Annotated in this window: 90 protein-coding genes and 1 tRNA gene (2 of these 91 running past the window's edge); 39 read left to right on the top strand and 52 right to left on the bottom strand. The window is 72.6% G+C overall.

Annotated elements, in window-relative coordinates; translation table 11 throughout:
- The 4 genes from ACIHEI_RS20605 to ACIHEI_RS20590 all read left to right on the top strand — a co-directional run.
- Positions 1 to 2,020: the 3' portion of a hypothetical protein gene (locus ACIHEI_RS20605; protein ID WP_396607610.1), read on the top strand. 902 nt of this gene lie to the left of the window's left edge; only the last 2,020 of its 2,922 coding nucleotides appear in the window; its start codon lies beyond the left edge, outside the window; the stop codon is at positions 2,018 to 2,020.
- 195 nt (positions 2,021 to 2,215) lie between these two features.
- Positions 2,216 to 4,456, top strand: a complete 2,241-nt coding sequence (locus ACIHEI_RS20600; protein WP_396607609.1) for an ATP-dependent RecD-like DNA helicase — start codon at positions 2,216 to 2,218, stop codon at positions 4,454 to 4,456.
- Between the two features lie 184 nt (positions 4,457 to 4,640).
- Positions 4,641 to 5,930, top strand: coding sequence for a citrate synthase (locus tag ACIHEI_RS20595; RefSeq protein WP_387646642.1), 1,290 nt, complete (start codon positions 4,641 to 4,643; stop codon positions 5,928 to 5,930).
- 476 nt (positions 5,931 to 6,406) lie between these two features.
- The gene (locus tag ACIHEI_RS20590) at positions 6,407 to 7,126 is read left to right on the top strand and encodes an SDR family NAD(P)-dependent oxidoreductase (protein WP_387646640.1); all 720 of its coding nucleotides are present in this window, start codon (positions 6,407 to 6,409) and stop codon (positions 7,124 to 7,126) included.
- Positions 7,127 to 7,165: 39 nt separating this feature from the next.
- Here ACIHEI_RS20590 and ACIHEI_RS20585 read toward each other — a convergent pair whose 3' ends face one another.
- Together ACIHEI_RS20585 and ACIHEI_RS20580 are read right to left on the bottom strand one after the other, a co-directional pair.
- Positions 7,166 to 9,415 (bottom strand): heavy metal translocating P-type ATPase, encoded by a 2,250-nt coding sequence (locus tag ACIHEI_RS20585; protein WP_396607608.1) that lies wholly within the window; start codon positions 9,413 to 9,415, stop codon positions 7,166 to 7,168.
- 62 nt (positions 9,416 to 9,477) lie between these two features.
- Positions 9,478 to 9,696 (bottom strand): heavy-metal-associated domain-containing protein, encoded by a 219-nt coding sequence (locus tag ACIHEI_RS20580; protein ID WP_392956907.1) that lies wholly within the window; start codon positions 9,694 to 9,696, stop codon positions 9,478 to 9,480.
- A 302-nt stretch (positions 9,697 to 9,998) separates the two neighbouring features.
- Here ACIHEI_RS20580 and ACIHEI_RS20575 point away from each other — a divergent pair, with 302 nt between their 5' ends.
- Complete coding sequence (locus ACIHEI_RS20575) at positions 9,999 to 11,147, top strand: PP2C family protein-serine/threonine phosphatase (RefSeq protein WP_396607607.1); 1,149 nt, start codon at positions 9,999 to 10,001, stop codon at positions 11,145 to 11,147.
- Here the strand turns inward: ACIHEI_RS20575 and ACIHEI_RS20570 are convergent.
- Entirely contained in the window at positions 11,129 to 12,817 is a 1,689-nt protein-coding gene (locus ACIHEI_RS20570; protein WP_396607606.1) for a bifunctional 3'-5' exonuclease/DNA polymerase, read from the bottom strand. The genes ACIHEI_RS20575 and ACIHEI_RS20570 overlap by 19 nt on opposite strands.
- Before the next feature lie 160 nt (positions 12,818 to 12,977).
- Here ACIHEI_RS20570 and ACIHEI_RS20565 point away from each other — a divergent pair, with 160 nt between their 5' ends.
- Entirely contained in the window at positions 12,978 to 15,002 is a 2,025-nt protein-coding gene (locus ACIHEI_RS20565) for a M3 family metallopeptidase (protein WP_396607605.1), read from the top strand.
- A gap of 89 nt (positions 15,003 to 15,091) precedes the next feature.
- Here the strand turns inward: ACIHEI_RS20565 and ACIHEI_RS20560 are convergent, their stop codons facing one another.
- Together ACIHEI_RS20560 and ACIHEI_RS20555 are read right to left on the bottom strand one after the other, a co-directional pair.
- Entirely contained in the window at positions 15,092 to 16,288 is a 1,197-nt protein-coding gene (locus tag ACIHEI_RS20560) for a glycoside hydrolase family 5 protein (RefSeq protein WP_396607604.1), read from the bottom strand.
- Between the two features lie 152 nt (positions 16,289 to 16,440).
- Positions 16,441 to 17,049 carry a TetR family transcriptional regulator gene (locus ACIHEI_RS20555; RefSeq protein ID WP_387646622.1) on the bottom strand — a complete coding sequence of 203 codons (609 nt, stop codon included), beginning with the start codon at positions 17,047 to 17,049 and terminating at the stop codon, positions 16,441 to 16,443.
- A 148-nt stretch (positions 17,050 to 17,197) separates the two neighbouring features.
- Here ACIHEI_RS20555 and ACIHEI_RS20550 point away from each other — a divergent pair, with 148 nt between their 5' ends.
- Complete coding sequence (locus ACIHEI_RS20550; protein WP_387646619.1) at positions 17,198 to 18,415, top strand: acyl-CoA dehydrogenase family protein; 1,218 nt, start codon at positions 17,198 to 17,200, stop codon at positions 18,413 to 18,415.
- A 36-nt stretch (positions 18,416 to 18,451) separates the two neighbouring features.
- Here ACIHEI_RS20550 and ACIHEI_RS20545 read toward each other — a convergent pair whose 3' ends face one another.
- Positions 18,452 to 19,276, bottom strand: coding sequence for an enoyl-CoA hydratase/isomerase family protein (locus ACIHEI_RS20545; protein ID WP_392956899.1), 825 nt, complete (start codon positions 19,274 to 19,276; stop codon positions 18,452 to 18,454).
- Between the two features lie 77 nt (positions 19,277 to 19,353).
- A complete protein-coding gene (locus ACIHEI_RS20540; protein WP_396607603.1) occupies positions 19,354 to 19,911 on the bottom strand; it encodes a GNAT family N-acetyltransferase in 558 nt (185 codons plus the stop codon).
- A gap of 59 nt (positions 19,912 to 19,970) precedes the next feature.
- On the opposite strand from ACIHEI_RS20540, the gene ACIHEI_RS20535 reads away from it, so the two are divergent.
- Positions 19,971 to 20,603: a TetR/AcrR family transcriptional regulator gene (locus tag ACIHEI_RS20535; protein ID WP_396607602.1), complete on the top strand. Its 633-nt coding sequence runs from the start codon at positions 19,971 to 19,973 to the stop codon at positions 20,601 to 20,603.
- Between the two features lie 130 nt (positions 20,604 to 20,733).
- On the opposite strand, the gene ACIHEI_RS20530 is transcribed toward ACIHEI_RS20535, so the two are convergent.
- Positions 20,734 to 20,806 (bottom strand) — tRNA-Arg (locus ACIHEI_RS20530).
- Positions 20,807 to 21,421: 615 nt separating this feature from the next.
- Between ACIHEI_RS20530 and ACIHEI_RS20525 the strand changes: the two genes are divergently transcribed.
- The 5 genes from ACIHEI_RS20525 (at position 21,422) to ACIHEI_RS20505 (ending at position 26,946) form a co-directional block, all read left to right on the top strand.
- Positions 21,422 to 22,057 carry a single-stranded DNA-binding protein gene (locus tag ACIHEI_RS20525; RefSeq protein WP_396607601.1) on the top strand — a complete coding sequence of 212 codons (636 nt, stop codon included), beginning with the start codon at positions 21,422 to 21,424 and terminating at the stop codon, positions 22,055 to 22,057.
- A 272-nt stretch (positions 22,058 to 22,329) separates the two neighbouring features.
- A complete protein-coding gene (locus ACIHEI_RS20520) occupies positions 22,330 to 23,745 on the top strand; it encodes a Cys-Gln thioester bond-forming surface protein (protein WP_392956894.1) in 1,416 nt (471 codons plus the stop codon).
- A 219-nt stretch (positions 23,746 to 23,964) separates the two neighbouring features.
- Positions 23,965 to 25,629 carry an energy-dependent translational throttle protein EttA gene (ettA, locus tag ACIHEI_RS20515; protein WP_387646603.1) on the top strand — a complete coding sequence of 555 codons (1,665 nt, stop codon included), beginning with the start codon at positions 23,965 to 23,967 and terminating at the stop codon, positions 25,627 to 25,629.
- 128 nt (positions 25,630 to 25,757) lie between these two features.
- A complete protein-coding gene (locus tag ACIHEI_RS20510; protein WP_387646600.1) occupies positions 25,758 to 26,195 on the top strand; it encodes an acyl-CoA thioesterase in 438 nt (145 codons plus the stop codon).
- Between the two features lie 58 nt (positions 26,196 to 26,253).
- A complete protein-coding gene (locus ACIHEI_RS20505; RefSeq protein ID WP_396607600.1) occupies positions 26,254 to 26,946 on the top strand; it encodes a hypothetical protein in 693 nt (230 codons plus the stop codon).
- 12 nt (positions 26,947 to 26,958) lie between these two features.
- Here ACIHEI_RS20505 and ACIHEI_RS20500 read toward each other — a convergent pair whose 3' ends face one another.
- The 10 genes from ACIHEI_RS20500 to ACIHEI_RS20455 form a co-directional block, all read right to left on the bottom strand.
- Positions 26,959 to 27,357, bottom strand: a complete 399-nt coding sequence (locus ACIHEI_RS20500; protein WP_392952005.1) for a globin — start codon at positions 27,355 to 27,357, stop codon at positions 26,959 to 26,961.
- Positions 27,358 to 27,479: 122 nt separating this feature from the next.
- On the bottom strand, positions 27,480 to 28,601 hold the full coding sequence (locus tag ACIHEI_RS20495; RefSeq protein ID WP_396607599.1) for an ABC transporter permease: 1,122 nt from the start codon (positions 28,599 to 28,601) through the stop codon (positions 27,480 to 27,482).
- Positions 28,598 to 29,515 (bottom strand): ABC transporter ATP-binding protein, encoded by a 918-nt coding sequence (locus ACIHEI_RS20490; RefSeq protein ID WP_392951602.1) that lies wholly within the window; start codon positions 29,513 to 29,515, stop codon positions 28,598 to 28,600. Before ACIHEI_RS20490 ends, ACIHEI_RS20495 begins: the two co-directional genes overlap by 4 nt.
- 158 nt (positions 29,516 to 29,673) lie before the next feature.
- Positions 29,674 to 31,110, bottom strand: coding sequence for an FHA domain-containing protein (locus tag ACIHEI_RS20485; RefSeq protein WP_396607598.1), 1,437 nt, complete (start codon positions 31,108 to 31,110; stop codon positions 29,674 to 29,676).
- Between the two features lie 111 nt (positions 31,111 to 31,221).
- Positions 31,222 to 32,559 carry a VWA domain-containing protein gene (locus tag ACIHEI_RS20480; RefSeq protein WP_387862653.1) on the bottom strand — a complete coding sequence of 446 codons (1,338 nt, stop codon included), beginning with the start codon at positions 32,557 to 32,559 and terminating at the stop codon, positions 31,222 to 31,224.
- Positions 32,560 to 32,590: 31 nt separating this feature from the next.
- Positions 32,591 to 33,706: a PP2C family serine/threonine-protein phosphatase gene (locus ACIHEI_RS20475; protein ID WP_387646581.1), complete on the bottom strand. Its 1,116-nt coding sequence runs from the start codon at positions 33,704 to 33,706 to the stop codon at positions 32,591 to 32,593.
- A gap of 2 nt (positions 33,707 to 33,708) precedes the next feature.
- On the bottom strand, positions 33,709 to 36,291 hold the full coding sequence (locus ACIHEI_RS20470; RefSeq protein WP_396607597.1) for a tetratricopeptide repeat protein: 2,583 nt from the start codon (positions 36,289 to 36,291) through the stop codon (positions 33,709 to 33,711).
- Entirely contained in the window at positions 36,284 to 37,705 is a 1,422-nt protein-coding gene (locus tag ACIHEI_RS20465; RefSeq protein ID WP_396607596.1) for a hypothetical protein, read from the bottom strand. The genes ACIHEI_RS20470 and ACIHEI_RS20465 overlap by 8 nt, the downstream gene beginning before the upstream one ends.
- 107 nt (positions 37,706 to 37,812) lie before the next feature.
- Positions 37,813 to 38,727, bottom strand: coding sequence for a glutamate ABC transporter substrate-binding protein (locus tag ACIHEI_RS20460; RefSeq protein ID WP_396607595.1), 915 nt, complete (start codon positions 38,725 to 38,727; stop codon positions 37,813 to 37,815).
- A 14-nt stretch (positions 38,728 to 38,741) separates the two neighbouring features.
- The gene (locus tag ACIHEI_RS20455) at positions 38,742 to 40,094 is read right to left on the bottom strand and encodes a hypothetical protein (RefSeq protein ID WP_396607594.1); all 1,353 of its coding nucleotides are present in this window, start codon (positions 40,092 to 40,094) and stop codon (positions 38,742 to 38,744) included.
- A 180-nt stretch (positions 40,095 to 40,274) separates the two neighbouring features.
- Between ACIHEI_RS20455 and ACIHEI_RS20450 the strand changes: the two genes are divergently transcribed.
- Positions 40,275 to 40,847 carry a nucleosidase gene (locus ACIHEI_RS20450; RefSeq protein ID WP_396607593.1) on the top strand — a complete coding sequence of 191 codons (573 nt, stop codon included), beginning with the start codon at positions 40,275 to 40,277 and terminating at the stop codon, positions 40,845 to 40,847.
- A 69-nt stretch (positions 40,848 to 40,916) separates the two neighbouring features.
- Here ACIHEI_RS20450 and ACIHEI_RS20445 read toward each other — a convergent pair whose 3' ends face one another.
- The 8 genes from ACIHEI_RS20445 to ACIHEI_RS20410 form a co-directional block, all read right to left on the bottom strand.
- A complete protein-coding gene (locus ACIHEI_RS20445) occupies positions 40,917 to 41,444 on the bottom strand; it encodes a hypothetical protein (RefSeq protein WP_396607592.1) in 528 nt (175 codons plus the stop codon).
- 175 nt (positions 41,445 to 41,619) lie between these two features.
- Positions 41,620 to 42,702 carry a MerR family transcriptional regulator gene (locus tag ACIHEI_RS20440; protein WP_387862671.1) on the bottom strand — a complete coding sequence of 361 codons (1,083 nt, stop codon included), beginning with the start codon at positions 42,700 to 42,702 and terminating at the stop codon, positions 41,620 to 41,622.
- 136 nt (positions 42,703 to 42,838) lie between these two features.
- Positions 42,839 to 43,858, bottom strand: coding sequence for an N-acetylglucosamine kinase (locus ACIHEI_RS20435; RefSeq protein ID WP_392951627.1), 1,020 nt, complete (start codon positions 43,856 to 43,858; stop codon positions 42,839 to 42,841).
- 46 nt (positions 43,859 to 43,904) lie between these two features.
- Positions 43,905 to 45,185: a 6-phospho-beta-glucosidase gene (locus ACIHEI_RS20430; RefSeq protein WP_387646681.1), complete on the bottom strand. Its 1,281-nt coding sequence runs from the start codon at positions 45,183 to 45,185 to the stop codon at positions 43,905 to 43,907.
- A gap of 8 nt (positions 45,186 to 45,193) precedes the next feature.
- Positions 45,194 to 46,087, bottom strand: coding sequence for a carbohydrate ABC transporter permease (locus ACIHEI_RS20425; RefSeq protein WP_396607591.1), 894 nt, complete (start codon positions 46,085 to 46,087; stop codon positions 45,194 to 45,196).
- Positions 46,088 to 46,093: 6 nt separating this feature from the next.
- Positions 46,094 to 47,041, bottom strand: a complete 948-nt coding sequence (locus ACIHEI_RS20420) for a carbohydrate ABC transporter permease (protein WP_387646558.1) — start codon at positions 47,039 to 47,041, stop codon at positions 46,094 to 46,096.
- A 5-nt stretch (positions 47,042 to 47,046) separates the two neighbouring features.
- Complete coding sequence (locus ACIHEI_RS20415) at positions 47,047 to 48,408, bottom strand: extracellular solute-binding protein (RefSeq protein ID WP_387646556.1); 1,362 nt, start codon at positions 48,406 to 48,408, stop codon at positions 47,047 to 47,049.
- A 140-nt stretch (positions 48,409 to 48,548) separates the two neighbouring features.
- On the bottom strand, positions 48,549 to 49,739 hold the full coding sequence (locus ACIHEI_RS20410) for an ROK family transcriptional regulator (RefSeq protein ID WP_396607590.1): 1,191 nt from the start codon (positions 49,737 to 49,739) through the stop codon (positions 48,549 to 48,551).
- Between the two features lie 304 nt (positions 49,740 to 50,043).
- Between ACIHEI_RS20410 and ACIHEI_RS20405 the strand changes: the two genes are divergently transcribed.
- Positions 50,044 to 52,674, top strand: coding sequence for an SdrD B-like domain-containing protein (locus ACIHEI_RS20405; RefSeq protein WP_396607589.1), 2,631 nt, complete (start codon positions 50,044 to 50,046; stop codon positions 52,672 to 52,674).
- 224 nt (positions 52,675 to 52,898) lie between these two features.
- On the top strand, positions 52,899 to 55,535 hold the full coding sequence (locus tag ACIHEI_RS20400) for a SpaA isopeptide-forming pilin-related protein (RefSeq protein ID WP_396607588.1): 2,637 nt from the start codon (positions 52,899 to 52,901) through the stop codon (positions 55,533 to 55,535).
- Positions 55,536 to 55,613: 78 nt separating this feature from the next.
- Here the strand turns inward: ACIHEI_RS20400 and ACIHEI_RS20395 are convergent, their stop codons facing one another.
- Entirely contained in the window at positions 55,614 to 56,681 is a 1,068-nt protein-coding gene (locus ACIHEI_RS20395; RefSeq protein WP_396607587.1) for a mechanosensitive ion channel family protein, read from the bottom strand.
- A gap of 308 nt (positions 56,682 to 56,989) precedes the next feature.
- Here ACIHEI_RS20395 and ACIHEI_RS20390 point away from each other — a divergent pair, with 308 nt between their 5' ends.
- Positions 56,990 to 57,601: an HNH endonuclease gene (locus ACIHEI_RS20390; RefSeq protein ID WP_387646544.1), complete on the top strand. Its 612-nt coding sequence runs from the start codon at positions 56,990 to 56,992 to the stop codon at positions 57,599 to 57,601.
- Positions 57,602 to 57,766: 165 nt separating this feature from the next.
- Here the strand turns inward: ACIHEI_RS20390 and ACIHEI_RS20385 are convergent, their stop codons facing one another.
- On the bottom strand, positions 57,767 to 61,573 hold the full coding sequence (locus ACIHEI_RS20385) for a beta-N-acetylglucosaminidase domain-containing protein (protein WP_396607586.1): 3,807 nt from the start codon (positions 61,571 to 61,573) through the stop codon (positions 57,767 to 57,769).
- Between the two features lie 338 nt (positions 61,574 to 61,911).
- Here ACIHEI_RS20385 and malQ point away from each other — a divergent pair, with 338 nt between their 5' ends.
- Entirely contained in the window at positions 61,912 to 64,068 is a 2,157-nt protein-coding gene (malQ, locus tag ACIHEI_RS20380; RefSeq protein ID WP_396607617.1) for a 4-alpha-glucanotransferase, read from the top strand.
- 21 nt (positions 64,069 to 64,089) lie between these two features.
- The gene (gene psbW / locus ACIHEI_RS20375; RefSeq protein WP_387646538.1) at positions 64,090 to 64,308 is read left to right on the top strand and encodes a photosystem II reaction center protein PsbW; all 219 of its coding nucleotides are present in this window, start codon (positions 64,090 to 64,092) and stop codon (positions 64,306 to 64,308) included.
- 247 nt (positions 64,309 to 64,555) lie between these two features.
- Here the strand turns inward: psbW and ACIHEI_RS20370 are convergent, their stop codons facing one another.
- From ACIHEI_RS20370 to ACIHEI_RS20360, 3 genes are read right to left on the bottom strand one after another with little or no spacing between them, the layout of a single operon-like run.
- Entirely contained in the window at positions 64,556 to 65,242 is a 687-nt protein-coding gene (locus ACIHEI_RS20370) for an FAD:protein FMN transferase (RefSeq protein WP_396607616.1), read from the bottom strand.
- A 23-nt stretch (positions 65,243 to 65,265) separates the two neighbouring features.
- Positions 65,266 to 65,760: an FMN-binding protein gene (locus ACIHEI_RS20365; protein WP_396607585.1), complete on the bottom strand. Its 495-nt coding sequence runs from the start codon at positions 65,758 to 65,760 to the stop codon at positions 65,266 to 65,268.
- A 14-nt stretch (positions 65,761 to 65,774) separates the two neighbouring features.
- Positions 65,775 to 67,133 carry a ferric reductase-like transmembrane domain-containing protein gene (locus ACIHEI_RS20360; RefSeq protein WP_396607584.1) on the bottom strand — a complete coding sequence of 453 codons (1,359 nt, stop codon included), beginning with the start codon at positions 67,131 to 67,133 and terminating at the stop codon, positions 65,775 to 65,777.
- 178 nt (positions 67,134 to 67,311) lie between these two features.
- Here ACIHEI_RS20360 and ACIHEI_RS20355 point away from each other — a divergent pair, with 178 nt between their 5' ends.
- Both ACIHEI_RS20355 and ACIHEI_RS20350 read left to right on the top strand, forming a co-directional pair.
- Positions 67,312 to 68,013, top strand: coding sequence for a response regulator transcription factor (locus tag ACIHEI_RS20355; protein WP_396607583.1), 702 nt, complete (start codon positions 67,312 to 67,314; stop codon positions 68,011 to 68,013).
- On the top strand, positions 68,013 to 69,551 hold the full coding sequence (locus tag ACIHEI_RS20350; protein ID WP_396607582.1) for a sensor histidine kinase: 1,539 nt from the start codon (positions 68,013 to 68,015) through the stop codon (positions 69,549 to 69,551). The genes ACIHEI_RS20355 and ACIHEI_RS20350 overlap by 1 nt, the downstream gene beginning before the upstream one ends.
- Before the next feature lie 129 nt (positions 69,552 to 69,680).
- On the opposite strand, the gene pepN is transcribed toward ACIHEI_RS20350, so the two are convergent.
- A complete protein-coding gene (gene pepN / locus ACIHEI_RS20345) occupies positions 69,681 to 72,245 on the bottom strand; it encodes an aminopeptidase N (protein WP_396607581.1) in 2,565 nt (854 codons plus the stop codon).
- 159 nt (positions 72,246 to 72,404) lie between these two features.
- Here pepN and ACIHEI_RS20340 point away from each other — a divergent pair, with 159 nt between their 5' ends.
- The 7 genes from ACIHEI_RS20340 (at position 72,405) to ACIHEI_RS20310 (ending at position 81,261) form a co-directional block, all read left to right on the top strand.
- A complete protein-coding gene (locus tag ACIHEI_RS20340) occupies positions 72,405 to 73,574 on the top strand; it encodes an ROK family protein (protein WP_387646524.1) in 1,170 nt (389 codons plus the stop codon).
- 189 nt (positions 73,575 to 73,763) lie between these two features.
- Positions 73,764 to 74,858 (top strand): sugar ABC transporter substrate-binding protein, encoded by a 1,095-nt coding sequence (locus tag ACIHEI_RS20335; RefSeq protein WP_387646521.1) that lies wholly within the window; start codon positions 73,764 to 73,766, stop codon positions 74,856 to 74,858.
- A gap of 140 nt (positions 74,859 to 74,998) precedes the next feature.
- Positions 74,999 to 75,787 carry an ATP-binding cassette domain-containing protein gene (locus ACIHEI_RS20330; protein WP_396607580.1) on the top strand — a complete coding sequence of 263 codons (789 nt, stop codon included), beginning with the start codon at positions 74,999 to 75,001 and terminating at the stop codon, positions 75,785 to 75,787.
- Positions 75,784 to 77,040 carry a sugar ABC transporter permease gene (locus tag ACIHEI_RS20325; RefSeq protein ID WP_392951665.1) on the top strand — a complete coding sequence of 419 codons (1,257 nt, stop codon included), beginning with the start codon at positions 75,784 to 75,786 and terminating at the stop codon, positions 77,038 to 77,040. Before ACIHEI_RS20330 ends, ACIHEI_RS20325 begins: the two co-directional genes overlap by 4 nt.
- 206 nt (positions 77,041 to 77,246) lie before the next feature.
- Positions 77,247 to 79,148 carry a 1-deoxy-D-xylulose-5-phosphate synthase gene (dxs, locus tag ACIHEI_RS20320; RefSeq protein ID WP_387646516.1) on the top strand — a complete coding sequence of 634 codons (1,902 nt, stop codon included), beginning with the start codon at positions 77,247 to 77,249 and terminating at the stop codon, positions 79,146 to 79,148.
- 135 nt (positions 79,149 to 79,283) lie between these two features.
- Entirely contained in the window at positions 79,284 to 80,801 is a 1,518-nt protein-coding gene (locus ACIHEI_RS20315) for an ArnT family glycosyltransferase (protein ID WP_392951669.1), read from the top strand.
- A 7-nt stretch (positions 80,802 to 80,808) separates the two neighbouring features.
- Positions 80,809 to 81,261, top strand: a complete 453-nt coding sequence (locus ACIHEI_RS20310) for a hypothetical protein (RefSeq protein WP_396607579.1) — start codon at positions 80,809 to 80,811, stop codon at positions 81,259 to 81,261.
- A 7-nt stretch (positions 81,262 to 81,268) separates the two neighbouring features.
- Here the strand turns inward: ACIHEI_RS20310 and ACIHEI_RS20305 are convergent, their stop codons facing one another.
- The 8 genes from ACIHEI_RS20305 to ACIHEI_RS20270 all read right to left on the bottom strand — a co-directional run bounded on the left by ACIHEI_RS20305 (position 81,269) and on the right by ACIHEI_RS20270 (position 89,431).
- Entirely contained in the window at positions 81,269 to 81,847 is a 579-nt protein-coding gene (locus tag ACIHEI_RS20305; protein ID WP_396607578.1) for an alpha/beta fold hydrolase, read from the bottom strand.
- A 41-nt stretch (positions 81,848 to 81,888) separates the two neighbouring features.
- Positions 81,889 to 82,065, bottom strand: coding sequence for a hypothetical protein (locus tag ACIHEI_RS20300; protein WP_396607577.1), 177 nt, complete (start codon positions 82,063 to 82,065; stop codon positions 81,889 to 81,891).
- 70 nt (positions 82,066 to 82,135) lie between these two features.
- The gene (locus ACIHEI_RS20295; RefSeq protein WP_396607576.1) at positions 82,136 to 82,501 is read right to left on the bottom strand and encodes a hypothetical protein; all 366 of its coding nucleotides are present in this window, start codon (positions 82,499 to 82,501) and stop codon (positions 82,136 to 82,138) included.
- 109 nt (positions 82,502 to 82,610) lie between these two features.
- Entirely contained in the window at positions 82,611 to 84,737 is a 2,127-nt protein-coding gene (locus ACIHEI_RS20290) for a 3-hydroxyacyl-CoA dehydrogenase NAD-binding domain-containing protein (protein WP_392951679.1), read from the bottom strand.
- Between the two features lie 2 nt (positions 84,738 to 84,739).
- Positions 84,740 to 85,957 carry a thiolase family protein gene (locus tag ACIHEI_RS20285; protein ID WP_387646502.1) on the bottom strand — a complete coding sequence of 406 codons (1,218 nt, stop codon included), beginning with the start codon at positions 85,955 to 85,957 and terminating at the stop codon, positions 84,740 to 84,742.
- A gap of 254 nt (positions 85,958 to 86,211) precedes the next feature.
- Positions 86,212 to 87,447: an HRDC domain-containing protein gene (locus ACIHEI_RS20280; protein ID WP_392951682.1), complete on the bottom strand. Its 1,236-nt coding sequence runs from the start codon at positions 87,445 to 87,447 to the stop codon at positions 86,212 to 86,214.
- Positions 87,448 to 87,649: 202 nt separating this feature from the next.
- Positions 87,650 to 88,381 carry a LuxR C-terminal-related transcriptional regulator gene (locus tag ACIHEI_RS20275; RefSeq protein WP_387646499.1) on the bottom strand — a complete coding sequence of 244 codons (732 nt, stop codon included), beginning with the start codon at positions 88,379 to 88,381 and terminating at the stop codon, positions 87,650 to 87,652.
- A 396-nt stretch (positions 88,382 to 88,777) separates the two neighbouring features.
- Positions 88,778 to 89,431 carry a DUF3000 domain-containing protein gene (locus tag ACIHEI_RS20270; protein ID WP_387646497.1) on the bottom strand — a complete coding sequence of 218 codons (654 nt, stop codon included), beginning with the start codon at positions 89,429 to 89,431 and terminating at the stop codon, positions 88,778 to 88,780.
- A 165-nt stretch (positions 89,432 to 89,596) separates the two neighbouring features.
- On the opposite strand from ACIHEI_RS20270, the gene hemE reads away from it, so the two are divergent.
- Positions 89,597 to 90,685: a uroporphyrinogen decarboxylase gene (gene hemE, locus ACIHEI_RS20265; RefSeq protein WP_387646495.1), complete on the top strand. Its 1,089-nt coding sequence runs from the start codon at positions 89,597 to 89,599 to the stop codon at positions 90,683 to 90,685.
- 185 nt (positions 90,686 to 90,870) lie between these two features.
- On the opposite strand, the gene ACIHEI_RS20260 is transcribed toward hemE, so the two are convergent.
- Positions 90,871 to 91,818, bottom strand: coding sequence for a DUF4349 domain-containing protein (locus tag ACIHEI_RS20260; RefSeq protein ID WP_396607575.1), 948 nt, complete (start codon positions 91,816 to 91,818; stop codon positions 90,871 to 90,873).
- 112 nt (positions 91,819 to 91,930) lie between these two features.
- On the opposite strand from ACIHEI_RS20260, the gene hemG reads away from it, so the two are divergent.
- On the top strand, positions 91,931 to 93,385 hold the full coding sequence (hemG, locus tag ACIHEI_RS20255; protein WP_396607574.1) for a protoporphyrinogen oxidase: 1,455 nt from the start codon (positions 91,931 to 91,933) through the stop codon (positions 93,383 to 93,385).
- 29 nt (positions 93,386 to 93,414) lie between these two features.
- The gene (gene hemQ, locus ACIHEI_RS20250; protein WP_387646489.1) at positions 93,415 to 94,125 is read left to right on the top strand and encodes a hydrogen peroxide-dependent heme synthase; all 711 of its coding nucleotides are present in this window, start codon (positions 93,415 to 93,417) and stop codon (positions 94,123 to 94,125) included.
- A 52-nt stretch (positions 94,126 to 94,177) separates the two neighbouring features.
- Here the strand turns inward: hemQ and ACIHEI_RS20245 are convergent, their stop codons facing one another.
- The 4 genes from ACIHEI_RS20245 to ACIHEI_RS20230 form a co-directional block, all read right to left on the bottom strand.
- Positions 94,178 to 94,942 carry a TIGR04222 domain-containing membrane protein gene (locus ACIHEI_RS20245; protein WP_396607573.1) on the bottom strand — a complete coding sequence of 255 codons (765 nt, stop codon included), beginning with the start codon at positions 94,940 to 94,942 and terminating at the stop codon, positions 94,178 to 94,180.
- 75 nt (positions 94,943 to 95,017) lie between these two features.
- Positions 95,018 to 96,124, bottom strand: coding sequence for a TIGR04222 domain-containing membrane protein (locus ACIHEI_RS20240; RefSeq protein WP_396607572.1), 1,107 nt, complete (start codon positions 96,122 to 96,124; stop codon positions 95,018 to 95,020).
- A gap of 59 nt (positions 96,125 to 96,183) precedes the next feature.
- On the bottom strand, positions 96,184 to 96,621 hold the full coding sequence (locus ACIHEI_RS20235) for a hypothetical protein (RefSeq protein WP_396607571.1): 438 nt from the start codon (positions 96,619 to 96,621) through the stop codon (positions 96,184 to 96,186).
- Positions 96,590 to 97,462 (bottom strand): DUF692 domain-containing protein, encoded by an 873-nt coding sequence (locus tag ACIHEI_RS20230; RefSeq protein WP_396607570.1) that lies wholly within the window; start codon positions 97,460 to 97,462, stop codon positions 96,590 to 96,592. Before ACIHEI_RS20230 ends, ACIHEI_RS20235 begins: the two co-directional genes overlap by 32 nt.
- Positions 97,463 to 97,654: 192 nt before the next feature.
- On the opposite strand from ACIHEI_RS20230, the gene ACIHEI_RS20225 reads away from it, so the two are divergent.
- A complete protein-coding gene (locus ACIHEI_RS20225; protein ID WP_396607569.1) occupies positions 97,655 to 98,569 on the top strand; it encodes a GNAT family N-acetyltransferase in 915 nt (304 codons plus the stop codon).
- A gap of 183 nt (positions 98,570 to 98,752) precedes the next feature.
- Here ACIHEI_RS20225 and ACIHEI_RS20220 read toward each other — a convergent pair whose 3' ends face one another.
- The 5 genes from ACIHEI_RS20220 to ACIHEI_RS20200 form a co-directional block, all read right to left on the bottom strand.
- Positions 98,753 to 100,882: a restriction endonuclease gene (locus ACIHEI_RS20220; RefSeq protein WP_396607568.1), complete on the bottom strand. Its 2,130-nt coding sequence runs from the start codon at positions 100,880 to 100,882 to the stop codon at positions 98,753 to 98,755.
- A 39-nt stretch (positions 100,883 to 100,921) separates the two neighbouring features.
- Positions 100,922 to 101,326, bottom strand: a complete 405-nt coding sequence (msrB, locus tag ACIHEI_RS20215) for a peptide-methionine (R)-S-oxide reductase MsrB (RefSeq protein ID WP_387646473.1) — start codon at positions 101,324 to 101,326, stop codon at positions 100,922 to 100,924.
- 29 nt (positions 101,327 to 101,355) lie between these two features.
- Positions 101,356 to 102,762 carry a UDP-N-acetylmuramate--L-alanine ligase gene (gene murC, locus ACIHEI_RS20210; protein ID WP_396607567.1) on the bottom strand — a complete coding sequence of 469 codons (1,407 nt, stop codon included), beginning with the start codon at positions 102,760 to 102,762 and terminating at the stop codon, positions 101,356 to 101,358.
- 97 nt (positions 102,763 to 102,859) lie between these two features.
- Entirely contained in the window at positions 102,860 to 103,324 is a 465-nt protein-coding gene (locus ACIHEI_RS20205; RefSeq protein WP_387646470.1) for an indole-3-glycerol phosphate synthase, read from the bottom strand.
- Positions 103,325 to 103,455: 131 nt separating this feature from the next.
- Entirely contained in the window at positions 103,456 to 104,232 is a 777-nt protein-coding gene (locus ACIHEI_RS20200; protein WP_392951714.1) for a pyrimidine reductase family protein, read from the bottom strand.
- Positions 104,233 to 104,481: 249 nt separating this feature from the next.
- Between ACIHEI_RS20200 and zapE the strand changes: the two genes are divergently transcribed.
- The 4 genes from zapE to ACIHEI_RS20180 all read left to right on the top strand — a co-directional run bounded on the left by zapE (position 104,482) and on the right by ACIHEI_RS20180 (position 109,659).
- Entirely contained in the window at positions 104,482 to 105,531 is a 1,050-nt protein-coding gene (gene zapE, locus ACIHEI_RS20195) for a cell division protein ZapE (protein WP_396607566.1), read from the top strand.
- A 35-nt stretch (positions 105,532 to 105,566) separates the two neighbouring features.
- On the top strand, positions 105,567 to 107,657 hold the full coding sequence (gene uvrB / locus ACIHEI_RS20190; RefSeq protein WP_387862743.1) for an excinuclease ABC subunit UvrB: 2,091 nt from the start codon (positions 105,567 to 105,569) through the stop codon (positions 107,655 to 107,657).
- 173 nt (positions 107,658 to 107,830) lie between these two features.
- A complete protein-coding gene (locus ACIHEI_RS20185; protein WP_387646460.1) occupies positions 107,831 to 108,409 on the top strand; it encodes a TerD family protein in 579 nt (192 codons plus the stop codon).
- Positions 108,410 to 108,678: 269 nt separating this feature from the next.
- Positions 108,679 to 109,659: a TerC family protein gene (locus ACIHEI_RS20180; protein WP_396607565.1), complete on the top strand. Its 981-nt coding sequence runs from the start codon at positions 108,679 to 108,681 to the stop codon at positions 109,657 to 109,659.
- 51 nt (positions 109,660 to 109,710) lie between these two features.
- Here the strand turns inward: ACIHEI_RS20180 and ACIHEI_RS20175 are convergent, their stop codons facing one another.
- Together ACIHEI_RS20175 and ACIHEI_RS20170 are read right to left on the bottom strand one after the other, a co-directional pair.
- Positions 109,711 to 110,364 carry an MBL fold metallo-hydrolase gene (locus tag ACIHEI_RS20175; RefSeq protein WP_396607564.1) on the bottom strand — a complete coding sequence of 218 codons (654 nt, stop codon included), beginning with the start codon at positions 110,362 to 110,364 and terminating at the stop codon, positions 109,711 to 109,713.
- Between the two features lie 46 nt (positions 110,365 to 110,410).
- A complete protein-coding gene (locus ACIHEI_RS20170) occupies positions 110,411 to 111,160 on the bottom strand; it encodes a maleylpyruvate isomerase family mycothiol-dependent enzyme (protein WP_387646452.1) in 750 nt (249 codons plus the stop codon).
- A gap of 240 nt (positions 111,161 to 111,400) precedes the next feature.
- On the opposite strand from ACIHEI_RS20170, the gene uvrA reads away from it, so the two are divergent.
- The 3 genes from uvrA to uvrC form a co-directional block, all read left to right on the top strand.
- Positions 111,401 to 114,277, top strand: coding sequence for an excinuclease ABC subunit UvrA (gene uvrA, locus ACIHEI_RS20165; RefSeq protein WP_392951725.1), 2,877 nt, complete (start codon positions 111,401 to 111,403; stop codon positions 114,275 to 114,277).
- A gap of 162 nt (positions 114,278 to 114,439) precedes the next feature.
- Entirely contained in the window at positions 114,440 to 114,850 is a 411-nt protein-coding gene (locus tag ACIHEI_RS20160) for a Rieske (2Fe-2S) protein (RefSeq protein ID WP_392951727.1), read from the top strand.
- A 43-nt stretch (positions 114,851 to 114,893) separates the two neighbouring features.
- A protein-coding gene (gene uvrC, locus ACIHEI_RS20155; RefSeq protein ID WP_396607563.1) for an excinuclease ABC subunit UvrC crosses the window boundary here: on the top strand, positions 114,894 to 115,343 show its start. 1,554 nt of this gene lie beyond the right edge of the window; 450 of the gene's 2,004 nt are visible here — the first part of the coding sequence; the start codon lies at positions 114,894 to 114,896; the stop codon falls past the right edge of the window.

Genomic DNA, 115,343 nt, shown 5'->3' with positions numbered 1-115,343 from the left:
CCGGGTGTGCGGCGAGATCGTCTCGGATTCGCTGCCGTGCCCGGCGGGGGTGCGGACGGTGTCGCCGCCGCAGGTGCAGGAGCGGCTGTCGGTGCTGATGGACCGGTTCGCGGAGCAGCGGGCCCGGACGGTGTCGCTGCAATCCTTCGCGCTGGCCGGGCTGTTGGCGATCGGGGTGTCCACGGCGGTGGCGGCGGCCAGGCTGGGCGCGCGGCGCCGGGAGGCGGCGCTGACGCTCCAGCGGGCGCGTGGGGCGGGTGAGATCGCGCTGGCGGCGGTGCGAGCCCTGGAGGCCGTTCCTGCGGTCCTGGTAGGGGTGTTGGCCGGCCGGCTGGCGTCCCGGTCGCTGGCGGGGGAGCGGCCGCTCGGTGCGTGGTGGCCGGCGCTGCTGGCGGCCCTGCTGGTGGCGGGCGCGCCCGCGGTGGCGGTGTGGTGGCAGGGTCGGGCGGTCCGCCGGGCGGGCCGGGAGCCGGTGCAGCGGCGGGGCCTGAAGCGGGCGTTGGGCCTGTCGGCGCGGGTCGTGGTGGAGGGCACGGTGCTGGCGCTGGCGGCGGCGGGCGTGCTGCAGCTGCGGCTGCGCGGCGCGGTGTCCGCGGCGGCGACCGACCCGGATCCTCAACTGGCCCTGGTGCCGGTGGTGTTGGGCCTGGCGGCGGTGGTCGTGGTGCTGCGGGTGTACCCGGTGCCGCTGCGGGTGCTGACCGGCTGGGCGCGGCGGCGGCGCGGCACGGTCGCGCTGGTCGGCCTGTCGCAGGCCGGGCGGCGTTCCGCGGCGGCGGCGACGGCACTGCTGGTGCTGGTGCCCGCGCTGGCCTGCGCGGTGTTCGGCGCACTGGTGTCCGGGACGGTGCGGCAGGGCCGGGTGGAGGCCGCCGAGTGGCGCACCGGCGGGGACGCGGTGGTCCTCGGGCCGTCGCAACGCCCGTTGCCACTTGAGGAGTTGGCGAAGGTGCCGGGTGTCGGCGGGGTGCTGCCGGTACGCGGCGGGGTGGCCGTGCTGACCGCCGACGAGGACGGCTCGGTGGTCAAGGGCGTCGGCCTGGTCGGCGTCGACCGGACGGCGCTGGAGGCGGTGGAGCCGGGCTCCCCGGTGGCGGCGGCGCTGTCCGGCGCCGCCCTGTCCGCACCGCTCGCCGCGGGCGCGGAACTGCCCGCGCTGGCCGACGCGAAGACCGCCGCGCGCTACCCCGAGGGGTCGTTCGACGCGGACGCCGGGGCGACCAGGTTCCGGGTCCGGATCGTCGGCGTGCTGCCCGCCGGGGCGGACCGGGACCGGGCGATCGGCCCGGTGGTCGGCGACGTCGCCACCGGCCCGCTGCTGGTGTTCGGCGGGCCCGCCGCGGACCGGCTGCCCCGGCAGACCGGGCAGCGCAACGCCGCGGTGCTGTTCGCCGAGCCCGGCCGGCCCGGCTCGCCGGCCGGTGCGCAGCGGATCGACGGGGCCCGGCTGCGGGCCGTGGTCGCGGCCTCGGCGGCGACCGGGGGCGCGGGTGGCGCAGGGGCGGCCGGCGGTGCGGTGCTGCGTGGGGCGCCGGTGGAAGTCCGCGACCTGGCAGGGCAGTTGAGGGAGTCCGCGGACGACGGGCTGGTGTCGGCGCTGGAGTTGGCGTTCCGGACGGCGGCGGCGATCGGGCTGCTGCTCGGGCTGGCGGCGGTGGTCCTGGAGCTGCTGCTCGGCTCGGCGGAGCGCGGGCGGATGCTCGCGTACCTGCGGACGCTGGGGCTGGACGGGCGCTCTGCGGCGGGCGTCCAACTGGTGCAGCTGCTCCCGGTGATGGCGGCGGCGGTGGTCGGCGGCACGGTGCTCGGCCTGGGGCTGCCGTGGCTGCTCGGGCCGGCGCTGGAACTGCGGGCGTTCACGGCGGGGCCGGGGGCGCCGGCGTTCGCTCCGGACTGGCTGACGATAGCTGCTGCCGCTCTGGCGCTGCTGGTGCTGGTGCCGTGTGCGGCGGCGCTGGAGGGGGTGACGGGGCGGCGGCGGGTCCCGCAACTGCTTCGGCTCGGTGAAGGAGCGCAGTAACCGGTTCAAGAACGGACAGTGCAACGGGGTCGTGCGTCGTCGGCGTGCGGCCCCGTCGTGCTTGGCCGCGCAGTTCGCCCCCTCGCTTCGCTGGGGGGACCCCAGCGCCCCTGATGGGGCGCGAGAGTTAGGGGTGTCAGTGGGGCGCGGTAGGTTCATCGGTGCGATGTGTCCTGATTGTGGGTGAGGTGTCCGTTGCAGTTGGCGCAGGTGGAGGGGGTCCTGGAGCGGGTCACGTACGCCAATGAGGACACGGGGTACACGGTGGCGCGGGTGGACACCGGGCGTGGGGCGAATGATCTGTTGACGGTGGTGGGGGCGCTGCTCGGGGCGCAGGTGGGGGAGAGCCTGCGGTTGTTCGGGCGGTGGGGGTCGCATCCGCAGTACGGGCGGCAGTTCACGGTGGAGAACTACACGACGGTGCTGCCGGCCACCGTGCAGGGCATTCAGCGGTACTTGGGTTCGGGGTTGATCAAGGGGATCGGGCCGCGGTTCGCGGAGCGGATCGTGGAGCGCTTCGGGGTGGAGACCCTGGAGGTGATCGAGAACGAGCCGAAGCGGCTGATCGAGGTGCCGGGGCTGGGGCCGAAGCGGACGAAGATGATCGCCAAGGCGTGGGAGGAGCAGAAGTCCATCAAGGAGGTGATGGTCTTCCTGCAGAGCGTCGGGGTGTCGACATCGTTGGCGGTGCGGATCTACAAGCAGTACGCGGACGCGTCGATCGGGGTGGTGAAGAACCAGCCGTACCGGCTGGCGGCGGATGTGTGGGGCATCGGGTTCCTGACGGCGGACCGGATCGCGCAGGCGGTGGGTATTCCGCACGATTCGCCGGAGCGGGTGAAGGCGGGCCTGCAGTACGCGCTGTCGCAGTCCACCGACCAGGGGCACTGTTATCTGCCGGAGGAGCGGCTGATCGCGGACGGGGTGAAGCTGCTGCAGGTGGATGTGGGGCTGGTGATCGACTGCCTGGCGGAGCTGGTCGCGGCGGAGGGTGTGGTGCGCGAGCGGCTGCCGGGCGGGGACGGTCTGGAGGTCACCGCGGTGTATCTGGTGCCGTTCCACCGGGCGGAGATCTCGCTGGCGGGCCAGTTGCTGCGGCTGTTGCGGGCCGAGGAGGACCGGCTGCCGTGGTTCCAGGGGGTGGACTGGCCGGCCGCGCTGGGCTGGCTGGCGAAGCGGACGGGTGCGGAGCTCGCCCCGGAGCAGGAGCAGTCGGTGCGGCTGGCGCTGACCGAGCGGGTCGCGGTGCTGACCGGCGGGCCGGGCTGCGGCAAGTCGTTCACGGTGAAGTCGATCGTGCAGTTGGCGCTGGCGAAGCGGGCGAAGGTGGTGCTGGCGGCGCCGACGGGGCGGGCGGCGAAGCGGCTGGCGGAGCTGACCGGCGCGGAGGCGTCCACCGTGCACCGGTTGTTGGAGCTGAAGCCGGGCGGGGACGCCGCGTACGACCGGGACCGGCCGTTGGACGCGGACCTGGTGGTGGTGGACGAGGCGTCGATGCTGGATCTGATCCTGGCGAACAAGCTGGTCAAGGCGGTCGCGCCGGGTGCGCACCTGCTGTTCGTGGGGGACGTGGACCAGCTGCCGTCGGTGGGTGCGGGCGAGGTGCTGCGTGACCTCCTGTCGCCTGGCAGCCCTATCCCGTCGGTGCGGCTGACCCGGATCTTCCGGCAGGCCCAGCAGTCGGGTGTGGTGGTGAACGCGCACCGGATCAACGAGGGCCTGCCGCCGCTGACCGACGGCCTGCCGGACTTCTTCCTGTTCGCGGAGGACGACACGGAGCGCGCGGCGGGCCTGACGGTGGACGTGGTGGCCCGCCGCATCCCGCAGCGCTTCGGTCTGGACCCGCGGCGCGACGTCCAGGTGCTGGCACCGATGCACCGCGGCCCGGCGGGGGCGGGCGCGCTGAACACGCTGCTCCAGTCGGCGGTCACGCCGGCCCGCGAGGGCCTGCCCGAACGGCGTTTCGGCGGGCGGACGTTCCGGGTCGGCGACAAGGTGACGCAGATCCGGAACAACTACGACAAGGGGCGCAGCGGCGTCTTCAACGGCACAGTGGGCGTCGTGACCTCGCTCAGTGTGGACGATCAGCGGCTGACGGTGATGACCGACGAGGACGAGGAGATCCCGTACGACTTCGACGAACTCGACGAGTTGGCGCACGCGTACGCGGTGACGATCCACCGTTCTCAGGGCAGCGAGTACCCGGCGGTGGTGATTCCCGTCACGATGTCGGCGTGGCCGATGCTTCAGCGCAATCTGCTGTACACCGCGGTGACGCGGGCGAAGAAGCTGGTGGTCCTGGTGGGGTCGCGGAAGGCGATCGGGCAGGCGGTGCGGGCGGTGAGCGCCGGGCGGCGGCACTCCGCGCTGGACCACAGATTGGCCTCGGGGCGTGGTTCAGGGGGTACGGTACGGGCAGAGGTTGTCTTGACGTGAAGAGATTTAGGGCGGAACCTGGTCTGGTGCCGATCTTGTCCGGTTCACACCGGCTGCGGCAGCAGAGTTTGTAGGCCCTGGTCCTTTCCCGGGTCACCCCCGGTGCGCGGCCGTCCTTCGGATGGGGGATCGTTGAGACAGTCAGGGCAGTCGGATGAGGATCAATTTCGTCGGTGAGGAAGACGTGAGCGACAAATCGGTAGTACTGCGGTACCAGGACGGCGAGTACGAGTACCCCGTCGTCGAGAGCACTGCGGGCAACGCCGGCTTCGACATCTCGAAGCTGCTTCCGCAGACCGGCCTGGTCACCCTGGACAACGGTTTCGGCAACACCGCCGCCAACAAGTCCGCGATCACCTTCATTGACGGTGACGCCGGCATCCTGCGCTACCGCGGCTATCCGATCGAGCAGCTGGCCGGAGAGGCCAACTTCATCGAGACCGCCTACCTGCTGATCAACGGCGAGCTGCCGAACGCGGGCGAGTTGGCGACGTTCAGCAACGAGATCACCCAGCACACCCTGCTGCACGAGGACGTCAAGCGCTTCTTCCAGGGCTTCCCGCGGGACGCCCACCCGATGGCGATGCTGTCCTCGGTGGTCGGCGCGCTCTCCACCTTCTACCCGGAGAGCCACAACCCGTTCGACGCGGACCAGCGCCACCTGTCGACGGTGCGCCTGCTGGCGAAGCTGCCGACGATCGCGGCGTACGCGTACAAGAAGGCGATGGGCCAGCCCTTCGTCTACCCGCGCAACGACCTCGGCTACGTCGAGAACTTCCTGCGGATGACCTTCGCCGTTCCGGCCGAGGACTACGAGCTGAACCCGGTCGTGGTCAACGCCCTGGACAAGCTGCTCATCCTGCACGCCGACCACGAGCAGAACTGCTCCACCTCGACGGTGCGCCTGGTCGGCTCCTCGCACGCCAACCTGTTCGCCTCGATCTCGGCGGGCATCTCGGCGCTCTGGGGCCCGCTGCACGGCGGCGCCAACCAGGCCGTGCTGGAGATGCTGGAGCAGATCAAGAACGACGGCGGCGACGTCGACGCCTTCATCCGCAAGGTGAAGAACCGCGAGGACGGCGTCAAGCTGATGGGCTTCGGCCACCGCGTCTACAAGGCGTTCGACCCGCGCGCCGCGCAGGTCAAGGTGCTCGCCCACGAGGTGCTGGCCCAGCTCGGCAAGTCCGACGAGCTGCTGGAGATCGCCCTCAAGCTGGAGGAGCACGCGCTCAAGGACGACTTCTTCGTCTCGCGTCGCCTCTACCCGAACGTGGACTTCTACACGGGTCTGATCTACCGCGCGATGGGCTTCCCGACCAGCATGTTCACCGTGCTGTTCGCGCTCGGCCGGCTGCCCGGCTGGATCGCCCACTGGCACGAGATGATCAAGGACCCGACCAGCCGGATCGGCCGCCCGCGGCAGATCTACACCGGCGTCGAGATCCGCGACTACGTGCCGCTCGACGGCCGCTGAGCGAGCCGCGACCGAACGAAGGGGCCCGGCCCCCGGCCTCCCGATGAGGGAGGCGGGGGCCGGGCCCCTTTTTCGATGCCGTGGTGCTGGTTGTTGGGGCGCACGGCGCCCGGGACGGACCCCGGGTGGGGAACGGCCGCTCAAAGCAATCCCCGGGCTCCCGGATCCGGCCCGGCGCCGTGCGCGAGGGCCGTCGACGAATCGACGACCGTCCGGGGCCCGCCGGAGCCCCGCTCTACAAAAGGTAAGACGTAACAGGGGGCGCAGAGTTACGCCAGGGGGGTGTGAGTTGCCTCTCTCCACTCTCCGTGTGCATCCGCGCACCCGGACGGCGGAGCGCATATCACACCGCACGGTGAGCGCGCGACGTCACCCACCCCGCAGACACCGCAACCCAGCGTGATAGGAATCGTGGCAATCCGGTACGGACCGCCTGCCATCCGCTGAGCGGTGAACGGTCAGGGAGGGAGTCCGCTATGGCCAGGAACGTTGTTGTCACCGGTGGAGGAACCGGCATCGGCCTCGAGGTGGCCCGGCGCTTCGCCGAGGCCGGCGAGCAGGTGGTGATCGTCGGCCGCCGTCCCGGCGTCCTCGACCACGCCGCCGCCGAACTCGGCCCCAACGTCACCCCGTTGGTGTGCGACCTCGCCGACCCGGACGCCGTGGAGGCCGCCCTGGCCGAACTGCCCGCCCGGATCGACGTGCTGGTCAACAACGCCGGCAGCCGGGAGACGGTGTTCGGCGCCGGCCCGCACGCCGTACTGGCCCGCTGGCGCGGCGACTTCGAACGCAACGTGCTCACCGCCGTGCTGCTCACCGAGTCCGTCCGTGACCGGCTCACCCCCGGCTCCGGCCGGGTCATCACCGTCTCCTCGATCGCCGCGCTGCGCGGCGCCGGCTCGTACGGGGCGGCGAAGGCCTCGCTGCACGCCTGGAACAACTTTCTGGCCGCCCAGCTCGGTCCGTCCGGGATCACCGCCAACATCGTGGCGCCCGGCACGGTGGCGGGCACCGAGTTCTTCGGGCCGCGCCTGGACGAGGCGGAGGTCGCCCGCCGCTCGGCGCGCACTCTGCTCGGCCGGATCGGCGAGTCCGGCGAGGTCGCCGCCGCCGTGTGCTTCCTCGCCTCCGAGGAGGCCGGGTTCATCACCGGCGAGATCCTGCACTGCAACGGCGGTGAACTGCTCGGCCGTTGACCGGGCGGCCGGTGCTCAGGCCGGTGCTCAGGCCGGTGCTCAGGCCGGCTGGAAGCGGCGCAGACGCAGGCTGTTGGTGACCACGAAGACCGAGGAGAAGGCCATCGCGGCGCCCGCGATCATCGGGTTGAGCAGGCCGGTGGCGGCCAGCGGCAGGGCGGCGACGTTGTAGGCGAAGGCCCAGAACAGGTTGCCCTTGATGGTGGCGAGGGTCCGGCGGGAGAGCCGGATCGCGTCCGCCGCGGAGCGGAGGTCGCCGCGGACCAGGGTCAGGTCGGCGGCCTCGATGGCGGCGTCGGTGCCGGTGCCGATGGCCAGGCCCAGGTCGGCCTGGGCGAGGGCGGCCGCGTCGTTGACGCCGTCGCCGACCATGGCCACGGTGCGTCCTTCGGCCTGAAGGCGGCGGACGGTGGCGACCTTGTCCGCGGGCAGCACCTCGGCGATCACGTCCTCGGTGGGGATGCCGACCTCGGCCGCCACCGATTCGGCCACCAGCCTGTTGTCGCCGGTCAGCAGCACCGGACGCAGGCCCAGCGCCCGCAGTTCGGCGATCGCCTCCGCGCTGGTCGGCTTCACCGCGTCCGCCACCTCCAGCACGGCGCGCGCCGCGCCGTCCCAGGCGACGGTGACGGCGGTGCGGCCGGCCCGTTCGGCGGCGGCCCTGGTGTCGGCGAGGGCGGGCGGCAGGGGGGTGCCGGCGAGCAGCGCGGCGCGTCCGGCCAGCACCTGGTGGCCCTCGACGGTGCCCCGCACGCCCAGGCCGGGGACGTTCTCGAAGCTCTCGACCGGCTTCAGCTCGCCGAACTTCTCCTGCGCGGCGGCGGCGACGGCCTGGGCGATGGGGTGCTCGGAGGCGTGCTCCAGGGCGCCGGCCAGCCGCAGCGCCTCGTCCTCGGTGGTGCCCTCGGCGGTGTGGACGGCGGTGAGGGTCATGCGGCCGGTGGTGACGGTGCCGGTCTTGTCGAGGACGACGGTGTCGACCTTGCGGGTGTTCTCCAGGACCTCGGGGCCCTTGATCAGGATGCCGAGCTGGGCGCCGCGGCCGGTGCCGACCATCAGGGCGGTCGGGGTGGCCAGGCCGAGGGCGCAGGGGCAGGCGATGATCAGGACCGCGACGGCGGCGGTGAACGCCTCGGTGGGGCTGTCGGTGACCAGCAGCCACCCGATCAGGGTGGCGAGGGCGATCAGGATGACGGCGGGCACGAAGACGGCGGAGATCCGGTCGGCGAGGCGCTGGGCTGCGGCCTTGCCGTTCTGCGCGTCCTCGACGAGCTTGGCCATCCGGGCGAGCTGGGTGTCCGCGCCGACCCGGGTGGCTTCGACCACCAGCCGGCCGCCGGCGTTGACGGTCGCGCCGGTGACGAGGTCGCCGACGGCGACCTCGACGGGCACGGACTCGCCGGTCAGCATCGAGGCGTCCACGGCGGAGCTGCCCTCGACCACGGTGCCGTCGGTGGCGATCTTCTCGCCGGGACGGACCACGAACCGGTCGCCGACCGCGAGCCGGTCGATCGGGACGCGGGTCTCGCGGCCGCCGCGCAGCACCGTCACGTCCTTGGCGCCGAGGTCGAGCAGGGCGTGCAGGGCGGCGCCGGCGCGGCGCTTGGAGCGGGCCTCCAGCCAGCGGCCGAGCAGGATCAGGGTGGTGACGGCGGCGGCGGTCTCCAGGTACAGGGTGGAGGAGGCGGCGGTGCGGTCGACGGTGAAGGCGAAGGAGTGCCGCATGCCGGGCATCCCGGCGTGCCCCCAGAACAGCGCCCACACCGACCAGCCGAAGGCGGCCAGGGTGCCGAGCGAGACCAGGGTGTCCATGGTGGCGGCGCCGTGCTTGGCGTTGGTCCAGGCGGCGCGGTGGAACGGCCATCCGCCGTAGACGACGACGGGGCCGGTGAGGGCGAAGGACAGCCACTGCCAGTTGTCGAACTGGAGGGCCGGGACCATCGAGAGCAGCACCACCGGGAGGCTGAGCACGGCGCTGATCAGCAGCCGTTCGCGCAGGGGGTCGGGCTCCGGCGCGGGGGCGTCCGGCTCGGGCTCGGGGGCCGGCGGGAGTTCGGCGGTGTAGCCGGTCTTCTCCACGGTGGCGATCAGGTCGGCGACGCTGGTGCCGGGGCCGAAGTCCACCCGGGCCTTCTCGGTCGCGAAGTTGACGCTGGCCTCGACGCCGTCGATCCGGTTCAGCTTCTTCTCGATCCGGGCGGCGCAGGACGCGCAGGTCATACCGCCGATCGCCAGTTCGACGCGCTCCCGGGGCCCGGCGGGGGCGGCGGGATCGGTGGTGGTGCTCATCGGCTCGTTCTTTCTCGGCGGCGGCGCGGGGGCGGGCTACGCGGCCCACCCCCGGCGGCGGGTCAGGCGGCCCGGCCGACCAGCTCGTAGCCGGCCTCGTCCACGGCGGCGGCGATCTGCTCGTCGCTGACCGGGGACTCGGCGGTCACGGTGACGGTGCCGGCCTTGGAGTCGGAGGAGACCGCGGTGACGCCCGCAAGGACGGAGACCTCGCCGTTGATGGCCTTCTCGCAGTGGCCGCAGCTCATGCCGCTGACGTTGTAGGTGACGGTGCTGGACATGGAAACCTCCGGGACGCTCGCGCTTGTACCGACAGGAACAGCATACCCCCCAGGGGTATTCCTTCCAGGGGTGACCGGCGTTTTCTTCGGCCGGAGCAACCAGCGGCCCGAACCCGAGCCTAGTCCGCGGCCGCCGCCCGTCCGTAACGCCGGGCGGCCCGCCGCCACCCGTGGCGCCGAACGGCCCGACCGCCCGCCGAGGCCCGCCCGGTCGGGAAGGGCGGGGTGGACGGCGGTCCGATATGTTCGGAAATGTGCAACCTCGACGCCGGGAACGGACGCCGGCCACCGGGAGCGGCGATGTGTCGTCCTCCTGGCGTCGGGCCGCGTTGCTCGCAGACCTGCAGGACGTCCCCCTGCTGCTCCGCTCCGCACCCGCGCTGATGGCCATCGGCCTGGTGACGATGGCCGACGTGCTGGCCGGGTCGAGCACCTACCTGGCGCCGCTGATGGTCGTCGTGCCGTCCGTCGCCGCGCTCACCCTCACACCGCGCGAACTGCTCGGGATGTGCCTGCTCGGCCTGCTGGTGATGCTGGCCCTCAACCGCTACTACGACCGGGTCACCGCCCCGTCCGACAGCCGGTTCCTGTTCGGCGCGGCGATCAGCTACATCGTGCTGAGCGCGTTCAGCGCCTGGGTCGCCGAACTGCGGATGCGACGAGCCCAGGCCTTCGCGGCCGTCAGCTCGGTCGCGGAGGCCGCCCAGCGGGCGCTGCTTCGCCAGCCCGACCCGGTCGTCGGGCCGCTGCGGCTGGCCGTGCACTACGTCTCCGCCGCGGACGCCGCCCGGATCGGCGGCGACCTGTACTCCGTGCTGGAAACCCCGCACGGCACCCGGGTGCTGGTCGGCGACGTCCGCGGCAAGGGGCTCGGCGCGGTGCAGACCGCCGCCGTGGTGCTCGGCGCGTTCCGCGAGGCCGCCTACGACGAGGAGCGGCTGCCGGACGTCGCCGCCCGGATCGAGGCCAGCATGCACCGGCACGTCGCCGACGGGGAGTTCACCACCGCGCTGTTCGCCGAGTTCCGCGCCGCCGGCCACGTCGACCTGGTGCACCTCGGCCACGTTCCGCCGATCCGGGTCGGCGCCGACGGCCGCGCCGAGGTGCTGGAGGACACCGACCCGTGGCTGCCGCTCGGCCTCGGCGACCTCGCCGCCGGCGCACCCCGCCCCATCACCGTCCCGTTCGGCCCGCAGGACGTCCTGGTGCTGTGCACCGACGGCGTGATCGAGGCCAAGGGCCGCCGCTCCGGAACGTTCTACCCGCTGGCCGAACGGGTCGGCCCGCTGGTCAAGGACGGCTGGCGGTCACTGACCGAGCTGGACACCGCCGTCGCCCACCTCTACGGCGACCTGCTGGAACACACCGGCGGCGAACTCGGCGACGACGCGCTGCTGCTGCTGATCACCCGGCCCGGCGAGGCGCAGGCCGATCACTTGGCGTCGCCGTAGCAGTCGACCACGGCGGTGCTGAGCGGGAACCGGACCGGGGTGTCGCCGAACACCAGGGCCGACGCCTCGTCGGCCGCCGCCGCGACCTCGGCGGCCACCGCGTCCGCCAGGTCGGCCGGGGTGTGCACCACCACCTCGTCGTGCTGGAAGAACACCAGGTGCGGGCGGTCCGGGCCGGAACGCAGCGCGGCCAGCCGGCGGCGCAGCGCCGCCAGCAGGGCCAGCGCCCAGTCGGCGCCGGAGCCCTGGATGACGAAGTTGCGGGTGAAACGGCCCCGGGCGCGGGCCGAACGGCCGCCCGCCTCGCCGGACTCCGGGGCCTCGGTGAGGTCCAGCCAGTCCGCCGACGGCGGCGGGCAGACCCGGCCCAGCCGGGAGGAGACCACGCCGCCGTCCTCGCCGGTGCGGGCCGCGGCCTCCACGTAGCCCATCGCGTCCGGATAGCGGCGGCGCAGCGTGTTCAGCAGCGGGCCGATACCGCCGCCCGTCTGGCCGTACATCGCGCCCAGCAGGCCCAGCTTGGCCTTCTCCCGGTCGCCCTGGAAGGCACTCGCGGCGAGCGCCGCGTACAGGTCGCCGCCGGCGGCGGTGCGGGCCAGGCCGCGGTCGCCGGACAGCGCGGCCAGCACCCGCGGCTCCAGCTGCGCGGCGTCCGCGACCACCAGCAGCCAGCCCGGGTCGGCGACCACGGCGCGGCGCAGGGTGCGCGGGATCTGCAGCGCGCCGCCGCCCCGGGACGCCCAGCGGCCGGTGACCACGCCGCCCACCACGTACTCGGGGCGGAACCGGCCGCCGCGCGCCCACGCCGCCTGCCAGGCCCAGCCGTGCGCGGCGTGCAGCCGCGACAGCTCCTTGTAGCGGACCATCAGGGCCGCCGCCGGGTGGTCGACCGCCTTCAGCTCCCACGAGCGGGTGGACGACAACTGGATGCCGCGATCGGCGAACGCCTTGATCACCTGGGTGTGCGAGTCCAGGTTGAACGGCCTCGCGCCGAGCGCCTGCTGCACCTCCAGGGCGAGATCGGACAGCTTCGAGGGCAGCGTGCCCGGAATGGTCGGACGCGGGCCCAGCAGCTCGGTCAGCAGCGCGTCGTGCACGTCCGCGCGCCACGGCAGCCCGTCGTACGCCATCTCGCAGGCCAGCAGCGCCCCCGCCGACTCGGCCGCCACCAGCAGCCGGAACCGGGACCGGGCCGCCGGATCGGCGATCGCCGCGAGCCGCCGCAACTGCTCCGCGTGGACGGCCACCGTGGCCTCCAACGGATCGGTGCCGGGCGGCAGTTGCAGCCGGTCCGGGGCGAACAGGCCGTCCTCGTCGGGCAGCGCGCCCTCCGGCAGGTCGGCCGGCACCGGCAGCCCGCGCAGCCGCGCCCACGCCGCGCCCAGCGAACGCGGCGAACCGAACCGGCCCTCCCGGCCGAGCAGCAGCGCCTCCGTCAACCGCAGGTCGTGGCAGCGCGCCACCCGCTCCGGCAGCGCGGCCAGCAGCGGGCCGTACGCGGTGTCGGCGGTCGGCCACACCCAGCGCGGCGCGTGCTCGGCCTCCACCGCCGCGACCGCCTCGGCCAGCCGCGGCACCCGCTCGGCCGGGCCGAGCGGGGAACCGTCCTCGGCCAGCGGGCGCAGCCGCCCGCCCGGGCCGTGCGGGTCGGGCACCAGGGCGTATCGCACGGGGCGGCTCCTTCCGGGGGCGGGCAGGTTTCGTGCTGCGGCTTCGTGCTGCGGCGGGGGACCTGTTGACGGTAGCCGGTACCGGTGACAGCCCACGTCAGCAGTGCTTGTGGGGATTCGGTGTTCCGCCCGGGCCCGGCGCCCCGTAGGGTCGGCGGACATGAGCGACAATCCCTTCTTCTCGCCCAGCACCCTGGTGTTCGAGCTTCCGCCCTTCGCCGAGATCCGGGAAGAGCACTACCGTCCGGCGTTCGAGCGGGGCATGGCCGACCAGCTCGCCGAGGTCGCCGCGATCGTCGCCGACCCGGAGCCGCCGACCTTCGACAACACCGTGGTGGCGCTGGAACGTTCCGGCGCGGTGCTGCGCCGGGTGAGCGTGGTGTTCGAAAACCAGGACTCCTCCGACACCACCCCCGGAGTCCAGGCCCTCGACGCCGAGATCAGCCCCCGGCTGGCCGCCCACTCCGACGCGATCCACCTCGACGCGGCGCTGTTCGCCCGCATCGACACCCTGCACCGCACCCGCCACGAACTCGGCCTGGACGCCGAGTCGCTGCGCCTGCTGGAGCGCCACCACACCGCCTTCGTCCGGGCCGGCGCCCGCCTCGACGAGGCCGGCCAGCAGCGGCTGCGCGAGATCAACACCCGGCTCGCGGCCGACGCCGCCGCGTTCCGCAAGAACACCCACGAGGCCTCGCTGGCCGGCGCCATCGTGGTGGACAGCGCCGACGCCCTCGACGGGCTGCCCGACACCGCGATCGCCGCCGCCGCCGAGAACGCCCGCGCGCTCGGCCACGACGGCCACTGGGTGCTCAGCCTGAAGAACTTCTCCAACCAGACCGAACTCGCCGAGCTCACCGACCGCGCCCTGCGCGAGCGCCTGCTCACCGCCTCGCTGCGCCGCGGCCTGGACACCAACGGCCCGCTGGCCGCCCGGATGGCCGCGCTGCGCGCCGAACGCGCCGCGCTGCTCGGCTACGACAGCCACGCCGCGTACGTCGTCGCCGACGAGACCGCCGGCACCGTCGAAGCGGTCGGCGCGATGCTCGGCCGCCTCGTCGGACCCGCCGTCGCCAACGCGGAGCGCGAGGCCGCCGAGCTGGCGGCCGCCGCGGCCGCCGACGGCGTCACCGAACTCGCCGCCCACGACTGGGCGTTCTACGCCGAGAAGGTGCGCGCCGAGCGCTACGACGTGGACACCGCCGCGCTGCGCCCGTACTTCGAACTCGAGCGGGTGCTGCGGGACGGCGTGTTCTTCGCGGCCGGCCTGGCGTACGGGCTGAGCTTCACCGAGCGTCCGGAACTGACGGCCTACCACGCGGACGCCCGGGTGTTCGAGGTGACCGACGCGGACGGGTCCTCGCTGGGCCTGTTCATCGGCGACTTCTTCGCCCGCGAGTCCAAGCGCGGCGGCGCGTGGATGAACGAACTGGTCCCGCAGTCCCGGCTGCTCGGCCGCAAGCCGGTGGTGGTCAACAACCTCAACATCGCGCACCCGCCGGCCGGCGAGCCGGCGCTGCTCAGCTGGGACGAGGTGCGGACGCTGTTCCACGAGTTCGGGCACGCGCTGCACGGCCTGTTCTCGGACGTGCGGTACCCGCTGTTCGCGGGCACCGAAGTGCCCCGCGACTTCGTGGAGTTCCCGTCCCAGGTCAACGAGATGTGGATGGTCTGGCCCGAGGTGCTGGCCAACTACGCCCGGCACCACGTCACCGGCGAGCCGCTGGCCGCCGAGACGGTGGAGCGGATGCTGGCCGCCGAGAACTACGGGCAGGGCTTCCGCACCGTCGAGTACCTGGCGGCGGCGCTGCTCGACTGGGCCTGGCACTCGCTGCCGGCCGGCACGGTCGTCGAGGACGCGGAAACCTTCGAGGCCCGGGCACTCGCCGAGGCGGGCGTCGGGATGGCGACGGTGCCGCCGCGGTACCGGACCGGCTACTTCAACCACGTGTTCTCGAACGGGTACAGCGCCGGGTACTACGCGTACATCTGGTCCGAGGTGCTGGACGCCGAGACGGTGGAGTGGTTCCGCGGCGGCGGGCGCGAAGTGCGGGAGAGCGGCGAGCTGTTCCGGGCGGAGCTGCTTTCGCGGGGCGGGAGCCGGGACGCGATGGAGTGCGTGCGGGCGGTGCTGGGGCGGGAGCCTTCGATCGAGCCGCTGCTGGTGCGGCGCGGGCTGAAATAGGGGCCGGGACCCGCGCCCCGACAGGGGCGCGGGGAACTGCGCGAGCAACCACGCACGAGCAGGACGGAGGGCACCCGAGCGCCCCGTGCCTACCGTCCGGCGAACACCGGGCCGTAGCCGGGGGCCGGTGCGCCGGTGGGGGTGAGGGCGCAGTAGCCGCCGTTGCCGCGGCACCAGTACCACATGGTCCAGGCGGCGGCGAAGCCGTTCATCGCGGTGACCTGGCGGCGGATCAGTTCGGCGTTGCCGGGGGTGGCGGCGCTGGGCGGGCCCCATTCGCCGACCAGGACGGGGAGGTGGTGGGTGCGGGGGTAGGTGGTGATGGCGTCGGTGTAGGCGTCGACGAAGCCGCCGGCCGGGTCCCAGTCCCGGCCGGCTTCGACGGCGGTGTCGTAGAAGTGCGGGGCGTAGCCGATCCGGTCGGCGCCGGGCCGGGGGTCGGTGAAGGCGGGGAGCCGGGTGGGGACGCCCTGGCCGACCAGGACGGTGGGTTCGACGAACAGCCAGGCGTCGCGGTCGACCTGACGGACCGCCGCGATCAGGCGGCGGTACATGGCGGGGAGCCGGCCCTGTTCGAGGGCGGCGGCGGAGGCGGCGAGGACGGCCGGGTCGGTGGGGTCGCCGTTCACCGGGCCGAACGGCTCGTTGAACAGGTCGTAGCCGAGCAGGGCGCGGTGGCCGCGCAGTTCGCGGGCGACGGTGGCGTAGAGGTCGGCCTGGGCGCGTTGCAGGTCGCGGTCGTCGTAGAGGTGACGGAAGGCGGCCTGGACGGAGGGCTGGAAGTAGCCGGCGAACCAGTCGTTCGGGTCGGGGGTGAACGGCAGGCCGTCGTCGCGGGTGGCCCAGCTGGGTGCGCCGCCGTCGCCGCCGCCGAAGTACTGCCCGTAGACGTCCTGGTGGTAGTCGACGACGGCGTACAGGTGGTACTTCTCGGCCCAGTCCAGGATGCGGTGCAGGCGGGCGAGTTGGGCCTTGTCGTAGCGGCCGGGGGCGGGTTCGAGGCGGGCCCAGGAGACGGCGACGCGGATCAGTTGGAAGCCGTGCGAGGCGAGGTCGCGAAGGTCGGCCTCGGTGGTCTCGTCGTACTTGTCGAGGTTGAAGCCGCGCAGGTCGAGGACGCGTCCGTGCCGGTCGGTGAAGGCGGTGCGGCCGTCGGGGAGGGTGGTGGCGGAGACCTTGCGGGCGTCGAAGCGGTCGATGTGGTCGGCGGGCGGGCCGGCCGAGACGGTGCCGAGGACGACGGCGGCGGTGAGCAGCAGGGCGGCGGCGGAGCGGCGGACGCGCACGGGGCACCTCGCGGCGGGGTGGGGAGGGGTGGGGTGCGCCGATCCTGCCGGAGCCGTCCCCGCCGCACAAGAGGTGAGACATGCTCATGTTCGATGGGTGGTCAGGCCTCCGGCGTGGCGAGCATCGGCGGCAGGTCGGCAGCCGATGCTGGTCAGGCCTCCGGCGTGGCGAGCATCGGCGGCAGGTCGGCAGCCGCCGAGAGCCGGCCCCACAACAGGTCGGCGAGCGCCTGCACCATCCGGGCGCGCGGGCAGGGGCGGGTCTCCAGCCACCAGTCGCCGGCCGCCAGCACCATGCCGGTGATCGAGCGGCCCCAGGTCTCGGAGAGCAGCGGCCCGTCCTGCCCGAGGTCGATCTGCCGCTGGATGGCGCGGGTGATCTCCTCGGCGATCTGCCGCAGCGCGGGCGCCAGCGCGTTGCCCGCGCCGGTGGGATCGCCGGGCTCGGGGTGGGTGAGCAGCCGGTACACCTGCGGGCGGGCCTCGATCGCGGCCAGGTAGATGTCCAGCACGTGCTCGACCCGGTCGCGGCGCTCCAGCGGCTCGTTCAGGGCGGCCCGGACGGCGGCCAGCAGTCCGGCCGTGTGACGCGCCGTCAGCGCGCCGATCAGGCCGTTCCGGTCGCCGAAGTGCCGGTACAGGATGGGCTTCGTGATGCCCGCCTCGGCGGCGATCGCGTTCATGCTGGCGCTCGGGCCTTCGCGCTGGACGACCCGGTCGGCGGCGTTGAGCAGTTGTTCACGGCGGGGTTCGGTGGTCATGCGCTGCTCCTCGTGCGTGCAGGGCGGTCCGGGACGGGCGTTGACACCGGTTACCTATCGGTAGCAGACTCGCCACCATGTTACCGGAGGTAACAGCGCAGTGGCGCGGACGCTCCGGCCCGCATCCCCGTCCCATGGAGGCCGACCCATGACCACCTTCTCGCTCGACCCCGGGCCGGACCAGATCGCCGTCCGCGACTGGCTGCACGGCTTCGCCGCCGACGTCATCCGCCCGGCCGCCGCCGAGTGGGACGAACGCGAGGAGACCCCCTGGCCGATCATCCAGGAGGCCGCGAAGCTCGGCATCTACTCGCTCGACTTCTACGCCCAGCAGTTCTTCGACCCGTCCGGCGTCGGCATCCCGATCGCCATGGAAGAACTCTTCTGGGGCGACGCCGGCATCGCCCTGGCCATCACCGGCACCACCCTGGCCGCCGTCGCCGTGCTCGCCAACGGCACCGACGAGCAGATCGGCACCTGGGCACCGCAGATGTTCGGCACCCCCGACGACGTCAAGGTCGCCGCGTTCTGCTCCTCCGAGCCCGACGCCGGCTCCGACGTCTCCGCGCTGCGCACCCGCGCCGTCTACGACCAGGCCAAGGACGAGTGGGTGATCAACGGCACCAAGACCTGGGCCACCAACGGCGGCATCGCCCACATCCACGTCGTGGTCGCCACCGTCGACCCCGAGCTCGGCTCGCGCGGCCAGGCGTCCTTCCTGATCCCGCCCGGCACCAAGGGCCTGAGCCAGGGCCAGAAGTTCAAGAAGCACGGCATCCGCGCCTCGCACACCGCCGAGGTCGTCCTCGACGACGTCCGGATCCCCGGCCACTGCCTGCTCGGCGGCAAGGAGAAGCTGGACGCCCGCCTCGCCCGGGCCCGCGAGGGCACCAGGGGCGGCGGCAAGAACGCCGCGATGGCCACCTTCGAGGCCTCCCGCCCCGCCGTCGGCGCCCAGGCCATCGGCATCGCCCGGGCCGCGTACGAGGTCGCCCTGGACTACGCCAAGACCCGGGTCCAGTTCGGCAAGCCGATCATCGAGAACCAGGGCGTCGCCTTTCAGCTCGCCGACATGAAGACCCGGATCGACGCGGCCCGGCTGCTGGTCTGGCGGGCCTCCTGGATGGCCGTCAACAACCGGCCGTTCACCAACGCCGAAGGCTCGATGTCCAAGCTGTACGCCGGCGAGACGGCCAAGTTCGTCACCGCGCAGGCCATGCAGATCCTCGGCGGCAACGGCTTCACCCGCGAGTACCCGGTCGAGCGGATGCACCGCGACAGCGCGATCTACACCGTCTTCGAGGGCACCAGCGAGATCCAGCGGCTGGTCATCGCCCGGGCCATCTCGGGCGCGCCCATCCGCTGACGCCGCCTCGGCGTCCCCTCAGCGGGGGCCGGCCGTTCAGAACGAGGGTTCGCGCCGCTCCAGGAACGCCGCCAGGCCCTCGCGGACGTCCGGTGCCGTGCGGGAGGCACGCTCCCACGGCTCCAGGGCGTCTGCGGCATCCGCTGCGGGGACGGCCAGGGCCGCCTTCACCGCGCCGATGGTCTGGGGTGAGCGGTGGGTCAGCAGGCGGGCGAACTCGCGTGCGCGGGAGTCGAGTTCCTCGGCCGGGACGACCTCGTCCAGCAGGCCGAAGCGCTCCGCGCGGGCGGCCGGGACGAGCGCGCCGGAGAACAGCAGGTACTTGGCCCGGGCCGGGCCGACCAGCGCGGCCAGCCGCAGCGTCGGCACCGCCGGGTACACCACGCCCAGCTTGGCCGGGGTGATGCCGAGCCGGGCGTCCTCGGCGGCGAAGCGCAGGTCGCAGGCGACCGCCAGCTGGCAGCCGCCGCCCACGCAGGCGCCCCGGATCACCGCCAGCGTCGGCCGCGGGAATGCTGCCAGCGCCTCCTCGGCCGCCACGTTCAACGCGTGATAGGCGTCCGCGGCGGCCGGATCGGCGTACACCCCGGCGAGTTCGGCGATGTCCGCACCGGCCGAGAAGGTGCCCTCGGCGCCGGTCAGCAGCAGCGCCCGCACGTCGGCGCGGGCGCCCAGCTCGGCCAGCAGGCCCGGCAGCGCCCGCCACATGGCGCCGGTCACCGCGTTGCGGCGCTTCGGCCGGTCCAGCAGCACCGTCGCCACCCGGTCCGCGCCCACCCAGCAGCGCAGGCCCGCCACGCCGGTCGGCAGCTCGGTGTCCCCGGGGCCCGGGCGGTCGAGCGGGTCGGTGCTCGTGGACATCACGGCCTCCGGAATAGCGGAAAGGGACGGTTCGTCAGCCTTCCACAGCGTGCCGGGCGCGGGCCATGTGATCAGGATCAAGCCGCCTCGCGGGCCGCCCGCCACTCCGACGCCAGCATCGACCAGATCTCCAGGTCCAGGCGCTCGCCGTGGTGCTCGGTGTACTTGCGCATCGTCCCGTCCAGGGTCATGCCCAGGCGCTGGGCGGTCGCCCGGCTGCGCGGGTTCACCGTGGAGTTCCACCACTCGGCGCGGTACAGGCCGCGCTCCAGCAGCGCGTAGTCCAGCAGGTGCCGGACCGCCTCGGTGATCAGCCCGCGGCCGCGGCCGGCCGGCTCCGACCACACACCGATCTCGCACACCCCGCCCTTGGCGTCGAAGTGGACGAACATCGTCCCGCCGACCAGGGTGCCGTCGAGCCAGATCCCGTAGATCCGGCCGGCGTCGGCGGCCTGCTTGTCGGCGTAGCGCTGCAGGGTCGCGCGGGCCGAGGCCAGGTCGGTGCTGATGGAGGCCCACGGGATGAACGGGTCGACGGTGGCCCGGGCGCGGTCCACGTGCGCCAGGAACTCCTCGGCCTGCCACGGCTCAAGCGGGCGGAGCTCGGCGTTCTCGGCGAGTGCGACGGTGTACATGGGCGGCCCCTCCGGCGTTCCGACATACATAACAAACGTTTGGTAGGTACCCTAGCGCGATGACACCACCCGCCCGCGGAGACCACGAAGCACGCCGCCGGGACGTCTCCGAGGCGGTCTGGCGAGTACTCGCCGCCCGCGGCTTCGGCGGACTCACCCTGCGCGCCGTGGCCGCCGAACTCGGCGCCTCCACCGGGCTGCTCACCCACTACTTCCCCAACAAGCGGGCGCTGGTCGCGCACGCGCTGGACGTCCTCGACCGGCAGAGCGCCGAACGCCACCGCCCCGCCACCGCCGAGGCCGCCACCGCCCGCGGCCTGGCCGTGCTGCGCGCCGCGCTGCTCGACATCCTGCCGCTGGACGGCGCGGGCGCCGCCGGCAACCGGATCTGGGTCGGCTCCTGGGACGCCGCGCTCACCGACCCCGAACTGACCGCCGAACACGCCGAGCGCTACCGCCGCAGCCGGCGGCGGATGACCGAGCTGTGCGCCGAGGCGCAGGAACTGGGCGAACTCCCCGCCGACCGGCCGGCCGCGGACCTGGCCGCGCTGGCCCAGTCCTTCGCGCTCGGACTGGTGGTGCAGGCGCTCTTCGCGCCCGCCGAATTCCCGCCGGAGCGCCAACGCGCGCTGCTGGACGGCTTCCTGGCCGGTCTGGCGACGGGGGAGCGGGCGGGCCCGGACGGGGCGTGACCCGGGGCCGACCGGGGAGCTCAACGGGGACCGGCCGAGGGCGGGTCGGCGACTGGCCGGGGGGTGCGCCGGCGACCGGCCGGGTGCTGGCCGGGGGTGGGGCTGCTCGGCGGGTCGCCGGAGCCTTGTGTGCCCCCAGCAGGATTCGAACCTGCGACCTACCGCTTAGAAGGCGGGTGCTCTATCCGCTGAGCTATGGGGGCCGGGTGTGACGTCGGCCCGCTTGCCGGGCCTGGGCGCCGGGACGGGATGTTCCGGGACAGGATACGGGTGTTCAGTTCCGCCACCTGGACTTCGAAGACCCGACAGGGGTGTGTCGGCCTCCACGGGGCGGTCCGATAATCGCAGGTAGTGCCCTGATGCGCAGCGTTCTGCGGCGTCCTGGAGCCGGACGTTGTGCAGTCGTTACGGGGCTGTCGCCCCACCCGTTATGCATTCGGCGTGGCAATCCCCCGAACCGGCCCGCGGGTGGGGGCATGTTTAGGGGTTCGTTCAGGTGGATGACATGGACGGGGCGAGTTGACGCCCGCCCGTTCGGGGTTTCGGCGGTGGCGCGCAGGTGTCCTGCGGGTGTGCGGAGAGCCTTGTCGTGAACACGATCCCCGGTGCGTCACTTCAAGTGATCGATTCTGAACAGGAAATCACCGGTATTTCACTCTTGCGAGTTATCCCGGTTTTCCACAGGGCCGAGTTTTCCACAGGGGGAGCGAAGTTTCCGGTCCGAATTCGTCGGTGGGAGGAGGATCTGTCCGCGGCGGAAATACCGTCGGCGAAATGCGGTTCGGCCGGTCCGGCGGCCGGAGAGCGGAGGCAGGGGAATGGACGGCGCGCTGGTGACGATGGTCGGCAATGCGGCCTCGAATGTGACGTACCGGGAGACGGCCGGCGGGGTGGCCGTCGCCAGCTTCCGATTGGCCGCCACCGAGCGGCGCTACGACCGGGAGCGCGGTGATTGGGCGGACGGCGAGACCACCTGGCTGACGGTGGTGGCCTGGCGGCGGCTCGCGGTCAACGTGGTCAGTTCGGTCAACAAGGGAGACCCACTGGTGGTGAGCGGGCGGCTGCGGGTGCGCGAATGGGGAGAGGAGGGCAGTCGGCGCACGGAGGTGGAGATCGACGCCCGGGCGGTGGGGCACGATCTCGCCCGCGGCACCTCGGTCTTCAAGCGGGGGCTGGAGGCCCGGGCGGTGGAGGTCAAGGCGGGTGCGGCGCAGGGCAGTTCGGCGGCCGAGTGGCCGAGCGGCCCGGCGAGGGGCGGGTCGCGGGCGGTGCGGCTGGTGGAGGAGGCGGTGCCGGAGTGGATCGTCAGGGCGGTGGCGGCCCGCCGGGAGGCCGATGCGGCGGCGGGCGCGGCCGGCGGTGCCGCGGGCGGCCCGGCGGGTGTTGCGGCAGGTGGCGTCGCCGGGCCCGCGGGGCCGGGGGGTTCGGATGTGACGGAGGAGGTTCTGAACTGACGGATTCTGGGCACCTGAGGCACCGATCGGTGCAATCCTGATTGCCGCGGCGGCGGCTCGTGACTTTATGTCGACTCATCAACTCCCGCTGACAGTCCGCTCCTTGATAACGAAACAGCCACGATATCGTCCTGATTTGCTACGGGCGTCGAGTGCTCGGGCGGCGTCAATAGGATGCGTCTGGTCCACACACGTGCAGCGGCGCCACAGGGGGTTGCCGCTTTGCAGGGGGCGGGTTGCCAACGGCACGTCGCCGCCCGGAGGGATCGCACATGTTCCACAAGCAGGGGCGGGCTGTCTCCCGCATCGTTGCTGTCATGCTCGCGTCCGGTCTCGTCGTCGGGTCGGGGCTGCTCGCCACCGGTACCGCCGCCGCGGCCGACGGCCACTCGGGAGTGACCGGGAAGCTGCAGGGCGGCGTCCGCTACGGCGAGAAGATCGAACACGAAGTGAGCCCGGGCCACTGGCTGGCCATCCCCGCAGGGCAGTTCACGCTCGGTGTGGTCGGCACCGAGAGCACCTTGGACGTCTACTGCATCGACCTGCTCAACGACACGCTCAAGAACGCCACGTACCACGAGACCGACTGGGCCTCCACCTCGCTCTCCCAGCCGGAGAAGGTCAAGGCCAAGGCCGGCCCGAAGATCCAGTGGATACTCGAGCACTCCTTCCCGAACATCGACGAGGCCGCGCTCTCCAAGGCCTCGGGGATCGACGGCCTGACCAAGGACGATGCCGGTGCGGCCACCCAGGTGGCGATCTGGCACTTCTCCGACCCGAACGTCGCGGTCAGGCAGAGCAGCGACTTCCCGAAGGCCAAGCAGCTCACCGCCTGGCTGATCGCCCAGGCCGACGCCAAGGGCGGCGCCGAGGAGCCCAAGCCCTCGCTGGCCCTCAACCCGGGCTCGGTGGCCGGCAAGAGCGGTGAGACGCTCGGCCCGATCACCGTCACCACCGGCGGCGGCGCCGCCGACGTCGCCGTCGCCCTCGACAAGAAGGGCACCGACGCGGGGGTCACCCTGGTCGACAAGAACGGTGCCGCGGTGAAGACCGCCAAGAACGGCGACCAGCTGTTCGCGAAGGTCCCGGCCGGTGCGGACGCCGGCACCGCCACCATCAACGCGGACGCCTCCGCCACCATCAAGCTCGGCCGGGCGTTCGTCGGCGACGACAACGGCAAGCACAGCCAGACGCTGATCCTGGCCGGCAGCAACAAGGTCAAGGTCAACGCGCTCGCCACCCTCGCCTGGGCGCCCACCGGCCCGATCCCGGCCGCCACCGCCAAGGTCGACTGCACGCAGGGCGCGCTGGTCCTCACCGTCTCCAACAAGGGCGACCAGGACTGGAAGTTCACCGTCGGCGGCAAGGACGTCACCGTGAAGCCCGGCGCCACCCAGGACGTCGTCCTGCCGGTCGCCGAGGACACCGCCTACAACTTCACCGTCACCGGCCCGGGCGGCTTCTCGCAGACCTTCAGCGGCGTGCTGAACTGCAAGACCGACAGCGTCAGCCTGCCGCCGACCACCCCGCCGGCCACCCCGAAGCCCAGCTCGTCCGCTCCTGAGCTGGCCACCACCGGTGGCGGCATGGGCACCGGCATCACCGCCGCGATCGCCGGTGCGCTGGTCGTCGCCGGTGCCGCCGCGGTCTACGCCCTGCGTCGCCGCGGCCGCCACAGCCGCGCCTGACCCGCACGCTGACCCTCCCCGGCCGCCCGCCGGGGAGGGGCGGCCCCGCCCCCGCAACACTGGGGGCGGGGCCGTTCGCGTCCCGGGCCGCCCGCGGTCACGGCCCGGCCGGTCGCCGTCGCCGCACACCCTCGAGCGCGTTCGGGGCGGCACCGGCCTTACGGCACAATGGAACGCTGCAAGCCGATTAACTCGACGACGACGCCGGAGCGATCTCACGTGGCGGAATACATCTACACCATGCGCAAGGTGCGCAAGGCACACGGCGACAAGGTCATCCTTGACGACGTGACGCTCAGCTTCCTCCCCGGGGCGAAGATCGGCGTCGTCGGCCCCAACGGCGCCGGCAAGTCCACCGTGCTGCGGATGATGGCCGGCCTGGACCAGCCCTCCAACGGCGACGCCTTCCTCTCGCCGGGCTTCACCGTCGGCATGCTCCAGCAGGAGCCGCCGCTGGACGAGACGAAGACCGTGCTGGAGAACGTCCAGGACGGCGTCAAGGAGACCAAGGGCAAGCTCGACCGGTTCAACGAGATCGCCGAGCTGATGGCGACCGACTACTCGGACGCGCTGCTCGACGAGATGGGCAAGCTCCAGGAGGACCTGGACCACGCCAACGCCTGGGACCTGGACGCCCAGCTGGAGCAGGCCATGGACGCGCTGGGCTGCCCGCCCGGCGAGTGGCCGGTCACCAAGCTGTCCGGTGGCGAGAAGCGCCGCGTGGCGCTGTGCAAGCTGCTGCTGGAGCAGCCCGACCTGCTGCTGCTCGACGAGCCCACCAACCACCTGGACGCCGAGTCGGTGAACTGGCTGGAGCAGCACCTCGAGAAGTACCCCGGCACCGTCGTCGCCGTCACCCACGACCGGTACTTCCTGGACAACGTCGCCGAGTGGATCCTCGAGCTCGACCGCGGCCGCGCGTACCCGTACGAGGGCAACTACTCCACCTACCTGGAGACCAAGCAGACCCGTCTCAAGGTCGAGGGCCAGAAGGACGCCAAGCGCGCCAAGCGGCTCAAGGAAGAGCTGGAGTGGGTCCGCTCCAACGCCAAGGGCCGCCAGGCCAAGTCCAAGGCCCGCCTCGCCCGTTACGAGGAGATGGCGGCCGAGGCCGACAAGATGCGGAAGCTGGACTTCGAGGAGATCCAGATCCCGCCGGGCCCGCGTCTGGGCAGCGTCGTCATCGAGGTCGACCACCTCAACAAGGCCTTCGGCGAGAAGGTGCTGATCGACGACCTGAGCTTCACGCTGCCGCGCAACGGCATCGTCGGCATCATCGGCCCGAACGGCGCCGGCAAGACCACCCTGTTCAAGATGCTCCAGGACCTGGAGACCCCGGACAGCGGCACCGTCAAGGTCGGCGAGACCGTCAAGATCAGCTATGTCGACCAGACCCGCTCCAACATCGACCCGAAGAAGACCCTGTGGGAGGTCGTCTCCGACGGCCTCGACTGGATCAACGTCGGCCAGGTCGAGATGCCGTCCCGCGCCTACGTCTCCGCGTTCGGCTTCAAGGGCCCGGACCAGCAGAAGCCGGCCGGCGTGCTGTCCGGTGGTGAGCGCAACCGCCTCAACCTGGCGCTCACCCTCAAGCAGGGCGGCAACCTGCTGCTCCTCGACGAGCCGACCAACGACCTCGACGTCGAGACGCTGTCCTCGCTGGAGAACGCGCTGCTGGAGTTCCCCGGCTGCGCCGTGGTCATCTCCCACGACCGCTGGTTCCTGGACCGAGTGGCCACCCACATCCTCGCCTACGAGGGCGACAGCAAGTGGTTCTGGTTCGAGGGCAACTTCGAGTCCTACGAGAAGAACAAGATCGAGCGCCTGGGCGCCGATGCGGCCCGCCCGCACCGCGCGACCTACAAGAAGCTCACCCGCGGCTGATCCGCGGACGCTCACCCGCGGCTGACCCGCGGACGCACCGGCGGCCCGGCAGCCCACCCCCTCGGGGCGGACTGCCGGGCCGCGGCCCGTAGGCTTCCTGCGGGTCCACCTGATGTGAGGAGAACACCGTGGCACGCCACATCTACGCCTGCCCCCTGCGGTGGTCGGACATGGACGCCTTCGGTCACGTCAACAACGTGGTCTTCCTGCGCTACCTGGAGGAGGCCCGGATCGACTTCATGTTCACCCAGGCCGCCGAGGCCGGCGCCGGGGAGTTCGCGGGCGGGTCCGTGGTGGCCCGCCACGAGATCGACTACAAGCGGCCGCTGGTGCACCGCCCCGAGCCGGTCACCATCGAGACCTGGGTGACGAAGATCGGCGGAGCCTCGCTGACCGTCTCCTACGAGATCAAGGACATCGCCGAGGACGGCACCGAGACGGTCTACGTCACCGCCTCCACCGTGGTCGTCCCCTACAACCTCGTCGAGGGCCGCCCGCGCCGGATCAGCCCCGTGGAGCGGGAGTTCCTCAGCCGCTTCATGGACGAGCAGCCCGCCGCCGTCTGACCGGCCTCGGACCACGTCGCACCGAGACCGCCGCACTCACGAATCGAGCTGAACCCCCGTGACCGCGAACCCCCGCCTCGACCTCGCCGACCAGGGCGAGGCCGCCGACCTGGTGGCCCTCCTGGGCCGGCTGCTCCGCTTCGACCGGGCCGCCGCGGTCCGGTTGCAGGCGGTGCCGGGGGCGGACGGCGGCGGCGTGCTGGCGGTGTTCGGGCGGCTGCCGCTGGGCGGCTCGGCGGTGCTCGCGGTGCGTACCGTGCGGCTCGCCGGTGAGCCGGCGGCGGCCGATCTGACCGTCTCCGCCGGGCAGTTGCTGGAGTCCGTGGACGAGGCGGGCGCCCACCTGACGCTGCCCGCCCCCGTCACCGGCCCGTCCTGGGCGGGCCTGCTGCCGCCGCGCTCCGGCTGGCAGCCGCTCGGGCAGCCGCCGGTGGACCGGGTGATGGACGAAGTGCGCACCGCCGTCGCCGAGTTCAAGCAGCGCGTCGCCGAGGTGCCGGAGCACCACCGGAGCCGGCAGGCGGTGGACGCGATGGCGGACGAGATCTGGTCCCGGCCGCTGGGCGCCGCCGAGGGCCTGCCGCTGCGGGCCGCGCACGCCGCCCACGCGATCGGGTTCCTGCGGCCCGGCGCCCCGCTGCACGCGTTCCGGGCCGGCCCCTGGCTGCGTCTGGACGCCCCGGCCGGCTCGGTTGCCCTGCGTTCCGGCGGCGCCCCGGGCGCGGGCCTGGGGCTCAGCCCGCTGCGGTAGCCAGGAGCGGCGTCAGCCCGCGGTGTTGATCATCGCGGAGGCGGCGTACGTCATGTAGTTCCACAGCTCGCGCTCGTCCTCGGCGGGCAGCGCGAGCTGGTCGAGGGCGGTGCGCATGTTCCGCAGCCAGGCGTCGTGCGCGGCGCGGTCGACCTGGAACGGGACGTGCCGCATCCGCAGGCGCGGGTGGCCGCGGTTCTCGCTGTAGGTGCGCGGGCCGCCCCAGTACTGCATGAGGAACAGCGCGAAGCGTTCCTCGGCGGGGCCGAGGTCCTCCTCCGGGTACATCGGGCGCAGCAACTCGTCCTGGGCGACGCCCTGGTAGAAGAGGTGGACCAGCCGGCGGAAGGTCTGCTCGCCGCCGACGCGGTCGTAGAAGCTCTGCTCCTCCTCCGCCGTCGTCGGCTGCACGGTCTCCTCGTGTACGGTGTCGCGCCCGGTGTCAGTCACCCGTCCATGGTCGCAGACGCCGACGGGGGCCGTACACCGGGACTTTCGGTGTACGGCCCCCGTCGCGGGGCGGGTGCGGACGGCTACGCGTCGTCCCAGTTGAAGAAGCGCCAGGCGATGGCGGACAGCACCACCGTGAATCCCAGCAGGATGCCCATGCCGGGCAGGGCCTCGGCGATGCCGCCGCCCTGGCTGAGCACCGACTTGGCGGGGTTGATCAGGTAGCGCAGCGGCAGGGCCTTGGAGATGTCCTGCAGCCAGGTGGGCGCGAAGTCCAGCGGGATGAACGCGCCGCCGAGGAAGGACATCGGCAGGATGATCAGCTGGTTCAGGCCGTTCGCCGACTCCTCGGACTTCGCCAGCGAGCCGGTGAGCAGACCGAGCGACATGAAGGCCAGGGTGCCGCAGATCACCAGCGGGATCACCAGCCACCAGTTGCCGGTGAGCTTGAGGCCGAAGAAGTCCAGCTGCGCGACCGCGAGGAACAGCGCGGTCTGGGCGAGCGCCACGATCACGCTGACCAGCACCCGGGCGCCGACGATGGTGCCCGCCGAGATGGGCGCCAGCCGCAGGCGGCGCAGCACCCGCTTCTTGCGCCAGGTCACCAGGGTGAACGAGGCGCCGTAGACCGCGCCCATGGAGATGGCGTAGGCGAGCAGGCCGGGCGTCAGGTACTGGATCGGCTTGGTGGAGTCGTCCTCGACCTTGGTGGCGTCCAGGGTGAAGGCGGGGGTGGCGTGCGAGGCCTGCTGGTTGGCGGTCTGCACCAGGGAGTTCATGATGCCCTGCACGGTGCCGGACTTGACCTGGTCGGCCTGGCTGAAGCGGAGCACCAGCTTGCCGTCGGGGCCCTCGGTCACCAGGCCGTCGAGGTCGCCCTTCTTGACCTTGGCGAGGGCCTCGTTCTCGTCGGCGAAGGGGGTGATCTCCAGGACGGACAGTGGGCCGTCCTTCTGGTCCTTCAGCGCGTCCAGCAGCTTGACCTGGCCGACTTCGCCGACCTTGACGTGCGAGGTGCCGCCGCCCTTGTAGAGGACGCCGAACAGCACCAGGAACATCAGCGGCAGGGCCAGCGTGAAGAACAGGGTGCCCTTGTCGCGGACGAAGCCGAGCAGCATGACCCGGGACAGTCCGACGAAGGCGTTGGCCTTCTCCCGGCCGCCGTCGGCGGCGGGGGAGGTGGGGGCCTGGTCGGTGGCGGTCATGCCCGGTACTCCCGTCCGGTCAGCTGGAGGAAGACGTCCTCCAGGGTGGCGCCGCGGACCTCGAGGCCGCGCAGCGCGTTCTCCTCGGCCAGCATGGAGAGCACCGGCCCGGGCGCGTCGGTGGACAGGGCGAGGGTGATGCCGTCGTCCTCCAGGTTGCTGAACACCGAGCCGGCGGCGGTGAGCAGTTCACGGGCGCGGTCGGCGGTCAGCATTCCGGATTCCACCCGGATCCGGACGGTGTCGTCGATCTCGCGGACCAGCGCCGCGGGGGCGCCGGTGCGCAGCACCTTTCCGTGGTCCATCACCGAGACGCGGTCGCAGAGGATCTCCGCCTCGTCCAGGTAGTGGGTGGTGAGGACGACGGTGCGGCCCTCGGCGTTGATGTCGCGCAGCAGGTCCCACAGGTTGCGGCGGGCCTGCGGGTCGAGGCCGGTGGTCGGCTCGTCGAGGAACACCAGCTCCGGGTCGTGCACCAGCGCGCACGCGATGGACAGGCGCTGGGCCTGGCCGCCGGACATCTTGTCGGTCAGCGCGCCCGCCGACTCGGTCAGGCCGACCCGCTCCAGCATCGCGTCGGCCGCCTTGGGGCCGATGCCGTAGAAGGAGGCGAAGGTGCGGATGGTCTCGCGCGCCGTCAGCTTGTTGAAGAACGCCGACGCCTGGAACTGCACCCCGATGCGCGGCAGCAGCTTGCTGTTGCGCGGCCACGGAGACAGGCCGAGCAGCTCCACCCGGCCCTCGTCGGCCTCCCGGATGCCCTCCAGGATCTCCAGTGTGGTGGTCTTGCCCGCCCCGTTCGGTCCGAGCAGACCGTAGAACTCGCCAGTGCTGACGGAGAGAGACACTCCGTCGACAGCCTGGACATCCCCGTACCGCTTCCGGATCCCGTCCGCGGTTATTGCTTCAGTCATGGGGCGAGCGTAGGGGGTGCGGGCAGTGCCCACGAACACCCTTGTACGAATTTTGATCGTTCGGTGATGGCCGGACACGCCACCGGCCCGGCGGTGGAAGCTCTGAACGCCCCGCCGCCGGGCCGGTGGTGATGCACGGTCAGCGAACTGACCGCCTGTCAGGCCCGGTGCACCGTGATGGTGGTCCAGGCGCCGATGTGGATGCGGTCGCCGTCGTTCAGCGGGATCGCGGTGTGCGGCGGCAGGGTGTCCGGGCCGCCGTTGAGGGTGGTGCCGTTGGTGGAGTCCTGGTCGACCACCACCCAGCTGCCGTCCGGCTGTTCGGCGAGGAGGGCGTGCTGGTGCGAGGCGCCCGGGTCCTCCGGGGACACCGACAGGTCGATCTCCGGCACGGTGCCGCGCTGCTGGCTGCGCCGCCCGATCCGCAGCTGGCCCCGGCCGGTCAGCGGGATCCGCCGCTCCTGGGTGTACGGCGGGAAGAACAGCCCGGCCGCCTCCGGGCCGCTGCGGGTCATCATGTCGCTGAAGTAGTCGTGGTCGGCGGCCACCACGGCGAACCAGGTGGTGCGCTGCGGAGCGGCCGGCGGCTGGCCCTGCTGCTGACCGGGCTGCCCCTGCTGCCCGGGCGGGGTCAGCCGGAACGAGGTGCCGAAGTCGTCGCCGCTCTGCGGGGGACGCTGCTGCTGCCCCGGCTGCGGGCCGGAGGGCTCGGCGTACACCGGGCCCGGGCGCTCGTAGTCGCCGTCGGGGAAGGCGGCCGGCGGGCGCTTCTCGAAGCCGGGCGCGGCAGCAGGCCCGCCGTGGGCAGGCGCGGACGGTGCGGCGGGCGCGCCCGGGTAGCCGGGCGGCGGCGCGGAGGCCGGGCCGGGCGCGGGCTGCTGGTAGCCCGACCGCTCGTAGTCGGGCCGCTCGTACGGGTTCTGCGGCTCGAACGGCTGCTGCGGGCGCTCGAACGGCGTCGGCCGCTCGAAGCCGGGCGCGGGCGCGGCCGGTTCGAACGCGGACGGCTCGAACCCGGCGGGCGCGGACGGCGGCGCGGCCGGCGGCGCGGCGGGCGGCGGGAAGCCGTAGCCGTGCTGCGCGGACGGCGCGCCCTGCGGCGCCCGGCCCGGCTCGGGGTGGCCGTGCGGGCCGCCGGCGGGCTGCGGCGCGGGCGGCGGAGGCTGGTGCCCGGCCGGGGCGGGACCGCCCGGCGGGCGGGGCGTGACGGCCAGGTTGTAGTCGTACCCGCAGTCCTCGCAGTACCGGCCGGTCTGCGGGGTGCGGCAGATCGGGCAGGTGGCCAGCGCCGAGGTGGCGGCCGCGGGCGGCGGGGCGCCGTACGGGCCGGGGGCACCGGGTGCGCCGGGTGCGCCGGCGGCGGGCCCGGTGGGTGTGCCGCCCGCCGGGGTGGCGGGGCGGCGCGGCTCGAAGTAGCCGCCACCGCCCCCGGCCGGGGTGCCGCGCGGCGGGGTGCTGCCCGGCCCGGCGGGCGGGAAGCCACCGCCGTACGGGGCCTGCGGCGGGGCAGGCGCGGCGCCGGGCGCGCCGGGGCCGCCGGGCTGGGCCGGTGCGGCCGGGAATCCGGGGATCGCCAGCCCGGGCGGCGGGGTCATCGGGAATCCGCAGTAGTCGCACCAGTCCTCGGCCTGAGACTCGTGTCCCCTAGGGCAGATCGGCATCAGGTCCCCCACACTCCAGCAGGTTCGGGTCCGGCGGTGTCCGGCTCACTTCTTCACGCGTACGGTCTTGGTCGATCGGGTCTCGAGTGTCATCGAGTCGGCCTCGCTCACGTTCTTACGGAACCGAACGGTACCCTCCCCGGCGTCCACGACGTCCACCACCTTCCGCAGCAGCTTGAGGGTGCCCTCGTTGCCGCCGGCGTGGGCGAGGCGGACGGCGGCGCCGAGTTTGGCGGTGGCGCGGTCCAGGTCGCCGGCCCGGTGGGCCTCCAGGCCGTCGCGGATGGAGTCGGCGAGTTCGGCCTGTCCGGTGTAGTGCGCGACCTGGGCGTTGATCCGGGTCGAGGAGGCCAGGTCGTCGGTCCAGACGGCGCGCACCAGGCCCTGGCCGAGGACCTCGGCGGTGCCGTCGGCCTGCGGCAGGACCAGGCTGATCCGGGCGGCCAGCATCTCGTTGCCGACGGCGGCGGCCGGGACTTCGACGCACACGTGGTAGTCGCGGGACTCGTCGCCCCACGAGCCGGTCGGGTAGTCGCCCGCCCGAGGGCCGGCCTCGGTGCGGCGTTCGGTGAGGTCCTCGACGGCGGGCGCGACCTGCTTGACGAACTTCACCCGGGCGTTGGCGGGCGTCCACACCCGCAGGGCCACGTCGGCGACCTGCTTGCCCATGGCGGTGGCCATCATGGCGCGGAAGTCGTCGGCGAGGCCGGAGGGTTCGGCGACGATGTCGACGGTGCCGAGCAGCGCGGAGGAGATCTTCCGCAGTTCGGCGACCTCCCAGTCGGTGCCGACGCCCCGGCAGTCGGCGGTGAAGGCGCCGGTCGCCGCGTCCAGGGCGCGTTGCAGGTCGGCGGGCTTCTCGTGCTCGTTGCGGCCGTCGGTGAGCAGGACGGCGTGCCGGATCGACGCCTGCGGGTGCGAGTCGAACAGCTGCCGGGCCTTGGTGATCCAGGTACCGATCGCGGTGCCGCCGGACGGCTTGAGGCGGCGCAGCGCCTCCTTGGCGTGGCCGCGGGTGTACCGGTCGACGACGGCGAGCCGGCCGTTGCCGGGGAAGACGTCGACGGCCTCGTGGGTGCCGGCCACCACGGCGAACGCGACGCCGTCGCGCAGGGTGTCGATGGCGGCGGCGGTGGCCTCCCGGGCGTGCCGCATCTTGGTGTTCGGGTGCTCCATCGAGCCGGAGCAGTCGATCACCAGCACCACGGCGGCGCCCGGCCCGGGGGCGGGGGCCGCGCCGAGCGGCCGCCCCCCGGAGGTGCCACCGCCGGTCGCGGTGACGGTGACGATCGCGTTGACCTCCCGGGAGCCCTGCGCGAGGTACTCGTTCTGGAACACGTCGACGTCGAATCTCGGCGCGACGGGCTTGGACAACGAGGCCATGCGTGGGGCTCCTGTCGGAGAGTCGGGACGGTCAGTTCACGGCGGGTTCGGCGGCCTGGCGCAGCGGCACGGTGTCCGGGTCGGCGGCGGCGCGCGGCAGCGGGACGTCGACCAGGGTGGCGTCGTGGGTGGACGGGGCGACGTGCGGGTCGATCGGCAGCACGGCGACGGTGATGTTGTCGTGCCCGCCGCGCTCGACCGCGAACCGCACCAGCTCGCGGGCGGCGGCCAGCGGTTCGGCGCGGGCGTCGGCGCGGACGAAGAACGCCAGGTCGGTGGCGGCCTCGGCGTAGTTCCACAGGCCGTCGGTGCAGATCAGCAGCACGCCGGGGACGTGCGGGGTGAAGCTGACGGTGTGCGGGTCGAGGTCCTCGGCGTCGGCGCCGAGCCAGCCGGTGATGGCGTGGGCGCGCGGGTCGGCGTAGGCCTCGGCCTCGTCCATCAGCCTGGCGGCGACCATCCGGGCCGCCCAGGAGTCGTCCTCGGTGAGGCGGTACGGCTCGGCGGACTCGCGGTCGTCGGGGATCCAGTAGGCGCGGGTGTCGCCGACCCAGCCGATGGTGACCAGGCCGCCGGTGCTGACCGCGCTGACGTAGGTGCAGGCGGGCGCGTTGTTGTGGCGGCCCGGTTCGGCGGGGGTGCCGTCGTGGGCGAGCGCGGTGACGGCCCGGTTGGCGGCGCCGATTGCCTCGTGCATGGCCCGGCCGGGGTCGCGGCCGGCCGCCAGTGCGGCGAGCAGCGAGTCGGTGGCTGCGGTGACGGCGGTGGCGGACGCCTCGTCGGGGCGGGCCGAGGAGGAGACGCCGTCGCAGACCACGGCGACCACGGCGGGCGCGCCGTCCGGGCCGTCGGTGGTGGCGACGCCGAACGCGTCCTCGTTGCGGTGGTGGCGCAGGCCCCGGTCGGAGACCGCGGCGACGCCCGTCACCTGGTGTTCCTGGTGGTCGCGTTCGCGGGGCTGGGCGTGCCCGCAGCGCTGGCACCAGCCGTCGGCGAGCTCGGTGGAGCCGCAGTTCGGGCAGCTGGGTACCACCGGCAGGTCGCGGAGGGTCGGCGGTCCGGTCAGGGCAGTGCCGCAGGCCCCGCAGAAGGCGTCCTGGGGCCCCAGCGGTTCGGCACAGGTCGGGCACTCGGTCTGCTGCGGCATGTTCACACCCACGTCCGGGGGCGGGCCCGGTTGGCCCGTTCCACCCACTCGATCCTTTTCTCGGCACGGTCGGTCAACCGTGCCAACACCCGGTAGGAGTGTTCCAGGGCGAGCCGCAGTTCCCGTTCCGCGGCGGGATGTCCCAGCACGGTCAGCGTGGCGGGCTTCCCTTCGGCTCCGGCCAGTACCCACTCCAGGGCGGTCTCCAGTACTTCGGCGGCGAGTTCGGCGCGCCGCCGGGCGTCCAGCGCGAGGGCCGTCAGCTGGGTGGAGCTGTCGGCGAGCTCGGCGGCCAGCGGCTCGGTGGCGGCGCGGCCGCGCAGCCGGGCCCGGACGGCGCCGATCCGGGCCGCGGTGTGGTGCGTGGAGCTCTCCGGCACCGACTCCAGCGCGGCGACCGCGCCGGGCCGGTCTCCGGCCCGCAGCCGGACCCGGGCCAGGCCGAACGCGGCGCCGACGAACGACCGGTCGGTGCCGCCGACCAGCCCGTAGTGGGCGGCGGCCTCCTCGGTGTCGTCGAGCAGTTCGGCGCAGACCGCGAGCGCCAGCTTGGGCGCGGCCTCGCCCGGGAACGCGTCGTACACGGCGTCGAAGGACTCGGCGGCGGTCTCGGCCCGGCCCGCGGCGAGCGCGGCCAGCCCGCGGTACCACACCACCCGCCAGTCGCCGGGGTGTTCGTCCTCCAGGGCGGCCAGCGCCTGGCCCGCGGTGTCGTCGTCGGCGAGTTCCAGGTGGGCGCGCACCACCCGCAGGCGCAGCTCCGCGGAGTCGGCGCCGGCCGTGCGCAGGGCGGTGAGGGCCTCGGCGGGGTCGGTGGCGGGCAGGGCGGACAGGAAGCCGGCGTTCGGGTCGGCCGGGTCGACCAGCGGCGCGGGCAGCGCCAGCGCGGCGGCCCGGGGGTCCGGCGGCTGCTCGCCGAAGTCGGGGTCCACCACGCGCAGTTCCGGGCCGAACAGGGTGGAGACGGCGGGCCGGGGCCGGCCGTCCTGGAGGCTGAGCACCTCGCGCAGCACGCCGGTGAGCTGCCCGGCCATCTCCTCGGCGGAGGCGAACCGGCGGGCCGGGTCCGGGTCGGTGGCGCGCAGCAGGAAGCGGTGGAAGGACTCGTAGCGGGCGAACACCTCGACCTCGTCCGGGCCCGGCAGCTCGTGCCGCCGGCGGCCGGTCCAGCCCTGGAAGTCGAAGGTCAGCACGGCCAGCGTGCGGCCCACCGTGTACAGGTCGGAGGCGGGGGAGGGGCCGTCGGTGGCGATCTCCGGGGCCTGGTAGCCGACGGTGCCGTAGATCGGCCCGTCGTCGTCGTGCCGGCGGACCGCGCCCAGGTCGATCAGCTTGAGGGTGTCGTCCGACTGGATCACGTTGTCGAGCTTGAAGTCGCAGTACACCAGCCCGCGGGCGTGCAGGTAGCCGAGCGCGGGCAGCGCCTCCAGCGCGTACGCGACGGCCTGCTCGACCGGCATCGGCTCGCGGTGGCCGTCCGGGGTGCGGCGCTCGCCGGCGATGTCCTTCAGCGACTTGCCGCCGACGTACTCCATCACGATGTAGCCGTCGGCGGCGGCGGTGCGGGCGTCCGGGTGCTCGACGAAGTTGATGATCCGGACGATGTTCGGATGATCGACCTCGGCCAGGAAGCGGCGTTCGGCGATCGCCACCGCCAGCGCGTCCTCGTCGCCGGTGTCCAGCAGGCCCTTGAGCACCACCCAGCGGTCGTTGACCCGGCGGTCCACCGCCAGGTAGATCCAGCCCAGGCCGCCGTGCGCCAGACAGCCCATCACCTCGTACTGGCCGCCGACCAGATCGCCGCGCACCAGCTTCGGGGTGAACGAGTACGGGGTGCCGCACTTGGTGCAGAAACCCTCCGGGCGGCCCGGGACACCGTTCTTCTCCCGGCCCACCGGGTGGTCGCAGCGCGAGCAGAACCGCTTCTTCTCCGGCACCTGCGGGTCCGTCAGCACCGCCTTCGACGGGTCGGCGGTCGGCACCGGCGGCACCGCGACCAGGCCCGCGCCGAGGTTGCCGCGCCGACCGCTGCCGCTGCTGCCCCGGGAGCTGCGCACCGAGACCGAGCGGCCGGAGGCGGTGCGGGCGGAGCGGCGCGAGCGGCCCGAGGAGGTCGGGGCCGGGCCGGACCACGCGGAGGTGGAGGCGCCGGACTCGGTGGTGACGCGGCCGGTGCCGGTGCCGGTGCCGGTGCCAGTGCCGGTGGTGCCGGTGGCGGGTTCGGCGGCCAGGCCGCAGTCGTCGCAGTAGCCGTCGGGGTCGATGGTGCCCGCGCAGTCGGGGCGTCCGCACGGCTCGCCGGGGGCGGGGGCCTTGCGCGGGGCCTGCGCGGAGACGGGGGCGGAGGCCGGTGCGGAGACGGGCCCGGACGCCGTGCGCGGGGCCGGGACGGAGGCGGTTGGGGGTGCCAGGCCGCACTCGGTGCAGTAGCCGTCGTCGTCGATCCGGCCGTCGCAGTCGGGGCGGCCGCAGGGCCGGTCCGGGGACGCGGAGTTGGCGGCGGCGGGGGCGAGACCGCACTCGGTGCAGTAGCCGTCGCCGTCGATCTCGCCGTCGCAGTCCGGACGGGCACACGCCTCAGCCATCGGTCTCCTCCCCCTCGGAACTGTCCTTGATCTGCGGTGCGGGCTCGGCCTGCGGTGTGGGCTCGCTCGGCGGCGCGGGCTCGGCCTGCGGTGCGGGTTCCAGCTGTGGTGCGGGCCGGCGCTCCGGGGCGCGCAGCGCGTGCTGGAAGCGGGCGACGGCCTCGGCGCCGGCCCGCAGGTCGCACGGGGCGCTCCAGAGCAGCCAGCGGGCCTTCTCGAAACGTTCGACCACTTCGGGGTCCTCGGCCAGGCCGAGCCGGGCGGCCATCGCCTTGTACGCCTCCAGCCGGCCGCGCAGTTCGGCCCGGACGGCGAGCGGCTGGGCGACCTCGGTGAGGGCCTGCCGGGCCCGGCCGAGTTCCTTGTCGGCGGCGTCCTCCAGGGCGTCCAGCAGCGGGCCGAGCCGGTGCCACTGGCCGGTCTGCTGGTAGCCGACGGCCTGGGTGATCGCCTCGCGCAGCGCGGACGCCGGGCCGGGTACGGCGGGTACCTCGGTGGCGGCGATCTTCGCCAGCACCTCGCCGCGGGCCCGTCTCGCCTCGGCGAGCGTCAGGTCGGCGCGCTGGAGCAGGTCGGCGACCTGCTGGAGGCGTTCGTGGGACTCGTCGCGCAGCCGCAGCAGCGCCTCCAGTTCGACCCGGACGTCGTCCAGGGCGCGGCCCATCCGGTCGAAGCCGGAGGTGTCGACGGCGCCGGTGGGGGAGGCCCAGGTGGCGTCCTCGGCGGCGCGACCGCGCTGCGCGGGCACCCGGGACGGCCGCCACAGGGCCAGCGGGTCGGCCACCACCTCGGCCCGCAGCGCCGTCAACTGCCCGGCCAGCTGCGCGAGGTCGTCGGCCAGCGGGTGCCCGCCGGGGCGGACTCCGACGGAGAGCGCGAGCATCTGCACCCGGCCGAGTTCGGCGAGCAGCAGGTCGATCCGGGCGGGCAGCGCCGACCACACCGCGTCGACGGCGCTGACCACCTCGACCACCACGGCGTACCAGGCGTTCATCCGCTCCAGCAGCTCGGCGAGCGTGACCCGCTCCACCAGCCGGGCGGGCGCGCCGAGTTGACCGGCCGCCTCGGGGAGGCGGCCGCCGGAGACGGTGACGGCGCGGCCGGAGAGCAGTTCGCCGAGCTCGGCGAGTTCGGCGGCGGTGGGCCGGGTGCGGCGCGAGCGCACGGCGCGGGCCGAGGCCAGCGCCTCCGCGTACCGGTCGAACAGCGCCCACAGCAGCGCCATGCCGCCCTCGGCGACCGCCCAGCGCTCCTGGGTGCGCCCGGACAGTTCGGCGCCGGTCAGCAGCCGCAGCCCGGGGTGGTCCTGGAGCGCCAGCAGCGCCGCCTCGACCGCGTCGCGTTCGGCGCCCAGCCGGGCCAGCGCGCGGTCCACCTGCTCACGGTTCATCACCGGGCGGTTCCCTCCGGCCATCGCGGTTCCTCCTCTCGGGCACGCTCGTGGTGACGGGGCGTCGCTCCGTCGGCGGCAAGTCTCCCCGACGTCCGCCCCGGGGCGGACGCCGGTCCCCCGCCGGACGGTCACGGCAGGTACGGGTCCGGGGCCCCCATGGTGTCGCGCAGCCAGTGGTCGTAGGACGCCTGCCAGCTGCCGTCGGCTCGCCGGTCGACCAGCACCTGGTTGACCCACGCGATCAGATCGGTGTCGTTCTGGTTCATCGCCACGCCCATCCAGGCGGGCAGGATCGGCTCGCCGACCATCTCCACCAGCGGGTCCTGGGCGACCTGCGCGGCGGCCAGCTCGCTGTCCGTCAAGGTGGCGTCCACCTCGCCGAGTTGCATCCGCACCAGGCAGTCCAGCTGGCTCTCCAGGGCGAGCACCGAGACGGTGCCGTGCGGGTCGCGCTTCAGCTCGGCCTCCGAGGAGGAGGTCTGCGCGACGCACGCCCGCTTGCCCTTCAGCGCCTCGGCCAGCGACTTGGCGTGCGCGGACTTCGGCACCACCACCCGCTGGGCGACCCGGAAGTACGGCGCGGAGAAGGCGATGTCCTTCTTGCGCTCGCAGGTGATGGTCATGGTGCGGGTGATCAGGTCGACCTCGCCGTTCTTCACCGCCTCGACCCGGCGGGCGGTGGGCACGGTCTTCAGGGTGACCTTGTCCGGGTCGCCGAGCAGCGACTTGGCGATGGCGTGCGCCAGGTCGAGGTCGAAGCCCTCGATCCGGCCGGTCTGCGGGTTGCGGAAGCCCCAGTGGTAGCTGTTCTGGTCGACGCCGACCACCAGGGTGCCGCGCTCGCGGATCTTGGCGATCTTCGCGCCGGCCGCCTGACGGGGCGGCAGCGAATCCGTCGGATCGCAGCTGTCGGTGGCCGCTGCCGGTGCCTGGGGCGCGGTCTGCGGGGCGGGCCCGCCCGCGCCGTCGGCGCTGCCGGTGGCGAGCACCCCGGCCGCGAGCACCACCGCCGCCACCACGAAACGTGACCTTGCCGTACGCATCCCTCGTCCCCCCTCTACCGGTACTCGGCCAGTCGGCGGCCGATGCCGCGCAGCGCGGCGGCCGCGCCCAGCACGGTCAGCACGCCGGCGGCCACCGCCTGGCCGGCCAGCACGCCGTCCACGCCGCCCGTGGCCCGGGCGAAAATGTCCTGCTCGGCCTTCGCGGCGGCTGCCCACTGCTGGTCGGCGGCCCGGAACGCGGCGTCGGCGGTGTCGGTGCCGCCCGCCGTCAACGTCCGTTGCAGCGCGGCCTCGTAGTCGCCGGCCGAGTTCTTCGCGGCGGCGTCCTTGTGCCGGTCCTGCCACTGCTGGTACTGCTGCTTCGCGTCGTTCAGCGGGCCGGCCGCCGCGGCCGGGGCGTCGATCGGCAGCTCGCCGAGCGAACCGTCCGCCCGGGCCGGACCGTTCAGCTTCGCGGCCAGGGCGTCCCACTGCTTGGTGTACTTGTCGGTCGCGCCGCGCGCCACCAGGTCCAGGTTCTCCGCGGTGTGCGCCTGGAGCGCCTCGATCCGCACCCCGTCCAGGCGGCGCAGCGGCTGGGTGCCGTGGACGCGGCCGTCGAACAGGTCGCCGGACGCGGTCGCGGTGCCCGCCATCAGCCACCCCAGCGCGGCCAGCACCGCCAGCGAGCCGCCGAGCAGCCCGAGGTTGAACACCCGGTTGGTGCGCCGGAACAGCAGCACCTGGTAGCGGACCAGCGCGGCCAGCGCCAGCACACCGAGCGCCAGCGCCGTCCACGGGAAGGCGCCGGCCTCGCGGTAGTCGGTGTCCAGGCGGGCCGATTCGGCGTCGGCGAGGCGCTGGGCCTGCGGCAGCACGGTGCCCTGCATCAGGTCGGAGGCGTACCGCAGGTAGGCCCCGCCGAGCGGCAGGCCCTGCCGGTCGACGGCCCGGGCGGTCTCCACCAGGCCCGCGTAGCGCGGCAGTTGCTGGTTGAGTTCGGCCAGCGCGCGCTGCGACTCGGCCGAGCCGCCGCTGCGGCCCGCGGCCTCGGCGAGCAGCCGGGCGGCGGTCGCCAGGTCGTCCTGGTAGCGGGCGCGGACCTCGGCGGGCTCGTTGCCGGCCAGCAGGAACCCGGCGGCGGCGGTCGCGTCGGCGTCCGCCAGCCGGCGGTGGATCTCGGCGGCGTCCTGGCTGAGCGGGCCGCTGGCCGACACCACCTGCCCGGCCGCCCGGGACCGGTGCGCGGACTGCCACACCGCCACCGTGCCGAACAGCAGTATCAGCGCGGCCAGCACCGCGCCCGCGGCGCGCAGCCGCCCCGGCGGGGTGGCCGCCGCGCTGCGCAGCCTGGCCACCGGCCCCGGTTCGCGGGCCGCCGCGGGCGCGGGTGCGCCCGCCTGCTTCGTCACTGCCGGTGCTGCCACCGTCCGACCTCCCCGTCCGACGTCCCCCGTCACCCCGCAGTATGGCGGGCCGCGCCGTCCACCACACCTGACTTGAGCGGGAGTTGATCTCTTTGTTCCCGTTCGGCCGCGGTGCGGTCCGCGCCCGCTGCGACGCGTGGCCGACGGCGGACGGTTCCGGGTCCTCGTAAGCTTTCGGTCATGCGCCTGATCGGAACCGTCACCCCCGACCGCCCGTTGCTCGTCCTCGCGCTGCCCGAGGAGGCCGCGTACCTGGACGCCGCGCTGCCGGTGCTGCTGACCGGCATGGGGAAGGTCAACGCGGCGGCCGCGCTGGCCACCGTGCTGGCGGGCGGCCCGAAGCCGTCCGCCGTGGTCAATCTCGGCACCGCCGGGGCGCTGCGGCCCGGCCTGGCCGGCACCCACGAGATCGGCCGGGTGCTCCAGCACGACCTGGACACCCCGCTGCTGGAGCAGCTCACCGGCCGCCCGATGGACGGCCCGATCGATCTCGGCCCCGCCGGGCCGGTGCTCGCCACCGGCGACCGGTTCGTCTCCTCCGACACCGAGCGCGACGAACTCGCCCGCGCCGCCGACCTGGTGGACATGGAGGGCTACGCGATCGCCACCGTCGCCAGCCGCGCCGGGCTGCCCGTCCGCCTGGTCAAGCACGTCAGCGACGAGGCCGGCGACGGCGCCGAGATCAGCTGGCAGGCGTCCGTGGACGGCTGCGCCCGGCTGCTCGCCGACTGGGCCGCCGCGCACCTGCGCTGAGGCCCCTGATGCGCGACTGATGTACGCCGAGGCGCCCGTCCGGGTTCGGACGGGCGCCTCGACGGTTCGTCAGGACTGGTACGGGTTGGCGCCCGGCTGGCCCGGCTGCGGGTAGGCCGGGGCCTGCGGCGGGTACGGCTGGGCCTGCTGCGGGGGGTACGGCTGGCCCTGCGGCGGGACGGCCGGGCCGCCGCTGAACAGGGCGTTGACGAAGGTGTCCAGCTCGTTGCGCCAGTAGCGGCCGATGTTCAGGCGGGTCACCTTCGGCTCGCCCGGGAACTGGAACTTCAGCGAGCTCCACAGGGTGGCGCGGTTGACGTCGCTGATCGACGCGCGGGCCTGGTCGATCGGGATGACGTGCACCAGCTCCTGCGGGCGGTTGCTCATCCGGGAGGCGCGGTGCACCGTGACGACCCGGTGGGTCAGGGTCACGAAGTAGTACTTGATGAACAGCTGGCCGATCAGGCCGAGCTGGCTCATCAGCCACGGGCTCGGGCCCGAAATGGTGTGGAAAGTCACCACCGGACGGTCGTTCGGCTCGATCGCGGCGATCGCCGCGGCGACCTGCTCCTGCATGGTGGACTTACGGATCGCCATCTGGCATCGGCTCCCGGTCTCCGCGCGCACCCCCGTCGGACACGCTGTGAGTGCGCGACGCTAGCCGCCCCGCGAGGTGCCGTTCAACGGACAGAACCGGGCATCCCACGCAGTTCGCCGAGATTTTCCCCAATCGAGATGCGGTAGCGGAACCTGTCACCCCGGTGACGTACCGTCACCTGCGCGGAGCTCCCTCCTCGGGGTCGGCCACGACGTCCGCGACCGCGCAGGCGATGTTGTCCGGCCCGCCCGCCCGGTTGGCCAGCGCGACCAGCTGCTGCACCACCTGCTCGGGCACCGCGACGGTGCTCAGCACGGTGTGCAGGGCGTCGTCGGAGACCCAGCTGGACAGTCCGTCCGAGCACAGCAGGTAGCGGTCGCCCGCGCGGGCGGTGTGCAGCGACACGTCCGGGCGGTTGTCGCCCGAACCGGTCAACGCCCGTACCAGCAGGGTGCGTTGGGGGTGCGAGGCGGCCTCCGCCAGGGTGAGGCGGCCGTCGTCGACCATCGACTGCACCAGGGTGTGGTCGTGGGTGATCTGGAACAGCTCGCCGCCGCGCAGCAGGTAGGCGCGGGAGTCGCCGATGTGCACCAGGGCGAGCTGCGGCTCCGACCACAGCATCGCCGTCAGGGTGGTTCCGGTGTCCGGGAGTTCGGACGCCGCCCCGACCCGGCCGTCGATCCGGGCGACGGCGTCCTCCAGGACGTTCAGCAACTCCCCGGCGGGGAGCTCCAGTTCCTTCAGCGCCTCGATCGCGGCGGCGCTGGCCGACCCGCCGCCGCCCTGCGGTCCCATGCCGTCGGCGACGGCGATCAGTCCGGCGCCGGCGTACGCGGCGTCGTCGTTGCGTTCGCGCACCAGGCCCGCGTCCGTCCGAGCGGCGTAGCGGATCCGGAGGGTACTCGTCGTCGTGTCCATCGTGGTGGCCTTCCCCGAGAGGTGGTCGACGAGGAGGGCGGCGAGCTCCCGGCGGGCCTCGGTCTCGGCCCGCACCGACTCCCAGTACCGGGCGACCTCCTCGGCCGCCCGGGCGGGCTCCAGTGCCAGCACCAGCCGGATCCGGGCCAGCGGCATGCCGAGCCTGCGCAGCCACAGCACCAGCCTGGCCTGCTCCAACTGGCCCGGCGCGTACCGCCGGTAGCCCGTGAACGGGTCCACCTCGGCGGGCCGCAGCAGACCCAGTTCGTCGTACAGGCGCAGCGCCTTCGGCGACAGCCGGGCCGCCCGGGCGAACGCCCCGATGGTCAGCAGCTCCATCCCCGCCTCCTCGTACCGGACCGGTGTCCGGCTCCACCGATGCTGGACCTTCCCCGAAGGTGAAGGTCAAGGCCCGAACGCACGCCGCCGCCGGGCGACCTGCTCCCGGCGGCGGCGTCCGTGCGGTGGCGGGCCGTCAGGCCGCGACCGGGTGGGTGGTGGGGTAAGCGTCGCGCAGGCGGCGGTGGGCGGCGGGGTCGGCGTCGAGGTGGTCGAGGCCGAGCAGGGCGGCGCCGAGGACCGGCGGGGCGACCACGATGCGCGGTTCGGCGAGCGGGGCGGCGGCGGCCAGGCGGGCCGTCAGGTTGTCGATCAGCAGCGGGTGCCGGGAGGCGAGCACGCCGCCGCCGAGGACCACCGGGACCGGCCGGTCGAGCAGGTCGAGGCGGGTGAGCGCGATGGTCGCGAACCGGACGATCTCGTCGGCCTGCCGGTCGACCAGCGACAGTGCGATCGCGTCGCCGGCCTCGGCGGCCGCGAACAGCACCTGGGAGACCTCGTGCAGCCGGGGCAGCGCGAGCTGCCCGAGGTGGATGGCCTCGGCGACCGCGTTGGCCCCGGCCAGGCCGAAATGCGCGCCGATCATGGGGGAGAGCAGGGTGGGCCCGCCCCGGCCGTCCTCGGCGCGGGCGGCGTGCCACATCGCGGCGTCGGCGAGTCCGCCGCCGCCGCCCCAGTCGCCGGTGAGCTTGCCGAGCGCGGGCCAGCGGGCGGTGCGCCCGTCCGGCCGCAGGCCGACGCAGTTGATGCCGGCGCCGCACACCACGGCCACCCCGAGCGGCCCGTCGGTGCCGGCCCGCAGCAGGCCGAAGGTGTCGTTGGCGACGTGCACGGACGGCGCCCAGCCGTGCGCGGTGATCGCCTCGTGCAGCCGCTGCTCCTCGACCGGCAGGTCGGCGTTGGCCAGGCAGGCGCTGACGTGGCTGGTCAGCGGCTGCCCGCCGGGCCGCAGCGGGATGCCGGCCTGCCGGGCGACGTCGTCGACCAGCGGGGCGAGGGCGGCGACCGCGGCCTCGAACCCGGTGTTCTGCGGCTGGAAGCCGCCGCCGCGGGCGGTGCCGAGGACCCGTCCGTCGGCGCCGACCAGGGCGAGGTCGGTCTTGCTGTTGCCGGCGTCTATCGCGAGGACGCCGGGCAGGTGTGCGACGGGGCTCATCGGCCGCTCTCTTCGTGGTGGTGCCTGATCGTTCTCATGCCGCCGGTCACGCCCAGCTCAGGTGGTCGCGGTTGTGCGCGAGCAGCCGGTCGGTGAGCTGGTCGGCGAGTTCGAGCTGGCCGATCAGCGGGTGGGCGAGCAGCGCGTCGAAGACCCGGTCGCGGCCGCCGTGCAGGGCGGCGTCCAGCGCCAGGTGCTCGTACGCGGTGACGTTGGCGATCAGGCCGGCGTACAGCGGCTCGACGGGGCGCTGCGGCAGCGGGCGGACGCCGGTGGCGTCGACCTCGGCGGGGACCTCGATCACCGCGTCGTCGGGCAGGAACGGCAGCACGCCGTCGTTGCGGGTGTTGACCACCTGCACGGTGGTGCGGCCGTCGGTGCCGAGCAGCGAGGCGATCAGCTGGACGGCGGCCTCCGAGTAGAACGCGCCGCCGCGCTTGCCGAGCAGTTCGGGCTTGGTGTCGAGGGTCGGGTCGGCGTACATCTCCAGCAGCTGCCGCTCGATGGCGGCGACCTCGGCGGCCCGCGAGCCCTTGACCTTGAGTTCCTCCACCACCTGGTCGTGCTGGTAGAAGTACCGCAGGTAGTAGGAGGGGACGACGCCGAGCCGTTCGATCACCGGCTGCGGCAGGTGCAGGTCGGCGGCGATGGCCGCGCCGTGCTCGGCGAGCAGCTGCGGCAGCACCTCGCGGCCGCCGGCGGCGTTCGGGGCGTCGAGCAGGGTGACGCCGCGCTCCCAGGTGAGGTGGTTGAGGCCGACGTGGTCGAGGCGGATCAGCTCCGGGTCGACGCCGAGGTGGGCGGCGAACTTGCGCTGGAAGCCGATCGCGACGTTGCACAGGCCGACGGCCTTGTGCCCGGCGGTCTGCAGGGCGCGGGTGACGATGCCGACCGGGTTGGTGAAGTCGACGATCCAGGCGTCCGGGTTGGTGCGGCGGACCTGCTCGGCGATGTCCAGCACCACGGGGACGGTGCGCAGCGCCTTGGCGAGGCCGCCCGCGCCGGTGGTTTCCTGGCCGACGCAACCGCACTCCAGCGGCCAGGTCTCGTCCTGGTTGCGTGCCGCCTGCCCGCCGACCCGCAGCTGGAGCAGCACCGCGTCGGCGCCCTGCACGCCGGCGGTGATGTCGGTGGCGGTGGTGACGACGGCGTCGTGGCCCTGCTTGGCGAATATCCGGCGGGCGAGCCCGGCGATCAGCTCCAGGCGGTCCACGGCCGGGTCGATCAGCACGAGTTCGCCGATCGGCAGGGTGTCGCGCAGCCGCGCGAACCCGTCGATCAGCTCCGGCGTGTAGGTGGAACCGCCGCCGACGATTGCCAACTTCAGTGCGGACATCAGCCCTTGACCCCTGTCAGTGTGACGCCTTCGATGAAGGCGCGTTGCGCGAAGAAGAACAGAACGATCACCGGCGCCAGCACCAGCAGCGTGGCCGCCATGGTGAGGTTCCAGTTGGTGTGGTGGGCGCCCTTGAAGGACTCCAGGCCGTAACTCAGCGTCCAGGCGCCGGGGTTGTCGCTGGCGTAGATCTGCGGGCCGAAGTAGTCGTTCCAGCAGTAGAAGAACTGGAACAGCGCGACGGCGGCGACGGCGGGCTTCGCCATCGGCAGCACCACCCGCAGCAGGGTGCGCAGTTCGCCGCAGCCGTCGATCCGGGCGGCCTCCAGGTACTCCCGGGGAATCGTCAGCAGGAACTGGCGCAGCAGGAAGATGGAGAACGCGTCACCGAACGCCATCGGGACGATCAGCGGCCACAGCGAGCCGGTCAGGTGCAGCTGCTTCGCCCAGAACAGGTACATCGGGATGATCGTGACCTGCGGCGGCAGCATCATCATCGACACCACCGCCATCAGCGCCAGATTGCGGCCCCGGAAGCGGAACTTGGCGAGCGCGTACGCCACCGGCAGGCTGGAGGCGACGGTCAGCGCGGTGCCGGCCGCCGCGTACAGCAGGGTGTTGCGCCACCAGGTGAGGAAGCCGGGGGTGTTCCAGACCTTCTCGAAGTTCGACCACTGCCAGCGGGTGGGCCACAGGTCGGAGGTGAGCGCCTGGTGGTCCGTCATCACCGAGGTGAGGAAGACGAACACGAACGGCAGCAGGAAGAACAGCGCGGCGGCGATCGCCAGCGCGTGCACGGCCACCCAGTGGAGGGCGGCCCGGCGGCGGGCGGTGCGGGCGGCGGTGGAGACCGGGGCGGCGGCCTCGCGCGGCAGGGCGGGGGCGAGTGTCATCGGGGATCAGTCCTCCGCCAGGAATCCGGACCTGCGGCGCAGCAGGAGCGAGGTGAACGCCATCGACAGGGCGAACAGGATCACCGCGACCACGCAGGCCGAGCCGTAGTCGGAGCGCTGGAAGGCGAGGTTGTAGACCATCTGCGGCAGCGTCCAGGTCGAACCGGACGGGTACCCGGGCTCGAACTGCTGCCCGGAGCCGCCGATCACACCGGAGGCGACCTTTCCCGCGACGATCGCCTGCGTGTAGTACTGCATGGTCTGGATCACCCCGGTGACCACCGCGAACATCACGATCGGCGAGATGTTCGGCAGCGTGACGTACCGGAACCGCTGGAAGGCGCTCGCGCCGTCGAGTTCGGCCGCCTCGTACTGCTCCCTGGGGACGTCCAGCAGCGCCGCCATGAAGATCACCATCAGGTCGCCGATGCCCCACATGGCCAGCAGGGTCAGCGCCGGCTTCGACCAGGCCGGGTCGTTGAACCAGCCCGGCTGCGGCAGGCCCAGCTCGCCCAGCAGGTGGTTGACCGGGCCGGTGCCCGGGTTCAGCAGGAACGCGAACGCCATGGTGGCGGCCACCGGCGGCGCCAGGTAGGGCAGGTAGAAGGCGGTGCGGAAGAACCCGGCGCCGGACTTCACCTTGGTGATCAGCATCCCGATGCCGAGGCCGAACACCACCCGCAGGCTCACCATCACGGTGACCAGCCACAGGGTGTTGCCCAGGCCCTTCCAGAACGACGGGTACTTGGTGAACACGTACTCCCAGTTCCGCAGGCCGGAGAAGGTCGGCGCGAGGAACCCGTCGTAGTGCGTGAACGAGAAGTAGACCGTCGAGACCAGCGGGTACAGGAAGAAGACGCCGAACCCGATCAGCCACGGGGACAGGAACGCCAGCGTCCTGGCCCGCTCCCGCCGGCGCTTGGCCCGCAGCGCCGGCGGGACGGGGGTACTCACGACCGTCACCTCTTCGCCTGGTCGACGGCGTCGTCGATCTCCTTGGCGGTGGCCGTGAGCCCGGCCCTCAGGTCGGTGATCTTGCCGGACTCGACCTCGTAGCTGAGGTTCTGCAGCGAGATCTGGTAGGCGCCGCCGTTGACGCTGGCGGGGGTGGTCGAGGAGTTCGGGTTGCGCGCGATGTCCAGGAAGGTCCTGACGTTCGCGTCGGCCTCCAGCTTCGGCGAGTCCAGCGCGGCCAGGGTGCTCGGCACGTTGTGGATCGCGTTGGCGAAGGACACCACCGCGTCGGTGTCGGTGGTCAGGTACTTGACGAACTCCCAGGCCGCGGTGCGCTTCTTCGAACCGTTGGCGACACCGATGATGGTGCCGGTCTGGTAGCCGCGCCCGTAGGTGGAGGCCAGCTCGTCCGGCACCGGGAACGGCGCGGTCGCCCACTCGAAGGACGGCTTGTCGTCGGCCAGCGCGGCGGCCCGCCACTCGCCGTCCAGGCTCATCGCGACCTGCCCGGTGCTGAACGGATTCTTCGCGCTGTACTCGTCGCCGAAGCTCGTCCGGTACTTCTCCAGCTTCTCGAACCCGCCGAGCCGGTCGACGAGTTGCTTCTGCCAGGTCAGCTCGGCCGCCACCGTCGGGTCGGTCGCGACGTTGGACTTGCCGTCCGGGCCGAAGTAGCTGGAGCCGAACTGGCCGAGGTAGTGCGCGATCGGCGTCTCGTAGCCGTGGTAGTTCGGCATGAAGCCGAGCTGCTGGAACGAGTCACCGCCGGGGATCGTCAACTTCGCGGCGTCCTCGGCGAATTCGCTGAACGTCTTCGGCGGGCCGCTGATCCCGGCCTTCGCGAACGCGGTCTTGTTCCAGTACAGGCCGTAGGCGTCGCCGAGCAGCGGCAGGGTGCACTGATTGCCCTGGTACTGGCTGTACTTGAGCATCGCCGACGGGAAGGTCTTCGCCGGGTCGATGCCGTCCTTCGCCAGCATCGGCCCGAGGTCCGCGAACACGTGCGAGGAACAGAACTTGCCGACGTTGTCGGTGCTGAACGAGGACACCACGTCCGGCGCGTCCGGGCCGCCGGCCCGCAGCGCCTGCTCGCTCTTCTCGTCGGCGATGTCACCCCGCACCTTGACGTGGATGTTCGGGTGCAGCTTCTCGAAGGCGGCGACGTTGTCGTTGATCGCCTTCACCTCGTTGTCCTGGTTCCAGCCGTGCCAGAAGGTGATCGTCACGTCCTGCCCGGACGCCGAACCGTCCTCCGCGCCACCGGAGTCGGTGCCGGTGCAGGCGGAGGCCAGAACGGCCGTGCAGAGCGCGGCGGCGAGCGCGGCCAGCGGGCGGCGGGCGCGTGGGGAGCTGCGGGTGGTGTCCACGGGATTGCACTCCTGACGAGGGGTACGGGCGGCGGACCGGGCGGCCGGCACCCGTGCGGGGGAAGGGGAGCGGAACGTGCGGATCGGACGTGCGGGGCGGACGTGCGGGGCGGACGTTCGTGCTGCTCGGATCGGTGGTCTCAGCGGGTGCTGAACAGGGCGTCCCGGGTGGTCGCCAGCGCGCGCTGCAGCGCACCGGCCAGGACGGGCGACCCGGGGAGGGCGGACAGCCGGACCTCCGGCCGGGGGATCGACATCCGGCCCAGCGCCTGCTGGACCAGCTCGCGCAGGCGCTCACCGCCGGCGGTCGGCGTCCCCCCGGAGAGCACCACCAGCTCCGGATCGACCACCGAGGCGATCACCGCCAGCCCGACCGCCAACCGCTCGGCCAGCTCCGCCAGGAACGCCTCGCCCTCCGGGGCGTCCAGGGCCGCGGCCACCGCCTGCGCCGCGTCGGCGCCGCGCAGCCCGTGGGCCCGGGCCAGCGCCAGCACCGCGGGCTCGCCGGCCAGGTCCTGGAACCCGCCGGAGTGCTTCCGGCGGGCGTTCAACGACACCGGCGCGCCGGGCACCGGCATGTAGCCGACCTCGCCCGCGCCGCCGGTGAACCCGCGGTGCAGCCGGCCCGCCAGCACGATCGCCGCGCCGATGCCTTCCTCGGCCCACAGCAGCACGAAGTCCTCGCACCCGGCCGCCGCGCCCACGGACTGCTCGGCCACCGCGGCCAGGTTCACGTCGTTCTCGATCGACACCGGCGCGCCGATCGCCGTCGCCAACTCCTCCAGCAGGCGCGGAGAGTGCCAGCCCGGCAGGTGCGAGGCGTACCGCAGCTTGCCGGTCACCGGGTCCGGCGCGCCGCCGATCCCTATCACCATCTCGCGCAGCGAACCCGGCGGGAGCTGCGCGCGGCGCACCGTCTCGGCGACCGCCTCCGCGACCCGCTCCACCGTCTTCGCCGCCGGCCAGCCCTTGCACGGCACCTGATGCTCCGCCAGCGTCACCCCGGTGATGTCGGCCACCGCGACCCGCACCGTCGTGCTGGTCACGTCCAGCCCCGCGACGTACCCCGCCGCCGGATTCACCTGGTACAGCTGGGCGTTGGGCCCCGGCCCGCCCGCGGTCGTCCCCACCGGCACCACCAGGCCGGCGGCCTCCAGCCGGGCCAGCAGCTGGGACGCGGTCGGCTTCGACAGGCCGGTCAGGCTGCCGATCTGGGTGCGGGACAATGGGCCGTTGGCGAGCAGCAGTTCCAGCGCGGCGCGGTCGTTTATGGCCCGGAGCAGGCTGGGCGTGCCGGCCAGCGGGGAACGGGAACTCTTCTGGGTGGTCACGGGCCCGATCATCCTCCATCCGGTGACGCCGACACGGCCAACTGTTAGGAAAGTTTCCAATCGCCGGGGCGCGGTTGTCAACGGTCGGATGCGCGTTCGTTACCGGAGTGTCGGCAGGGGTGGGTGGGGCGACCTCGGAACCCGGGAACTGACGGTCCGTCAGTCACCTTGTCAACAAAGCTCGTTACCCCTTTGTGGGGAAAGCGGAGGGCGCTGTTCCGAAGCCCGACCCGGACACGCTAACCTCCGTTGAATCGTGTGCCCGCTCCGGGGGAGCGGGCGCCGACAAGAGGAGGGGAGGAACGTGCAACTCAAGAGAAGCGGCTACCGGCGCTCCGCCGCACTGGCGGCATTACTCGCCGCCGGAATCGCCACCGGCCCCGCGGTCTCCGCGCCCGCCGCCACCGCGGACGGTTCGGTGACGGTGCGGGTGATCCGCGCGGTGGACGAGAGCGGGACGTGGTCGGGCGCGGCCATGGAGCCCGGCATGGCCGGCGTGACGGTGACGCTGACCGGCGAGGACGGCAGGGTCAGCGCCGCCGTCACCGCCGCCGACGGCACGGTGACGCTGAAGCCGAGCAAGTCGACCACCAGCGGCAAGTACCGCGTGGACGTGGTCAATCCGAAGCCGGGCGTGCTGTACCCGGCGTTCGCCTCCCACGAGGGTCTCGCGGGCGGGCCGGACAAGCTGAGCAGCAACACCGAGTTCGTCGACCTGTCGGCGGGCAAGACGGCCACCGTCACCACCGGCCTGTGGAACCCGTCCGACTACTGCCAGCAGAACGCCCCGCTGGCGACGGCCTGCCAGCCCTCGGTCGCCGACCCGGCGACCAGGCGGACCCTGCTCAGCTTCCCGTACCGGTCGCGGGGCATGAACCAGGACGTCACCGATATCAGCACCTCCGGTGACACCGGCAACGTCTTCGGCATCGCCTGGAACCGGGACGACAAGCGGCTGTTCAGCTCCGCCCAGGCCAAGCGCGACGCGCCCTACGGCCCCGGCGGCCCGGGCGCGATCTACGTCACCGACCCGACGACGAAGGCGACTTCGCTGTTCGCCACCGTCCCGGACGCGGGCAGCACCGCCCACACCAACGACGGTGACGTCGCCTTCCTCACCGCGGCGGGCAAGGAGAGCCTCGGCGGGCTGAAGCTCACCGAGGACAACCGCGACCTGTACGTGGTCAACCTCAACAACCGCAAGCTGTACCGCTACGACGCGACCACGGCCACGGCCGAGAATCCCAAGGCGGTCTACAGCATCCCGACCCCCGCCGACTGCCCGTCGGCGGACGACTGGCGGCCGTTCGGCCTTGGCATGCAGGACGGCGTCGGGTACGTCGGCGGTGTCTGCTCCGGCCAGTCCACCCAGAAGCTCGGCGACGTGCGGGCGATCGTGCTGCCCTTCGACCCGGCCACCGGGAAGTTCAGCGCCGCAGTCCTCAACCAGCCGATGGACTACCGGGGCCCGTCCCCGGCCGTCTGTTCCAACTACTACTGGTACCCGTGGAAGGACGCCAGGCCGACCGACGGCACCTGCTACTACTTCGGGCAGCCCGAGCTCGGCGAGATCGGCTTCGAGACCGACGGCTCCATGCTGCTCTCCTTCCGCGACCGCTACGGCGACCAGGCCAGCGGAACCATGGCCGCCGAGTACGTGTTCGCGATCGCCTCCGGTGACCTCAACAAGGCCTGCAAGGCCGGGGACATGTACGTGATGGACGTCAACCTCGGCTGCGGGATCACCACCCGCGGCAAGGGCTTCTTCGACCTCCGCCGCGTCGGCGACGTCCACACCTACGCCACCTACGCGGGCATGGCACTCTCCAGGGTCGAGAACTCCATCGCCACCTCCGGCTACGACGTGTACAACCACGCGTACAGCGCCGGCACCATGTTCACCCTCCGCAACGGCGCGCAGGACCCGGGCTTCGGCCAGGAACTGTCCAGCGGCTCGAAGTTCGGCAAGGGCGCGGCGATGGCGGACCTGGAGGTGCTCTGCGACCGGGCGCCGCTCCAGATCGGCAACCGGGTCTGGTACGACCCGGAGCGCTCGGGTCTCCAACTGCCGCAGCAGAAGCCGGTTCCGGGAGCCACCGTCAACCTGTACGACGCGGACGGCAAGAAGGTCGGCACCGCCAAGACCACGCCGCACGGTGAGTACTACTTCGACAACACCAACGTCACCGGCGGACTCAAGCCCAACACGGCCTACACCATCCGCCTGGACAACCCGGCGGACTACGCCAAGGGCGGCCCGCTGTACCACTGGGTCCCGACCAAGGACAACGTCGGCGACAACCGCCTGATCGACTCCGACGGCACCGTCCCCAAGGGCGGCACGTACGTCGAGCGGAAGCTCACCACCAACGGCCCCGGTCAGAACGACCACAGTTTCGACTTCGGCTTCATGCAGCAGCAGGGCGAGTTGCGCCTGGTCAAGAACGACCAGGACGGCAAGCCGCTGCCCGGCGCCGTCTTCCAGCTGTGGCGCGAGACCAACGGCACCGAAGGCCTCCAGGCCGACGGCGACAAGGCGGACACCAAGGCCGGCGACCCGTGCACCACCGGCGAGGACGGCACCTGCCACACCGTCACCGACAAGGGCACGTACTACTGGCAGGAGGTCACCCCGCCCAAGGGCTACCAGACCCCTGAGCAGCCCGTCCTCGGCCCGGTCGTCCTCGACGACGACCACCTCGACGCCGGCATCACCACCACCGCCGTCAACCACCTGATCCCCCCGCCCCCCACCACCCCGGCCCCCACCCCGACCCCGACGCCCACCCCGGCACCGTCGTCGCAGCCCTCGGGCGGCCTGGCCTTCACCGGCATGAACGACACCGTCCTGACGTACACCCTGGTCGGCGGAGCGATCCTGCTCGTCGCCGGCGCGGGTCTGCTGTTCGCGGTTCGGAAGCGCCGCACCCACTGACGCCCCGGCAGCAGTGAGGAGGGCCCCGGGACACTCTCCCGGGGCCCTTTCCGGTCCGAGCGAGGAACAGCCTGAGTCCTCGTCAAGCTGGCTGCCGCACCCGCCTGTTGTTCGGTGGCGGCGGAAGTGGAGGGCCAGGTTCCGAAGTTCGCGCCGGACCGCTAACCTCCGACACATCGACGTCCGCTCCGGGGGGAGCGGGCGCCGCGACAGGAGGGGAGAAGGTGCAAATCAAGAGAAGCGGTTATCGGCGTCCTGCCGCGCTGGCCGCTCTGCTGGCGGCCGGGATAGCCACGGGCCCGGCGGTCTCCGCGCCCGCCGCGACTGCGGATGGCTCGGTGACGGTGCGGGTGGTCCGCGCCGTTGACGAGAGCGGGACGTACAGCCCGGCGCTGGAGCCCGGCATGGCCGGGGTGACAGTCACGTTGACCGGCGAGGACGGCGCGGTGCGGACAGCCGTGACGGCGGCCGACGGCACGGTGACGCTGAAGCCGAGCAAGTCGACCACCAGCGGCAAGTATCGCGTGGACGTGGTCAATCCGAAGCCGGGCGTGCTGTACCCGGCGTTCGCTGCGCGTGAAGGACTGACCGCTCCGGACAAGCTGAGCAGCAACACCGAGTTCGTCGACCTGTCGGCGGGCAAGCAGGCGACGCTGACGACCGGCCTGTGGAACCCGTCCGACTACTGCCAGCAGAACGCCCCGCTGGCGACGGCCTGCCAGCCCGCGATCATCGACCCGGCGGGCAAGCGGACCCTGCTGAGCTACCCGTACCGGTCCCGGGGCATCAACCAGGACGTCACCGACCTCAGCACCGCCACCGACACCGGCAACGTGTTCGGTATCGCCTGGGACCGGGACGGCCGGCGCCTGTTCAGCTCGGCCCAGGCCAAGCGCGACACCCGCTACGGCCCCGGCGGCCCGGGCGCGATCTACGTCACCGACCCGGGGACGAAGACCACCAAGCTGTTCACCACCGTCCCGGACGCCGGCAGCAGCGCACACGGCGGCGACCTCGACCCGGCGTTCATGGCGGCGCCCGGCAAGGAGAGCCTGGGCGGGCTGAAGCTCACCGAGGACGGCCGCGACCTGTACGTGGTCAACCTCAACGACCGCAAGCTGTACCGCTACGACGCGACCACGGCCACGGCCGAGAAGCCCAAGGCGGTCTACAGCATCCCGACCCCCGCCGGCTGCCCGTCGGCGGACGACTGGCGGCCGTACGGCCTCGGCATGCAGGACGGCGTCGGGTACGTCGGCGGTGTCTGCTCCGGCCAGTCCACCCAGAAGCTCGGCGACCTGCGGGCGATCGTGCTGCCCTTCGACCCGGCCACCGGGAAGTTCGGCGCCGCTGTCCTCAACCAGCCGCTCGACCACCGGGGTACTCCGGCGAGGATCTGCTCCGGCTACTACTGGTACCCGTGGACGGACGCCAGGCCGACCAGCGGAACCTGCAACTTCTACGGGCAGCCCGAGCTCGGCGAGATCGGCTTCGAGACCGACGGCTCCATGCTGCTGTCCTTCCGCGACCGCTATCCCGACCAGGCCAACTTCTACCCGAGTGCCGACAATCCGGCCCCGCCGGGCGGCGTGAGGGCGCTCGCGTCGGGTGACCTGAACAAGGCGTGCAAGTCCGGTGACAGCTACGTGCTGGACGTCAACCTCGGCTGCGGGATGACCACCCGGGGCAAGGGTTTCTACGACGTAAGCCGGCTCAACAACTCGCACACCTACGCCACGTACGCGGGCATGGCGCTCTCCAAGGTCGAGAACTCCATCGCCAGCTCCGGCTACGACGTGCTCGAACACATCGTCACCGCCGGCACCATGTTCACCCTGCGCACCGGCGAGAAGGACCCGGGCATGGGCCAGGAACTCTCCGACGGCCGCTCCAGCTTCGGCAAGGGCGCGGCCATGGCGGACCTGGAGGTGCTCTGCGACCGGGCGCCGCTCCAGATCGGCAACCGGGTCTGGTACGACCCGGAGCGCTCGGGTCTCCAACTGCCGCAGCAGAAGCCGGTTCCGGGCGCGACCGTCAACCTGTACGACGGCGAGGGCAAGAAGGTCGGCACGGCGAAGACCACCCCGCGCGGCGAGTACTACTTCGACAACACCAACGTCACGGGCGGACTCAAGCCCAACACGGCCTACACCATCCGCCTCGACAACCCCGCCGACTACGCGAAGGGCGGCCCGCTCCACCACTGGGTGCCGACCAAGGCGAACGTCGGCGACAGCCGCCTGATCGACTCCGACGGCACCGTCCCGAAGGGCGGTACCTACGTCGAGCGGGCGCTGAAGACCGGCGGCTCCGGCCAGAACGACCACAGCTTCGACTTCGGCTTCATGCAGCAGCAGGGTCCGCTGCGCCTGGTCAAGCACGACCAGGACGGCAAGCCGCTGCCCGGTGCCGTCTTCCAGCTGTGGCGCGAATCCAACGACACCGAGGGCTTGCAGCAGGACGCCGACACCAAGGTCGGTGACCCGTGCACCACCGGCGAGGACGGCACCTGCACCACCAACGCCGACAAGGGCACCTACTACTGGCAGGAGGTCACCCCGCCCAAGGGCTACCAGGCCCCTGAGCAGCCCGTCCTCGGCCCGGTCGTCCTCGACGACGACCACCTCGACGCCGGCATCACCACCACCGCCGTCAACCACCTGATCCCCCCGCCGCCCACCACCCCGGCCCCCACCCCGAAGCCGGAACAGCCGTCGCAGAACGGCTCGCAGCCGTCGGGCGGCAGCCTGGCCTACACGGGCACGAACGACACGGTCCTGACGTACGCCCTGACCGCCGGAGCGATCCTGCTTCTCGCGGGCACCGGTCTCTTGATCGCCGTCCGCAGGCGCCGCGCCTGACCAGGCGGACAGCAGACGGCCGGGGCCCGGAGAGTGCGAACTCCCCGGGCCCCGGCCGTCGTTGTACGGCAAAAGCGCCTACGCCTGGGGCGGTATCGGCTTGGCCGCCAGCGACCGCGCCGAGCTGGGGTCGGCCAGCGCGGACGGCGGCAGGATCTCGGGGGCGGCGGCCTGGGCGGGGACGGCGGCGGCCGCCTCCTCCTTGAGCTTGACGCCGGCCAGGTCGAACGCGGCCTTGATGCGCAGCCGCAGCGCGCGGGAGACCTGCGCGGACTTGCCGGGCGTGCAGCGGGCCTCGATCCGCAGCTCGACCGAGTCGACGGCGACCGATTCGATGCCGAGGACCTTGACCCGGCCCCAGATCAGCTCGTCGTAGGGGGATTCCTTGGAGAGTTGCTCGGCGGCCTCGGTGACCAGCAGTTCGACCCGCTCCAGGTCCTCCTTGTAGCCGACCTGGACGTCCACCGAGGCGGTGCCCCAGCCCTGGCTCATGTTGGCGATCCGCTTGACCTCGCCGTTGCGGATGTACCAGATCTCGCCGGCGGAGCCGCGCAGCTTGGTGACCCGCAGGCCGACCTCCAGCACGGTGCCGGTGGCGACGCCGGTGTCGATCTCGTCGCCGACGCCGTACTGGTCCTCCATGATCATGAAGACGCCGGAGAGGAAGTCGGTGACCAGGTTGCGCGCGCCGAAACCGATCGCCACACCCGCCACACCGGCGGAGGCCAGCAGCGGCGCGAGGTCCACGCCGAGCACCGACAGGGCCATCAGCGAGGCGGTGCCGAGGATGCTGAAGGACGACACCGAGCGCAGCACCGAGCCGATCGCCTCGGAACGCTGCTGGCGGCGCTCGGTGTTGACGACGCCGCTGTTGGCCAGCAGCCCGCCGATCACGCCGTGGTCGTTGTCCGCCTCGGCGGGGCGGCCCATCCGGGCGACCAGCTTGTCGATGACCTTGCGGACCACCGCCCGCAGTATCAGCGCGAGCAGCAGGATGAAAACGATCCGCAGCCCGTCGATCAGCCAGCCCTGCCAGTTGTCGTCGAGCCAGCTGGCGGCCTGCCGGGTGGAGTCGGTCACATCGGCGGCACTGGTGGGCAGGTTGAACGTGGGCGTCGTGGGGTCGGGGGAAGAGTCGGCGAGCATCGCCCCACTCTAGGGCCTGCCGTGCGGGCCCCCACGCCCCCGTTCACCCGCCCGGACGGCCCGTCAGACCGGTTCCGGCCACCGTCCGCGCCGCCCCGGCCACGGTGGGTGCAGGTGGGCCCCGAGCTGGGCATACCGCCTATGGGCGGCAGTGCGGGGTCCACCCGGGCGTGCGGCCCGTTCACAGAGAAATGGTGGCGTCGTACGAGGGCGTAAGGCGACACTGAGGGAGATCGCGTCCCGCAGGGGGCACGATCGCCCGCTCGACTCGGCGCGAGCCACGCGCCGCAGGCGTCCAAGGAGGCCCCGTGCCGCATGTCCTTGTCCTCAACGCGTCGTACGAGCCACTCGGTGTCGTCTCGATGCGACGCGCACTCATCCTGGTCCTCAACCACAAGGCGATCGCCCTGGAGGACGCGGGAACCACTCTGCACAGCGCCACCAGCGCCGTTCCGGCGCCGTCCGTCGTCAAGCTGACCCGTTTCGTGCGGGTTCCCTACCGAGGCCCCGTGCCGCTCACCCGGCGCGCGCTGTTCGCCCGCGACCACGGGCGGTGCGTGTACTGCGGGGCTGCCGCCACCAGTGTCGACCACGTGATCCCGCGCAGCCGGGGCGGTCAGCACCGGTGGGACAACGTGGTGGCGGCCTGCCGCCGCTGCAACCACACCAAGGCCGACCGGCACCTCGCCGACCTCGGCTGGCGGATGAAGCGCCCCCCGGCCGCGCCCAGCGGCCTGGCCTGGCGGGTCATCGGCACCGGGATCAAGGATCCGCGCTGGCGGCCCTACCTGGAGCCGTACGGCGGCCTCGACCAGTTCCGGGACTTCGAGCACCACGACCATCCGGAGCTGGCCGTTCCGTCCCCGGTCCGCACCCGTCCCGTCCGACGCGGCGAGCAGCACGCTCCGCTCTCCGCCTGACCAGACAAGGGCCTGCCCGACACGACATTCGGTACGCCTCATGGGCCGCCGGCGCACCCCGCAGCGGGAGCGTCGGCGGCCCGCCGTGTATTCGGCCGGCCGGTGACCAGGGCCTGTCCGGCCGACAGACCTAGCCGGTGACCAGGGCCTGTCCGGCCGACAGACCTAGCCGGTGACGCCGTACAGCTCGACCGCGGACAGCGTGTAGCCGTAGCGGCCGGCCCGGCTGACGCCCTGCACCCGCAGGTACTGCGCGTCGGCGGCGTCGAAGCGGACCGTCTCGGTGCCGCCCTGCCCGTTGTCCACCACCGCCACGGTGGTCCACACCAGCCCGTCGGGCGAGGTCTGCACCCGGTAGCGGGAGGCGTACGCGTCGCCCCAGTGCAGCACCGCCGCACCCAGCCGGGTCGGCTGCGGCAGCCGCAGCTGCACCCAGGCGTCGTCCTTCGCGGGGGCCTTCCAGGACGTCTTCGGGTTGCCGTCGGCGATCGCCGCCGCCGGGGTCTTGCCGCTGTCGTCGCCCGAGGACGACGCGCTGGCGGAACGGGCCAGGTCGGGGCCGCCGGTCGGCGGGACCACGTGCACCTGGAGCTCCTGGCGGACGGTGACCCCTCCCGCGGCGAACACCAGCGGCACCCGGTAGGTGCCCGACGGGGTGTCGGCGGCCGCCGACACCTGCACCGGGGCGCCCGCCTTGCCGCCGCGCGGCACCGTCACGGACCCGGCCGGTGCCACCGTCAGGCCCTTGGCGACGGCCGGGACCTCGGCCTTCAGCTCGCCGGTCAGCGCGTCCGGGCGGCCCGACTCCACGGTGGCCCTGGTCTGCACCGGGGCGGCGCCCGCCACCACGTCCAGCGTCGGCTCGGCCAGCGTCAGCCGGGCCGCCGGGACGTCCGCGTACCAGGGGATCACCTGGTTGACCACCGGGGCCTCGCCGCCGGGCCGCCACACCATGCGGAACGCGTCCACCTGGCTGCCGTCGGCGCGCAGCTCGTTGTAGCCGGGGCGGACCTGGCCGAGGTCGGCCCAGCTGCCGTCCGGGTGCCGCACCTGCACGGTCGCCTCGGCGCGCACCGCCGGGTCGGTCAGTACGGTGAGCCGGTCCAGCGGGCGGGCGGTGCCCAGTTCGACGGTCAGCGGGGCGTCGCCCGCGCTGGGCGGGGCCGCCGCCCGGAACGCCGAGTCCGGGTCGCCCGACAGCACCGCCTCCGGGGACGAGCCGGGAACCGCGGGCGGGCCGCTGACCTCGGCGTCCACCGCGTTCGGCGCGCCGGCGGTGAACTCGCGCACCGCGACGGCGGTCTTCTGCCCGCCGGTGGCGCGCAGCCGCACGGCCTTGGCGACCGCGCCCGCCGGGGCGTTCGCGATCACCACCCGCTGGTCGTGCACCGTCGTCAGCGGCTGCCAGCCGCCCGAGCCGCTGAAGTACTCCAGCACCCCGTCGTGCAGGTAGTCGTCGGCCGCCGAGGCCGAGTCCGGGTCGTCGCCGTGGCCGCCCATCAGCACCGTCACGGTGCCCAGCGGCTTCGCAGTGCCCAGGTCCAGGCCGAAGCTGTCGCCGACCTGCGGCGGCGCCGACGACCAGTAGAACGTCGTCGCGGAACCGTCCGCCATCAGCGCCGGGCCGTGGTCGTGCGCGGTGCCCAGGGTGGTGGTCGGGGAGGCGCCGGTGGTGATGCCCGCCCAGGTGTCGGCGGCCTTCGTCGCCCGGTCCAGGAACGCGTCCAGCACGCCCTTGCCGACCGTCACCGGGTTCTGCTCCAGCACCGCGCGCTGCCGGCCCAGCTCCAGCCGGGCCTGCCAGGCCGCGGTGCCGTCGCCGGCGTGCTGCGCGGTCAGCATGTCCAGCGCGGCCCGGCCCGCCGCGCCGTACGCCGCCAGCCGGGCCAGCCACGGCGCGGCGTCCGTACCCAGCGGGTCGCCCGCCAGTGTCTTCGGGGCGTCCGCCATCACCGCGAACGCCTCGCGCAGCGGCTGCGCCGCCTCCTTGACCTTCGCCTGGTCGGCGGGCGCGCCCGAGGCCGGCTCCACCGTCGCCCAGTACCGCTCCACCAGCGGCGCCAGGTACGCCGACTCCTTGTCGCCCAGCGGCGAGGACGCGCTGTTGCCCGCCAGCGCCGCCACCGCGGCCCGCTGCGCCGGGCCGGCCGTCAGCAGCCGCAGCGCCGAGGACAGCGAACGCTCCGGCACGTAGCCGCCCGGCTGCCAGCCGAAGTCGGCGGCGGTGGCCAGCGGGATCCGGGACGCCACCGGCTGGCTCATCGCCGAGGTCAGCAGCACCGCCGAGCGCTGCGCCACCTCGGGATCGCGGCCGCCGTAGCCGCCCAGGAACAGCCGGTCCGGCGCCGAGTCGTTCACCGGATAGTTGTCCAGCGTCATCAGCGGACGGCGGAACAGCTCGGCGGTCTCGGTGAGCTGAGCGCCCGTGACCTGCTTGGCGATCGCCGCGCCGCCGCTCCACACCACCTGCACCTCGGCGGGCAGCCCCGCCGCCAGCGCCGCCCGGTACGGCGTCGAACCCTGCTTCTGGAACTCGGTCGGCACCACCGACAGCGGCGCCAGCTCCGGGTGCGGCGCCACCAGCCGCTTCTGCACCGCCGCCACCACCGCGGCCTGCGCCTTCGCCGCCGCCGCCGGCCCGGTGCCCAGCTTGCGGCGGTCCGTGCCGCAGTGCCACTCGTCGTAGGAGACGTTCGCGAAGTCCAACTGGAACGCCCGGACGCCCAGTTGACGCAGCCCGTCGAGCTTCGCGATCAGCGCGTCCAGGTCCTTGCCGGACGAGAAGCAGAACGACTGCCCCGGGTTCACCGAGTACGCCAGCGTCACGTGGTTGTCCCGGGCCCGGCCCGCCAGCTCGGTCAACTCCCGCACCTGGTCGGCCGGGTAGGGCTCGCGCCAGCGCCGCGAACGGTACGGGTCGCCGCCCGGCGCGTACAGGAAGAAGTTCTGCTTGGTGCGGCCCAGGAAGTCCACCGCCGCCAGCCGCTGCTCGGGGTTCCACGGCTCCCCGTAGAACGACTCGGCGGTGCCGCGCACCGCCGCACCCGTCGGCCAGTCCCGCACCAGCACGCCCGGGAAGCCCTTGTCGCCCGCCGCGCCCTGGCCCTGACCGGGGCCGATCGGCGCCAGCAGCTGCGCCAGGCTCTGTGCCGCGTAGAACGTGCCCTCGCCGTCGATGCCCGCCAGCACCACCGCGCCGTACGCGCCGCCCGCGGTGGGCAGCTGGCCCACCGCCAGCAGGTGGCCGCCGGACGGCAGGCCGGTCAGCGTCGGTACCTCGGTGTCCTTCAGGCCCGCCGCCGTCGCGAGGGAGTGCAGCGCCCGGTCGGTCGGCCCGCCCGCGCCCTCGCGCGGGCCGCCCACGTACACCACCAGCGACCCCGCCGCCGGCGTCGCCGGCGCCTCCGGGACGGTCTCCACCTCGGCGGCGCCGGCCCTGGTCAGCAGCGCGCGCACCGCGTCCACCGCCGGACCGTCCGCGCCGTCCGCCATCACCAGCGTCGCCCGCTTGGGCACCGCCACCGGCTTGCCGCCCGGCCGCAACTGCTGCGGGCGCGGGAACACCTGGGGGTCCGCCAGCGAACCCAGCGGCAGCGGCGCCTCGGCCGCGCCCGGGACGTCCACCTCGGCGGAAACCGTCTGCCGGCCGCCCGGCTGCGCCGCGACACTCTGCGCGGGGATCAGCAGCCCGCCGACCACGGCCGCCGCCGACAGCGTCGCCGCCAGCCGCAGCGAACTGCCGCGCCGGCCCGCCCGCCGCTCGGCGCGCACCGAGGCCAGCAGCGGGTCCGTTCCCTTGATGTCGGCGATGAACCGGTCCGCGGCGCGCGGCGCCAGTTGACGGGCCGTCCGGGCCGCCGTCCGGCGCGCCGTCAGCGCCGCGGGGTGGTAGAGCACCTCACGCAGTGCCGTTCCCTGCTCCAACTGCTGCCGCAGCCGACGTCCGGCCGCCACCGACACCCGCGCCTGCACCGGAGCCTCCTCGCCCGAAACATCCAGCTCACCGGCCCCCACAGCCCGCCCCGGCCCACCATGGCCATCCGGCCCGACCAGCCCATCAGCTCTCCGCGTCCCTGTCAACGCCCCTGGCAGCTATGTCCGTTATCGCCCGGTATTACAGTGCTATCGCCGTCGCTCGCGGCAACCCGCCGACGGAACGTTCACCCGTCCGGTGCCGACGGGCCGCCGTGTCGGTCGGGGTCGGCGGACGGGCGCGCGGGTAGGACTGTGCCTGTCGCGTTCGGGAGCCCGAGGACGGAGTGCGCTGGGTGGCCGCATACCTTGACCGAGAGCAGCTGGGAACCGATCAGGTGCCGGCGGAGGACAACCCGCCCGCACCACCGGAACTGCTGGCACTGGCCCACGCGCACGGGGTGGACACCAGCTACGACGCCGGCGCCGGACCGGTCCAGGTCGCGCCGCGCACCCTCACCGCGGTGCTCGCCGCCCTCGGCGTGGACGCCGGAACGCCCAAACTGGCCGCCGCCGCACTGGAACGCCACCGCGCCGAACAGGCCCAGCGGCTGCTGCCGCCCACCGTGGTCGCCTGGCAGGGCCGGCGCACCGCGCTCGACCTGCCGGCCGACGCCGCGGTGCGGGTCGAGCTGGAGGGCGGCGGCTCCTGGGAGTTGACGCACGACCACTCCTGGTGGCTCCCGGAGGACGTCCCGCTCGGCCGGCACGTCTTGCACGTGACAGCCGGTGAACGGGCGGGCCGCGCCGCGCTGATCGTCGCCCCGGCGCGCATCCCCGCACCGCGGCAGCGCAGTTGGGGCTTCCTCGCGCAGCTGTACTCGGTGCTCAGCGACCAGTCCTGGGGCATGGGCGACCTCACCGACCTCGCCGACCTCGCCCAGTGGGCGGGCGCCGAACTCGGCGCCGGCTTCCTGCAGATCAACCCGCTGCACGCGGGCATGCCCGGCGTCCCCTCCGACCCGTCCCCGTACCGCCCGTCCTCCCGCCGCTTCGCCGACCCCGTGCACCTGCGGATCGAGGCGATCCCCGAGTACACCCGCCACGACGAGGTCCGCGACCTGGCCCGCCGCGCCCGGCTGCTGCGCGAGGAAGTGCTCGAACACGACGCGCTCATCGACCGCGACTCGGTCCGCGCCCTCAAGCAGCAGGCACTGGAACTGCTGCACACCGTGCCGCGCGGCGTCGGCCGGGAAGCCGCGTACCGGGCGTTCGTCCGCCGCGAGGGCGAGTGGCTGGAACGGTACGCGGTGTGGAACGCGCTGGCAGAGGTGCACGGCGCGGCCTGGCACTCCTGGCCGAAGGGGCTGCGCCACCCGTCCAACCCCCAAGTCGCCGCCGAGAAAGCCGCGTTGGCCGACCGCGTCGAGTTCCACCGCTGGCAGGCCTGGCTGGTCGACGAACAACTGCGCGCCGCCCAGCGCGCCGCCACCGACGCCGGCATGCCGATCGGCCTGATCCACGACCTCGCCGTCGGCGTCCACCCCGACGGCGCCGACGCCTGGGCCCTGCAGGACGTCCTCGCCACCGGCATCTCCACCGGCGCCCCGCCCGACGCCTTCAACGCCCACGGCCAGGACTGGGGCCTGCCGCCCTGGCGCCCCGACACCCTCGCCGAAACCGGCTACGGCCCGTTCGCCGAACTGCTGCGCGCCGCCGCCCGGCACGCCGGCGCGATCCGGATCGACCACGTGATGGGCCTGTTCCGGCTCTGGTGGGTACCCGTCGGCGCCCGGCCCACCGAAGGCACCTACGTCCGCTACGACGCCGAGGCGATGCTCGCCGTCCTCGCCCTGGAAGCCCACCGGGCCGGCACCGCCGTCATCGGCGAGGATCTCGGCACCGTCGAACCCGGTGTCCGCGAACGGCTCGCCGAACACGGCGTGCTCGGCACCTCCGTGCTCTGGTTCGAACGCGATTGGCACGCGGGCGGCGCCGTCCTGCCCCCGGAACGCTGGCGGGCCGGCTGCCTCGCCACCCTCACCACCCACGACCTGCCCAGCACCGCCGCCCGGCTCACCGGCGACCACGTCGCACTGCGTCACCAACTCGGCCTGCTGGCCCGCCCGCTGGCCGAGGAGCAGCACGCCGCCGCCACCGAACTCGCCGACTGGCAGCGCGAACTCGTCCGCCTCGGCCTGCTCGCCCACGGCGCACCCGTCACCCCCGAGGCGCTCCACGCCTACCTGCGCGCCACCCCCGCCCGGCTGGTCGGCGTCTGGCTGCCCGACACCGTCGGCGACCCCCGCCCGCAGAACCTCCCCGGCACCTGGGACCAGTACCCCAACTGGCGGCTCCCCGTCGCCGACGCCACCGGAACCCCCCGTACCCTCGACCGGATCGCCACCGCCCCCGGAACCGCCGCCATCGCCGCCACCCTCGCCCCGCTCGGCGCCCCGCCCGGCGCCCCACCAGGCGTTCCGTCCGGCGTTCCGTCCGTCGCTCCGGCGGCGGGACACGCCGACAGGCGCACCCCGCCGGGCGACCCGGTGTAGGGGGCCGGTAAGTTGTGAAACGTGGACAAGAGGAACGCAATGCGCGCCGGTGCGGTCACCGCGGCGGCCACGCTGATGATGCTGATGTCGTCGCCCGCCATGGCGCTCGTACGCGACGACGGCGACGACCCGGGCGCCGGCCTGAGCGTCGGCCAGACCCTGGGCCTGTTTGTCGCCCTCCCGATCGTCTCCTTCCTGGTGATCGCGGGCCTCTGCATGATCCCGGGCAAGAAGAAGTAATCCCGCGTCAGGCCGCTGCGCACACCCCGCCGGGTGCGCGGAACGGCGGGGCCCAGCGCCCCCGGGACGGAACACCGGACGCCCGGCGCTCCTCGGAGCACCGGGCGTTCCGTCGTACCCGGACCCGGGCCGGACGCGCACGGGCCGAGCACCGGCAGGCGCTCGTCGCGCTCGGCGGACTCGGCGTGCAGACCGGACCGGTCGAGCCCGCCGCACCCTGACACACCCTCACCGTCCACCCCGGCGGTCACGGCAGGCCGGGGGTCTCCTCCTGCCGTCCGTCCGGGTGGATCAGCAGCGCGGGCACGCCCCTCGCGGTGAGCCACTCGAGGGCGTGCGGCATCGCGAAGGCCGCGGTGGCGAGGGCGTCCAGGTGCGCGAGGCGGTCGCCGACCAGGGTGAGCGAGGCGTAGGACGTCGCGGGACGGCCGGTGTGCGGGTCGACGATGTGCGGGCCGCGCTCGGCCGTACCGGAGGTGGCGACGGCCAGGTCGTGGCCGGTGACCACGCGGGCCACCGCGCCGGGGCGGTGCGGGTCGGCGATGCCGATGCGCCAGGGGCCGCCGGCGGTCTGCACGTCGCCGCCGCCGCTGACGCAGTGCTGGTCGGAGCCCGACTCGCGCAGGGTGCGGGAGGCCTCCTCGACGGCCCAGCCCTTGACCCAGCCGCTCGGGTCGAGGTGTCCGCCGGGCGTCGCGGTGAAGTAGCCGTCGGTCTCGGCGGCGAGCTCCGCGCAGCGCTCCAGCACCCGGGCGACCTCGGGGTCGCAGTCGGCGAGCGCGAGTTCGCCGCGGCCGAGCCGGCTGATCTCGCTCTCCGGCCGGTACGGCGAGAACACCGCGTCGATCCAGTGCAGGCGGGCGACGATCCGGGCGAGGGCGTCGGCGGTCCCGGCGCCGGGGTCGCGGACGGTGAAGGAGAAGACCGTCCCCATCACGTGCTCGACGTGGGTGGCGGTCACTTCTTCGCCGCCTGGTCCAGGGCGCTCTGCAGGGAGCGGGTGTAGCCGTCGCTGGTGTAGGTGGCGCCGGAGACCACGTCGATGTGCGCGTTCTGCGCGGCCATCGCCTCCTGGTTGAGCTGCGGGACGGCGAAGCTGTTGATCTCCTGGTCGCGGCGGTCCCGGTTGGGGTACTGGATCACGTCGATCTTGCCGATCGCGCTGCCGTTCATGGTGACCCGGACCTGCACCGGCCCGTACCGGGTGTTGATGGCGCTGCCGGTGACGGTCCGGGTGGCACCGCCGGTACCGGGCGAGGACGACGGGGACGCCGGAGACGACGGGGACGACGGGGATTTCGGGGACGAGGCCTGGCTGCTGGTGCTCCCCGTGCCCCCGGCCACGGGGGAGGAGGAGATGGCGGCCGCGCCGGACGGGTCGTGCGGCTTCAGGGAGAGCAGCAGGACGACCCCGGCGGCGGTCGCGGAGGCGGTGATGACGGCTCGGCGCATGGCGGTGGGGGCTCCTAGAAGACGAAGGACTCGTGGTGGATGCGGGACGGCCGGACCCCGGCGGCGCGCAGCGCGCGGACCGCCTCGGCGGTGAACGCCTCCGGCCCGCACAGGTAGACCTCGTGGCGGCCGAGGTCCGGCACCAGCCGGTGCAGCGCCGCACCGAGGTCGCCGACCTGCTCGCGGCTACCGAGCAGCTCGTGCACCCGCTTGCCCCGGCCCCCGGCGGCGACGGCCGCCAGCTCGTGGCGGAACAGCAGGTCCTGGGGGTTCCGGGCCCGCTGGACGAGGGTCAGCCGCCCGGGCAGCGTCTCGAAGAGCGCCCTCAGCGGGGTGATGCCGACGCCCGCGCCGAGCAGCAGCACCGGCCCGCCGTGGCGGCGCCGCGCGGTGAACGCCCCGTACGGGCCCTCCGCCCGGACGGCGGTGCCGGGGGCGAGGCCGGCGACGGCGGCGCTGTGCTTGCCCAGGCCCTTGACGGTGAAGCGCAGGAAGTGCGGGTGCGGGGGAGCGGACAGCGAGTAGGGGTTGGCGGCCCAGCGCAGCTCGGGAGTGAGGAACTGGAGGCGGAAGAACTGGCCGGGCTCGGCGCGCAGCTCGTCCAGGTGCCGGCCGGTCAGGAAGACCGAGACCACGCCCGGCCCCTCGGGCCGGACCTCGGCGACCCGCAGCCGGTGCCGGCGGTCGCGCAGGAACGGCCGCAGCAGCCGGTACCAGCCGAGGACGGCGGCGGTGCCGAGGTACAGCAGGTACCAGAGGGCCTTGGCCTTGTTGTCGGCCAGGTCGGCGCCGGTGGTGAGCTGGTGGCCGAAGCCGAGTGCGACGGCCAGGTAGGTGGCCAGGTGCAGGTAGTACCAGGCCTCGTAGCTGAGCCGGCGGCGGGCGGCCCGGGCGGAGACCGCGCCGGTGCCGAGGATCAGCAGGGTGGCGGCGGTGGCCTTCAGCATGTCGGGGAAGTGCAGGACGATCTCCACGCCCTGGTTCCACAGGCCCTGGCCGCTGGTCAGCGCGTAGCCCCAGATGACGGTCAGCACGTGCACGGTGATCAGCGACACCAGGTACCGGCCGCCGAAGGCGTGCCAGCGGGCCATCCGGTCGGCGCCGACCTCGCGTTCGAGCAGCGGAATGCGCGCCATCAGCAGCAGCAGGACGGGCGCGGCGTAGCCGGCCAGCAGGCCGGTGATCCGGGCGGTGCCGGTGAGCCAGTCCGCGGCGCCGGCTATTCGCGGGGTGTCGATCCACCACAGGGCGAGCACGGCGAGGGCACCGAGCGCGATCAGGGCGAGCGCGCCGTGCCGGACGGCGTCGGGGGGGAGGCCCTGGCGCGGGGCGGCGCGGCGGGCGGCGCGGGTCGGGCTGGTCAGTGCGGTCAACGGGCCCTCCTTCGGTGGTGCTCTGCCACCGTGGCACCGGAAGCTCTCAGTTCCCTATGAAAGGGCGCCGCCCCCAGGCCCTCCCCGGGGCGTTCGCGCAGGTCGCCGGGCCCGCACTCTACGCGAATCGGTCGGATGATCTCACCGCTTTCTCATGCCGGAACGCCAGAATGGACCCATGCAGCACGCGGAAACCCCATGGCGGGTCCTGGTGGTGGACGACGAACCCGACCTGGTCGAGGTGATCTGCGGCGCCCTGCGCTACGAAGGCTGGCAGGCCCGCGGCGTCACCGGCGGCCACGACGCCGTCACCGCCGCCGCCGAATGGCACCCGCACGCCATCGTGCTGGACGTCATGCTGCCCGACTTCGACGGGCTCGAAGTGCTCCGCCGGGTGCACCGCACCGACCCCGAGGTACGGGTGCTGTTCCTGACCGCCCGGGACGCCGTCGAGGACCGGATCGCCGGCATCTCGGCCGGCGGCGACGACTACGTCACCAAACCGTTCAGCCTGGAAGAGGTGGTGGCCCGGCTGCGCGGCCTGTTGCGCCGCGCCGCCCCCGCCGGACCGGCCGCCCCCGGCACCCTCACCGTCGGCGACCTGCACCTCGACCCGGCAGTCCGGGAGACCAGCCGCGGCGGCGAGATCATCGACCTCAGCCCCACCGAATTCGCCCTGCTGCGCTACCTGATGGAGCACCCGCGGCAGGTGCTCAGCAAGGCACAGATCCTGGACGCCGTCTGGTCCTACGACTTCGGCGGGCAGGCCCACGTGGTGGAGCTGTACATCAGCTACCTGCGCCGCAAGATCGACGCCGGCCGGCCACCGATGATCCACACCGTGCGCGGCGCCGGCTACGTACTCAAGGCGGCCACCTGATGACCGGACGGCCCCGTACGCTACGGGCGCGGCTGGTGGCCGGCGTGCTCGTCCTGATCGCACTGATCTGCGTAGGCGTCGGCTTCGCCACCACCGGGGCGCTGCGGCACTTCCTGGTCGACCGGATCGACCAGCAGCTGAACGCGTCCGGCGGACGCTACGCCGCCAGCCTCGAACACCCCGGCGTGAACGGCCACGACACCCGCGCCCAGTCGCCCGGCACCTTCGGCGCCCGCCTGGTGAACGGCACCGTCACCCACGCCGCCGTGGTCGGCGGCATCCCGCCCGGCGACGACGACCCCGTCCCGATCGCCGGAAGCGGCGGCAGCGACGCCCCCGTCCCGCTCACCGACCAGGACGTCCGTGCCCTGCGCGCACTCCCGGCCGGCGGCCACCCGCGCGACCTCACACTCTCCGCCCTCGGCCACTACCGGGCCGCCGCCGTCACCGGCTCCGACGGGGACGTACTGATCACTGGCCTGCCACTGCACCCCATCGACGAGACCGTCCAGCGCCTGCTGATGATCGAACTCGTGGTGTTCGCCGTCGCCCTCGCGGCTGCCGCGGTCACCGGCACCATCGGCGTCCGACTCGCGCTGCGCCCGCTGGAACGGGTGGTGGCCACCGCCGAACGCGTCTCCGCCCTCCCGCTGGCCAGCGGCGCGGTCGACCTCGGCGAACGCGTCCCCGACGACGACCCCGGAACCGAGGTCGGCCGGGTCGGCACCGCGCTCAACCGGATGCTCGGCCACATCGGGGACGCACTGACCCGCCGCCAGCAGGTCGAGGAACGGCTGCGCGCCTTCGCCGCCGACGCCAGCCACGAACTGCGCAACCCGGTGGCAGCCGTCCGCGGTCACGCCGAACTCGCGCTCCGGCACCCAGGACCGGTGCCCGAGCCGGTCCGGCACTCACTGGAACGGATCACCGCCGAGTCGCAGCGCATGGGCACCGTCGTCGAGGACCTGCTGCTGCTCGCCCGCCTCGACGCCGGCCGCCCGCTCGCCGTCGAGGACGTCGACCTCACCCGGATCGCCCTGGACTGCACCGCCGACGCCCGGGCCGCCGCCCCACAGCACCGCTGGCTGCTCGAACTGCCCGCCGAACCCGTCACCGTCCCCGGCGACCCCCACCGCCTCACCCAAGTGGTGGCGAACCTGCTGGCCAACGCCCGCACCCACACCCCCGACGGCACCGAGGTCACCCTCCACCTCTCGGCCACCCCCGCCGACGCGACCCTCACCGTCACCGACAACGGCCCCGGCATCCCGCCCGAACTCCTCCCGCACGTCTTCGACCGCTTCGTCCGCGGCGACCCCACCCGCTCCCGCCGCACCGGCTCCACCGGCCTCGGCCTCGCCATCGTCCAAGCCGTCGTCCAAGCCCACGCCGGCGCAGCTACCGTGCACAGCGAACCCGGGGCAACCACCTTCCGCATCACCCTGCCCGCGCAGGACCAGGGAGAGCACCGCCAGGGGCGCGGGGAACTGCGCGAAGGGGAACGCACCCGTCAGCAAGATCGCGACCCAGGACAATGACCTGCACGTGATCGCGCCCTCCCGGACCGGCCGGCGCTTGCCGCGCAGCTCCCCACCCCGCACCCGCACACGCCGGAGGCCCGGGAGAACACGTCCCCCCGGGCCCCCTCATCAAGCACAGACCTCGTGTCAGTGATCCGCGGCCTGAGCCTTCAGCGCCCGCTCCACACCGGCCCGCGCCTCGACGACCTGGCGCCGCAGCGCCGGCGCCGGCTCGGCCGAGGCCAGCCACGCGTCGGTCGCGTCCAGGGTGGCCTGCGAGACCGCGTACGAGGGGTACAGGCCGCCGATGATCTGCTGCGAGATCTCGTGGCTGCGGGTCTCCCACACCTGCTTGACCGAGGCGAAGTACTTCTCGGTGTACGGCGTGAGCAGGTCCCGCTGGTCGGGCTGCTGGAAGCCGGCGATGACGGCCTCCTGCACGTAGTTGGTCAGGGTGTCGGACTCCACCACGGACTCCCACGCCTCGGCCTTGGCCTCGGCGGTCGGGCGGGCCGCCCGGCAGGTGGCGGCGTGCTCCTGGCCGGAGGAGGTGTTGTCGCGGGCGAGTTCCGCGTCGATCGCGGCCTCGTCGGCGCGGCCGGTGGCGACCAGGCGGCCGAGCAGCGTCCAGCGCAGCTCGGTGTCGACGGCCAGGCCCTCGACGGTCTCGGTGCCGTCCAGCAGCCCGGCGAGCAGCGCGAGCTGACCGTCCGTGCGGGCGGAGCCGGCGAGCGCGCGGGCCCAGGCGAGCTGGTGGTCGCTGCCGGCGGGGGCCTCTCGCAGCGCCGTCTCGGCGGCGGCGGCCCAGCGCTGCAGGCCGCTCTCGCGCCACGCCGGGTCGGCGTACAGCTCGAGGGCGAGCTTGACCTGGCGGTGCACGGACTGGACCACGCCGATGTCGCTCTCGCGGGGCAGGCCGGCCAGCGCCAGCGACAGGTAGTCGCGGGTGGCGAGTTCGCCGTCGCGGGTCATGTCCCAGGCGGAGGCCCAGCACAGCGCGCGGGGGAGCGAGTCGGTGAAGTCGCCGAGGTGCTCGGTGACGACGGCCAGCGAGTCGGCGTCGAGGCGGACCTTCGCGTAGGACAGGTCGTCGTCGTTGAGCAGCAGCACGGCGGGCCGCCGGCGGCCGGTGAGCTGCGGGACCTCGGTGCGCTCGCCGTCGACGTCGAGCTCGATCCGCTCGGCGCGCTCCAGCTTGCCGTCGACCAGTTCGTACAGGCCGATGGCGATGCGGTGCGGGCGCAGCACGGCCTCGCCGCGGGCGCCGGCGGGCAGCGCGGGGGCCTCCTGCAGGACGGCGAAGGACTCGATGGTGCCGTCCGCGGCGACCTCGAGGGCCGGGCGCAGCACGTTGATGCCGGCGGTCTCCAGCCAGGCCTTGGACCAGACGCGCAGGTCGCGGCCGCTGGCCTCCTCGAGGGCGCCGAGCAGGTCGGTGAGGCGGGTGTTGCCCCAGGCGTGGCGCTTGAAGTAGGCGCGCACGCCCTGGAAGAAGGCGTCCTGGCCGACGTACGCCACCAGCTGCTTGAGCACCGAGGCGCCCTTGGCGTAGGTGATGCCGTCGAAGTTGACCTGGACGTCCTCCAGGTCGTTGATCTCCGCCATGATCGGGTGGGTGGACGGCAGCTGGTCCTGCCGGTACGCCCAGGTCTTCATCTGGTTGGCGAAGGTGGTCCAGGAGTGCGGCCACTTGGAGCCGGGCGCCTCGGCCTGGCAGACCACCTCGGCGAAGGTGGCGAACGACTCGTTCAGCCACAGGTCGTTCCACCACTCCATGGTGACGAGGTCGCCGAACCACATGTGGGCGAGCTCGTGCAGGATGGTCGCGGCGCGCATCTCGTAGGAGGCGTCGGTGACCTTGGAGCGGAACACGTACTGGTCGCGGAGGGTGACGGCGCCCGCGTTCTCCATCGCGCCGGCGTTGAACTCCGGGACGAACAGCTGGTCGTACTTCGCGAACGGGTAGGCGAAGTCGAACTTGTCCTGGAAGTAGTCGAAGCCCTGCTTGGTGACGGCGAAGATGGCGTCGGCGTCGAGGAACTCGCGCAGCGAGGGGCGGCAGTAGACGCCGAGCGGCACGCGCTGCGCGCCGTTCTCGTAGGCGTCGAACACGCCGACGTAGGGGCCGGCCACCAGCGCGGTGATGTAGGTGGAGATGCGCGGGGTGGGCTCGAAGGTCCACACCCGGGTGTCGCCGTCGCCGGTGGGCTCGGGGGTCGGCGAGTTGGAGACCACCACCCAGCCGGTGGGGGCGGCGACGGTGAAGGCGAAGGCGGCCTTCAGGTCGGGCTGCTCGAAGTTGGCGAACACCCGGCGGGCGTCCGGGACCTCGAACTGGGTGTAGAGGTAGGTCTCGCCGTCCGCCGGGTCGACGAACCGGTGCAGGCCCTCGCCGGTGTTGGTGTAGGCGCAGTCGGCGACCACCCGCAGCTCGTTCGCGGCGGCCAGGTCGGGCAGCGCGATCCGGCTGTCGGCGAAGTTCTCCAGCGGCAGCGCGCGGCCGTTGAGGACGATCTCCGAGACGGCGGGGGCGACCAGGTCGATGAAGGTGGAAGCGCCGGTTTCGGTGGCGGTGAACCGGACCACGGTGGTGGACCGGAAGGTGCCGCCCTCGCGCGCCGAGCTCAGGTCGAGCTCGATGTCGTACGACTCCACATGCAGGAGTGCGGCCCGGGTGCGGGCCTCCTCACGGGTCAAGTTGGTGCCAGGCACTCGCAGGACTCCTTCGTCAGGGCTCGGTTACCGGCATCCTCCCACGTGCGTAACGATCCGTGTTCGTACTTGACGGCCCCTCCGATCTGTACCGGAGCATAGAGTTCACAAGTTGAAGCTGAACTTTGGACGAACGAAGTGCGCCCTGGAGGGTGGAACATGTCGACGGACACACCGGGATCGCAGTCCTCGCTGCACCGGGCGAATCTCGAACGGGTGCTGCGGGCGGTGCGGATGGCCGGATCGCTGACCCAGGCCGAGATCGCCCGGGGTACGGGGCTGTCGGCCGCGACGGTGTCCAACATCGTCCGGGAGCTCAAGGAGTCCGGCACCGTGGTGGTCGCCGACACCTCCTCGGGCGGGCGCCGGGCGCGCAGCGTCTCGCTGAGCGGGGACGCCGGGATCGTGGTGGGCGTCGACTTCGGCCACACCCACCTGCGGGTGGCGGTCGGCAACCTGGCGCACCGGGTGCTGGCCGAGGAGAGCGAGCCGCTGGACGTGGACGTCTCCGCGCAGCAGGGCCTCGACCTGGCCGAGCGGATGGTGGCCCGGCTGCTGGAGCAGGCCGGCTTCCAGCACGACAAGGTGATCGGCGTGGGCCTGGGCGTGCCCGGCCCGATCGACCAGGAGACCGGGGCGCTCGGTTCGACCGCGATCCTGCCCGGCTGGTCCGGGGTGACGCCCGGCCAGGAGCTGGCGCGCCGCCTGGGCATGCCGGTGCACGTGGACAACGACGCCAACCTGGGCGCGCTGGGCGAGCTGGTGTGGGGCGCCGGGCGGGGCCTGGGCGACCTGGCGTACATCAAGGTGGCCAGCGGCGTCGGCTCCGGCCTGGTGATCAACGGCCAGATCTACCGCGGCCCGGGCGGCACCGCGGGTGAGATCGGGCACATCACGCTGGACGAGGCGGGCCCGGTCTGCCGCTGCGGCAACCGCGGCTGCCTGGAGACCTACGTGGGCTCCCGTTACCTGCTCAACCTCTTGAACGCCAACCACCCGGGCGAACTGACACTCGGAAAGGTGGTGCAGTTGGCCCAGCAGGGCGATCTGGGCTGCCGCCGGGTGATCGCCGACGCCGGCCGCCAGATCGGCATGGGCGTGGCCACCCTATGCAACCTGCTCAACCCCCGCCGGGTGATCCTCGGCGGCGACCTGGCAGAGGCCGGTGAACTGGTGCTTTCCCCGATCCGGGACTCGGTGGCCCGGTACGCCATCCCCAGCGCCGCCCGCCAGCTGTCGGTGGTCCCGGGGACGCTCGGCGGCCGCGCCGAGGTGCTCGGGGCGCTCGCCCTGGTGATGAGTGAGATGGGTGAGACGGGAGGGCTCTGACGGGGTGCGAGAGGTTCCGGACGGCTCCTGAGCGGCCGTCCGATCTCGACTGAGCCTTCAGGAAGATAACGAAAAGGTCTGAATCCCCTGGCCAGATGCTTTACTTGTTGACGACAAGCTTGGTGACGGGGTTGACTCCTGCCCACCTCGCCGCAACGTTGCGGCTCTGTCAGGGAGGCACCCCCCACCATGAACGCAATGATGCGTCGCGTTGTCGTCGGCACCGCCGCTGTCTCGATGGCCCTCACCATGGCCGCGTGTGGCAAGGCCGGCAGTGACAAGAAGGACAGCGCGGCCTCGGGCAACAACAAGTCGATCGGCCTGCTGCTGCCGGAGAACGCCTCCTCGACCCGTTACGAGTCGTTCGACAAGCCGTTCATCGAGGCGAAGGTCCACGCGCTCTGCTCCGACTGCAAGGTCGAGTACAGCAACGCCGAGGGTTCCGCCTCGAAGCAGAAGCAGCAGTTCGACACCCTGATCGCCCAGGGCGTCAAGGTGATCATCCTGGACGCGTTCGACGCCAAGTCGACCCAGTCCTGGGTGAAGGAGGCCGCCGACAAGGGCGTCAAGGTCATCGCGTACGACCGCCTGGCCACCGGCCCGGTCTCCGCCTACGTCTCCTTCGACAACGAGAAGGTCGGCGAGCTGCAGGGCCAGGCCCTGGTCGACGCCCTCGGTGCCAAGGCCGCCGACGCCAACATCGTGATGATCAACGGTGACGACGCCGACCCGAACGCCGGCAAGTTCAAGTCCGGCGCGCACAAGGTGCTGGACGGCAAGGTCAAGAAGGTCGTCTACGAGCAGAGCGGCGAGTGGAAGCCCACCGTCGCGGGCCAGAAGATCGGCGCCGCCATCTCCTCGCTCGGCAAGGACGGCTTCCAGGCCGTCTACTCGGCCAACGACGGCATGGCCGGCGCGATCATCACCCAGCTGAAGGCCCAGGGCATCAACGTCCCGGTCGGCGGCCAGGACGCGGGCCTGGACGCCGTCCAGCGCCTCGTCTCCGGTGACCAGGCCTACACCATCTACAAGGCCTACAAGCCGCTGGCCGAGGGTGCCGCCGAGCTCGCGGTCAACCTGCTCCAGGGCAAGGACATCAAGGGCGTCGCCACCGCGACCGTCGACAGCGACACCGACAAGGGCATCCCGGCCACCCTGCTGGAGCCCAAGGTCGTCACCAAGGCGAACATCAAGGACACCGTGATCGCCGACAACCTGTACAAGGTCGCGGACATCTGCACCGCCGACTTCGCCGCCGCCTGCACCGCGGCCGGCCTGCAGTAATTCCCGCCCGGCGGGGGCTTCCTGACCACCCGGAAGCTCCCGCCGGCCCTTTTTGTTGGAGCAGTCCCACCCCGCGCGCCCGGACCGGCGCGCGGGTCGCCCGTGTCGGAAACGTCAGGTCCGACACGGAACTCAAGGAGATGGTTCACGTGACAGGCGCACCCGTACTGGCGTTGCGCGGGGTCTCCAAGCGCTTCGGTGCCGTCCAGGCACTCACCGACGTGCAGCTGGAGGTCCACGCGGGCGAGGTCGTCGCCCTGGTCGGCGACAACGGCGCAGGAAAGTCCACCCTGGTCAAGACCATCGCGGGCGTCCACCCGATCGACGAGGGCGTCATCGAGTGGCAGGGCAAGCCGGTCACCATCGGCCGCCCGCACGACGCCCAGACGCTCGGCATCGCGACCGTCTACCAGGACCTCGCCCTGTGCGACAACCTCGACGTGGTCGGCAACCTGTTCCTCGGCCGCGAGCTCAAGCGCTTCGGCACCCTGGACGAGGTCGCCATGGAGAAGCGCGCCCGGGAACTCCTCGACACCCTGTCGATCCGCATCCCCAGCGTCCGGATCCCGATCGCCGGCCTGTCCGGCGGCCAGCGCCAGGTGGTTGCGATCGCCCGCGCCCTGGTCGGCGACCCGAAGATCGTCATCCTGGACGAGCCCACCGCGGCCCTCGGCGTCGAGCAGACCGCCCAGGTCCTCGACCTGGTCGAGCGGCTGCGCGAGCGCGGCCTCGGCGTGATCCTGATCAGCCACAACATGGCCGACGTCAAGGCCGTCGCGGACACCGTCGCGGTGCTCCGCCTGGGCCGCAACAACGGCAGCTTCGAGGTGGCCACCACCTCGCACGAGGAGATCATCTCCGCCATCACCGGCGCCACCGACAACGCGGTGACCCGTCGTCAGGCCCGTATCGCGGAGGACGCCAAGTGAGCACCGAAACCCCCACCACGCCCACCCCGCCCGCCGTCGACCCGCGCCTGCTGGTCCGCAAGGAGGGCCTGGCCGGCTACCTCGACGAGTTCGGCCGCAAGATCCGCGGCGGCGAGCTCGGCTCGCTGCCGGTCGTGGTCGGCCTGATCATCATCGCCGCCATCTTCCAGTGGAAGACCGGCTCCTTCCTCAACGCCGACAACCTCACCAACATCGCCAAGTGGATCGTCGGCCCCGGCCTGATCGCCACCGGCGTGGTTTTCGTGCTGCTGCTCGGCGAGATCGACCTGTCGCTCGGCTCGGTGGCCGGCGCCACCGCCGCGATCTCCTCGGTGCTCGCCGTCCGCCAGGGCGTCAACGAGTGGCTGGCGGTGCTGCTGGGCATCGCCGCCGCGGTCGCCATGGGCGCCCTGCACGGCTTCTTCTTCTCCAAGATCGGCGTGCCCGCGCTGCTGGTCACGCTGGCCGGCATGCTCGCCTGGAGCGGCCTGCAGGACCTGGTCATCGGCAAGCTCGGCACCGTCAACAACCTCAACGACGGCGTCATCGCCAACCTGGACACCTACTTCTTCGGCGACGGCGACATCATCTGGGCCTGGCTGGCGGCGATCCTCGCCATCGCGCTGTTCGGGGCCGGCCAGCTGCTCGACGCCCGCCGCCGCACGGCCGCCGGCCTGCCGGCCCGCCCGATCGCCGAGATCGCGCTGCGCACCGGCGTGCTCGCCGTGGTCGTGCTGCTGGTCGCCTACATGTTCAACCAGGACCGCGGCCTCCCGCTGCCGCTGGTGCTGTTCGTCGGCGTCGTCGCGATCGCCGACTTCGTGCTCCGCCGCACCACCTACGGCCGGCAGATCTTCGCGGTCGGCGGCGGCATCGAGGCGGCCCGCCGGGCCGGCATCAACGTCGCCTGGGTGCGCACCTCGGTGTACATGATCTCGGCCGGCCTGGCCGGCTTCGGCGGTCTGTTCATCGCCTCCCAGCAGGGCTCGGCGGACAAGGGCCTCGGTGGCGCCAACGTGCTGATGAACTGCATCGCGGCGGCCGTCATCGGCGGCACCAGCCTGTTCGGCGGCCGCGGCAAGACCTGGTCGGCGCTGCTCGGCATCCTGGTCATCCAGTCGATCACCACCGGCCTGGACATGGTCCACGCCCAGCAGGCCATCCAGTACATGATCACCGGCGCGGTGCTGCTCGCCGCGGTGGTCCTGGACTCGGTCTCCCGCCGCACCCAGAAGTCCAACGGACGCGGCTGACCCGCACCACCCGCAACCGCGCGACCGGCACACCTCCCCGTTATACCGGGGCCGGTCGCGCGGTTCGGTGCTTTTCGGCCCCGCCCATCCGAACAGGGGATCGGGGTTGCCCGCCGCACTACGCCCGGGTAATGGCAATTAGACTCAAGCGGGGCGTACGCCCTCCGGGCCCATGCGGGCGCGAGAACTTGGACGAGGAGGAACGGGTGGCCCTGCTGACCCGTATTCGGGGACCGCGCGATCTCGATCGACTCACCCCCGCGCAGATGTCGGCACTCGCCGAGGAGATCCGCGCCTTCCTGGTGGAGGAGGTCTCCAAGACCGGCGGTCACCTCGGACCGAACCTCGGCGTGGTCGAGCTGACCCTCGCGATGCACCGGGTCTTCGACTCGCCGCGCGACCGGATCCTGTTCGACACCGGCCACCAGAGCTACGTCCACAAGCTGCTGACCGGCCGCCAGGACTTCTCCCGGCTGAAGATGAAGGGCGGCCTGTCCGGCTACCCCTCGCGCGCCGAGTCCGAGCACGACGTGATCGAGAACTCGCACGCCTCCACCGTCCTCGGCTACGCCGACGGTCTCGCCAAGGCCAACAAGATCCAGGGCCACAAGGACCGCCCCGTGGTCGCCGTGATCGGCGACGGCGCGCTCACCGGCGGCATGGCCTGGGAGGCGCTGAACAACATCGCCGACAGCCAGGACCTGCCGGTCGTCATCGTCGTCAACGACAACGAGCGCTCCTACTCGCCGACCATCGGCGGCCTCGCCAACCACCTCGCCACCCTGCGCACCACCCAGGGCTACGAGCGCTTCCTGTCCTGGGGCAAGGACGCGCTGCAGCGCACCCCCGTGGTCGGCCAGGCGATGTTCGACACCCTGCACGGCGCCAAGAAGGGCCTGAAGGACTTCATCGCCCCGCAGGGCATGTTCGAGGACCTCGGCCTGAAGTACCTCGGCCCGATCGACGGCCACGACCTGCAGGCGCTGGAGTCCGCGTTCACCAAGGCCCGCAACTTCGGCGGCCCGGTCATCGTGCACTGCATCACCGAGAAGGGCCGCGGCTACCACGCCGCCGAGAACAACGACGAGGACCGCTTCCACGCGGTCGGCGTGATCCACCCCGACACCGGCCTGCCGGTCAAGACCTCCGGCAAGGACTGGACGTCGGTGTTCGGCGAGGAGATGGTCGCGCTCGGCCGCGAGCGCCGCGACCTGGTCGCCATCACCGCCGCGATGCTGCACCCCGTCGGCCTGGCCCCGTTCGCCAAGGCCTACCCGGACCGGATCTTCGACGTCGGTATCGCCGAGCAGCACGCCGCCGTCTGCGCCGCCGGCCTGGCCACCAACGGCCTGCACCCGGTGGTCGCCGTCTACGCGACGTTCCTGAACCGCGCCTTCGACCAGGTCCTGATGGACGTCGCCCTGCACAAGCTCGGCGTCACCTTCGTGCTCGACCGGGCCGGCGTCACCGGCACCGACGGCGCCTCGCACAACGGCATGTGGGACATGTCGATCCTGCAGGTCGTCCCCGGCCTGCGGCTCGCCGCCCCGCGCGACGCCGAGCAGGTCCGGCTCCAGCTGCGCGAGGCCGTCGAGGTCGCCGACGCCCCCACCGTGGTCCGCTACTCCAAGGGCAACGTCGGCCCCGCCGTCCCCGCCGTCGGCACCGTCGGCGGCATGGACGTGCTGCGCCGCCCCGAGGACGGCACCGCGGACGAGGTCGCCGACGTGCTGATCGTCTCGATCGGCGCAATGGCCCCGACCTGCCTGGAGGCCGCCGAGCTGCTCGCCGAGCAGGGCATCACCAGCACCGTGGTCGACCCGCGCTGGGTCAAGCCGGTGGACGCCGCGCTGCCGGGCCTGGCCGCGCAGCACCGCCTGGTGGTCACCGTCGAGGACAACGGCCGGGCCGGCGGCGTCGGCTCCGCGATCGCCCAGGCGCTGCGCGACGCGGACGTGGACGTGCCGCTGCGCGACTTCGGCATCCCGCAGGAGTTCCTCGACCACGCCTCGCGCGGCGAGATCCTCGAGGAGATCGGGCTCACCGCGCCCGCCATCGCCAAGAAGATCGAAGCACTGGTCACCACCCGCTCCTTCGCCCGGAGCTGACCACCGGAAATCCCCCCAGCGCACCGTCACGGGACCGCATTTCAGTCCCGTGGCGGTGCGCTTATTGTCGGACAGTCACACCCATTCGCTGACTGCCACTGACTACGCCCGTCCACGCCCGGTAGGTTGTCACCCGTGTCCCTCACCCTCACGAGCAGCCCACGTGCCCTTGCCGAGCGCCTCCCAGAGCGCCTCCGCACCGGGTACTGGACCAGACTGGTCCCGCTGCTCGCCGTGCTGGCCACCCTGACCCACCTGCCGTCCTTCCTGCGCCCCGTGTGGAGCCCCGACGAGGGCTACCTCGCCACCCAGGCCCGGATGCTCGCCGACGGCGGCGTGCTCTACGACACCGTCGTCGACCGCAAACCCCCGCTGCTGCCCTGGCTGTACGAAGCCTGCTTCGCGCTCTTCGGCTCCGCCTCGCTCTGGCCGCTGCGCACCCTCGCGATCGTCGCCCACCTGACCACCGCCATCCTGCTCGCCTCGCTGGCCCGCGGCCGCTGGGGCGACAAGGCCGGGCGCTGCGCCGGCATCCTCTACCTGCTGGTCTCCATCGGACTCTCGCCCGAGGACACCCAGGCCGCGACCTTCGAAGTCTTCATGCTGCCCGCCATGGTGGCCGCCTTCCGCTACGCCGAACGCCGCCGCTGGCTGGCCGCCGGCATCGCGGTCGCGCTCTGCTCGCTCACCAAGCAGACCGGCGGCGCCGTCATGCTCCCCGTGCTGTGGATGCTCCTCCAGGACACCCGCCGCCGCGGCGTCCGCTGGCCCCCCGCACTCGCCAAGATCGGCTTCGGGTTCGCGCTGCCGATAGCGCTGGTCGCCGTCATCCTCACCAAACCCAAGGGCTTCCTGTTCTGGGTCGTCACCGGCTCCGGCGACTACGCCGGCCTCGGCTCCAACTGGCCGCAGATGATCGGCCGCGCGCTCGGCAACTCGGCCATCCTGATGGGCGCCGGACTGGCCTTCCTGCTGCCCTTCGCGCACCGCCTGTGGCTGCGCCACCGCCGACGACCCGTCCCCGCCCGCGGACCCGAACACGGCTCCACCGTCGACCTGTGGATGTGGCTCGTCTCCTCGGTGATCGCCGTCTCCGTCGGCTTCCACTTCTTCGGCCACTACTACCTCCAGCTGATGCCCCCACTGGTCCTGCTCGGCGTCGGCGCCGTCGCCACCTCCGCGATCTCGTGGCGGCCGGTCCTGATCTACTCCGCCCTCGCCAGCAGCTTCTTCTGCGGCCTCGCCGTCCTCTGGCCCGGCCAGCGCCTCACCCAGTCCACCGAGGTCGCCACCGCCGTCGCCGCCCAGACCACCCCCAAGGACACCGTCCTGATCTGGGGCATGCACCCCGAGCTCTACTGGCTCGCCGACCGACGCCCCGCCACCCGCTACCTCACCGCCGGCTTCCTCACCAACTTCAGCGGCGGCAAGGGCGCCGACAAGGTCGGCGAACAGTACTCCGTCGCCGAGGCCTGGCAGACCTTCGACAACGAGATCTCCACCAACGGCTTCCCCGAGGTCGTCGTCGACGACTCCGGCACCTCCCCCTACCAGCCCGACATGGTGCCCCGCATCGCCACCCTGCTCAACACCCACTACGAGGTCGTCGGCGTCACCGGGGACACCGTCATCTACCGCCTGAAGAAGAAGTAGACCCGCCGTGGGTTACCACCTGGAGGCCGTGATCGCGGCCGAACCCCTGCTGCGCGCCGCCACCGCCGACCTTCCCGACGCCCACGTCGTCCCGCTCGCCCAGGGCCTCGCGCTGCTGCCGATGACCGACGACCTGCACGACGCGGTGATGGACGGCACCCCCGCCCACCCCGGCTTCCGGAAGCTTCCCGGCGGCTTCCACCACACCCTCGCCACCTGGTCCGCCACCGGCCCGGTCGCGTACGTCGAGGCGGACGTCTTCGGCGGCACCGGCGAGCAGCGCGCCGCCGTCTGGCTCGACGGCGCGCTCGCCGTGGGCCCCACCACCGCTCGCCGCCGCGGCCCGATCTCCCAGGTCCTGCGCCACCTCGGAGCCCGCGCCGACGGCCACCGCGACGAGTTCGACGCCGTCGGCCTCGGCCGCCACCGCCACCTTGAGGACTGGCTCGACGAAGCCTGACCTCCGGTCAGCACCCCGCTGCGAACCCCGCCAGCGCCGCCACCAGCCCCTCCGGCCGGAACGCCGGATGCGGCGGCTCCGGACACCCCGGCAACTTCACCGCCCCCGGGATCAGCCCCAGCAGCCCGTCCGCCGTCCGCCGCTGGTGCACCAGACCCTCCGGCACCGACGGCAGCACACCCACCGGCACCCGAAGCCCCGCCAACTCCTCGTCCGCGACCCCGCGCAGCACCCCACCGCCCAGCAGCGGCGCCACCTCGACGGGCAACCGCCCGTCCACCCGCACATCCCCCGCCGTCGCCGGCCACGCCAGCACCAGCCCCCGCACCCGCTCCGGCACCGCGAGCGCCATCCGCACCGCCACCGAGCACCCGTTGGACCCACCGACCACCACCACCGGCCCGTCCGGCAACCCCGCCACCAGATGCTCCGCCTCCGCCCCCCAACTCCCCACCCGCATCACCCGATCCGGCGCCACCACCCCCAGCCCCGCATCCCGCAGCCCGGCCACCACCCCGGTCCGCCCCCAGAACCGCTCCCCGTCCATCTCCTCGTCCCACAACCCGCCATGCACCAGCACCAGCACCGGCCAACCCCCTCCACGCAGAAGCTCGGCAGCATACTGGGCTACAGACCGGTGACCTGGCAGACGTAGACCCGCTGCTGACGGGGAGCGACGAAATAGACAAAGAAGCCGTTGGTGACGGCAGCAGTTTTCATGGCCTCTCCGGGGCCCTGGTAGCCCGTGCCGTCGAGATAGCGGGCTTCAGCGGCGCGGACCAGCTCGTCGGCGCGTTGCTCCACCTTGGCCAGGAGGCCAGTGGTGCTTCGGCGGCAAACTACTGCTCGTCCGGGTGGTACTCCCAGGACCAGGTCATCCGTTCACCGCCGCGTAGGCCCGGTTGAAGATCTCCAGGCATACGCGGATGGCTTCGCTCCATCGGGGATCGTCGCGGTCCAGGGTCTGCACGGCGTGTTCGGCTGCGCGCATGCGGGCGGCGGTGTCGAGGTGGCGGGCGACCTCGATGTGGGCGGCCCAGGTGTTCAGGAAGACCCGGAGGGGGTCGATGGAGCCGTCTCGGACTGCGAGGGCGAAGGCCTCGTCCTGTTGCTCCGCCATCTCCGGGAGCCGGTGCGGGGCGACCGTTGCCAGGGCCGCCCGGAGGGCGTCGGGGGTCTTCTGGGGACGCGGGATCAGCTCGTCGTCGGGGTGCGCCGAGTGGTCGGGCTGCGCGGTCATGAGGTCCTTCCTGGATCGGCCCGGTCCAGCGTAGTCCCCGGTACGCCAACGGGCGGGCAGCCGTCCCCCGTGGGGGAGTGCTGCCCGCCCGTGGACGGAACGCTTCGCGTCAGGCGGGGATCGAAGCCAGGCCGGGGGCCAGGAACTTCTTGCCGTTGACGCGCTCGGAGACGCCCTCGCGGTCGAGGTACGGGGTGATGCCGCCGAGGTGGAAGGGCCAGCCGGCGCCGGTGATCATGCACAGGTCGATGTCCTGCGCCTCGCCGACGACGCCCTCGTCGAGCATCAGGCCGATCTCCTGGGCGACGGCGTCCAGGGCGCGGGCGCGGACCTGGTCCTCCGTCAGGACGGAGTCGCCGAAGGTGAGGAGGGCGAGGACCTCGGGGTCGAGGACCTGGGCGCCGTCCTGCCAGATGTAGAAGCCGCGCTTGCCGGCCTTGACGACCTTGCCGAGGTTCTCGGAGACGGTGAACCGTTCCGGGAACGCGCCGTGCAGCGTCTCGGAGACGTGCAGGGCGATGGCCGGGCCGACCAGTTCGAGCAGGGCGATCGGCGACATCGGCAGGCCGAGCGGCTTGACCGCGGCCTCGACGGTCTCGAACGAGGTGCCCTCGTCGATGATGTTCTGGATCTCGCCCATGAAGCGGGTCAGGATGCGGTTGACCACGAACGCCGGGGCGTCCTTGGTGAGCACCGCGGTCTTCTTCAGCTTCTTGGCGACACCGAACGCGGTGGCCAGCGAGGCGTCGTCGGTCTTCTCGGCCCGGACGATCTCCAGCAGCGGGAGGATCGCGACCGGGTTGAAGAAGTGGAAGCCGACCACGCGCTCGGGGTGCTGGAGCTTGGAGGCCATCTCGGTGACCGACAGCGAGGAGGTGTTGGTGGCCAGGATGGTGGTCGGCGAGACCACCGCCTCCAGCTCCGCGAACACCTTCTGCTTGACGCCCATCTCCTCGAACACGGCCTCGATGACGAAGTCCGCGTCGCCGAACGCGACGGCCTTGTCGAGGTGGCCGGAGACCAGGCCCTTGAGCTTGTTGGCCTTGTCGCCGCCGATGCGGCCCTTCGCCAGCAGCTTGTCGATCTCGCCGTGGACGTAGCCCACGCCCTTGTCGATGCGCTCCTGGTCGATGTCGGTGAGCACCACCGGCACCTCCAGGCGGCGCGCGAACAGCAGCGCCAGCTGGGAGGCCATCAGACCGGCGCCGACCACGCCGACCTTGGTGACCGGGCGGGCCAGCGACTTGTCCGGCGCGCCGAACGGCTTCTTCGCGCGGCGCTGCACCAGGTTGAAGGCGTACAGGCCGGCGCGCAGCTCACCGCTCATGATGAGGTCGGCCAGCGCGGCGTCCTCGGCGTCGAAGCCGGCCTGCAGGTCGCCGTCCTTGACCTGCTGGATGATGTCGAGCGCCTTGTACGCGGCCGGAGCGGCCCCGTGCACCTTGGCGTCGGCGACCCAGCGGCCCCACAGCACGGCGTCGTCCCACGCCTTGCCGCGGTCGAACTCCTCGCGCTCGACGACCACGTCGCCCTTGAGGACCTTCGCGGTCCACAGCAGCGACTGCTCCAGGAAGTCGGCCGGCTCGAAGATCGCGTCCGCGATCCCCAGCTCGAACACGTCCTTGCCCTTGAGCTGCTTGTTCTGGGCCATCGAGTTCTCGACGATGACCTTGACGGCCTTGGCCGGGCCGATCAGGTTCGGCAGCAGGGTGCAGCCGCCCCAGCCGGGCACCAGGCCGAGGAAGACCTCGGGCAGCGAGAACGCCGGGACGCCCGCGCTGACGGTGCGGTAGGAGCAGTGCAGGCCGACCTCGACGCCGCCGCCCATCGCCGCGCCGTTGTAGAACGCGAAGGACGGGACGGGCAGCGCGGCGATCCGCTTGAAGACGTCGTGGCCGCCCTTGCCGATGGCCAGCGCGTCCGCGTGCTCCTTGAGCACCTCGACGCCCTTGAGGTCGGCGCCGACCGCGAAGATGAACGGCTTGCCGGTGATCGCGACGGCGACCACCTTGCCCTCGGCGGCCTCGGCCTCGACCTGGTCCAGCGCCTCGGACAGCTTCGCCAGCGAGCCCGGGCCGAAGGTGGTCGGCTTGGTGTGGTCGAACCCGTTGTCCAGGGTGATCAGCGCCAGCTTGCCGGCCTGCAGCGGCAGGTCCAGGTGGCGCACGTGCGCGGTGGTGACGACCTCGCCGGGGAACAGTTCGGCGGCGCGCTGCAGCATCTCAGTGGTGCTCATGGTCACTTACCACCCTCGAAGTGCGGGTTCTCCCAGATGACGGTTCCGCCCATGCCGAAGCCGATGCACATGGTGGTCAGGCCGTAGCGGACGTCCGGGCGCTGCTCGAAGCGGCGGGCCAGCTGGGTCATCAGACGCACACCGGAGGAGGCCAGCGGGTGGCCGAACGCGATCGCGCCGCCGTACGGGTTGACCCGCTCGTCGTCGTCCGCGATGCCGTAGTGGTCCAGGAACGCCAGCACCTGGACGGCGAACGCCTCGTTGACCTCGAACGCGCCGATGTCGTCGATGGTCAGACCGGCCTTGGCCAGCGCCTTCTCGGTCGCCGGGACGGGACCGATGCCCATCACCTCGGGCTCGACGCCCGCGAACGCGAAGCTCACCATGCGCATCTTGATCGGCAGGCCCAGCTCGCGGGCCACGTCCTCGGCGGCCAGCAGCGAGGCGGTCGCACCGTCGTTCAGGCCCGCCGCGTTGCCCGCGGTGATGTTGCCGTGCGGACGGAACGGGGTCTTCAGGCCGGCCAGCGACTCCATGGTGGTGCCCGGGCGCATCGGCTCGTCCGTGGTCGCCAGGCCCCAACCGGTCTCGCCGATCTCGGGGTTGGTGTTGCGGATCGCGATCGGCACCAGGTCCGGCTGGATGTCGCCGTTGGCGTACGCCTTCGCGGCCTTCTCCTGCGAGCGCACCGCGAACGCGTCGCAGCGCTCCTTGGTGAGGTGCGGGAAGCGGTCGTGCAGGTTCTCCGCCGTCATACCCATGAACAGGGCGGACTCGTCGACCAGCTTCTCCGAGACGAACCGCGGGTTCGGGTCCACGCCCTCGCCCATCGGGTGCCGGCCCATGTGCTCCACGCCGCCGGCCACGACCACGTCGTACGCGCCGAACGCGATGCCGCCCGCGGTGGTGGTGACGGCCGTCATCGCACCCGCGCACATCCGGTCGATGGCGTAGCCCGGAACGGACTTCGGCAGACCCGAGAGCAGCGCGGCGGTACGGCCGATGGTCAGACCCTGGTCACCGATCTGGGTGGTCGCCGCGACGGCGACCTCGTCGATCCGCTCGACCGGCAGGTTCGGGTTGCGACGCACGAGCTCGCGGATGCACTTGACGACCAGGTCGTCCGCCCGCGTCTCGTGGTACATGCCCTTCGGGCCGGCCTTGCCGAACGGGGTGCGGACGCCGTCGACGAAGACGACGTCCCTCGCGGTACGAGGCACGGGGGCTCTCCTCCCAGGGGGATGGCGGGGCGAGCGCGCAAATCAGCGACGCTGCTACGCGACCAATCTACCCACGAGTAACAACGGTGGGCAAGGAGCCGAAGAAGTGGGATGCGCAACCAGGGGCGCGGGGAACTGCGCGAAGCGGAAGGCACCCGACCGCAAGATCGCGACGCAGGGCAGTGCCTTGCACGTGCTCGCGACCCTACGGACGTGGCCTGCGCTTGTCGCGCAGTTCCCGCGCCCCTGAGCGCTCAGCCCTCCGCCGTCCTGAACGCCTCCGCGAGCGCCGGCGAGACCAGCTCCGTCTGCCAGGCGCGGGCCCCCAGGGCGTGCAGCGCGTCGGCGATCGACGTCGCGTCGGGTCGGGCCGGCGGCTCCCAGGACACGCGGCGGACCAGGTCGGGGGTGATCAGGTTCTCCGCGGGCAGGTGGTGCTGCTCGGCGAGCGCGGCGACAGCCGCCCTCGCGCCGGTGAGGCGGGCCGCGGCGACCGGGTCCTTCTCGGCCCAGGCGCGCGGCGGCGGCGGCCCGTCGTGCGGGGCGGTCGCGGAGGGCAGCGCGTTCTCCGGGATCTCCCGGGCGCGTTCGATCGCGCCCAGCCACTGCTCGAGCTGGCGCCGGTTCACCCGGGGGCCGAAGCCCTGGACGGCGATCAGCGCGGGCGCGTTCAGCGGCATCGCGAGGGCCGCGTTGACGATCGCGGTGTCGGCCAGCACCCGGCCGGGGGAGACGTCGCGCTCGCGGGCGATCCGGTCGCGGGTCAGCCAGAGCTCGCGGACCACGGCGAGCTGGCGGCGACGGCGGACCTTGTGCAGCTGGGAGGTGCGCCGCCAGGGGTCGACCCGGGGTGCGGGGCGGGGGGCGGCGGCGAGGGCGGCGAACTCCTGGTGGGCCCAGTCGAGCTTGCCCTGCCGGTCGAGTTCGGTCTCCAGCGCGTCGCGCAGGTCGACCAGCACCTCGACGTCGAGCGCGGCGTAGCGCAGCCAGGGCTCGGGCAGCGGGCGGGTGGACCAGTCGACCGCGGAGTGTTCCTTGGCGAGCGAGAGGCCGAGGATGTTCTCGGTCATCGGGCCGAGGCCGACCCGGGGGAAGCCGGCGAGCCGGCCGGCGAGTTCGGTGTCGAACAGCACGCCGGGGTGCATGCCGACGTCGAACAGGCACGGGAGGTCCTGGGTGGCGGCGTGCACGACCCACTCGGTGTCGTGGATGGCCTCGTCCAGCACGGACAGGTCGGGGCAGGCGATCGGGTCGATCAGCGCGGTGCCCGCGCCCTTGCGGCGCAATTGGATCAGGTAGGCACGCTGGCCGTAGCGGTAGCCGGAGGCGCGTTCGGCGTCGACGGCGACGGGGCCGGTGCCGGCGCGGAAGGCCGCGATGACGGCGGCGAGTGCCGCTGGGTCCGACACCACCGGTGGGAGTCCGTCCCTGGGTTCGAGGAGCGGAACCGGGGCGATCTCTTCTGGGATGGAGGCTACGGCGTCGGTCACCCCCCAAGGGTACGTCGTGTGCCGCCGCCGGGAGTGTTGTCCGACTGGTCGGACCATGTTCGGACCCGGGCCGTCCGGGGCGGGCGGGTCGTTCCGGAGGTCGGAGCGGGGCGGTGGGGGCGGGGTGACGGGCCGTCGGGAGGGGGCGCGGGAACGGCCCGGAGGAAACGTTCCTCCGGGCCGCCACCAGGGACGATGCGGATCAGTGGATGATTCCGGTGCGCAGCGCCACGGCGACCATCCCGGCCCGGTCGCCGGTTCCGAGCTTGCGGGCGATGCGGGCCAGGTGGCTCTTCACGGTGAGCGCGGACAGGCCCATCGCGACGCCGATCGCCTTGTTCGACTGGCCTTCGGCCACCAGCCGAAGCACCTCGACCTCGCGGCCGGACAGTTCCCGGTAGGCGGAGGGCTGCGCGCCGGGCGCACCGGGAGCGCCGGGGGCGGCGCCGGACTGGCCCGGCGCGCCGTGCATGCCGGGGTGGTGGTGGCCGGGGATCCCGGGGCGCCGCATCCGGCCGGCCAGGCCGGCACCGATCGGCAGTCCGGGACGGCCCGGCATCGGCATGCCGGTGCGGGTACCGGTGACCACGTATCCCTTGACGCCGCCGGCCAGGGCCGAGCGGACCGCGCCGATGTCGTCGGCGGCGGACAGTGCCAGGCCGTTCGGCCAGCCCGCGGCGCGGGTCTCGGCCAGGACGGTCAGGCCGGAGCCGTCGGGGAGGTGGACATCGGCGATGCAGATGTCTCGCGGGTTGGAGATCCGGGGTCGGGCCTCGGCGATCGAGGAGACCTCGATGACGTCACGGACGCCGAGCGCCCATAGATGCCGGGTCACCGTGTTCCGGACCCGGGGATCAGCGATGACCACCATGGCGGTGGGCTTCGTCGGACGGTAGGCGACCACGTTTGCTGGGTGCTCAAGAAGGACCGACACCTGGGGCCTCCTGCGGGGAGTGGCGGACGGAACCCCGAGGGGGCGGTCGGAGTGTTCCGCATCTGGAAAGGGTCACTGACACCTTCGGCATCAACCGTGACCGGCTTTAGCAAGTGATCACGATCTGGTGAGTAACAATACGGACAAATCGAGCAGGCGACCGGTACGACCTGCCCGGAAATCGCACAGATCCGATCGATTTCGGCAGCCCGGTGATCATGAACGGTCGGGTAACCGACCGGGAGCGTCCACGAAGTCACACTTCGTCAGCCCTGCGGGTGGTCGCGCACCGGGACGGCTGACGGTCCCCCCGGGGTGTCTACGGCACGGGGGGTGCGGACGGCTGTGCGAGCGCGGGGGTGACGGTGGCGCCGGGCCGGAACGGGCGGGCGGCGGTCAGTGCGGGTTGCGCGGCCGGCGGCGGGCCGGCATCGGCACCACGCCGCCGAGGGCGCCGGAGTCGGCGGCCGGCGGCGGGGTGGACGGGGCGGGCGGCAGCCCGGCGCACACGCACAGCAGCTCGGCCCAGGCGGCCAGGTGACGGTCGAAGCGGCGGTCGGCGGGCGTCCAGGACGCGCGCAGCTCGATCTCGGTGGAGGCGCCGCGTTCGGCCAGCGCCCCGAAGTACTGCGAGTGGCATCTGGTCACGGTGCCGCCCGGCTCGGCGAACCGGGCGCCGTGCGCCTGGAGGGCGTCCATCAGCCAGCTCCAGCCGACCTCGGACAGCAGCGGGTCGCCGGCCATCTCCGGCTCCAGCTCGGCCCGGGTCATGGTGACCACCCGGAACTCGCCGTTCCAGGCCTCCGGAGAGGCCGGGTCGTGCAGCAGGACCAGGGTGCCGTCGGCCAGTTCCTCGCCGTCCACCTCGACCGAGGCGGACAGCGCGAAGGCGTGCGGGGCCAGCCGGCGGGGGGCGGGCCGAGGGGACAGCTGCACCTCGGGACGCAGCCGCGCCCCGGTCAGCGCCTCGACCGCCTCGCGGAACTCGATCGGCACCGACTCCCTGCCCGTTCCTCCACCCTGTGCGGATTGCCCGCCGACCGCTGCCATGTGCGGAAGCCTAGGTGGCGCGGGCCCGCAATCCGAGCACTTTCGTACCTCCGGCGTGCCGAAATTCCGGAAATCGGCCAGGCCGGGACCGCTGTGCGCGCCACGGGTGTCCGAGGTGTCCGTTTTGCCTGGTGGCGGCCGGGACGGGAGCGCCCGCGTGCGAGGATGTGGGACGTGAGTGAGACCCCCGCAGCCCAGTCCGGTCAGCGGCCCCGCGGCGCCGCGTACGACTCCGTCTTCCTGCGCGCCGCCCGCAACGAGCCGGTGCCGTACACCCCCGTGTGGTTCATGCGGCAGGCCGGCCGCTCGCTGCCCGAGTACCTGAAGGTCCGCGAGGGCATTTCGATGCTCGACTCCTGCATGCGGCCCGACCTGGTCAAGGAAATCACCATGCAGCCGGTGCGCCGGCACAAGGTGGACGCCGCGATCTTCTTCTCCGACATCGTCGTCCCGCTCAAGGCGGTCGGCATCGACGTGGAGATCAAGGGCGGCGTCGGCCCGGTGATCGCCGACCCGATCCGCACCAAGGCCGACCTGCAGCGGCTGCGTCCGCTGGAGCCGGACGACATGCCGTACATCACCGAGGCGGTCGGCCTGCTGGTCGCCGAGCTCGGCGCCACCCCCCTGATCGGCTTCGCCGGCGCGCCGTTCACGCTGGCCAGCTACCTGATCGAGGGTGGCCCGTCGAAGTCGTACGAGAACACCAAGGCGATGATGTACGGCGAGCCCGAGCTGTGGGCGGAGCTCGTCGACCGGCTCTCGCAGATCACCTCGGCGTTCCTGAAGATCCAGATCGAGGCGGGTGCCTCGGCGATCCAGCTGTTCGACTCCTGGGCGGGCGCACTCGCGCCCGACGAGTACCGCCGTTCGGTGATGCCCGCCAGCGCCAAGGTGTTCGACGCGGTCGCGCCGTACGGGGTGCCGCGGATCCACTTCGGCGTCAACACCGGCGAGCTGCTCGGCCTGATGGGCCAGGCCGGCGCGGACATCGTCGGCGTCGACTGGCGGGTCCCGCTGGACGAGGCCGCCAACCGGGTCGGCCCCGGCAAGGGCCTGCAGGGCAACCTCGACCCGGCCGTGCTGTACGCCCCCACGCACGTGGTGGAGACCAAGGCCCGCGAGGTGCTGCACGCCGCCCAGGCGCTCGGCGGCAGCCACCACATCTTCAACCTCGGCCACGGCGTCATGCCGACCATGGACCCGGACGCGCTGACCCGCCTGGTCGCCTTCGTCCACGAGGCCAGCGCTCGCTGAGGCCCTACGGCCTGTCGCCGCCGAGGAGACGCACCGCCAGGATCTGGCGGTGGGTCTCCTCGGCGGGCGTCCAGCCGGCGCGCAGGTCGACCGGATCGAGCTACGGCTCGCCCCTGCTGCGGCGGGGGTCCGGGCGTCGTGCTGCGGGCCGTGCGGGCCCGAGGGCGGCGGTGGTGCGGTGAGGGTCAGTCCTCCGGTTCGGTCGTCGGCGGGTGCTGCGGGGGTGCGGGCGGGTTCTTCCAAGAAGGGGCCGTCGGGCGGGGGCGGGTGCGGTAGTGGCGGCGGAGGAGCCAGGCGGCGGGGGCCACGACCAGGAGGAACGGGGCGCCGGCGGCCAGGAGCACCAGGAGGCCGTGCAGGACGGCGAGCAGGGCGTGCCAGCCGCCGGTGAGGGCCTTGCCGACCGAGGCCCAGAAGCCGTCCTTGTGCTTGGGCACGGCGCCGGTGGGCCGCTGGGCGTCCGTCAGCAGGTCGAGCGTCACGGTGGACAGCGACGTCCGGGAGGTGAGCTGCTGCTGCTGGCGTTCCAGCGCTTCCAGGTCGGACTCGCGGCGGGTCAACTCGCTTTCCAGTGACACCACTTCGGAGAGCGTCTTGGCCTCCGCCATCAGTGCCCGGACCCGGTCCACGCTGGCCCGCATCGACTTGATCCGGCTGTCCACGTCGGCGATCTGCCCGGTCAGGTCGTCGGACTGGCTGGTCATGGCGAGTCGCCGGCCCAGCCCGCCGAGCGCGTCGACGGTCTTCTGGTAGGACTCCGACGGCACCTTCAGTGTCAGGGTGGCCTCGGCGCCGTCGCCCGCGCCGCGCCGGCTCTCGGCCGCCACGTAGCCGCCGGCCTGCCCGACCAGGTCCACGGCCTTGTCCCGGGCCGGTTCCAGGGCGTCCACCCGGACGGTCATCCTGGCCTGGTAGGCGATCTGACGGTTCGTCGGCTGACCGCTCGCCCCGGCGGACGGGGCCGCCGTTCCGCCCGCCCCGGCAGCGGCGACCGCCGCCTTGCCGTCACCGGGCGCTGCCGCCGGTGCGGCCGCCTGGTCCGCCGCCCTGGACGCCGAACTGCCCTCGTTCGCGCTGCATCCGGCCAGCAGCAGCACCGCCGCCAGTACGCCGACGGCCCCCGCTCTGTGCACCCGTACTCCCATGCCCGTGTCCCCTCCCCGGGTCGCGGGCGGGCCGCTCGCCCGCCCCGTCAGCACTGTGACGCGCGGGCCCGCGGACCGGACCCGGGCCGGCGGTACCGGAATGATCACGCCTCGGCGTCACCCCGGTCTCGGCGCCCAGTGGGCCGGTTCGGGATTCGGGATAAGGGCTGGAAGACTTCGAGGCATGGCGAAACCTCACGTCGTGGTGATCGGTGGCGGCGTCGCGGGCCTGGCCGCGGCCGCCTTCCTCAGTGACCGGCCGGTGCGGGTCACCGTGCTGGAGGCATCCGACCGCTTCGGCGGCAAACTGCTCGGCGGGGAGGTCGGCGGCGTCCGGGTCGACCTCGGCGCGGAGTCGATGCTGGCTCGCCGCCCCGAAGCCGTCGAACTGGCCCGGCAGGTCGGTCTCGGCGAGCAGCTGGAGCCGCCCACCACCGCCAAGGCGTCGATCTGGACCCGCGAGGGCCTGCGTCCGATGCCCGGCGGCCAGTTGATGGGCGTGCCCGGCGACCTGGACGCCCTCAAGGCCTCCGGCGTGCTCACCCCCGAGGGGCTGGAGCGGGCCGCGAACGAGCAGCCCGCCGAGATCGGCGACGACGCCGCGATCGGCGGCTACATCGCCGCCCGGCTCGGCCGCGAGGTCGTCGACCGCCTGGTCGAACCGCTGCTCGGCGGCGTGTACGCCGGGCACGCCGACGAGATCTCGATCCGCGCCGCCGTCCCGCAACTGCTGGCGCTCGCCCAGCGCGAAGGCTCGCTGACCGAGGCCGTCCGCGAGCTCACCGGCCGCTCCACCGCCACCGGCCCGGTCTTCCAGGGCCTGCGCGGCGGCCTCGGGATCTTCCCCGACGCCATCGCCGCCCACGACCGCGCGCACGGCGCCGAACTGCTCACCGGCCACCCCGTCGAGGCGCTGCGCCGCACCCCCGACGGCTGGCAGGTCACCACCGGCGGACAGCAACTGCACGCCGACGCCGTGGTGCTGGCCGTCCCCGCCCCGCACGCCGCCGCACTGCTCGCCGCCGACGCGCCCGGTGCCGCGGCCGAGCTGCGGGAGATCGAGTACGCCTCGATGGCCCTGGTCACGCTGGCCTTCCGGCGCGCGGACCTGGCCGACAGCCCGCTCACCGGCAGCGGCTTCCTGGTGCCGCCGGTGGACCGCCGCAACATCAAGGCGTCCACCTTCTCCAGCAACAAGTGGGGCTGGCTGGAGCGCTCCGCGCCCGACACCTTCCTGCTGCGCACCTCGCTCGGCCGGCACCGCGAGGACGCCGCGCTCCAGCTGGACGACGCCGAAATCCTCGCCCGCTCGCTGGCCGACCTGCACGAGGCCGTCGGCCTGACCGCCACCCCCTACGACCACGCCGTCACCCGCTGGACCGACGGCCTCCCGCAGTACCCGGTCGGACACCTCGACCGGGTCGCCCGGATCCGCACCCAGCTGGACGCGCTCGGCGCGATCACCGTGTGCGGCGCCGCCTACGACGGCGTGGGCATCCCCGCCGTCGTCGCGAGCGCCCGCAAGGCCGCCGACGCCGTCCACCCCGTCAGCTGAACCACCCGCACAGAAGGGACAATGGGCTCATGACCGAAAGCACTGAGCAGCCCGTGAAGAAGAAGGCCCGCGACCTCAACCAGGTGATCCGCTACACCATGTGGTCGGTGTTCAAGCTCAAGGACGGCCTCCCCGAGGACCGCTCCGCCCTGGTGGCCGAGGTGGACGCCCTCTTCGAGCAGCTCGCCGCCAAGGACGTCACCATCCGCGGCACCTACGACGTGTCCGGCCTGCGCGCCGACGCCGACCTGATGATCTGGTGGCACGCCGAGAACTCGGACGACCTGCAGGAGGCGTACAACCGCTTCCGCCGCACCGAGCTGGGCCGCCACCTGGAGCCGGTCTGGTCGAACATGGCGCTGCACCGCCCCGCCGAGTTCAACAAGTCGCACATCCCCGCGTTCCTCGCCGACGAGCGCCCCCGCGAGTACGTGTGCGTCTACCCGTTCGTCCGCTCCTACGAGTGGTACCTGCTCCCCGACGAGGAGCGCCGGGCGATGCTGTCCGAGCACGGCCAGATGGCCCGCGGCTACCCGGACGTCCGTGCCAACACCGTCGCCTCGTTCGCGCTCGGCGACTACGAGTGGCTGCTGGCCTTCGAGGCCGACGAACTGCACCGCATCGTCGACCTGATGCGCGACCTGCGCCCGTCCCGCGCGCGCCTGCACGTGCGCGAGGAGGTGCCGTTCTTCACCGGCCGCCGCAAGTCGGTCGGCGACCTGGTCGCCGGACTGTTCTGACCCGCAGACCGAACGCCGCCGCCGTGCTCCTGCGCGGTGGCGGCGTTTTTCGCTAGCGGTGGCCCAACGCCGCCCGCAGGCGCGGGTCCTGGACGGCTTCGGGGCCGCGGATGGCGACGGCGGTGAGCAGGTCGTCGGTGGTGCCGGTGCGGCAGATGTGGGGCCAGCGGAGGGTGCGGAGCAGGCGCTGGCCGGCGGGGGCCGCCCAGGCGGTGTAGGCGTGGACGTCGACGCGGGCCATCAGCAGGGTGCCGCCCGTCAGGACCAGCGGCAGGGCGTACCAGGCGAGGGCCGTCCGGGCCGCCTGGCCGTCGGCGGTCAGGACGATCGTGAGCAGCAGCATCGCGACCGCCGCGAGCAGCGCCCAGCGCACCTGCCGGACCGCCCGCCGGGCCCGGTCCCGGATCACCGCTGGTGTCGCCAGCCCGGCCAGCGCCAGCCGGTCGCCGATGTCCCGGACGGTGGGGTCGGCGGCCAGCGCCGCCTTCAACTGGGCGGTGCGGCACTGGCCCTCGGGCCCGATCGCGCTGATCAGCGCCCGCTCCAGCCGGCCCCGGCCCTGCGGATCGACCACCGTCGTCCACCCCGTGTGCGCGAGGTGCAGCCGGCCCAGCCCGGCCATCCGGACCAGCGCCAGCTCCACCACCCGGCCAGGCCCGCCCGCCAGGTACGCGGTCTCGTACAGGCCGATCCCGGCGGCCCGGTCGGCGGCCGGCAGATGCTCGGCGAGGGCGTCGGCGATCGCGGCGACCCGGACCAGGTGCAGACAGGACAGCACCGCGGCGGCACAGGTCGGGATCAGCAGCAACACCCACATGATGTTTGTTCTAGTCCTGGGTGTGCGGCAAGTGGAATGGATCCACCTGCCGCGATACCGAACTGTGACACGGCCTCAGCTCGAGCCGCACGAACTGGACGACCCGCAGGAGCTGGACGAACCGCACGAACTGGACGACCCGCAGGAGTGCGAGGACCCGCCGGAGTGCGAGGATCCGCCGGAGTGCGACGACCCGCAGGAGTGCGAGGATCCGCCGGAGTGCCCGCCCGAGTGTCCAGAGTGGCCGGAGTGCCCCGAGGAGCCGGACGACCCGCAGGAGACGGCGGTGCTCCCGCACCACGCCCCGGTGGTGGCCGCCGCGGTGGTGTCCGAGGTGCTGAACGCGTGTGTCGAACGCTTCGACTTCGCCATCCGGACCGGCCGGACCGGCCGGACCGGTCCGGCCGTGGTGCCGTCGAGCGCCTCGCGCAGCGGCTGGTCGGCGGGGTCGGTCAGTGCGGTGGACCCGTCCAGCGCGAACGCGCCGACCACGGCCGCGTACTGCCGGTCGACCTCGCGCGGCTGCCACGGGCTGCTGCCCCGCACCAGCTCCAGCTGGCGCTCCCCGGCGGGCGTGATCCGCGCCTTCGGTGGCCGTCCGACCATCAGGCGCACGGCGGCGACCAGGACCAGTGCCCCGAACGCGAAGAACGGGGGAGTGCTGGTGTCCCGCTCCGGCGCGTGCAGCCAGTGGAAGGTGGAGATCGTCCCGAGCCCCAGGGCCGTCCACAGCGCGAACACCTCCATCCTGCGGGCGCGCCAGGCCGCCTTGAGCTTGGCCGGGTGGCGCATCAGGCCGCGGGCGGCCAGCGCGTCGCCGATCCGCTGCACGTCCGGGCTGCCCAGCACGGACGCGCGCAGCACCGACAGGTCCCGTCCGGTGCGGCCGCCGACGGCGGTGATCAGCACCTGCTCGACGGCGTCGCGCGGCGCGACGTCGGTGACCGTCACCCGGTGGGCGCGGGAGATCACCGCGCGGCCCTCACGTTCCATCCGGACCAGCGCGGTGTCCACCGCCCGGGCCGGGCCGCCGGCCAGGAAGGCGGCGTGCAGCAGCGGCATGCCGCGCCCGGGCAGGCCCTGCGGTTCGGTGACCCGGCGGCAGCGGTGGTTGAAGACAGTGGCGGCGACCATGGTCACGGCGACCAGGGCCAGGGCCACGAAGAACAGGCTGTTCCACATTCCCCCGTGTGTCCTTTCGTGCGATGGATCGGTGCGGCGGCAGCGTGGCGCTGCGGTGGTTACCGGTGTGCCTTCGCGGCGCGGCGCGGCAGCAGGCGGGCCCAGCGGCGGGTGGCCGGGTGGAGCAGGTGGTGCAGCGCCGGGTGCCAGGGTGCGGTGGGTGCGGCATCCAGGGCCCAGCCGGCGAAGGTGCGGGCGTCTGCCCGGTAGCCGCCGGTGAGCGGGTGGTCGGCGGCGTAGCGGCGGAACAGCGGCGCGAAGTCCGTGCCGAGCAGTTCGGGAAGTTCGGGCATCAGGTGGCCGACGGTCTCCCGGCGCTTGGCGATCAGGCCCTCGGCCTGGGTTCGCAGTTGCGCGGGGTCGAATCCGGCCGGGGCGGGTCCGCCGGCCACCAGGGCGGCCAGCAACTGTTCCTGGCGGGCGGCCAATTGGTGTCGGGCCAGGGCGAGTTCGGCGTCGGCGCGGTCACGGATCAGATATTCGTCCAGTTCGGACACGGTCGGGCTCCTCCCGGTGGTCGCGGGCCGTGCGGTGGACCCGGCGGATGGCGTCGAGTTCGGCGGACAGTTCGGCGGGCGGCGGGTAGGCGCCGTCGCGTTCCAGCAGCACCCCGGGCGGGTCGGTGCGTTCGCACAGCGCGGCGAGCACGTCCAGCACGGGGGCGGTGACGGGGTGGGTGTGGGTGTCGTGCCAGACGCCGTCGCGTTCCACCCCGCCGGCGACGTGCACGTAGGCGAGCGCGTCCAGCGGCAGCCGGTCGAGTTCGGCGGCCGGGTCGATGCCCAGGTTGACCCGGTTGGTGTGCAGGTTGGCGACGTCCACCAGCAGGTGCACGCCGGTGCGTTCGACGAGTTCGGCGAGAAACTGGGCCTCCGTCAACTCGTCGCCCGGCCAGGCCAGATGGGCGGCGATGTTCTCCAGCGCCAGCGGCACCGGCAGTTCGCGCTGGGCGATCCGCACATTGGCGGCCACCACCCGCAGCGCCTCCCGGGTGCGCGGCACCGGCAGCAGGTGCCCGGCCTCCAGCCCGCCCGCCCGGACGAACGCCAAGTGCTCGCTGACCAGCGGCGCACCGAGCGCCTCGGCGACCGAGGCCAGCCGGGCCAGCCGCGCCGGGTCGGGTTCGGTGGCGTCACCGAGCCCCAACGAGACGCCGTGCGGAACGACGGTGACGCCCCGTTCGCGCAGCGCGGTCAACGAAGGCGGCAGATGGTCGGCGCAGACGTTCTCGGCGACCACCTCCACCCAGTCCAGACCGGGCAGCCGCTCCACGGCGGTGTCGATCTCGGGGCGCCAGCCGAGCCCCGTACCCAGCTGCGGAATTCCGTGCGAGGACACAAAACACCCCTTCCCGCCGGGCCTTTCGACGGCCCCGCCTCCCCCATGCCGAGGGTGTATCCGGACGGAGCCGGTGCCAAGCAGGACACCGGAAACTCAGAGCTGAACTTGAGGTTTCCCACTCACTGAACCGACCGGCCCGCAGGTGGGGGAAATTCAGCAGCGCGCAGGCGAACGATTGACTAACGTGACATGCCTATGACTTCTATGCCGTACCACATCCGCCCGTTCGCACCCGAAGACGCCGCCGGGGCCACCGAGGCCTACCGGGCCGGCCGGCCGCACCTGGTCGTCACACCCGAGGTGACCAACTGGCTCGTCGGACTGCCGCACTTCAACCTGCTGGTCGCCGAACGCGGCGGACAGGTCGTCGGCTCCGCGAGGTTCGGCCCGGTCACCGAGAGCACCACCCCCGACCAGGGCTTCCTGAACGTCAGCGTGATGCCCGAACACCGCGGCGCCGGCATCGGCACCGCGCTGCTCACCGCCGCCGAACGCGAACTCGCCGCGCTCGGCGTCCGCGACGCCCACGGCTGGGCCGACGGCACACCCGAAGCACTCGGCTTCGCCGCCGCCCGCGGCTACCGGCGCGGCCGCCGCGCCCAGTACGCCGGCCTCGACCTCACCGTCCCGCTGCCGCCACTGCCGCCCACCCCGCCCGGCATCGAACTGCGCACCGCCGCCGACTTCCTGGACGACCCGCACCCGATCTACCTGGTCGACATCGACGCCACCCGCTCCGAACCCGGCGACCTCGTCCTCGACGACCAGTCGTACGAAGGCTGGCTCGCCGAGATCTGGCAGCGCCCCGACCAGGACCACACCCTCACCACCGTCGCCCTCGACCACGGCGAGGCCGTCGCCTTCTCCGCCGCCCAGACCGACGGCCGCCACTACTGGTCGGCGTTCACCGCCACCCGCTCCACCCACCGCGGCCGCGGCCTCGCCAAACTCGCCAAGGCGCACGCGCTGCACCGCGCGCAGGCCCGGGGGCTGACGGCCGCGTACACGCACAACGACGCCGAGAACGCGGCGATGCTCGCGATCAACGAGTGGTTCGGGTACGGGGTCTGCGCGGAGGAGTGGAAGCACAGCCGGACGCTCTAGCTGCGCGAGCGGTTGGGCGCGAAATCAGGGGCGCGGGGAACTGCGCGACAAGCGCAAAGCCCGTCCGCAAGGTCGCGATCACGTGCAGGTCATTGTCCTGCGTCGCGATCTTGCGGTCGGGTGCGTTCCCCTTCGCGCAGTTCCCCGCGCCCCCGGTTGTGCTCCCCCTGGTTTCGCGCCCTCCTACTCGACGTCCACCCCGTGGTCGCGGGCCAGGCCGGCCAGGCCGTCCGCCCAGCCCTGGCCGATGGCGCGGAGTTTCCAGCCGTCGGACGGGTGGCGGTAGAGCTCGGCGACCAGCATGGCGGAGATGGCGGGGTCGGTCGGCGGGTGGAAGACCCAGCGGCCGGCGCCGGAGGCGAGTTCGACGGCGGGGTCGATCAGGTCGGCGCAGGTGGCGTCGCCGTCCGTGTCGAGGTTGACCGACATCACGACGCGGCGGATGGCGTCCGGCAGTTGGCCGGTGCGGACGATCGCGCTGCCGTCGCCGGGTTCCAGGATGACGGCGCCGTCGGCCGCGGTCGGCTGGTGGTAGAAGACGAAGTCCTCGTCGGCGCGCACTTTGCCGTCGGGGCCGAGGAGCAGCAGCGTCAGATCGGCTTCCGCGCCGCCGGCCCGGAAGCGGACCCGTACCTCGCCGTCCGGGAGGGCGGTGTTCTGGCCGGGCATCAGTTCCACCGCCGGTGTCTCGTCGGCCCGTTGGGCGGGGACGGGGGCGGGCCCGAGGCGGCCGGGGAGGCCGTGTTCGCGGAGCAGGGTGAGCAGCATCGGGCCGTCCACCAGGGTGAGCGGCTGGCCTTCGGCGTGCTTGCGCGAGCCGGGGCCGAAGCCCGAAGTGGTGACCAGGATGCCGCGGTTGGCGCCCTGCCGGCGCATGGTGGATTCGAGGTCGCGGACGGCGCTGGGGGAGACGGTGTGCCGGTAGCGCTTGGCCTGGATGACGATCTTTCCGCCGGTGATCGGGTCCGGGTCCTCGGCGAGCACGTCCACGCCCTCGTCGCCGCTGCGGGCCGTGGTGCTGGTGCGGAAGCCGCGGCGGCGGAACAGTTCGGCGATCAGCTTCTCGAACTCGATCGGGTCCATCGCGAACAGGTCGGGCTCCTCGCCGTCCCCGGCGGAGGTCGCGGCGGCCGGGATCGGGGCGACCGTGTCGGCCTTCTCCGGCCGGTTGGACAGCCGTCCGGCGAGCCCGTCGAGCAGGCAGTCCAGCGGGGCGACCCGGTCCAGGGCGAGCCCGGCGAAGGTCTCCCGGTCGACCTCCACCGCGAGCAGGCAGCGGTCGCCCTCCTGGCCGGTCGCCGGGTCCGGGGCCACCACGACGCCGTTCAGGCCGACCGAGGCGATCAGGTGGTCGGTGTCGGCCCGGAACACCTCGGCCAGCACGCGCAGCGCGCACTGCGCCAGCACCTCGCGGTAGATCTCCTTGCGCTGGGTGGCGGGCCGGGCCACCTCGTCCTCGCGGTCGTCGGACCGGACGTAGCGGTACCGGCCGACCGTCGGCACCACATCGAACGCCGGCAGCTCCCAGCGCACCACCAGCCGGCGGGTGTCCGCGTCCCAGGAGGCCTCGCCGTCGGTGGGGAAGCCGTCCGGCCAGTCCTCCCGCCAGTCGATGACCGCCTCGAAGTACTCGGCCACGGCTGCCGCGTCGCCCGCCCGCAGCCGCGAGGCGAGCTGCCCGGCCTGGGTGCTCTGCCCGGCCAGCAGCCGGTGCCGCTCGGCCGCCCACGCGTCGTACTGGGCGCGGTAGTCCGCGAGTTGACGCTGCCGCTGCTGCTCGGCCGCCCCTGCCGCATGCCAGTCGTACTCGAACCTGGCCCGGGCGTGCGCGGCCTGCTCCTCCCACTGGCGGCGGGCGGCCGGGTTGTACGCCTGGGCGCCCGTCAACGGCGGGACCAGGTACCAGTTCTGATCGGGCATCGGCACCGGATTGCCCAGCGGACCCGGGTCGAACGGCGGGACCGCGCCCTGCCCGCCCCGGCTCTGCTCCGCAAGCGAGAACCCCGGACCGGCCAGCCCCGCCGCCAGCACCCCGCGCAACTCGGCGACCCGGTCGTCCAGTTCGGCCGTCCGCCGGGCCGCGTCCGCATCCCGCTGCTGCTGGTACGCCTTCAGCGCCTCGCGCTCACCCCGCGCGGCTGCTCGCTGCGCCTCGCGCTGCGCCCGCTCGTTGTCCCGCTGCTGCGCGGCCGCCGCCTTTCGCTGCGCCTCCGCGCGCTGGTGCTGCGCGCGCTGCGCCTCCGCCAGTACCGACCACACCCCGGAAGACCGCCGCCGCGCCACGCCCGCCCCACCCACGTCCAGACCGACCAAGAGCGATCAGTCTTCCACGGGGGCGGGCGCCCGCGCCTCCTACTCGACCGGCTTCAGCTTCAGCGAGATCGAGTTGATGCAGTACCGCTGGTCGGTCGGCGTTCCGTAGCCCTCACCCTCGAAAACGTGCCCGAGGTGGCTGCCGCACTTCTTGCAGCGCACCTCGACCCGGCGCATCCCGAGGGTGCTGTCCTCCAGGTACTCCACCGAGTCCCCGGCCAGCGGGGCGTAGTACGACGGCCAGCCGCAGTGCGAATCGAACTTCGTCTCGCTGCTGAACAGCTCCGCGCCGCACGCCCGACAGCTGTACACGCCGACCGTCTTGGTGTCCGTGTACTCGCCGACGAACGGCCGCTCGGTGCCGGCCTCGCGGAGCACGTGGTACTCCTCGGGCGTCAGCTCGGACCGCCACTCGGCGTCGGACTTCTGGACCTCGTAGCTCACGGCGCACTCTCCAGGGCTCGGCCGTCGGATCAGACAGCAGGTGCAACGTCCGCCAGGGCGGCCAGAATTTCCGGGCCCAGGTTGGTGACGTCGCCCGCGCCCATGGTCAGCACCAGGTCGCCGGGGCGGGCCAGCGCGGCCAGCACGGCGGGTGCGGCGGCGAACTCGTGCTCGGCGCGGACGTCCGCACCGGCCCGGCGGGCCGAGTCGATGATCAGCTCGGCGGTGACGCCCGGGATCGGGTCCTCGCGGGCCGGGTAGATGTCCAGCACCACCGAGCCGTCGGCCAGCGCCAGCGCCTGGCCCATCTCCTCGGCCAGCTGCTGGGTGCGGGAGAACAGGTGCGGCTGGAACACCACCAGCACCCGGCCGTCGCCCGCCGCCTCGCGGATCGCCTCCAGGTCGGCGGCCATCTCGGTCGGGTGGTGCGCGTACGAGTCGATCACCTGCACGCCGCGGGCCTCGCCCTTCAGCTGCAGCCGCCGCCGCACCCCGGTGTACGCGCCCAGCGCCTTCGCCAGCCCGTCCGCCGGAACGCCCAGCGCGACGCCCGCGGCCAGCGCCGCCACCGCGTTGTGCGCGTAGTGCCGGCCGGGCACCGAGACGGTGAACGTCAGCTGCTCGCCGCCCAGTTCGACCGTCACCTCGCTGGTCATGCCGCGCGCCACCACCGACAGCACCCGCACGTCCGCGTCCTCGGCCGCGCCGACCGTCACCACGTTCAGGCCCTCGCGCCCGGTGACCCGTCGGGTCAGCTCACGGGCACCCTCGTGGTCGGACGACACCACCAGGGTGCCGCCGGGGACGATGCGGCCGACGAAGGTCTCGAAGGACTCGTAGATCTCCTCCATCGACGCGTAGTTGGCGTGGTGGTCCAGCTCCACGTTCAGCACGATCGCCACCTCGGGCGCGTACTTGTGGAAGCTGCGGTCGCTCTCGTCCGCCTCCGCGACGAAGATCTCGCCCGCGCCGTGGTGCGCGTTCGACCCCGGCAGGTCCAGGTCGCCGCCGATCGCGTACGACGGCTCCAGGCCCAGCTCGCCCAGGCTGACCGCCAGCATCGAGGTGGTGGTGGTCTTGCCGTGGGTGCCCGCCACCGCGAGCGCCCGACGGCCGCCCATCAGCGCCGCCAGCGCGTCCGAACGGTGCACCACCGGGACGCCGCGCTCCTGCGCCGCCACCAGCTCCGGGTTGTCGGCGCGGATCGCGCTGGAGACCACCACGCTGCTGGTCCCGGCCGGCAGGTGCTCGGCCGCGTGGCCTACGAACACCGTCGCGCCCAGCTCGCGCAGCGCACGCACGGTCTCCGACTCCTTGGCGTCACTGCCCGAGACGGTGGCGCCGCGCACCGCGAGGATCTTCGCCAGACCGGACATTCCGGCGCCGCCGATGCCGATGAAGTGCGGGGCGTGCAGGTCGTGCGCGGCGTCGTTCAAGGCTGGCTCCGTACGGGCGGGGTCGGAAAAGGGTCGTCCCGTGCGCTCTGTAGCTACCGGAGCGCACGGGACGATTCTGCCCTAATCGGGAGGGCGGTCAGGAGTCGCTGGCGAACAGCTTGAGTACGGGGACGCCGACCTCGTGCCGGGCGCGGGACGCCCAGTCGCGGTGGAAGAACTCCTCTACGAAGTGCGGCGAGGTCAGGACCAGCACCTCGTCGGCCCGGTTCTCCTCCACCACCTCGCGCAGGCGCACCAGCGGCTGCTGCTCGACCACCTCGCCGACCGCCTCCGCGCCGGCCCGCCGCAGGTGTCGCAGGCTGTGCTCCAGGGACTCGCCGGCCAGCGTCGGCCCGTCGCCGTCGCGCTCGTCGTGCTCGTGCACCGCCTGGTCAAGATGGCCGAGGGCCACATCGTCCAGGGCGCGCAGCAGTTCGTCCTGCCGACCGCGCGGCTGCATCAGGACGACGAAAGACACCTGTTCGTCGCCGTGGAGGGTGGTGACCAGCTCCACGTCGGCGTCGGAGAGTGCCTTTTCGATCATCAGTACGGTCTTGAACACGTGAGTCCCTTCGCTGGTACGGGCCCCCGGGTCCGGCTTTCATCCCCTCCTTCATAGTGCCCGGAGGAAGGATTCCTCACGCTGCACACGCGCCACATGGAACACGTGGTCCACATCGGTCAGGAAGTGGCTCAGGTGAGCGCGGGGTCGCTCGGGGACCGGTCCGGATCGGTCGGCCGCAGATAGCGGGTGAAGAGGAAACCTTCCTCCTCGATCAGGGACGCCAACCGCATCCGCCGGACGTCCGCAACCTGCGGCCCGTTGACGATCCGCGGCGAATCACCGCCCGTCACCAGAGGGGCCACCGAGAGGCACAGCTCGTCCAGCAGACCGTCCGCCGCGAGCCGCCCCAGCAGGCGGGGGCCACCCTCCGAGAGCTGGCGGCGCCAACCACGCTCCGTGAGCGCCCCGACCGCGCGGGGGAGGTCGACCGAGCCCGTTCCCGCGATGATCACTTCGGCGACCTCGCCGGTCCGGGCGAGTCGGTCGGCCGGCGCGTCGGAAGTGGTGATCACCACCGTCGGGACCAGCGGCTCGGTGAACAGCGGCGCCGAGAGATCGAGGTCCAGGCTCCGCGTCACCACCGCGATCACCGGCGCCGGCAACTGACCCGCGGCGGCCCGCTGCTCCGCGAACTCCTTACGGGCCCGCCCCGGCCGGTAACCCTCCGCCCGCACCGTCTCCGCACCCACCAGCACCACGTCGCACAGCGCGCGCAGCACCCCGAAGATCCGCTTGTCCGCTGCGCTCGACAGCCCGTCCGAGAGGCCGTCCAGCCGGGCCGCGCCGTCCAGCGAGGCCACCATGTTCGCCCGCAGCCACGGGCCTTCGGACGGGTACGCGTACGCCTGGGCCAGCCACTCCAGGGTGCCGGGGGTGCCGGGGGTGTTGCCGATCAGTTGTTCCATGGCTCCGAGTCTGGCAGGCGGATGCGAAGACAGGGGCGCGGGGAACTGCGCGCATCGGAAGGCACCCCACTGCAAGATCGCGACGCGGGACAATGAGCTGCACTTGATCGCGACCTTGCGGGCGTGGCGTGCGCTTGTCGCGCAGTTCCGCCCCCTCGGCTTCGCCTGGGGGTACCCCCAGCGCCCCTGTTTTCGCGCCCGCCGGCTCTCGCGCCCCTGGTCTCTCGCCCACCTGTACGCTTGTTCTCCGTGTCTGCACCTGCCTCGGAGTCCGAAATCCGTACCGCGACAGCCCTCGCCTCCCGGCGGCCGGTGGTCCCGGCCGAGCGGCTGGTGGCCGAGATGGTGCCGCCGCCGCGTTTTTCCGGCGTGAGTTTCGGCAGTTACCTGCCGGATTCGTCGCAGCCGAGCCAGTACGAGGCCGTGCAGATCCTGGAGGGTTTCGCGGCGAGCCTGAACGGCGGTGCGGAGCCGGTAAAGCGTGGGTGGTTCCGGCGGTCCGCGCCGGCGCCGAGCGGGCCGGCGGGGATCTACCTGGACGGCGGGTACGGCGTAGGAAAGACGCATCTGCTGGCGTCACTGTGGCATGCGGTGCCGGGGCCGAAGGCGTTCGGCACCTTCGTCGAACTGACCAACCTGGTCGGCGCGTTGACCTTCCAGGGCGCGGTGAGGACGCTGAGCTCGCACCGGCTGCTGTGCATCGACGAGTTCGAGCTGGACGACCCGGGCGACACCGTGCTGGTGTCCACGCTGCTGAGCCGGCTGGTGGAGAACGGCGTCAAGCTCTGCGCGACGTCGAACACGCTGCCGGAGAAGCTCGGTGAGGGCCGGTTCGCGGCCGCAGACTTCATGCGGGAGATCCAGGGCCTGTCCTCGCACTTCCGCCCGGTGCGGATCGACGGCCAGGACTACCGCCACCGCGGCCTCCCGGCCGCGCCGCCGCCGTACACCGACGCCGAGGTGACGGCCCGCGCGGCCGCCGCCCCGAACGCCTCGCTGGACGACTTCGACACGCTGCTGGAGCACCTGAAGGAGGTGCACCCCAGCCGTTACGGCGCGCTGCTGGACGACATCGGCGCGGTCTTCCTGCGTGGCGTGCGCCAGGTCGACGACCAGTCCACCGCGCTGCGCCTGGTGGTGCTGGCGGACCGGATGTACGACCGGGAGCTGCCGATCACCGCGTCCGGCGTGCCGTTCGACCAGGTGTTCACCGAGGAGATGCTGCACGGCGGCTACCGCAAGAAGTACCTGCGGGCCGTCTCCCGCCTGGTCGCGCTGGCCCGGGATTCCGCCAAGTAACTCAGACTGTCGGTGGCCGGTCGTACGGTGGAGTCGTGCGTCCCATCACGAGTATTGAGCGGTCCGTGGCGCCCTTCGAGGTCGTCAGCCCCTTCCAGCCCAATGGTGACCAGCCGGCGGCCATCGCCGAGCTGGAGCGCCGGATCCGCGCGGGGGAGAAGGACGTCGTCCTGCTCGGCGCGACCGGTACCGGCAAGTCCGCCACCACCGCGTGGATGATCGAGAAGCTGCAGCGTCCCACCCTGGTGATGGCGCCGAACAAGACGCTGGCCGCGCAGCTGGCGAACGAGTTCCGCGAGCTGCTGCCGAACAACGCGGTCGAGTACTTCGTCTCGTACTACGACTACTACCAGCCCGAGGCGTACGTCCCGCAGACGGACACCTACATCGAGAAGGACTCCTCGATCAACGAGGAGGTCGAGCGGCTGCGGCACTCCGCGACCAACAGCCTGCTCACCCGGCGGGACGTCGTGGTGGTGGCGTCGGTGTCGTGCATCTACGGCCTCGGCACGCCGCAGGAGTACGTGGACCGGATGGTGCAGCTGAAGGTCGGCGAGGAGGTCGATCGGGACGCACTGCTGCGCCGCTTCGTGGACATCCAGTACACCCGCAACGACCTGGCGTTCAGCCGCGGCACCTTCCGGGTGCGCGGCGACACCATCGAGATCTTCCCGGTGTACGAGGAACTCGCCGTCCGGATCGAGATGTTCGGCGACGAGATCGAGGCGCTGTACACGCTGCACCCGCTGACCGGTGAGGTGATCAGCGAGGACGACTCGGTGTACGTCTTCCCCGCCTCGCACTACGTGGCCGGCCCGGAGCGGATGGAGCGGGCGGTCAACGACATCGAGCGGGAGCTGGAGCAGACCCTCGCCCGGATGGAGAAGCAGGGCAAGCTGCTGGAGGCCCAGCGGCTGCGGATGCGCACCACCTACGACATCGAGATGCTCCGCCAGATCGGCACCTGCTCGGGCGTGGAGAACTACTCGATGCACTTCGACGGCCGCGAGCCCGGCTCGCCGCCGAACACCCTGCTCGACTACTTCCCCGAGGACTTCCTGCTGGTCATCGACGAGTCGCACGTGACGGTCCCGCAGATCGGCGCGATGTACGAGGGCGACGCCTCGCGCAAGCGCACGCTGGTCGAGCACGGGTTCCGGCTGCCCTCGGCGATGGACAACCGGCCGCTGAAGTGGGAGGAGTTCCAGGAGCGGATCGGCCAGACCGTCTACCTGTCGGCCACCCCCGGCAAGTACGAACTGGCGCGCGGCGACGGGCAGGTGGAGCAGATCATCCGCCCGACCGGCCTGATCGACCCCGAGGTGATCGTCAAGCCGACCGAGGGCCAGATCGACGACCTGGTGCACGAGATCCGGCAGCGGGTGGAGAAGAACGAGCGGGTCCTGGTCACCACGCTCACCAAGAAGATGGCCGAGGACCTCACCGACTACTTCCTCGGCCTGGACATCCGGGTCCGCTACCTGCACAGCGACGTGGACACGCTGCGCCGGATCGAGCTGCTGCGCGAACTGCGGGCCGGCGAGTACGACGTGCTGGTCGGCATCAACCTGCTGCGCGAGGGCCTGGACCTGCCCGAGGTCTCGCTGGTGGCGATCCTGGACGCAGACAAGGAGGGCTTCCTGCGTTCCGGCACCTCGCTGATCCAGACCATCGGCCGTGCCGCGCGTAACGTCTCCGGCCAGGTGCACATGTACGCCGACAAGATCACCCCGGCGATGGACCTGGCGATCTCCGAGACCAACCGCCGGCGCGCCGTCCAGCAGGCGTACAACGAGAAGCACGGGATCGACCCGCAGCCGCTGCGGAAGAAGATCGGCGACCTGCTCTCCACCATGGCCGGTGAGGACGTCGACACCGAGGAGCTGCTCGCCACCGGCTACCGCCAGCAGGGCAAGGGCAAGGCCGCGGTGCCGTCGCTGGGCATCGACCGCAAGCCCGCGAAGAACCTGCCGGCGGCCGAACTCGCCGAGCTGATCCAGGACATGACGGACCGGATGCACACCGCCGCCGCCGAGCTGCAGTTCGAGGTGGCGGCCCGGCTGCGCGACGAGGTCAAGGAGCTCAAGCGCGAGCTGCGCCAGATGCGCGAGGCCGGCATGGCCTGATCCGGCTGTCCGAAACAGCCGCTGTGTCGTAGTTCTGCCACAGTCTCGCCGTCCCGGACCGGGGCGGCGGGGCGGCGGCGTAGGGTGGTGCGGACCGGCATGGGGGCAGGACGCTCCTGTCGCGGCCGGTCACGGGCGAGAAGCCGGGGCGACCCGGAGGAAGGGGTGGTGGCGTGTCGGTGAACCTGGCCAAGGGTCAGAGCGTCAGCCTGTTGAAGTCCAGTGGCGAGACCCTGAGCGTGGTCCGGATGGGCCTCGGTTGGAAGTCGGCGCCGGGCAAGCGCGGCTTCTTCAGCCGCCGCCCGAAGGACATCGACCTGGACGCGTCCGCCCTGCTGTACGACGGCAAGACGATGAGCGACGTGGTGTTCTTCTCGCACCTGGTCAGCAACGACGGATCGGTGCAGCACACCGGCGACAACCTGGTCGGCGGCGTCGGCGGCGAGGACGACGAGAGCATCCTGGTCGATCTGACCAAGGTGCCGCGCAAGGTCACCCAGATCGTGTTCACCGTCAGCTCGTACAGCGGCCAGAACTTCCAGGAGGTGCAGAACGCGCACTGCCGCCTGGTCGACGAGACCACCAACAAGGAGCTGGCCCGCTACGAGCTCGCCGGCGGCGGCACCCACACCGGTCAGATCATGGCCAAGGTGGAGCGGGACGGCGCGGGCTGGAAGATGACCGCGATCGGCGCGCCCGCGACGGGCCGCACCTTCCGGGACATGCTGCCGTTCATCGAGCCCTTCCTGTAAGCGGCTCCGCCCTGTGAGCGGCTCCGCGTAGGGGCGGCCCGGGCTTTACCCGGTCACGCATCTCTTTACCTTCTTTACCTCCCCTTGGTTCCCCTGTTACTCTCGACGGGAGCGGAGGGGAGTATTCCCCGTTCAGTGACCCCGTCATCACGGATGCCCGTCGCGGCATCCCGGGGCGCTGGTCGTGCGGCGCCGACCAATGGGTGTGCCGCGCGGCGGAAGAGACCTCCAGCAGTGACGATGTTCGCCTAACTGCCGGAGGAGCAGTCATGGACGTTTCCGCAGGCCTGTGGGCCGGCACCATCGTGGTGCTGGCCCTTTTGATCACCGCCGATTTCTTCATCGGCGGCCGCAAACCGCACGAGGTCTCCCTCAAGGAGGCCGGGATCTGGACCGCGGTCTGGGTCGTGCTGGCCGTGCTGTTCGGCGGGTTCCTCTGGTGGTACGGCGGCGGAGAGCCGGCCGGGGAGTTCTTCGCCGGCTACATCACCGAGAAGTCGCTCAGCGTCGACAACCTGTTCGTGTTCATTCTGATCATGGGCAAGTTCGCGGTGCCGAAGATCTACCAGCAGCGCGTGCTGATGTTCGGTGTGATCATCGCCCTGGTTCTCCGGACGGTGTTCATCGCCGGCGGCGCGGCGCTGGTCTCCAGCTTCTCCTGGGTGTTCTTCATCTTCGGCGGGTTCCTGATCTGGACCGCCTGGAAGCTGCTGAAGGAGGCCCGGGCCGAGGAGGAGGGCGAGGAGGACTTCGAGGAGAACCGCCTGCTCAAGGCGGTCCAGAAGCGCATCCCGTCCACCGACAAGTACCACGGCACCAAGCTGTTCGTCCGGGAGAACGGCCGCCGGCTGATGACGCCGATGCTGATCGTGATGATCGCGATCGGCACCACCGACGTGCTGTTCGCGCTGGACTCGATCCCCGCCATCTTCGGCCTCACCCAGGACCCGTACATCGTCTTCACCGCCAACGCCTTCGCGCTGATGGGTCTGCGGCAGCTGTACTTCCTGATCGGCGGGCTGCTGAAGAAGCTGGTCCACCTGTCCTACGGCCTGTCGGTGATCCTCGGCTTCATCGGCGTGAAACTGGTGCTGCACGCGCTGCACGAGGCCGGCGTGCACGTCCCGGAGATCAGCATCCCGGTGTCGCTGGGCTTCATCCTGCTGACCCTGGCGGTCACCACCGTCACCAGCCTGATCGCCTCGCGGAAGCAGGACGATTCCAGCAAGCCGGAGAAGATCGACGCCTGACCGCACACACCTGAGGGCCCCCGCCTCGGCGGGGGCCCTCGTGCTCTCCGCTCACCAGCCGCGGTCGCGCCACTCCGGCAGGTGCGGGCGCTCGGCGCCCAGCGTGGTGTCGTTGCCGTGGCCCGGGTAGACCCAGGTCTCGTCCGGGAGGACGTCGAAGATCTTCTCGTTGACGTCCCGGAACAGCGAGTCGAAGGCGGCCGGGTCGCCCCAGGTGTTGCCCACCCCGCCCGGGAACAGGCAGTCGCCGGTGAACAGGTGCGGGTGGCCCTGCGGGTCGTCGTAGACCAGCACGATCGCGCCGGGGGTGTGGCCCACCAGGTGGCGGACCGTCAGCTCGACCTGCCCGACCCGGAGCACCGAGCCGTCCTCCAGCAGGACGTCGGTGGGCACCTCGATGCCCTCCGCGTCGACCCGCCCGGCCGCGGTGCGTGCCCCGGTGGCGGCGACCACCTCGGCCAGCGCGCCCCAGTGGTCGTGGTGCCGGTGGGTGGTGACCACCATGGCCAGCCGGCTGCCGACGGTCTCCAGCAGCACCGGCGCGTCGGCGGCCGCGTCGATCAGCAGCTGCTCGTCGGTGGCCCGGCAGCGCAGCAGGTAGGCGTTGTTGTCGTACGGTCCGACCGCCACCTTGGTGATCATCAGGTGGGCCAGCTCCCGGACGTCGGGCGCGCCGCCGACCTTGACCGTTCCGTGGTACGTCATCACGTCGCTCCTCGCTGCTGCTGGGGTTCCCCGTCAATCGGCACCATCATCCCATCGGGGGGAGCTCGGGCAGCGAGCTGCGCGCGTCGACCAGGTGGCCGGCGCGGTGGACCTGCAGGCCGTCGCCGTCGGAGCGGCCCGACAGCCAGCCGGTGAGCGCCCGCACCGGGCCCTCGACGGTCAGCTCCGGCTCGCCCGCGCCGCCGAGCCGGGCCTCCGTCGCGGCGTCCTCGGCGATCAGCCGGACCACCGGGAGGCCGTCCAGGGCGCCGAAGTGGGTGCCCAGGCGCCGGAACTCGGCGATCGCGAACTGCTCGGGCCAGTGCGCCGGGGTGTAGCCCGCGTTCAGGTCGACGTGGTGGTACTCCAGTTCGGCCAGCCGCTTCCCGGGCAGCTGCCAGGCCGGGAAGGTGTAGCCGGCCCGGTGGCGGACCGTGGCCTGCCAGTGCTCGGGTGCGAGCTGCCGGGCGGCGTCCACGAAGCGCTGCTGGCTGTCGCGGACGTCGGCCAGCTGCACCTCCAGCGGCCGGCCCGCGCCGGCCTCGATGCCGGCGTCCCGGGCGGCCGAGCTGGCGTACTGGGGGATGTCCTGGCCGGTGCGGGCGCCGTTCAGCAGGTTGACCAGCGAGTCGGCGTTGCGGGCGATGTGGGCCAGTACGTGGCCGCGGGTCCAGCCGGGCAGCGAGGACGGTTCGAACACCTCCTCGGGCTTCAGCTCGGACAGCGTGTGCAGCAGTTCGGCGGTGCTCTCGACAGTGGCCCGCAGCTGCTCGGCTGCGGTGGTCGCGTCGCTCATCGGGCGGTGCCTTTCGACGGTCGGGTGGAGCGGTTCCGGGCGGTACTCGACCGCCCCGGGCCGTTGCCGGGGGCGGTTGTCAGTCGTTGACGCTACCGTCGGGCGCGGGTGCCGTTCACTCGTACGGGTGGACCCCGCTGGACGGTTCGAGATTCGAACAGATGAGCTAGTACGCTGGCGGGCGCATCCTGGAAGAAGCAGACCTCACACATTTCGACCCGGAGAAAGGCGCCAGTAGCTGTGGCAGACCGCCTCGTCGTCCGCGGTGCACGCGAGCACAACCTCAAGAACGTCTCGCTCGACCTGCCCCGGGATTCCCTCATCGTCTTCACGGGCCTCTCCGGGTCCGGCAAGTCCTCGCTCGCCTTCGACACGATCTTCGCCGAGGGCCAGCGGCGATACGTCGAGTCGCTGTCCTCGTACGCCCGGCAGTTCCTCGGGCAGATGGACAAGCCGGACGTCGACTTCATCGAGGGTCTCTCCCCGGCCGTCTCGATCGACCAGAAGTCCACCAGCCGGAACCCGCGCTCCACCGTCGGCACCATCACCGAGGTGTACGACTACCTGCGCCTGCTGTTCGCCCGGATCGGCAAGCCGCACTGCCCGCACTGCGGCCGCCCGATCGCCCGGCAGTCGCCGCAGGCCATCGTCGACAAGGTGCTGTCGCTGGCCGAGGGCACCCGGTTCCAGGTGCTCAGCCCGGTGGTCCGGGAGCGCAAGGGCGAGTTCGTCGACCTCTTCGCCGACCTGCAGTCCAAGGGCTACGCCCGGGCCCGGGTGGACGGCCAGACCGTCCAGCTGACCGAGCCGCCGACGCTCAAGAAGCAGGAGAAGCACACCATCGAGGTGGTCGTCGACCGCCTCACCGTGAAGTCCAGCGCCAAGCGCCGCCTCACCGACTCGGTGGAGACGGCCCTCAAGCTGGCCGGCGGCATGGTGGTGCTCGACTTCGTCGACCTCCCGGAGGACGACCCCGAGCGCGAGAAGATGTTCTCGGAGCACCTCTACTGCCCCTACGACGACGTCTCCTTCGAGGAGTTGGAGCCGCGGTCGTTCTCCTTCAACTCCCCGTTCGGCGCCTGCCCGGACTGCTCGGGCCTGGGCAACCGGATGGAGGTCGACCCGGAGCTGCTGGTCCCCGACCCGGAGAAGTCACTCGACGAGGGCGCCATCCACCCGTGGTCGCAGGGCGCCACCAAGGAGTACTTCCAGCGGCTGGTCAACGCGCTGGCCGGCGAGCTCGGCTTCCGCACCGACATCCCGTGGGCCGGGCTGCCCGCCCGCGCCCGCAAGGCCCTGATGTACGGGCACAAGACTCAGGTCGAGGTGCGCTACCGCAACCGGTACGGCCGCGAGCGCTCCTACACCACCGCGTTCGAGGGCGCCGTCCCGTTCGTGACGCGGCGGCACTCCGAGTCGGAGAGCGACTCCAGCCGCGAGCGCTTCGAGGGCTACATGCGCGAGGTGCCCTGCCCGACCTGCAAGGGCACCCGGCTCAAGCCGGTGGTCCTCGCGGTCACCGTGATGGACAGGTCCATCGCCGAGGTCTCCGCCATGTCGATCAGCGACTGCGCGGACTTCCTCGGCGCCCTCCGCCTCGACGCCCGCGACAAGAAGATCGCCGAGCGGGTCCTCAAGGAGGTCCTGGAGCGGCTGCGCTTCCTGGTCGACGTCGGCCTCGACTACCTGTCCCTGAACCGCGCCGCCGGCACCCTCTCCGGCGGCGAGGCCCAGCGCATCCGGCTGGCCACCCAGATCGGCTCCGGCCTGGTCGGCGTGCTGTACGTGCTGGACGAGCCGTCCATCGGCCTGCACCAGCGCGACAACCACCGCCTGATCGAGACCCTGGTCCGGCTGCGGGACATCGGCAACACCCTGATCGTCGTCGAGCACGACGAGGACACCATCAAGACCGCCGACTGGATCGTCGACATCGGCCCCGGCGCCGGCGAGCACGGCGGCAAGGTGGTGCACTCCGGCTCGCTCAAGGACCTGCTGAAGAACCCCGAGTCGCTCACCGGCCAGTACCTGGCGGGCAAGCGCAGCATCCCGATCCCGGCCGCCCGCCGCCCGCGCGACAAGAAGCGCCAGCTCGTGGTGCACGGCGCCCGCGAGCACAACCTGAAGGACGTCACGGTCGCCTTCCCGCTGGGCACCTTCACGGCGGTCACGGGCGTCTCCGGCTCCGGCAAGTCGACGCTGGTCAACGACATCCTCTACTCGCACCTGGCCCGCGAGCTGAACGGCGCCCGCAGCGTCCCGGGCCGGCACACCCGGATCACCGGCACCGACCTGGTCGACAAGGTGGTGCACGTCGACCAGTCGCCGATCGGCCGCACCCCGCGCTCCAACCCGGCCACCTACACCGGCGTCTTCGACCACGTCCGGCGGCTGTTCGCGGAGACCCAGGAGGCCAAGGTCCGCGGCTACCTGCCCGGCCGGTTCTCGTTCAACGTCAAGGGCGGCCGCTGCGAGAACTGCTCCGGCGACGGCACCATCAAGATCGAGATGAACTTCCTGCCGGACGTCTACGTCCCCTGCGAGGTCTGCCACGGCGCCCGCTACAACCGGGAGACGCTGGAGGTCCACTACAAGGGCAAGTCCATCGCCGAGGTGCTGGACATGCCGATCGAGGAGGGCCTCGACTTCTTCGAGGCCGTCCCCGCGATCGCCCGCCACCTGCGCACCCTCAAGGAGGTCGGCCTCGGCTACGTCCGCCTCGGCCAGCCCGCCACCACCCTCTCCGGCGGCGAGGCCCAGCGCGTCAAGCTCTCCGCCGAACTCCAGAAGCGCTCCACCGGCCGGACGGTCTACGTCCTCGACGAGCCCACCACCGGCCTGCACTTCGAGGACATCAGCAAGCTGATCAAGGTCCTGGAGGGCCTGGTCGACAAGGGCAACACCGTCATCGTCATCGAGCACAACCTCGACGTCATCAAGACCGCCGACTGGCTGGTCGACATGGGCCCCGAGGGCGGCGCCGGCGGCGGCGGCGTGGTCATCGAAGGCACCCCGGAAGAGGTCGCCGCCTCGACGATCAGCCACACCGGCAAGTTCCTCCGGGACATCCTGCCGGGTGTCTCCGATGCAATGCCCGTGAAGCGCAAGAAGAAGTAGTTCCCTCCCCAACCCCCGCGCCCCGCCAGGGGCGCGGGGAACTGCGCGAAGCGCGAGGCGAACGTCAACGCGGGCCGCCCGCGGAGAGCCCCAGGCTCCCCGGGCGGCCCGCGTTGTGCGTGCTACGTTGCTGGCGCCCTTCCCCGCACCGAGGAGTTCCTCATGTCCGAGCCCGTCGCTTCCCGCCGAACCGTCCTCTGCTGCGCAGCCGTTGCGCTGGCCGGTACCACGGCCGCGGGCTGTTCCTCGTCCAAGGACAACAAGACCGAAGCCTCCTCCGGCCCCGTCGACCTCGGCGCGGCCTCCGACGTCCCCGTCGGTGGCGGCAAGGTGTACCGCGAGCAGGCCGTCGTCGTGACGCAGCCGGCCGCGGGCGAGTACAAGGCGTTCAGCGCGAAGTGCACGCACGCCGGGTGCCTGGTCAACGGCGTGGCCAAGGAGCAGATCCAGTGCCTGTGCCACGGCAGCCGTTTCGCGATCACCGACGGCGCGGTGCTGGACGGCCCGGCGCCGAAGCCGCTGCCGGAGTACAAGGTCGCGGTGCAGAACGGTCAACTCCAGGTCACCAAGTAACTTCCCGCTCCGAGGTGTCGGCGTCAGTCGGTACGGTAGGGGCATGGCTGACCCGTCCACCTACCGTCCGGCTCCGGGGGCGATCCCGCTTTCGCCCGGGGTGTACAAGTTCCGTGACGCGCACGGCCGGGTCATCTACGTCGGCAAGGCGAAGAACCTGCGCCAGCGGCTGTCCTCGTACTTCCAGGACGTCGCGAACCTGCACCCGCGCACCGCGACGATGGTCACCACCGCGGCGTCGGTGGAGTGGACGGTGGTGTCCACCGAGGTCGAGGCGCTGCAGCTGGAGTACTCCTGGATCAAGGAGTTCGACCCGCGGTTCAACGTCAAGTACCGGGACGACAAGAGCTACCCGGAGCTGGCGGTCACCCTGAACGAGGAGTTCCCGCGGGTCCAGGTGATGCGCGGGGCGCACAAGAAGGGCGTGCGCTACTTCGGCCCGTACGGGCACGCGTGGGCGATCCGCGAGACGGTCGACCTGATGCTGCGGGTG

Origin of the sequence: Kitasatospora sp. NPDC051984, from assembly GCF_044593455.1 — a bacterium.
In the GTDB taxonomy this organism is placed as follows: Bacteria; Actinomycetota; Actinomycetes; order Streptomycetales; family Streptomycetaceae; genus Kitasatospora.
This window is presented reverse-complemented; position numbering and strand designations above follow the sequence as displayed.

Bases quoted from the DNA above. Each gene is read 5' to 3' on its own strand.
- ACIHEI_RS20590 (WP_387646640.1), top strand. From the start codon at position 6,407: ATGGCCAGGAACGTTGTTGTCACCGGTGGAGGAACCGGCATCGGCCTC.
- ACIHEI_RS20585 (WP_396607608.1), bottom strand. From the start codon at position 9,415: ATGAGCACCACCACCGATCCCGCCGCCCCCGCCGGGCCCCGGGAGCGC.
- ACIHEI_RS20580 (WP_392956907.1), bottom strand. From the start codon at position 9,696: ATGTCCAGCACCGTCACCTACAACGTCAGCGGCATGAGCTGCGGCCAC.
- ACIHEI_RS20565 (WP_396607605.1), top strand. From the start codon at position 12,978: ATGAGCGACAATCCCTTCTTCTCGCCCAGCACCCTGGTGTTCGAGCTT.
- ACIHEI_RS20555 (WP_387646622.1), bottom strand. From the start codon at position 17,049: ATGACCACCGAACCCCGCCGTGAACAACTGCTCAACGCCGCCGACCGG.
- ACIHEI_RS20550 (WP_387646619.1), top strand. From the start codon at position 17,198: ATGACCACCTTCTCGCTCGACCCCGGGCCGGACCAGATCGCCGTCCGC.
- ACIHEI_RS20545 (WP_392956899.1), bottom strand. From the start codon at position 19,276: ATGTCCACGAGCACCGACCCGCTCGACCGCCCGGGCCCCGGGGACACC.
- ACIHEI_RS20540 (WP_396607603.1), bottom strand. From the start codon at position 19,911: ATGTACACCGTCGCACTCGCCGAGAACGCCGAGCTCCGCCCGCTTGAG.
- ACIHEI_RS20535 (WP_396607602.1), top strand. From the start codon at position 19,971: ATGACACCACCCGCCCGCGGAGACCACGAAGCACGCCGCCGGGACGTC.
- ACIHEI_RS20525 (WP_396607601.1), top strand. From the start codon at position 21,422: ATGGACGGCGCGCTGGTGACGATGGTCGGCAATGCGGCCTCGAATGTG.
- ACIHEI_RS20520 (WP_392956894.1), top strand. From the start codon at position 22,330: ATGTTCCACAAGCAGGGGCGGGCTGTCTCCCGCATCGTTGCTGTCATG.
- ACIHEI_RS20495 (WP_396607599.1), bottom strand. From the start codon at position 28,601: ATGACCGCCACCGACCAGGCCCCCACCTCCCCCGCCGCCGACGGCGGC.
- ACIHEI_RS20490 (WP_392951602.1), bottom strand. From the start codon at position 29,515: ATGACTGAAGCAATAACCGCGGACGGGATCCGGAAGCGGTACGGGGAT.
- ACIHEI_RS20485 (WP_396607598.1), bottom strand. From the start codon at position 31,110: ATGACCCCGCCGCCCGGGCTGGCGATCCCCGGATTCCCGGCCGCACCG.
- ACIHEI_RS20480 (WP_387862653.1), bottom strand. From the start codon at position 32,559: ATGGCCTCGTTGTCCAAGCCCGTCGCGCCGAGATTCGACGTCGACGTG.
- ACIHEI_RS20475 (WP_387646581.1), bottom strand. From the start codon at position 33,706: ATGCCGCAGCAGACCGAGTGCCCGACCTGTGCCGAACCGCTGGGGCCC.
- ACIHEI_RS20470 (WP_396607597.1), bottom strand. From the start codon at position 36,291: ATGGCTGAGGCGTGTGCCCGTCCGGACTGCGACGGCGAGATCGACGGC.
- ACIHEI_RS20465 (WP_396607596.1), bottom strand. From the start codon at position 37,705: ATGGCCGGAGGGAACCGCCCGGTGATGAACCGTGAGCAGGTGGACCGC.
- ACIHEI_RS20460 (WP_396607595.1), bottom strand. From the start codon at position 38,727: ATGCGTACGGCAAGGTCACGTTTCGTGGTGGCGGCGGTGGTGCTCGCG.
- ACIHEI_RS20450 (WP_396607593.1), top strand. From the start codon at position 40,275: ATGCGCCTGATCGGAACCGTCACCCCCGACCGCCCGTTGCTCGTCCTC.
- ACIHEI_RS20445 (WP_396607592.1), bottom strand. From the start codon at position 41,444: ATGGCGATCCGTAAGTCCACCATGCAGGAGCAGGTCGCCGCGGCGATC.
- ACIHEI_RS20440 (WP_387862671.1), bottom strand. From the start codon at position 42,702: ATGGAGCTGCTGACCATCGGGGCGTTCGCCCGGGCGGCCCGGCTGTCG.
- ACIHEI_RS20435 (WP_392951627.1), bottom strand. From the start codon at position 43,858: ATGAGCCCCGTCGCACACCTGCCCGGCGTCCTCGCGATAGACGCCGGC.
- ACIHEI_RS20425 (WP_396607591.1), bottom strand. From the start codon at position 46,087: ATGACACTCGCCCCCGCCCTGCCGCGCGAGGCCGCCGCCCCGGTCTCC.
- ACIHEI_RS20395 (WP_396607587.1), bottom strand. From the start codon at position 56,681: ATGCTCGCCGACTCTTCCCCCGACCCCACGACGCCCACGTTCAACCTG.
- ACIHEI_RS20370 (WP_396607616.1), bottom strand. From the start codon at position 65,242: ATGGGGACGGTCTTCTCCTTCACCGTCCGCGACCCCGGCGCCGGGACC.
- ACIHEI_RS20365 (WP_396607585.1), bottom strand. From the start codon at position 65,760: ATGCGCCGAGCCGTCATCACCGCCTCCGCGACCGCCGCCGGGGTCGTC.
- ACIHEI_RS20355 (WP_396607583.1), top strand. From the start codon at position 67,312: ATGCAGCACGCGGAAACCCCATGGCGGGTCCTGGTGGTGGACGACGAA.
- ACIHEI_RS20350 (WP_396607582.1), top strand. From the start codon at position 68,013: ATGACCGGACGGCCCCGTACGCTACGGGCGCGGCTGGTGGCCGGCGTG.
- ACIHEI_RS20340 (WP_387646524.1), top strand. From the start codon at position 72,405: ATGTCGACGGACACACCGGGATCGCAGTCCTCGCTGCACCGGGCGAAT.
- ACIHEI_RS20335 (WP_387646521.1), top strand. From the start codon at position 73,764: ATGAACGCAATGATGCGTCGCGTTGTCGTCGGCACCGCCGCTGTCTCG.
- ACIHEI_RS20330 (WP_396607580.1), top strand. From the start codon at position 74,999: ATGGTTCACGTGACAGGCGCACCCGTACTGGCGTTGCGCGGGGTCTCC.
- ACIHEI_RS20295 (WP_396607576.1), bottom strand. From the start codon at position 82,501: ATGACCGCGCAGCCCGACCACTCGGCGCACCCCGACGACGAGCTGATC.
- ACIHEI_RS20290 (WP_392951679.1), bottom strand. From the start codon at position 84,737: ATGAGCACCACTGAGATGCTGCAGCGCGCCGCCGAACTGTTCCCCGGC.
- ACIHEI_RS20270 (WP_387646497.1), bottom strand. From the start codon at position 89,431: ATGGCAGCGGTCGGCGGGCAATCCGCACAGGGTGGAGGAACGGGCAGG.
- hemE (WP_387646495.1), top strand. From the start codon at position 89,597: ATGTGGGACGTGAGTGAGACCCCCGCAGCCCAGTCCGGTCAGCGGCCC.
- hemG (WP_396607574.1), top strand. From the start codon at position 91,931: ATGATCACGCCTCGGCGTCACCCCGGTCTCGGCGCCCAGTGGGCCGGT.
- hemQ (WP_387646489.1), top strand. From the start codon at position 93,415: ATGACCGAAAGCACTGAGCAGCCCGTGAAGAAGAAGGCCCGCGACCTC.
- ACIHEI_RS20245 (WP_396607573.1), bottom strand. From the start codon at position 94,942: ATGTGGGTGTTGCTGCTGATCCCGACCTGTGCCGCCGCGGTGCTGTCC.
- ACIHEI_RS20240 (WP_396607572.1), bottom strand. From the start codon at position 96,124: ATGTGGAACAGCCTGTTCTTCGTGGCCCTGGCCCTGGTCGCCGTGACC.
- ACIHEI_RS20225 (WP_396607569.1), top strand. From the start codon at position 97,655: ATGCCTATGACTTCTATGCCGTACCACATCCGCCCGTTCGCACCCGAA.
- ACIHEI_RS20200 (WP_392951714.1), bottom strand. From the start codon at position 104,232: ATGGAACAACTGATCGGCAACACCCCCGGCACCCCCGGCACCCTGGAG.
- ACIHEI_RS20180 (WP_396607565.1), top strand. From the start codon at position 108,679: ATGGACGTTTCCGCAGGCCTGTGGGCCGGCACCATCGTGGTGCTGGCC.
- ACIHEI_RS20175 (WP_396607564.1), bottom strand. From the start codon at position 110,364: ATGACGTACCACGGAACGGTCAAGGTCGGCGGCGCGCCCGACGTCCGG.
- ACIHEI_RS20170 (WP_387646452.1), bottom strand. From the start codon at position 111,160: ATGAGCGACGCGACCACCGCAGCCGAGCAGCTGCGGGCCACTGTCGAG.
- ACIHEI_RS20160 (WP_392951727.1), top strand. From the start codon at position 114,440: ATGTCCGAGCCCGTCGCTTCCCGCCGAACCGTCCTCTGCTGCGCAGCC.